The following is a 112,863-nucleotide window of genomic DNA, read 5'->3' as shown; positions in this document are numbered from 1 at the left end:
GCTCGTCACCCGCGTCGCGGGCCAGCGGACGGCACTGCTGGCCGAGCCACTGCCGAGACCATGACCCCCCGAGGAGGCGGTCAGCACACCTCGAACGGGACGGCGACGTCGACCGGCCACTCGCCGAGCGGCTCCGCGTCGCCCACCAGCACATCGGCCAGCCCGGCAAGCGCGCCAGCCGAACGCCCGTAGAGCCCGACGTACACCGTCGCCTGGGACGCACTCAGCCCCCATGGTCCGGCCATCGCGACCACGACGTCGGCATTGGCGCTCGCGTCATCGCCGCCCATCAGGACGATGGACGTGCCCCCGTCCCCCACGGCGACGCCGTGCGCCTCCAGGGCGGCGGCGAGCGCAGCGCGCTCGTCTTCCCAACCCCCGGAGAGGGTGACAGTGTCGCCGACGAACGGCGCTGAGCAGTCGCGCGCCGCGACGGTCGCACCCGCCGCCGCCAACTCACGGGCGTAGTCGCGCCCCTGGTCCACCTCGGGCTCGAGCGAGGCCTGCCAGCGCGACAGCAGGATCATCCGCGCCGCAGCCTCGTCCAGCCGCTCACGCGGCACCTCGCCACTGCCCACCGCCGCCACGATCGCGTCTCGCGCCACCCGCGGGTCAGGCGGCATCAGGAGCAGGTCCGCGCCCGCCGCGAGCGCGGCGACTGCGGCCTGTCCCGAGGCCTGGGTGCCCTGGACCGCCCCCATATTGAGCGCATCGGTCATCGCGACGCCCTCGAAGCCCAGCACCTCGCGCAGGTACTCGTACGCGGCAGGCTCCAAGGACGCGGGGCCGTCTCCCCACTCCGGCACGGCGATGTGGGCCATCATCACGGCGGGAGCCCCCGCCTCGATCGCGGAGGCGAATGGGGCCATGTCCCGCACCTCGAGGTCCGCGAGGGAGACCTGCTGGACCGGCAGTTCCTCGTGCGAGTCCTGGGTCACCGAACCATGCCCCGGGAAGTGCTTGACCACCGGCACCACTGCGCCATCGACGAAGCCGGCCAGCGCGGCTCCCACGGTCGCGGACACCCGCTCCGGGTCCGAGCCCGCCGAACGCGCACGGATGATCGGATCGGCCAGCCCCACCGTCGCATCGGCCACCGGCGCGAAGTCGACGGTGAAGCCCATCGCGTGCAGGTCCACGGCCGCCTGGGCATACGCCCCTCGCACCGAAGCCTTGTCGCTCGCGGCTCCGGCGGCCATGAAGCTCGGCAGGTCGGGCATCAGCCCGCGGAGCCGCGACACCGCGCCTCCCTCCTGATCGACGCCCACGATCGCACCCCAGTCCCGCGTGCCAGCGGCGGCACCGGCCTGAGCAGCATCCGTCAGCGCGCGGACCCCGTCGACGTCGGTGACGGCGTCGGCCATGACGATCACGCCGCCCAGGGAGAGCGACGCGACGAGTTCCTCGGTCGCTACGGGCGAGGGGGACGCAATCGAGGCCACGATGACCTGCCCTGCGGCGTCCGCGACCGGGAGCGCTCTGGCGGTCTCGAGCGCGCCGTCCCACTCGCTCGCCGTGGGCCCCCACGCGAGGGCCGGAGGGGCCGGAGACGGAGTGGGAGTCGGCGTCGGAGTGGCCGATGCGGCCGGGGACGGGGAGGCAGCACGCGCCGCCTCGAGCGGTGCGCCGGCATTCTTCTGGGCGGCGGGCCACCACGCCACGGAGACGAGCAGTGCCGCCACCAGCGCGGCCGCGCCGACTGCGACTGGGAGTCGTGCCGCCACGACGCTAGACGGAGACCGTGGTGAGCGGCATCGACGAGTCGACGCCGATGCTGAGTTCGCTGGGCGCACCGCCATTGCGCATGACCGCGGAGCCGAGCGCCGCGATCATCGCGCCGTTGTCGGTGCAGTAGCGAATGGGCGGGATTCGCACGTCTATTCCCTCCGCCGCCCCGCGCGCCGTCGCCATGTCGCGCAACTGGGAGTTGGCGCTGAAGCCACCGCCGATCACCAGCGTCTCCACGCCGTGCTCACGGCACGCGTTCAGCGTCTTCATCACGAGGACGTCCGCCACCGCATCGGCGAAGGAGGCCGCGACATCGGCCACGGGGATCTCGCGCCCGGCATCCTGCTCGGCCTCCACCCAACGCGCGACCGCGGTCTTGAGTCCGGAGAACGAGAAGTCGTAGGCGTGGGTGGCCTTGAACTTGGGGGCCGTGAGCGCGCGCGGGAACGGAATCGCCGCGGGGTCGCCTTCCCTCGCCAGCCGGTCGATGTGGGGCCCGCCCGGGTACGGCAGCCCCAGCAGCCGGCCCACCTTGTCGAAGGCTTCGCCTGCGGCGTCGTCCAAGGTGTGCCCGAGCTCGCGCACCGTGACCGCAGAGCCCTCGATCAGCAGCAGCGACGTATGGCCGCCCGAGACCACGAGGGACATCACGCGGTCGGGGAACTCGCCATGCACCAGCTCGTCCACGACGGCGTGGCCGATCACGTGGTTCACGCCGTACAGCGGGCGATCCAGCGCCAGCGCCAGCGCCTTGGCCGCGGCGTTGCCGACGGTGAGCGATCCCACCAGGCCTGGCCCCGCCGCGACAGCGATCGCATCCACGTCCGCCAGCGTGCGATCCGCCCGGGACAGCGCCTGCTCGAGCGTGGGCAGGAACGCCTCCACGTGCGCGCGGGAGGCGACTTCGGGGACGATGCCGCCGTAGCGCGCGTGCTCATCCATGGAGGAGGCCGTGACGTCGACGAGCAGGTCGACGCCCTCGACGAGGGCGACCCCCGTCTCGTCGCACGTCGACTCGATGCCCAGCACCAGTGGATTCACGCGACCAGCCTAACCTCGGTCGCGGGCACGGCCGGGCGTGCGCGAGAATGGAAGCCATGCCCACCCCCCACTCTCTTGATGCCGACGCGCGCGCGCTGCTGTTCCTCGATGCCCGCTCCAACGTCAACTTCGCCGACCGCCCGGTGCACGCCGACGTGGTGCGCGAGGTGTGGGAGCTGGTGAAGTGGGGACCCACCGGCAACAACACCGTGCCGCTGCGCCTTCTCGTCGCCGAATCCGAGCAGGCCCGCGCCACCGTGATCGGCCACGCTCTCGACGGCAATCGCGCCAAGCTCGCGAACGCGCCCCTGCTGGTGGTCGCCGCTCACGACGAGCGCTTCCACGACACGTTCGACATCACTGGCGCTGGCACCGCCTCCACGTACGAGCGGCTCGAGGCGGACGCCGGCCGTCGCAGCAGCATGGCCCACTCGGGCGCGATGCTCCAGGCCGGCTACTTCATTGTGGGCCTGCGTGCCGCGGGACTGGCCGTACGGCCCTACGGTGGCTTCGACAAGGCCGGCATGGACGCCGCGCTGTTCGATGGCATGTCCTGGCGGTCCGAGGTGCTGTTCGGCATCGGCTACCCGGACGTGGAGGATCACGGTGCGGGCGAGCGGCGTGGGCGGCTGGGCGCCGACCAGGCGGTGAGGGTCGCGTGAGCGCGCCGATGCCCACGGACCGCCTCGGCCGAGCATTCGTCGTGGTGGCCATCATCGAGGCCTTCACGTGGACTGGCCTGCTGCTCGGCATGCTGCTCGAGCACGTGCTCGACGTCACCGAATGGGGCGTGACGATCTTCGGCCCGCTGCACGGCACCGCTTTCCTGATCTATGTGATCGTCGCGGTGGCCGCCGCAGTGAAGTTCCGCTGGTCCTTGGGAGTCTGCGCGCTCGCGGGGCTCGCCGCGGTGCCACCTCTCACCACCATCCCGCTGGAACGGTGGATGCGGCGCACCGGACGCCTCGAGCGTCACGCGAAGGCCTGAGCCACGCGCCACTCCACCGCCTGACGCACCACAGGTGTCGATAGTGGTGCAGGGTCGACCCCGCACGTGCACACGGATCGACACGTGCCGAGGACGGCGCGTCCGTCAGGACGGGTGAGGCAGACGCGCGCGCATCACCAGGGCGTCGATGCCCTCCGGCTGGTAGTAGCGCCGCCTCACCCGCACGTCCGCAAAACCGTAGGCGCGATACAGCGCCAGCGCCGCCTCATTGGTGACCGCCACCTCGAGCCATGCGTCGCGCACGTGCAGGCGGCGCGCCTCCGCCATGAAGTCGGCCATCAGCGCCTCCCCGAGCCCCTGCCTACGGGCCTCCGGCGCGACGGCCAGGTTCATCAGGTGGAACGCGTCGCCGTCGAACCCATACACCGCGTATGCCGAGAGCGACTCCTCGCCTTCGACGCCGCGCCACCGGGACGGCCCGTGCAGAAAGTCCTCGCGGATGAGCGCCCGCGACCATGCGGAGGCGCCGAAGATCTCGCTCTCCAATTCCGCCACCCGGTCGAGGTCGCGCTCGTCGAGGTCACGGATGGAGACGGCCGATGCACTGGCCGGGTCGACACCCGAGGCGTCACGCATTGCGGGTCGCCACCGGCGTGCTCACGCGCCCGGGACGCCGTGCACGTCGGGACGCCGGAGGTACATCGGCTCGAGCGGCAGCTCCGTCTCTCCCGAGGCGAGGCGCTCACGGGCCACGCGGGCCAACCACGCGGGGTCCGGGTCGCCGCCGACCGCGCCGGGAAACGCCTCCGGGTACAGCAGGGCGCCACGACCCACGACGGCTCCGGGAGCCGCCACGGACTCGGGCGTCCCCACTTCGGGGCCCTCCATCCGCCGACCGTCCCGGTAGCGGGCCCAGTAGACCTCCTTGCGGCGGGCATCGGCCACCACCGTCACATCGCCGTGAGCGGCGCCCAGCGCGTCGAGCGAGCACACGCCATGCGCTGGCACCCCCCACGCGAACGCGAGGGTCCGGGCGGTCACCAGTCCCACGCGCAGCCCTGTGAAGGGCGCGGGACCGGTCCCCACCACGATCCCCTCGAGGTCGGCACCGGCGACCCCGGCCTCGCGCATCGCCTCACGCACCAGCGAGCTCAGCAGCTCGGCGTGACCCCGCGGCGCGAACTCGGAGCGCGAGGCGACCACGTGGTCGCCGTCGACCACGGCGACGGCCACGGTGGCGGAGGTGTCGAGAGCGAGGATCACGCCATCCAGCCTAGAGGCCGGGGAGGGTGACGTCCTCCCACCGGTCGCCGTGCGACGTGACGCGCACCGTGCGCACCCCGCCGGAGGGATCTTCCATGTCCAGCGTTCCCCCGCGCGGTCGCAGAATCGTGAGGTGCAGCCGATCCTCTGACAGCGTCGCGGCGTCCTCGCCCCACTCGACCACCGTGACGGCGTCGTCGAGCGACGTATCCAGGTCCAGGTCGTCGAGCTCCTGGAGCGAGCCGAGGCGGTACGCATCGACATGAACCAGGTCGGGACCGTCGGCGAGGCTCGGGTGGGTGCGCGCGATGATGAAGGTGGGGCTGGCCACGTCGCCGCGGACCCCCAGTGCGCTGCCGAGGCCCTGCGTGAACGTGGTCTTGCCCGCACCCAGATCTCCGGTGAGGATCACCAGGTCGCCCCGCCGGAGCATCGGCGCGATGACGTCAGCCCCCAGAGAGCGCATCGCCTCCGCGTCCGGTGCCTCGAGCGTGACGTCGATCATGCCGCGCTCTTGTCGCGCAGCGCACCGAAGCGGCACACGACCTCGTAGTCGATCGTGTCGATGGCGTGCGCCCACTCGGTCGCGCTCGGGCCGTCCACGCCGAAGAGGGTCACCGGGTCGCCCGCACAGACTGAGGTCGCGGGGCCGAGGTCGACGACGAACTGGTCCATGCACACGCGGCCGGCGATCTGGTAGCGGCGCCCGCGGATGCCCACCTCGGCGCGGTTCCCGGCGGAGCGGAACACCCCGTCGGCGTAGCCCGCGCTCACGAGGCCCAGCGTGGTCGGATACGGGGTGACGTATTCGTGGCCATAGCTCACCCCGTGGCCCTGCGGAACGTCCTTCACGAGGATGACCTCGGAGCGCACGGTCATCGCTGGGGTGAGTCCATGGTTCTCGCCGTACGGGTCCGCCACGGGCGGGAGGCCGTAGATCGCGATGCCGGGCCGGACCAGGTCGAAGTGGAGGTCGGGCCGGGTCAGCGTGCACGCTGAGTTCGCAAGGTGCCGCACCTCGAGCCCCACGCGACGGTCCTGGGCGAGCGAGAGCGCCTCCCTGAACACGTCCGCCTGCGCGTCGATCGTGGGGTGGCCGGGGGCGTCCGCCCAGGCGAGGTGGGACCACATGCCGACGATGCGCACCAGCCCCTCCTCTTGAGCAGCGATCGCGAGGTCGAGGAGCACCGGCAGCTCGGTGGGGGCGACGCCCTCGCGTCCGAGCCCGGTATCGACGCAGATGTGGAGACGTGCGGGCAGCGGGTTCTCCCGCGACACGGCGACGATCTCCCCGAGCACCTCGGGTGAGGACACCGAGAGGTCGACGTCGGCGGCGATGAGGGCGCGCGCCGGCACCTCCGGCCCGTAGAGCCACGTCAGGATGCGGCCAGAGTCGCCCGCCGCGCGCAGCGCGAGCGCCTCGTGCGGCTGCGCCACCCCCAACCAGGTCGCGCCTCCGCGCCGTGCCGCCTGCGCCGCACGCACGAGTCCGTGGCCGTACGCATCGGCCTTCACCACCGCCATCACCTCCGCGCCGGCGGAGTGACCGCGGAGGATCTCCACATTGCGGGCGATCGCGTCGTAGTCGACGGTCACCTCGAGGGCGCTCACGCGTCTCCCTCGGCGATCACGACCGCAGAAGCGATGCCGGCGTCGTGGGAGAGGGACAGGTGGAACCGGGCGATGCCGAGCGTGGCCGCGCGGGCCGCCACGGTGCCGCGCACCTCGAGCGCGGGCTTGCCGCCGTCGCCGCGCCTGACCTCGGCGTCCTGCCAGTTGAGGCCAGCGGGGGCACCGAGCGCCTTCGCCAGCGCCTCCTTGGCGGCCCAGCGGGCGGCGAGACTGTGCTTCCCGAGTTCACGCTCGGCGGGAGTGAAGACTCTCTCGAGGAATCCGGGCGACCTCTCGATCGCCTGCTCGAACCTCTCGATCGCGACCACGTCGATCCCCAGCCCCAGCACCGGCATCGCTACTCGACCGTCACCGACTTGGCAAGGTTGCGAGGCTGATCCACGTCGTAGCCCTTCGCTGACGCGAGCTCGTGGGCGAAGATCTGCAGCGGGATGACGCTCAGCAGCGGGGTCATCAGCACCGGCGCCTCCGGCACGTAGAAGATCTCATCCGCGTGCTTCGCGGCCTCCTCGTCGCCCTCGACTGCGATCACCAGAGTCCGGGCACCGCGCGCCCGCACCTCCTGGACGTTGGACAGCACCTTGGCGTGCAACGACTCGGGTCCGCGCGGGCTGGGCACGATCACGAACACCGGCTGATCCTGCTCGACGAGCGCGATGGGACCGTGCTTGAGCTCTCCGGCGGCGAAGCCCTCGGCATGGATGTACGCCAGCTCCTTGAGCTTGAGCGCACCCTCGAGCGCCACCGGGTAGCCCACGTGTCGGCCCAGGAACAGCACCGTGCGCTCGTTCGCCATGGAGCGCGCCACCACGCGGATGGGCTCCGCAGTGTCGAGCACCCACTGAATCTTCGCGGGCATGGAGTCGAGCTCTGCAAGCAGGGCCGCGATCTCGTCGGGGAACTTGTTGCCGCGAAGCTCGGCGAGATAGATGCCGAGCAGGTACGAGGCGGTGATCTGCGCGAGGAACGCCTTGGTCGACGCGACCGCGATCTCCGGGCCGGCACGGGTGTACAGCACCGCATCGGCCTCACGCGCGATCGTCGACCCTTGGGCGTTCACGATGCCGATCACGGTGGCGCCCTGCTGCTGCGCGTGCCGCACGGCCATGATCGTGTCCATGGTCTCGCCGGACTGGCTGATCGCAACCACGAGGGTCTTGATGTTCACCACCGGGTCGCGATAGCGGAACTCGTGCGCCAGCTCGACCTCGACCGGGATGCGCGTCCAGTGCTCGATCGCGTAGCGCGCGACCAGGCCGGCGTAGCTCGCCGTGCCGCAGGCGACCACGATGATCTTGTCGACGGACTTGAGCACATACTCGTCGATCACGCCCTCGTCGAGCCGCAGTCGACCGTTGTCGTCCACGCGCCCGCGCAGGGTGTCCGCGACCGCCGTGGGCTGGTCGTGGATCTCCTTGTCCATGAACGTCGCGAAGCCGCCCTTCTCCGCAGCGGCCGCGTCCCAGTCGACGTGATACGGCTCACGCTCTACGACCGCGCCCGAGGCGTCGGTCACGATGACGGAGGTGGGCGTGATCTCGACGACCTCGTCCTGACCCAGCTCCAAGGCGGTGCGGGTGTGCTCGATGAAGGCCACCACGTCCGAGCCCAGGAAGTTCTCGCCATCGCCGAGGCCGACGACCAGCGGGGAGTTGCGACGAGCACCGACGACGGTCCGCGGCTCACGCACGTCGACCGCCAGCAGCGTGAAGGCGCCCTCGAGCCGGGTGGCGACCGCGCGCATCGCGTCGGCGAGGCCGAGCCCCTGGTCGACGTAGGTGGCGAGCAGGTGGGCGGCGACCTCGGTGTCGGTGTCCGACAGGAAGTCCACGCCGTCGGCCATGAGCTCGTCACGGAGCCGGTTGTGATTCTCGATGATGCCGTTGTGGATCAGCGCGAGGCGGCCGCCCGCGGCGAGGTGCGGGTGCGCGTTCGCATCCGTGGGCGCGCCGTGCGTCGCCCACCGGGTGTGGCCGATCGCGGCGGTCGACGCCGGCAGCGGGTGTTCCGCGATCGCCGTCGACAGTCGCTCGAGCTTGCCCGCCCGCTTCGCGGTCGCCACCTTGTCCGGGTCGTTGCCCACGAGCGCGATGCCCGCGGAGTCGTACCCCCTGTATTCGAGGCGAGCAAGCCCACCCATGATGACGCGCTCCGGGCGCGAGTCCGGCTCTCCCGAGCCTACGTATCCCACAATGCCGCACATAAGAGAGGAGTCTACGGGCCCGTGAGCACATCGACGGCGGCACGCGTGTCGCAGGGCATCGGCACGCATGGGGTTGAATGGTCGGGTGAACGAACGATCACCGGAGGACGTCGCCAGTCCTTTCGTCACCTTCTCCCGTCCTGAGTGGTCCGCGCTGGCCGACACGACGCCGCTGCCGCTGACGGAAGAGGACATCTCCCGGGTCCGCGGCCTGGGCGATCCGATCGACCTGGCCGAGGTCGACACCATCTACCGGCCACTGTCGCGACTGCTGGACCTGTACTCGGGCGCGACCGGTGAGCTCCACGCCGCGACGAGTGCGTTCCTGGGAGAACGCGCGTCTCGTACGCCGTTCGTCATCGGCATCGCCGGCTCCGTCGCCGTGGGGAAGTCCACGACCGCGCGGGTGCTGCGCGAACTCATGGGGCGCTGGCCGGAGACCCCTCGCGTCTCACTCGTCACCACGGACGGGTTCCTGTACCCCAACGCCGTGCTGCGGGCGCGCGGCATCCTCGACCGCAAGGGCTTCCCCGAGTCCTACGACCGCCGAGCGCTGCGCCAGTTCATCGCGGACGTGAAGTCGGGGCTTCCCGAGGTCCACGCCCCCGTGTACTCGCACCTGACCTACGACATCGTGCCGGGCGAACGGGTCGCGGTGCGCCAGCCAGACGTCCTCATCGTCGAGGGACTCAACGTGCTGCAGCCGGCGACGCCGCGCGACCTGGACGACACCGCCCTGGCGGTCTCCGACTACTTCGACGTCTCGATCTACGTCGACGCCCAGCCTCACAACGTCCGGCGCTGGTATATCGACCGATTCCTGCAGCTGCGCGCGACGGCGTTCACCAAGCCCGAGTCCTACTTCCACTCCTACTCATCGCTGAGCGACGAGGAGGCGACGGCCCGCGCCGGTGAGATCTGGGATGCGATCAACGCCCCCAACCTGGCGCGCAACATCGCGCCCACCCGGTCCCGAGCGACGATCATCCTCGCGAAGGGCGAGGATCACCAGATCGAGTCAGTGCGCATGCGCAAGCTGTAGTCACCCGACTAGCGCCGGGCGACCAGCGTGAACGTGAGCGGGATCCGGTCACGCAGGGGCACGGGGTACGCGTACTCCCCGCCCTCGAGCTGCTCCATCACGTCGCTGAACCGCCACGGCAGCGTGTCGCCCTCGTCCAGCCGCTCGATCGACAGGCCGGCGCCAATCACGGCGTTGACCACCTCCGACAGCGGGTGCGGGTACTCGTAGGTGCGAGGGCTTGCGACCACGCCGTCGCCCGCATACGTGGTGTCGTCGTCCCACGCCTGGCTCCTGCCGTCCGCGAAGTACCGGTACCGGGTGACGAGCCCGTCCGCGTTCTCGTCGAGCGAGTACATCGCCGGGTGGCCGTCGCGGATGTAGAACAGCCCGCCGGGGCGCAGCAGCCCGGCGATCTGAGCAGCCCACCGGTCCAGATCGTGGAGCCACGCGATGGTGCCGATGCTCGTGTAGACCACGTCGAAGTCACCCTGCACCGCCGCCCGCGCGTCGAGGACATCGGCCTCCACCCACGTGGCGTCGATGCCGAGCTGATCGGCGAGCTCGGATGCCGCGGCGAGGGCCGATGGCGAGAAGTCCACCCCCGTCACGCGTGCCCCCGCGCGGGCGAGGGACACGGTGTCCGTTCCGATGTGGCATTGAAGGTGACAGAGGTCGAGGCCCTCGAGACCACGGGGAAGGAACGGTGCCATGGCGTCGACGTCCGTCCGCGCGACCGTGCTGAGCCGCGCGGGATCCGCGCGCAGGTCGTCGATGGCGTACGCGCTCAGGTGGAGCGGCACTCGGGACTCCCAGTTCGCGAGGTTCGCGGCGCGTGCCTCGGGCCAATCGATCTCGACGTCGTCCCCTGAGCTCGTCATCGCCGCGTCTCTCCGGACTCCTCCGGCAGGTCGTGACTGTCGGCACTGGCGCGCGTCGCCGTCTCGTGTGCGCCGCCATCGGGGTGGCCTTCGCCGTCGTCACCGTCTCCGCCCTGACCGTCGCCCTCGTGGAGGTGGCGTCCGCGGTGGCCGGGATGGTGTTCGCGCCACTCGGCGCGGCGCTCGATGCGGTGCTCGTGACGGGCCTCCCGCTCGGCGGCCACCTGCTCGGCGTGCTCCCGCTCCTCGTCCGTCAGGGACTCCTCGATATCGCCCGCGAGGTCCGGAAGCTCAGGCGTGCTGAGGCCGAACCACGACAGCACCTTGTCCACGAAGAGCCCGAGCACGACGCCGGCGGCGACACCCACCGCGATGGACAGCAGCAGGTTGTCCTCGGGGAACAGGGCTCCCGCCGCGGAGCCGAGAGCGATGCTCCAGGCGGCCCAGATGGTGACCGCGATCGCGTCGATCCCCATGAACCGCCGGTGGGGATAGCGCAGCGCGCCCGCGGACAGGTTGACGAGCACGCGACCCATGGGGACGAACCTGGCGGCGATGATGAACGTCGGTCCGCGCCTCTCGAGCTGCGTCTCCGCCCAGTCGAGTCCGCGGCGCCAGCGATCGCGCTTGAAGATCCGCCAGCGTCTGACGTCGGCCTTGGATCCGATGAGGTACGCGATCTGGTCGCCGCCCCATGCCCCGACGGCGCCGCAGAGGAAGATCAGCACCAGGATCGGGCTGCCGGTCTGAAGCGATGCGGTCGCCGTGGCGATGATCACGGACTCGCTCGGCACCACAGGGAAGAAGCCGTCGATGAACGACAGCACCAGCACCCCCGGATAGATCCACAGGGATTCACTGAGCTCGAGCACGAACTCCTCGACTATCGAAGAGAAGTGCAGGAACCAGTCAACGAAGGAGGCGACATCCACGGGTTCAGTCTCCCAGCCCCATCGCGCATGCGCGATGGGGCATCCCCCTGATAGCACTCGTGCCCACGGCCGATGCGGGGGCGGGGCTGCGCGGGGGGGGGCGGCCTTGGCGGCCGTCTAGAGCGTGAGGCGCGCGCGCACCACGTCGGCGAGCGCATCGGCGTGCCGCTGTGCGTCGTCCGCAGTGGTCGCCTCGACCATGACCCGCACCAAGTTCTCGGTCCCGGACGGGCGCAGCAGCACCCGGCCGGCGTCGCCGAGAGCGACGCGAGCGGCGGCCACCGCCTCTTGGACGGCCTCGTCGCTGTAGACGCGGGTGCGGTCGGCACCCGCGACGTTGATGAGCACCTGGGGAAGGGTGGCGATGCTCGCGCACTGGTCGCGCAGCGAGTCTCCGGCGACCACCTGTGCGCCGACCAGCAGCGACGTCAGGACGCCGTCACCCGTCGTCGCGTAGTCGGCGACGATGATGTGGCCCGACTGCTCGCCGCCCAGCGAGAATCCACCGTCGCGCATCGCCTCGAGCACGTAGCGGTCGCCCACTCCGGACTCGACGATGGCGATGCCTGCGGCCTGCATGGCGTGGTGGAGTCCCAGGTTCGACATCAGCGTCGCCACCAGGGTGTCGTGGTACAGCGCTCCGGAACGCTTCATGGACAGTGCGAGCAGACCCATGATCGCGTCGCCGTTGACCACGGCTCCCGTGTGGTCGACTGCGAGGCAGCGATCCGCATCGCCGTCATAGGCGACGCCCAGATCGGCACCGCGCGCGACGACGGTCTCGCTCAGGCCCTCGAGGTGGGTCGAGCCCACGCCGTCGTTGATGTTGTGGCCGTTCGGCTCCGCGTGCATGACGTGCACGTCTGCGCCAGCGGCCACCAACGCACGGGGACCCACGATGCTGGCAGCGCCGTGAGCGGCGTCCACCACGATCGACAGTCCCGCCAGCGGTGTGTCCGTGCCTGCGAACGAGCGAGCGGCGGAGACCACGTGCTGGACGTAGTCCTCAGCGAGGCCAGGGGCCGGAGAGATCGTTCCGACGGCAGAGCCAGTGGGGCGATCCCACGTGGCGCCGAGGCGATCCTCGATGGCCTCCTCGACCGCATCGTCCAGCTTGTGGCCGCCACGGGAGAAGAACTTGATGCCGTTGTCCGGCATCGGATTGTGCGACGCTGAGATCACCACGCCGATGTCCGCGTCGGTCGACGCGGTCAGATACGCGACTCCCGGCGTGGGGAGAACCCCCACGTCGAGCACGTCGACGCCGGCGGACGCGAGGCCAGCGGCCACGGCCGAGGACAGGAACTGGCCGGAGACGCGGGTGTCGCGTCCCAGCACGGCTCGCGGCCGGTGGCCGGCGAACTCGCCACGTTCGGCGAGCACAAAGGCTGCGGCGACGGCGAGGTCCACGGCCAGCTCTGCCGTGATATCACGGTTCGCCAGGCCGCGGACCCCGTCCGTGCCGAACAGTCGCGCCATGCGCGGCCGGTTAGCGCTTCGAGTACTGCGGAGCGCGACGGGCCTTCTTGAGACCCGCCTTCTTGCGCTCGACCACGCGAGCGTCACGGGTGAGGAAGCCGGCCTTCTTGAGAGCGGCGCGGTTGGTGTCCTCGTCGATCTCGTTGAGGGCACGGGCCACACCCAGGCGCAGCGCGCCGGCCTGACCCGAAGGGCCTCCACCGGTGATGCGGGCGTGGACATCGAACTTGCCGTCGATGTCGAGCAGGGTGAACGGGTCGTTCACGAGCTGCTGGTGGACCTTGTTGGGGAAGTACGTCTCGAGCGAGCGGCCGTTGATCTTCCACTCGCCGGTGCCGGGCACCAGGCGAACGCGGGCGATGGCCTGCTTGCGGCGGCCCAGACCAGCGCCGGGGGCGATGGTCGAGGATCCCTTGCCGCGCTCGGGCGCGGACTCGGAGGTGTACTCGGTGGGCGTGTCGTTCTCGACAGTCTCAGTCACGTTGATCAGTCCTTGATGCCGGGCGCTACTGCGCCACCTGCGAGATCTCGAACGCCTGCGGCTGCTGCGCGGCGTGGGGGTGCTCGGGGCCTGCGTAGACCTTGAGCTTGGACAGCTGGGCGCGGCCGAGCTTGGTGTGCGGCAGCATGCCACGCACCGCGTTCTCGATGACCCGCTGGGGGTTCTTCTCGAGAAGCTCGCCGATGGGGACGGCCGACAGGCCGCCCGGGAAGCCCGAGTGACGGTAGACCATCTTGTCGGTCGCCTTGGTCCCGGACAGGGACACCTTCTCGGCGTTGATGACGATGACGAAGTCGCCGCCGTCGACGTGGGGGGCAAAGGTCGCCTTGTGCTTGCCGCGGATCAGCGAAGCGGCCTGAGAGGCCAGACGACCGAGAACCACGTCAGCGGCATCGATGACGTACCAGTCGTTGGTCACGTCACCCGGCTTGGGAGAATACGTACGCACTGTGAAGCCTTCTAACTCGTGAACGATGGGCGGAGCTATCAGCACCGCAAGGGTTCGGTCGGCGGGTCCGGCGGAGGCGAGTGGGAAACACCATTCCACGTGGAACGCACAACGACAGACAAGTCTACCGGGACGCGCGCGCCGGGGTCAAACGGCCGTCATCTGGCGGCAGCAGCAACCGGTGATCATGGGCATAGACCACGAGCTGCACCCGGTCCCGAGCGTCAAGTTTACGCAGCAACGCGCCCACGTGTGACTTCACCGTGGATTCGCTGACGAACATCTGCTTGCCGATCTCGATGTTCGACAACCCGCGCGACACCCACCCCAGCACCTCGCGCTCCTTATCGGTCAGTGTCGCGACCGCGGCAGGCGGCGCGACCTCGGGCGTGAAGGTCGCCGTGAGGATCGTCGACAAGTCACGAGGTGACAGCACGGCGTGACCCACATGCACCGTGCGGATCGCGTCCACGAGCATGCTGGGGCTGACGTCCTTGAGCAGGAACCCGCTCGCGCCGTAGCGGATCGCCTCGGCCGCGCGGGCGTCGAGGTCGAAGGTGGTGAGCACCAGCACGGCCAGCCGATGCGGGCGCGTGGCCACCGAAGCGGGCTGCAGCAGCAGCCTCGTGGCCTCGACTCCATCCATCTCCGGCATGCGCAGGTCCATCAGCACCACGTCCGGACGCGCCTCATAGGCGGCGGCGACCGCGGATCTTCCGTCACCGACGCTCGCGACGACCTCCATGTCCTCCTGCGCATCGATGATGACCGCGATTCCAGCGCGGAAGAGCTCTTGGTCGTCGACCAGCATCACCCGGGTCATCGGACTCCCCTGTCTGCCTCGCCCATGATGTCGCCGGACCGCTCTCCGGCGTGCGGGAACGTCGCGGTGACAGTGAACCTGGTCCCCGTACGCTCGGCTGCCAGTGTTCCACCGATGGCCGCCATGCGTGCCTTCATGCCCTCCAGCCCCCTGCGGTCGCCGGACCCTGGCTCACTCTCGCTGTCGGCAGCCGCCTCGTTGACGATGCGCACCGCCAGCGCGGAGCGCCAATCGAAGGTGACGTCGACGTCGTGACCCGGTGCGCCGTGCTTGAGAACGTTGGTGAGCATCTCTTGGAGCACCCGGTAGAGCGTCACTGCGTGGTCGGGCGCCAGCGGCCTGACCTGGCCACGCGTCTCGACGTTGAGGGGCGTGCCTGCGGCGCGAACATCCTCGATCATCCGTTGGAAGTCGGGCGGCACGGCGCCCGCCTCCCCGGCGGACGGCCCCTGTTCCTGCGTGGCGGTCAGGATCGATCTCACATCGGCCAGCGACGCGCGAGCCGTGTCGGCGATCGCGCCGAGCGCGCGCCCCACATCGGGATGCAGATCGCGGTCCAGGTACTGCGCGGATTGCGCCTGAGCCAGGATCACCGTCAGCGAGTGCCCCACCACGTCGTGGACGTCGCGCGCGAGGCGCGCCTGACCCGCGCGGAGTTCGGCGAGCTCCTGCGCCTGCTGCTCCCGCTCGCGGGCCACCGCCTGCTCGTACTGCGCCTCTTCCATGGCGGCGACGGACTGGCGCGACCGGTCCCACATCCGGAACGCGATGCCGACGAGCGCGGGCACCACCAACGGCACGGCGAGCACGAGCAGCACCGTCACAGTGAGGCTGCCGAACCCTCCGATCGACACAGCATTCTCGATCCATGGCGACAGTTCGACGATTCCGCGGGGATCGAACTCATCGATCCGCGAGACCAGTGCGAGCCCCACCGGGAAGGCGGCGAAGATCGACAGCGCCCCGAGCACCACGACCACACGCGATCCGTACCGCCCCACTCCATACGCGAGCAGGCCCACGGCCACGTGGCTCGCCAGGACGGGGGCGCCGGAGATGAGGTGCAGCACGCCGATGCCCCACACCAGGGCGAGACCCACTCCGGGCTGGATTCGGTACAGGCCCACGGCCACCGACGTCACCACGATGAGCGCCGCCGAGGGACCGCCGATGCCGCCGAACCACGGGGCGATGTTCAGGGACTCGAGCACCATCAGCGTGGCCGATACGGCGCCCGCGAGGGCCCCGAGCCACCAGGCCGACGGCGCGTGACGGCGCGCGACGTCATCCGCCATGGGAGGGCCCGCCTTTCTTCGACCGCACCCTGGTGCGCCAGCGCAGCACTGCGGCGCGGGTGGGCTCCTCGACCATACGGTAGCTCGCCCACGCCACGGCGATGGTCGACGCCGCCGCGAGGGGACCCGCCCAGTCGCCGAGGCAGGGGCGCAGCCACAGAGTGAAGGGATAGTTCCACAGGTAGGCCGAGTACGAGATGACTCCCAGCCATGCCAATCCCCGCATCGAGCGCGACACCGGCGCACGCGCGAGGCCTGCCCGCCGAATGAGCACCGTCGTCACGAGGGCGACCACCGGTGCGGCGGCGACGTAGGTGACGGCGTGACCGCGCATCGGCGTCAGCGCGAGCGCGCCGAGCACGATCCACGCGATGGCGGCCGCTGGCACGCCTGGCCGGGGGCGATGGCGCAGCCGCGGCACCAGTGAGATCCCCGCCCCCACGACAAGCGCGACCGCCCACGGCGTGGGGAGCGGGTACGCAAGGTCGGGCTTCTCGCTCAGTCTCGCCACCGTCAGAAGCGCGAGGATGAGGCACAGGGCAGCGCTCAGCCAGATCGCCGCCACCGCGCGGCCGCGCGCGAGAGCGGTCACGACGAGCAACGGCCACACCAGGTAGAACTGCTCCTCCAGGGCCAGCGTCCACAGGTGGAACATCGCAGCGCTGGCGTCGAGGCCGGGGATGTTCGACGTCCACGTGAGCGCGACCGCCACGGTGGAGGCCAGCACCTCCCTGTCGCCCAAGGGATCCCACACGAGCGTCACGACGACGAACGCCGCCACGACCAGCAGCAAGGCGGGCACCAGTCGCGCGGCGCGTCGCCAGGAGAACTCGGCGAAGTCGACCCTGCCGTGCTCCTCCCACTCCCGCCGCAGGCTGGCGGTGATCAGGTAGCCGGAGAGCGTGAAGAACATGACCACACCGACGATGCCCGCGCCCGGGAAGAGCGACGGCCATGCATGGCGGAGCATCACGAGCGCGAGTGCCGCACCTCTGAGCACGTCCAACTGGGGCACGCGAACCGCGTGCGAGGTCTGCGCCGAGGCTCGGACCGCCACCCCTCCGTCGGTCGCTGTCACCGCGCCGTCAGTCGCTGTCACTGCGCCGCGGCGGGCATGCGGGACGAGCGCGAGCCGATGGCGGAGCGCACGATGCGCTCGAGGAGCTCGGGGTACGACACCCCCTCAGCGGCAAACATCCGGGGCACCTGCGAGTGCTCGGTCATCCCTGGCGTGGTGTTCACCTCGTTCAGGCACCAGCCGTCCGCGGTCAAGAAGAAGTCGACCCGCACCGGTCCCTCACATTCGAGCGCCTCGTAGACGGTGATGGCGTGCCGCCGAATGCTCGCCTCCTCATCGTCGGTGAGCGCCGCGGGAACCTGGAACACGGCATGGCCGTCGTACTTGCGGCTGCTGTCGAAGATCCCGTCGGTCACCACCTCGAGGGGGACGGTCGCCCGGGCCGCACCGACCTCGCCGCCATGGACAGTGATGCCTATCTCGCGACCCGCCATCCGTTTCTCCACCAGTGCCGCGCCGCCCATCAGCCACGCCGCCTCCAGCGCCACGTCCAGATCCCGGGGATGCTCCACCAAGGTGACGCCGAAGCTCGAGCCAGCAGCGACGGGCTTCACCACGACCGGCCCCGCCCAGTCGATGCTCCCGATGTCCCGGGGGCGGACCACGCGACCGGGCGCAGTGGGCACACCCCACGAATCTGCGAGGACCTTGGTCAGCGCCTTGTCCATCGCGACGGCGCCAGCACGCACTCCGGAGCCCACGTATGGCACTTCCAACAGTTCGCACAGCGCGGCGAGGGTGCCGTCCTCACCGCCAACGCCGTGCACCAGCGGAAGCACCGCATCGCACGCCTCGAGCCGGGACATCGCCTCGCCCGCCGAGGACCGCGTGCCGTTCAGCTCCCATCCCCCGTCGGCGCGGATCGTCACCTCGACCGTCGCGAACCCGCGGCTGCCGAGCGCCCCGATCGCCGCGCGGGCGCTCGCGCGCGACACGTCGTGCTCGCAGTTGGTGCCGCCGCCGATCACCGCGACGACCAGGTCGCGGTCGCCGCCCCGCGCGGTCACCGGGCTGCTCCGGCAGCAGCACTGCTGACCGCTCGTCGCATGCGGTGGCTCACTCCCGTGACGATCTCGTGCGGAATGGTCCCCGACCACTGAGCCCACTCATCGATGGTGGGTTCTCCACTCACACCGGGGCCCCACACCGTGGCGACGTCTCCCGGTGAGACAGCCGTGCCGGTGGCGTCGACCACGATCTGATCCATCGAGACCCGTCCGACGAGGCGGCACCGGCGGCCGTGGATCGCCACGAAGGCGCGTCCGCCGGCCACGCGAGGGACGCCGTCGGCATAGCCCACCTGGACGGTGGCGAGGGTGGTGGTGGCAGGGGCGTGCCACTGACCGCCGTATCCCACCGGGGTGCCACGAGCCACGGAGCGCGTCATCAGCACGGGTGCGGTCACGGTCATCGCTCGCACGAGGGACCCCGCGGACGCTCCACTGAGATCGATGCCCACCAGCCCGGCGCCGATGCGCACCAACGTGTGATGGGATGCCGGGTCCCCCGCGGCCGCGCTCGTCGCGGCGAGGTGACGATGGAGAGGCGTCAAGCCCGCACCATGGGCGATGTCGAGCGCGTTCGCGAACCGCGCTCTCGCGACCGCATTGGCCGGGTGAGACGGCTCGTCGGCGTGCGACATGTGGCTCATGATCCCCACCACGCTCACGCGGCCCTCGCGCTCCAGGGCAGCCGCCTCCGCGCACAGCTGGGCCCACTCCGCCGGAGGGGCCCCGTCGCGAGCGAGCCCCGTGTCCAGGTGCAGGTGCACCCTCACGGGCGCCGACCATCGCTGCCCCGCGCCGCACCACCTCAACTGAGAAAGACTTGAGACCGCGAGGTCGACCCGGGCACGCACCGCGGTCTCCACCGGAATCTGGACGGGGTTCAGCCAACTCAGGATTGGCGCGCTCAACCCGGCCGTGCGAAGGTCGAGCGCCTCCGCCAGCGACGTGACGCCGAGCCATGTCGCGCCGCCCGCGAGCGCGGCCCGCGCGACGGTGGCCGCCCCATGGCCGTAGCCGTCTGCCTTCACGACGGCCATGACCGCAGCGGCCGTCCGGGAAGCGAAGTACCGCGTGTTGTGGGTCACCGCGGCGGCGCTCACGGTCATCCCCGTCCCCGCCAATGTTGTGGGCGCCACCGGGGTCATCCGGCGAGCGTCAGGTGCCATGGTCGCAGCCTCGATCACGACTCACCACGCCGCACCACGGAGCCATACAGCGCGTGCGAGCGCCCCGTGCGCTGCGCCCAGTACCGGTCGCCGTAGCTCCAGTGCCACCACTCGGTGGGGTAGTTCACGAACCCCGCCCGCGTGAGCGCGTTCGCCAGAATCGTGCGGTGGCGCCGCGCCTCATCGGAAATGTCGTCCGCATCGAAGTAGCAACGGCCGCCGCTGTCTTCAGGGGTGGCGTCGACAGCGGTCCCCATGTCGAGGTCCTGACCCGACACGAGGTCGGTCACGGTGACGTCGACGGCCGCCCCGGCCACGTGGGGCGCCACCTCGATGGGCGACACGAAGCGGCTCGACAGCTCTCTCAGCTCGGCCTCGCCCGCCTCCGGGTACTCGCGTGCGAGATGGCGCAGGTACCACTCGATGATGCGCTCCTGAACTTCGGCTGCCCGGTAGCCTTCGACGACCCGGAGGGCGAGGCCGTCCGCAAGGCTCGCGTCCGCCGTCAGTAGCCGCGTGGCAAGGCCTTCTCGCACGAGCACGCTCGCGCCGCATCGCAACGCGGAGCCGTGCTCGGCCGCGAACTCTCGAAGCAGCACGAGCGGTTCGCCGCCCTCGCGCACAGGGACGTCGGTCACGCGGCTGTCGGACAGCAGAATCATCATGCTGCGACGCTAAGCGGCGACGTCCCTCGGGGGCATCCACCCTCAGTACACGACCGATGGCCCAAAGGATGACCCGGGGTACGGGTGTCCCCGATGGGGAGGTCGCGTCAGAGTTCGCGCCGTGTGCGCGTCGCCTCGGCACGGGCGGCCAGCTGCTCGTCCGGCGGGTACGTGACCTCCTCGAGCGTGAGGCCGTGCGCCGGGGCCACGGCGACCGCCCCCGACCGACCGTCCGACGCCGCCACCCGGGCCAGCCACGCGAGATCGCGGTGCCCCTCCCCCACATCGAGGAGGGCTCCCACCAGGGAACGCACCATCGAGTGACAGAACGCATCGGCCCTCACCGTGGCCACCACCAGTCCCGCGTCGGGCCCGGTGGGGATGCGTTCCCAGGACAGCTCGGTCAAGTCCCTGACCGTCGTCGCGCCGTGGCGGGGGCGGCAGAACGGGGCGAAGTCCCGCAGTCCCACGATGGTCGCGGCGGCATCGTTGAGCGCGTCGATGTCGAGCGCGCGATCGTGCCACAGCACGTGCCTGCGCGTCAGCGGGTCGCGGAGGGAGACGTCGTCGCACACCCGGTAGGCGTACCGCCGTTCCATCGCGGAGAACCGAGCGTCGAAGCTGGCCGGCACCACGGTGGCCCGGCGCACCGTGATGTCGTCCGCGGTGACGCCATCGAGCCGGTGCCGCATCCCCTGCTCCAGGGTGCGGCGCGAGTGGCCCGCCATCCTGACCCACGACGTGAGCGGGACCTCGACATGCGCGACCTGACCGCGCGCGTGGACCCCGGCATCGGTGCGTCCGGCGACGGTGGTCCGCACGGGGACGGAGCCGCCATCGTCGTCGCGGACGATGCGCGCGAGCGCACTCTCCAGGTCTCCTTGGACCGTGCGCAGACCGGGCTGAACGGCCCAGCCCAAGAAGTCGGTGCCGTCGTAAGACAGGTCGAGGCGGACCCTCACGACCTCACTGGAATCCAGCCTGGTCATGAGAGCCCGCCTCGTACGTGCGCGTCGGCGCGGGCTCTCGCCCACGCCTCGGCGGTGCTACTTGTCGTCGGCCTTGGTGGCCGAAGCCTCGTCAGCGCCCTCGACGGGAGTCTCGGCGTGCTCTGCCTCGACCTCCTCGGGCTTGACCTCGGGCTCGGACGCCGGGGCGTCCGTCGATGCGGCGTCGGCCTTGGCAGCCTTGCCGGTCTTCGCCTGAGGAGCAGCCTTCTTGGTCGCCTTCTCGGCCTCGTTCTTCACGGCCTTCTTGGCAGGTGCACCGAACTCGACGAGCTCGATGACTGCCATAGGCGCGTTGTCACCCTTGCGGGTGCCGACCTTCGTGATGCGGGTGTAACCACCGTCGCGCTCGGCGAAGCCGGGGCCGATCTCGGTGAAGAGCGTGTGAACCACGCCCTTGTCCGAGAGCAGCCCGAGCACCTTGCGACGCGAGGCGAGGTCGCCACGCTTCGCGAAGGTGACGAGGCGCTCGGCGTACGGGCGCAGGCGCTTGGCCTTGGTGACGGTGGTCGTGATGCGGCCGTGCTCGAAGAGGCTCTGCGCCAGGTTCGCCAGGATGTGGCGCTCGTGGGCAGGACCGCCGCCGAGGCGCGCTCCCTTAGTGGGGGTAGGCATGATGCGTGGTTCTCCTTGTTACTCTTCGCTGCCCGAGAAGTACACGCCCGCTGAGGAGCCGTCGTACTCGGTGCCGCCGTCCTTGAGGGAGAAGCCCAGCTCGGCGAGCTTCTCCTTGACCTCGGTGATCGACTTCTGCCCGAAGTTGCGGATGTCCATCAGGTCCGCTTCCGAGCGGGCGGTGAGCTCACCCACGGTGTGAATGCCCTCGCGCTTGAGGCAGTTGTAGGACCGCTGCGTGAGGTTCAGCTCCTCGATGGGCTGGTTGTAGTCCTCTTCGAGCGACTCGTCGGTGTCCGACGGGCCGATCTCGATGCCCTCGGCGGCCTCGTTGAGGCCCTTCGCGAGCGAGAACAGCTCGACCAGGGTCGAGCCTGCCGACGCGAGCGCGTCACGAGCAGAGATCGACGACTTGGTCTCGACGTCGATGATCAGCTCGTCGAAGTCCGTGCGCTGAGCGACACGGGTGGCCTCGACCTTGTAGGTGACCTTGAGCACCGGCGAGTAGATCGAGTCGACCGGGATCTGGCCGATCTCTGCGTCGTAGCTCTTGTTCATCGACGAGGGAACGTAGCCGCGGCCGCGCTCCACCGTGAGCTCGACCTCGAACTTCGCCTTCGAGTTCAGCGTCGCGATGTGCAGATCCGGGTTGTGGACCTCCACGCCTGCCGGCGGAGCGATGTCCGCGGCAGTCACGGCGCCTGCACCCGACTTGCGCAGGTACATCACCACGGGCTCGTCGTGCTCGGAGGAGACGACCAGGTTCTTGAGGTTCAGCATGATCTCGGTCACGTCCTCCTTCACGCCCTCGATGGTCGTGAATTCGTGAAGAACGCCCTCGAAGCGCACCGACGTGATGGCCGCGCCCGGGATCGACGACAGCAGGGTGCGGCGGAGCGAGTTGCCGAGCGTGTAGCCGAAGCCAGGCTCGAGCGGCTTGAGGGAGAACTGCGAACGGTTGTCCGAGATGACCTTCTCGGTCAGGGTGGGACGCTGTGCAATGAGCACTGTTCATTTCCTTTCCGAGCACCCGCTATTTGATGCTCGCAAGATCCGGCGGAGTTCGGTCCCGCCGGGGTCACGGTTCTTCAGTTGACCGTCCTGCCCCCGGCGCCAAAGCGAGCGCCGGGGAGGACGTAGGGCGTCAGGATGACGCCAACGTTCGCTAGTTGCGGCGACGCTTGGGCGGGCGGCAGCCGTTGTGCGCCTGAGGCGTCACGTCCTTGATGGACGTCACCTCGAGGCCGGCTGCGGTGAGCGAACGAATCGCGGTGTCGCGACCCGAGCCCGGTCCCTTGACGAACACGTCGACCTTGCTCATGCCGGCGTCCTGCGCACGGCGCGCGGCTGCCTCGGCGGCCATCTGCGCGGCGTAGGGAGTCGACTTGCGAGAGCCCTTGAAGCCCACCTGACCGGACGACGACCACGACACCACGGCACCCGAGGGGTCCGTGATCGAGATGATCGTGTTGTTGAAGGTGGACTTGATGTGCGCCTGGCCGTGCGCGACGGTCTTCTTGATCTTCTTGCGCGGCTTGCGGGTAGGTGCTGCCATGGCTTACTTCTTCTTTCCGGCGACGGTCTTCTTGGGGCCCTTGCGCGTGCGGGCATTGGTCTTCGTGCGCTGACCACGGACGGGCATGCCACGACGGTGGCGCAGTCCCTGGTAATTGCCGATTTCGACCTTGCGGCGGATGTCGCCCTGCACCTCGCGGCGCAGGTCGCCCTCCACCTGGAAGTTGGCCTCGATGAAGTCGCGGATCGCGACCAGCTCGGTGTCCGACGCGTCCTTGACGCGCAGGTCCGCGCTGATGCCGGTGGCGGCGAGAATCTGGGCCGCACGAGTGCGACCGATTCCGTAGATATAGGTGAGCGCGATCTCCATGCGCTTGTCGCGCGGGAGATCGACACCAACGATGCGTGCCATATGTCTGTTGCTACTCCTCAGTAGTCGGAGGTCTGACGCTCAGGCTTCCCGCGGGTGATGGTGCGGGCCACGGCCTCCGAGCCGTGGGCTACCTTTCGGTTGCCTGAACGTGTCTTGCGGGTTGTCTAACCCTGACGCTGCTTGTGGCGCAGGTTCTCGCAGATGACCATGACTCGGCCGTTACGGCGGATGACCTTGCACTTCTCGCAGATCGGCTTGACGCTGGGCTTAACCTTCATTTTTCTTTCCTTCGCCGTCGGCGCTGATGACGCAGGTGCGCGCCGGCGACGACTTACTTGTAGCGGTAGACGATACGGCCGCGGGACAGGTCGTAGGGGCTCAACTCGACGACTACGCGGTCCTCGGGGAGGATCCGGATGTAGTGCTGTCGCATCTTGCCTGAGATGTGGGCGAGGACGAGATGACCATTGGTCAGCTCCACTCGGAAGGAGGCATTGGGAAGTGCCTCCACGACCGAGCCCTCGACCTCGATGACGCCGTCTTTCTTGGCCATGGACTCCACTCACATTGGTTGACGGTTATCCGGGCGCGCGAAAACGCCCGACGCACCACTATACGGGAGTTCTGAGCGCTTCTCAACCGCGCCGGCGGGGCCGCCATGGCCACGCGCGCGGGGGCGCTCAGCGGAAGCTGTTGCGAAGCCGCTGGACCGCAGCTCCGGAGATCTGCGGGTTGCGGTGGTCCGCGAGGTTGCGGATCACCGACGACGGTGTCTTGGGGTTGCCGATCAGAGCCTCGAGAACCTCGACCGAATGATCGTGCCCGAGCGAGATGAGCGCAGCGACCGGGCAGTCGCCGCGCGTCGCGACGGCGGCTCGCACCGTCGGCTCACGGTGAACGGCGAGGCGCAGCAGATCGGGGCCGGTGACCTCGGGATCGAGCGCCTTGACGACGTCCTCTGAGGGTCCGCGCGTAGACGAGATGCTCACACCCGCTCCTTCTCCGTCGCCATCGCCGGGCCCAGCCCGGCGAGCCCTACCGCTACGGAGGGCTGTGGACATTTTAGGGCGCAGCCACGGCAACCGCATCGTCATGTGAAGAACACGACAAAGTGGACCCATATGGGCCCGCCCGCCGCTAGCGGCCAGCGGGAGGCGGAGGAGTCGCGAGCCCGTCCGTTCCCCGCTCGGGGGTTGGGGGCTGGGGCGGCGGTGGTGACGGCACGACCGGCTTCGGCGCGTAGAACGCCGGTGCGTGGTGGCGTCCGAGCCCTGCGGGGGCGGTCGGGAGGGGCGGGGCGGGTCCGTCGCGCAGCTCGAGCGGAAGGTCACCGGTGGAGACGTCTCCTGTCATTGGGGCAGCCTCGGGCTCAGCCAAGGCGCGCAGCGCCACACGGCGCACCTCCTGGCGGCGGTGCCCGCACAGCTTCAGGAGGGTGTCTCGCGTGGTCGCCGGGTTGCGCGCGACCGCCTTCAGGACCCCGGGATCACGATCGCGCGCCAGGTTGTCCAGGATGGCAGCCCTCGCCCGGCCGTTCGAGGCCGCCGCCGCCCTCACCGCAGGCCGCGCATCGTGTGCCAGCGAGGCCAGGACCCCGAGCGGGCAGTCCTCGCGTCGCGCCAGCGCCTCCCGCACCGCAGGGTCACGATGGTGAGCCAGCTCGAGGAATCGCGGTCCGGCGAGGTCGGCGCCGGAGGCCTCATGCCAGGCGGCCGAGCCTTCGCGGGTCGTGGCATCCCGGACACCGCCGATGCCAGAGGCGGCCATGAGAGCGCGCGACCACGAACCGTCGTCGTGTGAACCGTGGCTCATCGTCCGCCCCCATGCCGATCACTCCAGTTCGGACCGACGCTACGGCGTCACGGTGGCCATCACCTGTCCGCCCGCTTGCGGTCGGGTGAAGAGTGAGGCGGTCGTGCATGAACAGTGCCGTGGCTGGCGCTACTGGGACGGTGGACGGAACCCCCGGACGGGAGCGGTGCGCGTGGCTGGCGGGCCTCCGACTCCCGGCCTCACGGGCAGACCCGTCGCGATGTCGACCACGTCTCCCGATCCGAACCCCACCGCGCGGTCCTGCAGCTCGGGGGCGCTCGACGCGTATCGGGTGCCTGGTCCCGGGGCCGCGTCCTGCGCGCCGCGCGCTTCTGCGTCGTCGATGCGTTGCACCGCGGCGAGACGCACCTCGGACTTCCGGTGGAAGGCGAGCCGCTCCACCACCTCGACCGGTGTGGAGGGATTCGCGAGGAGAGCCTCGAGAACGGACACGTGCTTGTCCCCCGCCAGATGGTCCAGGACCGTGCCGGGTGCGGTCGGGTTCGCTGCGAGCGCAGTGCGTACGTCGGTCGATCGGTCGTGCGCAAAGGACACCATCTGGCCGAGCGCCAGGTCACGCCTGGCGGCGAGGACCTCGCGGACCACGGCGTTGCGGCTGAGCGAGAGCGCCGCGATCTGCTCGCGCGGCAGCCCGGGAGTGCCAGCGAGCTCGACCTCTTCGGAGGCTCCCGGTGCGTAGTTGAATCCACGTGCCACGTCAGCGTCCTTCACCCATGACGGGCCGGTACGGCCCATCCTGGTCACCACCGTAGGCAGGCGATGTTGCCCCTGCACGGCCCGCGAGTAAACCTTGCGTTTCGCGGGGTGGCGTGCGTCACATCCGGGTCGGGGAGGGTTCAGTTGAGCGGGGCCGGCTCGATGCCGAACGGCGCGAGACCGGCACGCCCGCCATCGCTGGCCGTGAGCACCCAGATCCCGTCGTCGTGCACGGCGATCGAGTGCTCCCAGTGCGCGCCCCGGGAACCGTCGGCGGAGACGACGGTCCAATCGTCCTCCAGCACTGTCGAATCCGGCGTCCCCTGGACGAGCATCGGCTCGATCGCCACGCACAGGCCGGGTCTCACCCGTGCGGCCCTCCCGCGAGTGCGGTAGTTCATCACGTCGGGAGCCTGGTGCATCGCGGTGCCGATGCCGTGCCCCACGTAGCCGAGCAGCGGATGCAGACCGGCGTCGACCGTGACGTCCTCGATCGCGGCAGCGACCTCATCGAGCCGTGACGCCGTCGCCAGCGCCGCGATGCCCGCCCACAGCGACCGGCGCGCGTGCTCCACGAGATGGACGTCCGCGTCGGATCGGGGATCGCCGACGATCACGGTGAGCGCCGAGTCGCCGTGCCATCCGTCGACGATCGCTCCGCAATCGACCGAGACCACGTCGCCGTCCATGATCACTCGGTCGCCCGGGATCCCGTGAACGACCTCGTCGTTGACGGAGACGCAGGCGGTGGCCGGGAACCCGTGGTACCCGAGGAAGTTCGAGGTGGCGCCCGCATCGGCGATGACCGCCGCGGCGGCGCGCTCGATGTCGAGGGTCGTCACTCCTGGCGATGCAGCTGATCGCGCGGCCGCCAGGGCCTGTTCAACGATCACGCCCGCCTGAGCCATGACCCGCATCTGATCGCGAGTCTTGTACTCGATTCGGTCGCGCACGCGTCAGCGGTCGGTGACGGCCGCGAGGATCGCCTCGGTCACCGCGTCGATCTCGCGCATGCCGTCGACCTGCACCAGCAGGCCGCGACCGTCGTAGTACGCCGCGACCGGAGCGGTCTGCTTCGCGTACACCTCGAGGCGCTTGCGGATCACGGGCTCGGTGTCATCCGAGCGCCCTTCGATCTCCGCGCGCTTGAGCAGCCGATCAGTGACCGCGTCGCGGTCCACGGTGATCTCGATGGCGACGTCCAGCTTCACCTCGAGCTCGGACAGCATGGTGTCGAGCTCGACGGCCTGATCCGGGTTGCGGGGGTACCCGTCGAGCAGGAACCCGTCCGCGACGTCATCCTGCGCGAGTCGATCGCGCACCATGGCATTGGTGACCTCATCGGGGACGAGAGCGCCCGCCGACATGTATTCCTGAGCGCGCCGGCCCAGCTCGGTGTTGCCCTGCACGTTGGTGCGGAAGATGTCGCCCGTCGAGATCGCGGGGACGCCCCATCGCTCGGCGAGGCGGGTGGCCTGGGTGCCCTTGCCCGCTCCTGGCGGGCCGAGGAGGACAGTGCGCATTACTTGAGGAACCCTTCATAGTGGCGCTGCTCCAGCTGGGACTGGATGCGCTTGACGGTGTCGAGACCCACGCCCACGAGGATCAGGATCGACGCGCCGCCGAATGGGATCGACGTGCTCAGTCCCAGGAACACGAAGGTGATCGTGGGCACCAGTGCGACCGCCGCCAGGTAGAGCGAGCCGGCGGCCGTGATCCGGGAGAGCACGTACGAGAGGAAGTCCGCCGTGGGCTGTCCCGGACGGATGCCCGGGATGAACCCGCCGTACTTCTTCATGTTGTCCGCAACGTCGTTCGGGTTGAACGTGATCGCGGTGTAGAAGTAGGCGAAGAAGATGATCAGCACGATGTACAGCGCGATGTTCAGCGGCGCTGCCGGATCGGCGACGTTGTCCCGCAGCCAGATGATGACGTCGTTGGGGTCGTTGCCCGCGAACTGGCTGATCACCTGCGGCAGCATCAGCAGCGACGACGCGAAGATCACGGGAATGATGCCCGCCATGTTGATCTTGATCGGGATGTACGTCGAGGAGCCGCCGAGCATGCGGCGTCCCACCATGCGCTTGGCGTACTGCACAGGGATGCGGCGCTGCGACTGCTCGACGAAGACCACGGCCGCGATCACGACCATGACCACGATTCCCACGATGATCGAGTTCTGCAGACCGTTCGACGAGTTCCAGATGGCGGAGCCGACACCCGGGAACGAGGCGGCGATCGAGGTGAAGATCAGCAGCGACATGCCGTTGCCGACTCCGCGCTCGGTGATGCGCTCTCCGAGCCACATGATCAGCACGGTGCCCGTGGTCATCGTGAGGACCATGATGGCGATCGTGTACCAGGAGTCGTCCGGGATGATCGGCACGGCGCAGCCGGGGAAGAAGATGTCGTTGCGCGCCATCGTGATGTACGAGGCGGACTGGAGCAGTGCGAAGCCCACGGTGATGTACCGCGTGTACTGGGTGAGCTTGGCCTGCCCCTCCTGGCCCTCCTTGTTGAGGGCCTCGAAGCGCGGAATCAGCACGCGCAGCAGCTGGACCATGATCGATGCCGTGATGTACGGCATGATGCCCAGCGCGAAGACGGAGAGTTGGAGAAGTGCACCGCCCGAGAACAGGTTCAGCACCTCGAAGGCGGAGTTGGTCGTCGTCTGACCGGCGCACTGTTGCACATTCGCGTAGTCGATGCCGGGGGTCGGAATCGCCACTCCGAGCCGGTAGATCGCGAGGATGCCCAGCGTGAAGAGCAGCTTCTTCCGCAGATCAGGCGTACGAAACGCGCTCAGGAAGCCACTCAGCATTGATGTTCCTCCACTTGTGTGCCGCCGAGTCGGCAGCAAACGGATACGGCGGCAGATAGTCGGAGCGGGCCGCACGTGAGGTGCGGCCCGCCCACGACTCTAGCCTTCGTTGACCGAACCGCCGGCCGCCTCGATCTTGGTCTTCGCGGACTGCGAAACCTTGTCCGCGTCCACGATCTCGACCTTGACGGAGATGTCGCCGTCGCCCAGCACCTTGACGAGCTGGTTCTTGCGGACGGCGCCCTTGTCGACGAGGTCGGCCTTGGTGACCTTCCCGCCCTTGGGGAACAGCTCCGCGATCTGCGACACGTTCACGACCTGGTACTCGGTGCGGAACGGGTTCTTGAAGCCAGGCAGCTTGGGGATGCGCATGTGGATCGGCGTCTGGCCGCCCTCGAAGCGCTCGGGCACCTGGTAGCGCGCGCCCGTTCCCTTGGTGCCTCGGCCGGCAGTCTTGCCCTTACGACCGCCCTCACCGCGACCCACGCGGATCTTGCGCTGGTGGGCGCCGTCCGCGGGACGCAGGTGGTGCATCTTCAGGGTGCTGACCTTCGGTCCAGTCTCCTGGTCCTCGGACGCGGCTGCCTTCGTGGCAGCGGGCTTCTTGGCAGCGGTCGTCGCGGACGACGACTTCGCGGCAGGAGCCTTCTTCGCGGCCGATGCGCTGGCGGAGCCGGCAGCAGCCGCCTCCGACTTCGCGGCCGTCTTCTTGGCGGCAGGCTTCTTCGCAGGAGCCTTGTCAGCATCGGCCTTCTTCGCCGGAGCCTTCTTGGCAGCCGGCTTCTTCGCAGCGGTCGTCTCGGACGACGCTGCAGCAGTTGCCTTCTTGGCTGCCGGCTTCTTCGCGGGCGTATCGGCCTTGTCGGCCGCGGCCTTCTTCTCGTCAGCCATCATTCCACCTCCTCGACGGTGACCAGGTGGTCGACCGCCTTGACCATCCCGCGAATCTCGGGACGGTCCTCCTTCACGACGATGTCGCCGATGCGCTTGAGGCCCAGCGAGCGAATGGTCTCGCGGTGCTGCGGCTTCGTGCCGATCGTCGACTTGATCTGCTGCACCTTCAGGCGGGCCATCACTTCACCCCCGCAGCCTGTGCGCGGAGCATGGCGGCCGGAGCCACGTCCTCCACGGACTTGCCGCGACGAGCGGCCACTGCCTCGGGCAGCTCGAGCGCCTTCAGCGCGGCCACCGTGGCGTGCACGATGTTGATCGCGTTGGAGGAGCCCAGCGACTTCGACAGGATGTCGTGAACGCCAGCGCACTCGAGCACGGCGCGCACGGGTCCACCCGCGATCACACCGGTACCGGGAGCTGCCGGACGGAGGAACACGACGCCGGCCGCGGCCTCACCCTGCACGACGTGCGGGATGGTGCCCTGGATGCGGGGAACGCGGAAGAAGTTGCGCTTCGCCTCCTCGACACCCTTGGAGATCGCAGCGGGGACCTCCTTGGCCTTGCCGTAGCCCACGCCCACGTTGCCCTCGCCATCGCCCACGACGACCAGCGCCGTGAAACCGAAGCGACGGCCGCCCTTGACGACCTTGGACACGCGGTTGATGGTCACCACGCGCTCGATGAACTTGTTGTCAGGCTCGTTGCCGCGGCGATTGTCGCGGCGGTTGTTGTCAGCCATACGAATTCCTTATCTGTGTCCCGGCCTACAGGGCCAGGCCACCCTCTCGAGCGCCCTGGGCGACCGCAGCCACGCGACCGTGGTACCTGTTGCCACCGCGGTCGAACACGACAGTGTCCACTCCGACAGCCTTCGCGCGCTCGGCTACGAGCTCGCCGATCTTGGTCGCTTTCGCGGTCTTGTCGCCGTCCATCGCGCGCAGGTCGGCCTCGAGGGTCGACGCGGATGCGAGCGTCTTGCCCACCGTGTCGTCCACGATCTGGGCGACCATGTGGCGGGAGGAACGGGTCACGACGAGACGCGGACGTGCGGTCGTGCCCGAGATCTTCTTGCGCAGGCGGAAGTGACGGCGCTTGCGCTGGACCGTCTTTCCCTTGCCTCTGATTGAGATAGCCATGGCTTACTTACCCGTCTTTCCTGCCTTGCGGCGCACCTGCTCGCCCGCGTACCGAACGCCCTTGCCCTTATAGGGCTCCGGCGGTCGAACCTTGCGGATGTTCGCAGCGATCTCGCCGACCTGCTGCTTGTCGATGCCCGCGACTGCGAACTTCGTCGGACCCTCGACGGAGAACGTGATGCCCTCCGGCGGTGCGATGACGACCGGGTGGGAGAAGCCGAGCGCGAACTCGAGGTCGGTGCCCTTGAGCGCGACGCGGTAACCCGTGCCGACGATCTCGAGCTTCTTCTCGTAACCGTTGGTGACGCCCTCGACCATGTTGGCGATGAGCGTACGCGTGAGCCCGTGGAGGGACTTGGCGATGCGCTCGTCATTCGGGCGCTTCACCTCAATACCCTCATCACCCTGCTGGACGGTGATGGGCTGGGCGACACTGTGGGACAGGGTGCCCTTGGGGCCCTTGACCGTGACGAGTGCGCCGTCGATGGTGACGTCCACTCCGGAAGGAACCGGAACGGGGTACTTGCCGATACGTGACATTGTCTCGCTCCTTCCTTACCAGACGAACGCGACGACCTCGCCGCCGACGCCCTTCTTTTCGGCCTCGCGGTCGGTCAGCAGACCCGAGGAGGTGGACAGAATAGCCACGCCCAGGCCGCCGAGAACCTTCGGCAGGTTGGTCGACTTCGCGTACACGCGCAGGCCGGGCTTGGATACACGACGCACACCGGCGAGCGAACGCTCGCGGTGGGGGCCGTACTTGAGGGTCAGGGTGAGGGTCTTGCCCACCTCGGCATCGGTCGTTTCCGAGCCGGAGATGTACCCCTCGGACTCCAGGATCGTGGCGATGTTCGCCTTGAGCTTGGAGTGCGGCATCGCCACGGTCTCGTGGTACGCCGAATTCGCATTGCGCAGACGCGTGAGCATGTCTGCGATGGGATCAGTCATCGTCATGAGTATCGAACTCTTCCTCGCCGTGGTTTCCCCCGTGGGGGGACCTGCGGCGTCGTGGATTTACCAGCTGCTCTTGGTGATGCCGGGAAGCTCACCTGCGTGAGCCATCTCCCGGAAGCACACGCGGCAGAGGCCGAACTTGCGGTACACCGAGTGCGGACGTCCGCACTTCTGGCACCGGGTGTAGGCGCGGACGGCAAACTTCTGCTTGCCGGCGGCCTTGTTCTTCAGCGCAGTCTTGGCCATGTCTTACTTCTCCTTGAAAGGGAAGCCCAGCTGCTTCAGCAGCGAGCGGCCCTCGTCGTCGGCAGACGCGGTCGTGACGATGGTGATGTCCATGCCCCGCACCCGGTCGATCCGGTCCTGGTCGATCTCGTGGAACATCGACTGCTCGTTCAGTCCGAACGTGTAGTTGCCGTTCCCGTCGAACTGCTGGGGGCTGAGGCCGCGGAAGTCACGGATGCGCGGGAGCGCAAGCGACAGCAGACGGTCGAGGAACTCCCACATGCGGTCGCCGCGCAGCGTCACGTGGGCGCCGATGGGCTGGCCCTCACGAAGCTTGAACTGCGCGATCGACTTGCGGGCCTTCGTGACCTGAGGCTTCTGCCCCGTGATGGCCGTCAGGTCCGCGATCGCGCCCTCCATGAGCTTGGAGTCCTTGGCCGCGTCCCCGACACCCATGTTCACGACGACCTTGGTGAGGCCGGCGACCTGGTTGACGTTCTCGTGGCCGAACTCCTCCTGGAGCTTGGCGATGATCTCGCTGCGGTACTTCTGCTTGAGCCGCGGCTGAGCCGTTGCGGTGCTCATTCGACGTCCTTACCCGAGCGCTTGGCGACGCGCACACGCTTGACGCGAGTGCGGCCGTCACGCTCGACCTCCTCCGTGCGGTAACCCACACGGGTGCCCTTCTTGGTCTCCGGGTCAACGAGCATGACGTTCGAGATGTGCAGCGACGCCTCGGTGGTCACGATGCCGCCGGACTGATTGTCCCGACGGGTTCCCGGCTTGATGTGCTTGGTGACACGCTGGACGCCCTCGACGATGATCCGATCGTTCTCGGTGTTCACCTCGAGCACGCGGCCCTGCTGGCCGCGGTCGCGCCCGGCGATGACGACCACGAGGTCGCCCTTCTTGATCTTCGCCATCAGATGACCTCCGGTGCGAGCGAGATGATCTTCATGAACTTCTTGTCGCGCAGCTCGCGGCCCACGGGCCCGAAGATGCGCGTGCCGCGGGGTTCCGCAGTCTCGCCCTTCAGGATCACGGCCGCGTTCTCGTCGAACTTGATGTACGAGCCGTCGACGCGTCGGCGCTCCTTGGCGGTGCGCACGACGACAGCCTTGACGACCTCGCCCTTCTTCACGTTGCCGCCGGGGATCGCGTCCTTGACAGTGGCGACAATAGTGTCGCCGATGCCGGCGTAGCGGCGCTTGGAGCCCCCGAGCACGCGGATGACAAGGATCTCCTTGGCGCCCGTGTTGTCGGCGACTCTGAGCCGCGACTCCTGCTGTATCATGTGTCTCTCCTGTCGTCTGGTTCTCGCCGGGCTTTGCCGGGCGAGCCTGGTCGAACGTTAGTTACTTGGCCTTCTCGACAATCTCGACCAGGCGCCACCGCTTGGAAGCGGACAGCGGCCGGGTCTCCATGACGACCACGAGGTCGCCGATGCCGGCGGTGTTGAGCTCGTCGTGCGCCTTGATCGTGCTGTTGCGGCGCAGAACCTTGCCGTAGAGGGGGTGCTTGACCCGGTCCTCCACCGACACGGTGATCGTCTTGTCCATCTTGTCGCTGACGACGTAGCCGCGGCGCGTCTTGCGATACGCGCGGTGCTCGGCCGTGGCCGTCGCGTTCTTGTTGGTCGACATAGTCGTCTTTCCTTACTCGGCCGACGCCGACGGCGCCGTCCGGATGCCGAGCTCACGCTCGCGCAGGATCGTATAGATGCGGGCGATGTCTCGCTTGACCGCCTTCAGGCGACCGTGGTTCTCGAGCTGGCCCGTGGCCGACTGGAAGCGCAGGTTGAACAGCTCTTCCTTGGCCTTCTTGAGCTCCTCGGCGAGGGTCTCGTTCTCCATGGCGTCCAGTTCGGTCGGCATGAGGGACTTGGTACCGATAGCCATCAGATGTCACCACCCTCACGGGTTACGAAGCGGGTCTTCATGGGCAGCTTGTGCTGGGCACGACGCAGGGCCTCGCGGGCGAGGTTCTCGTCGACGCCGGCAAGCTCGAACAGGACGCGTCCGGGCTTGACGTTGGCGACCCACCACTCGGGTGAACCCTTACCGGAGCCCATGCGGACCTCGGCAGGCTTCTTCGTCAGCGGACGGTCGGGGTAGATGTTGATCCACACCTTTCCACCACGCTTGATGTGACGGGTCATCGCGATACGAGCGGCCTCGATCTGGCGGTTCGTGACGTAGGCGGGCTCGAGAGCCTGAATGCCGTAGTCGCCGAACGAGACCTCGGTGCCGCCCTTGGCAGCGCCCGAGCGACCCGGGTGGTGCTGCTTGCGGTGCTTGACACGACGGGGAATCAGCATGTCTTAGCCTTCCTTCCCTGCATCAGCCTTGGGGGCCTCAGCAGCGGCAGGCGCGTCAGCCTTGGGGGCGTCGGCGGACTGACGGGGGGGACCGTCACGACGGGGTCCGCGTGCATCGCGGCCACGGCCGCGCTGCGGACGAGGAGCCTTCGCCTGCTCGGCGGCCCACTCCTTCTCCGTCATGTCGCCCTTGTAGATCCACACCTTCACGCCGATCTGACCGAACGTGGTGCGGGCCTCGAAGAAGCCGTAGTCGATGTTGGCGCGCAGCGTGTGCAGCGGCACCCGACCTTCGCGGTAGAACTCGGAACGCGACATCTCCGCGCCACCGAGGCGACCGGAGCACTGGACACGGATGCCCTTGGCCCCGGCGCGCAGCGAGGACTGGATGCCCTTGCGCATGGCACGGCGGAACGCGACTCGCGAGGTGAGCTGCTCGGCGATGCCCTGCGCGACCAGCTGAGCGTCCATCTCGGCGTTCTTGACCTCGAGGATGTTGAGCTGGACCTGCTTGCCCGTCAGCTTCTCGAGATTGCCGCGAAGCTTGTCTGCCTCCGCGCCGCGACGGCCGATCACGATGCCAGGGCGAGCGGTGTGGAGATCCACACGCACGCGCTCCCTGGTGCGCTCGATCTCGACCTTGGACACGCCCGCACGCTCAAGTCCCTTGGACATGAGCTTGCGGATCTTGACGTCCTCGTCCACGTAGTCGCGGTAGCGCTCGCCGACCTTGCTCGAGTCGGCGAACCAACGCGAACGGTGGTCGGTGGTGATTCCCAGGCGGTAGCCGTGCGGATTGATCTTCTGACCCATTACTTGGCCCCTTCCTTCACGGCACCCTCAGGGGTGGCCACGGTCACGGACATGTGGCTCGTGCGCTTGAGAATGCGGTTCGCACGCCCCTGGGCACGCGGGCGAATGCGCTTCATCGTCGGGCCCTCGTCGACCGTGATCGCGGTGATCACGAGCTCGGACTCGTCGAAACGCTCACCAGCAGCTTCAGCCTTGACGCGTGCGTTGGCCACGGCCGAGGCGACGAGCTTGCGCACGTCCTCGGCAACGGCCTGCGGCTGGAACTTGAGCGTGGAGATCGCCTCAACGGCGTTCTTGCCACGAACCAGGTCCACGACACGGCGAGCCTTCTGGGCGGTCACGCGAACGTATCGCGTCTGCGCCTTGGCTTCCATCTCTACTCCTCTTACCTACGCTCGGGCGCCGCGTTAGCGGCGGCCCTTGCGGTCGTCCTTCACGTGGCCCCTGAACGTGCGCGTGGGGGCGAACTCGCCGAGCTTGTGCCCGACCATCGCCTCAGTCACGAAGACGGGAACGTGCTTGCGCCCGTCGTGCACGGCAAAGGTGTGTCCCAGGAAATCCGGGGTGATCACGCTGCGGCGCGACCAGGTCTTGATGACGTTCTTCGTTCCCGCCTCGTTCTGGGCGTCCACCTTCTTCTGCAGGTGGTCGTCGACGAAGGGGCCCTTCTTCAGACTGCGTGGCATAAGTCAGGCTCCTTAACGCTTGTTCTTGCCAGTACGACGGCGGCGGACGATGAGCTTGTCGGACTCCTTGCCCGGGGTGCGCGTGCGCCCCTCGGGCTTGCCCCACGGCGAGACCGGGTGACGTCCACCGGAAGTCTTGCCCTCACCACCACCATGCGGGTGGTCGACCGGGTTCATGACGACACCGCGGACGGTCGGGCGCTTGCCCTTCCAGCGGTTGCGGCCTGCCTTGCCCCAGTTGATGTTGGACTGCTCGGCGTTGCCCACCTCGCCGACGGTCGCGCGGCAGCGCGCGTCGACGTTGCGGATCTCGCCGGAGGGCATGCGCAGCTGCGCGAAGCGGCCCTCCTTGGCAACCAGCTGCACCGAAGCGCCCGCGGAGCGAGCGATCTTGGCGCCGCCGCCCGGCTTCAGCTCGATCGCGTGAACGACCGTACCGACCGGGATGTTGCGCAGGGGCAGGTTGTTGCCAGGCTTGATGTCCGCATCGGCGCCGGCCTCGACGGCCGAACCCTGCGAGAGACGATCAGGCGCGATGATGTAGCGCTTCTCGCCGTCCGCGTAGTGCAGCAGCGCGATGCGTGCCGTGCGGTTGGGGTCGTACTCGATGTGAGCGACCGTCGCGGGCACGCCGTCCTTGTCGTGACGACGGAAGTCGATCACGCGGTAGGCGCGCTTGTGGCCACCGCCCTGGTGACGAGTGGTGATGCGACCGGTGTTGTTCCGGCCACCCTTCTTGTGCAGCGGACGCGTCAGCGACTTCTCCGGCTGCGAACGGGTGACCTCGGCGAAGTCGGCAACAGACGAGCCACGACGGCCCGGCGTTGTCGGCTTGTACTTACGAATAGCCATGTCGTTTCCTGTTCCTTGCCTAGCCCACGTGGCCGGAGAAGACGTCGAGTGCGTCGCCCTCGCCCACGGTGACAATCGCGCGCTTGACGTCCTTGCGCTTGCCCATGCCGAAGCGGGTGCGACGCGTCTTGCCCTTGCGGTTGATGGTGTTCACGGACACGACCTTCACGCCGAAGATCTGCTCGACCGCGATCTTGATCTCGGTCTTGTTGGCGCGAGGGTCGACCTCGAACGTGTACTTGCCGTGATCCATGAGCGAGTAGCTCTTCTCCGACACGATGGGTCGGATGAGGATGTCACGGGGGTTCTTGTTGAGAGTGGTCACGTGAGTTCTCCTTACGCCTCGGACTCGGTGGCGACAGCAGTCGCCGACTTGCCCTGGGCCGGACCCGCGAGGAATGCCTCGAGAGAGCCCGACGTGAAGACGAGGTCGTCGCTCACGAGCACGTCGTAGGTGTTGAGCTGATCCACGGCGAGCACGTGAATGCCGGCCGCGTTCCGCAGCGACTTCCACGACACCTCGTCGGCGCGCTCCAGCACGACGAGCGCGCTGCGGCCCGAGGTCGCGTGGGAGATCGCCGCGAGAGCGGTCTTGGTGGACGGGGCGTCCCCGGACACGAAGGCATCCAGCACGTGCACGCGGCCAGCGCGAGCACGGTCGGACAGGGCACCGCGAAGAGCGGCGGCCTTCATCTTCTTGGGGGTGCGCTGCGAGTAGTCACGCGGCTGCGGGCCGTGCACGATGCCACCACCAGCGAACTGGGGAGCGCGGATCGAGCCCTGACGGGCGCGGCCGGTGCCCTTCTGCTTGTAGGGCTTGCGGCCACCACCCGAGACTTCGCCTCGGGTCTTGGTGGAGTGCGTGCCCTGGCGTGCCGCGGCGCGCTGCGCGACGACGACCTGGTGGATCAGCGGGATGTTGGTGACGACGTTGAACACCTCGGCGGGCAGATCGGCGGTGCCGGTCTTCTTGCCTGCGGCGTCGGTGACGTCGACGGTCTGGGTCTCAGCCATGGGGTCACGCACCCTTCGCTGCGGAGCGGATCAGCACGACGCCGCCCTTGTTGCCGGGAACCGCGCCCTTGAGGAGCAGCAGTCCCTTCTCGGCGTCGATCGAGTGGACAGTCAGGTTCTGCACCGTCTTGCGGTCGTTGCCCATGCGGCCGGCCATCTTGATGCCGCGGAAGACGCGCGACGGCGTCGATGCGCCACCGATCGACCCGGCCTTGCGGTGGTTGCGGTGAGCACCGTGGGATGCGCCGACGCCGTGGAAGCCGTGACGCTTCATCACACCGGCGGTGCCCTTGCCCTTGGTGGTGCCGGTCACGTCGACCTTCTGGCCCGCTTCGAACACCTCAGCATTGAGCTCCTGGCCCAGCGAGAAGTCGGCGGCGTCCGCGGTGCGCACCTCGGCCACGTGGCGGCGCGGCGTGACGCCGGCAGCCTCGAAGTGGCCCTTGAGGGGCGCGGTGACGCGACGGGGGTCAACGGTACCGAACGCCAGCTGGACGGCTTCGTAGCCATCCCGCTCGACGTTGCGCACCTGGGTCACGACGTTGGTGTCGACCTGGACGACGGTCACGGGCACAACACGGCCCTCGTCATCCCACACCTGCGTCATGCCCAGCTTCGTACCAAGCAGCGCACGCGTGGTGCGCTGGGCATTGGAAGTCGTGGTCATGGTGCTTATGTCCTTAACGTTGCTTAGAGCTTGATCTCGATGTTGACGTCCGCAGGCAGGTCGAGTCGCATGAGCGAGTCGACGGCCTTCGGCGTCGGGTCCACGATGTCGATGAGGCGCTTGTGCGTGCGCATCTCGAAGTGCTCGCGGGAGTCCTTGTACTTGTGCGGCGAACGAATCACGCAGAACACGTTCTTCTCCGTCGGGAGCGGCACGGGGCCGACCACCGACGCGCCGGCGCGCGTGACCGTCTCGACGATCTTTCGGGCCGAGGAGTCGATGACCTCGTGGTCATAGCTCTTCAGCCGAATGCGGATCTTCTGTCCCGCCATCGCGTGGTTCTGCCTTTTCTCTCGTACGTCTGTGGTCTCTCACCCCCGACCCCCGCGCTCGGGCGTGTCGCATATCTGCGACGCACTGGCGCGCTTCTCGATCTCTCGAGTCGTCGTGGGTGAGTGTGCGGTCGCCCACAATGGGCAACCTGAATATTGTGCCAGATTTCGGGCCTCAGCGCCAACCGAGGGCCTGACACACCGATGCGGGGCCCGGCCGGTGAGCCGGACCCCGCACCGAAATGTGTGAAAAGAACTACTTGGTGATCTTGGTGACGGTGCCTGAACCGACGGTACGGCCACCCTCACGGATCGCGAAGCCCTGACCCTCTTCGAGGGCGATCGGCTGAATCAGCTCGACCGACATCTCAGTGGTGTCGCCGGGCATGACCATGTCGGTGCCCTCGGGCAGCGTGATCACGCCGGTCACATCCGTGGTGCGGATGTAGAACTGCGGGCGGTAGTTCGTGTAGAAGGGGTTGTGGCGTCCACCCTCATCCTTGTTGAGGATGTAGACCTTGCCCTCGAAGTTGGTGTGCGGCGTGGTGGTGCCAGGAGCAACCACGACCTGGCCGCGCTCGACGTCCTCACGCTTGGTGCCACGAAGCAGCAGGCCGCAGTTCTCGCCGGCCCAGGCCTCGTCCATCTGCTTGTGGAACATCTCGATACCCGTGACCGTGGTCTTCTGCGGGTCGCGGATGCCGAGGATCTCGACGTCCGAGTTGATCGCGAGCTTGCCGCGCTCCACCTTGCCGGTGACGACGGTGCCACGACCGGTGATCGTGAAGACGTCCTCGATCGGCATCAGGAAGGGCTTGTCCATGTCGCGGACGGGCTCGGGGACGTTCTCGTCCACGGCCTCCATCAGGTCCGCCACGGACTTCGCCCACTTCTCGTCACCCTCGAGCGCCTTGAGCGCCGAGACCTTGACCACGGGAGCGTTGTCGCCGTCGAAGCCCTGCGACGACAGCAGCTCGCGGACCTCCATCTCGACGAGGTCCAGGATCTCCTCGTCATCGACCATGTCCGACTTGTTGAGCGCCACGAGCAGGTAGGGAACGCCGACCTGCTTCGCGAGCAGCACGTGCTCACGGGTCTGAGCCATCGGGCCGTCGGTCGCCGCGACCACGAGGATCGCGCCGTCCATCTGCGCGGCACCGGTGATCATGTTCTTGATGTAGTCGGCGTGCCCAGGAGCGTCGACGTGCGCGTAGTGGCGCTTCTCGGTCTGGTACTCGATGTGCGCAATGTTGATCGTGATGCCGCGCTCACGCTCTTCGGGCGCCTTGTCGATGTCCTCGAAGGGCGTGAAGGGGTTGAGCTCGGGGTACTGGTCGTGCAGCACCTTCGAGATCGCTGCAGTCAGCGTCGTCTTGCCGTGGTCGACGTGACCGATGGTTCCGATGTTGACGTGCGGCTTGTTCCGCTCGAACTTGGCCTTAGCCATGAGGGGTTCCTCCTGATTTTTTGAGACTTAAGGTAAAGATGCTAGTCCGTGAGGCCCGGTGAGGGCCATTCGGGGTGTCATCCCTACTGGTCGCTATTGTTGCTGATGTTTTACAACCGGTGGGACTACTCGCCCCGGGTCTTCGCGATGATCTCCTCGGCGACTGCCTTGGGGACCTCCGCGTAGCTGTCGAACGACATCGAATACACCGCTCGGCCCGACGTCTTGGAACGCAGGTCGCCGACGTAGCCGAACATCTCGGACAGCGGCACGAGCGCGTCGATGACCTTGACGCCAGCGGCATCGGACATCTGACGGATCTGACCGCGGCGCGAGTTGACGTCGCCGATGACCTCGCCCATGTACTCCTCGGGCGTGCGGACCTCGACGGCCATCATCGGCTCGAGCAGAACGGGCTTCGCCAGCTTCGAGGCCTCCTTGAAGGCCATCGAACCGGCAATCTTGAACGCCATCTCCGAAGAGTCGACATCGTGGTACTGACCGTCGAGCAGCGTCGCACGCACACCCACGACCGGGTAGCCGGCCTGGATGCCGAGCTCCATGGCGGCCTGCATACCGGCGTCGACCGACGGGATGTACTCCCGCGGGATGCGTCCACCGGTGACGGCGTTCTTGAACTCGTACTGGACCTCGGAGTCGGCCTCGAGGGGCTCGAGCGAGATCTGCACCTTCGCGAACTGGCCGGAACCGCCGGTCTGCTTCTTGTGGGTGTAGTCGTACTTCGCGACCGTCTTGCGGATGGTCTCGCGGTACGCCACCTGAGGCTTGCCCACATTGGCGTCGACCTTGAACTCGCGCCGCATGCGGTCCACGAGGATGTCGAGGTGAAGCTCTCCCATGCCGCCGATGACGGTCTGGCCGGTCTCGTCGTCCAGGCGCACGCGGAAGGTGGGGTCCTCCTCCGCGAGCTTCTGGATCGCAAGCGACAGCTTCTCCTGGTCGCCCTTGGTCTTGGGCTCGATCGCCACGTCGATCACGGGCTCCGGGAAGGTCATCGACTCAAGCACGACCTGGTGCTCCGGGTTGCACAGCGTGTCGCCCGTCGTCGTGTCCTTGAGCCCGATCACCGCGTAGATGTGGCCGGCGTGAATGGACTCGACAGGGTTCTCCTTGTTGGCGTGCATCTGGAACAGCTTTCCGATGCGCTCCTTCTTGCCCTTGGTCGAGTTGATGATCTGAGCGCCGTTCTCGAGGTGACCCGAGTAGACGCGGACGTAGGTCAGGCGACCGAAGAACGGGTGCGAGACCACCTTGAACGCGAGAGCGGAGAACGGCTCGTTCGCGTCAGCGTGGCGCTCGACGATGACCTCGGGGTCCTTGACGTCGTGGCCCTGGATGGCGGGCACGTCGAGCGGGCCCGGCAGGTAGTCGATGACCGCGTCGAGCATCGGCTGCACGCCGCGGTTCTTGAACGCGGAGCCGCACAGCACGGGGTAGATCTCGGAGGCGACCGTCATCTTGCGGATCGCGGCCTTGATCTCTGCGACCGTGATCTCCTCGCCGCCGAGGTACTTCTCGAAGAGAACCTCGTCCGACTCCGCCACGCTCTCGAGCAGCGCTGCGCGGTACTCGTCGGCCTTGTCCTTGAGGTCCGCCGGAATCTCGGTGGTCTCGTAGGTGGCGCCCATCGTGACGTCGCCCTTCGAGTCGCCGGGCCACACCTTGGCGTTCATCTCGACCAGGTCGACGATGCCCACGAAGTCGTTCTCAGCCCCGATGGGCAGCTGGATGACCAACGGCTTGGCACCGAGTCGCTTGACGATGGTCTCGACGGTGAAGTAGAAGTCCGCGCCGAGCTTGTCCATCTTGTTGACGAAGCAGATGCGGGGGACGTCGTACTTGTCGGCCTGGCGCCACACAGTCTCGGACTGGGGCTCCACGCCTTCCTTGCCGTCGAACACGGCGACCGCGCCGTCGAGGACGCGCAGCGAGCGCTCGACCTCGACAGTGAAGTCCACGTGGCCAGGGGTGTCGATGATGTTGATCTGGTTGTCGGCCCAGAAGCACGTGACCGCGGCGGACGTGATGGTGATGCCGCGCTCCTGCTCCTGCTCCATCCAGTCGGTCGTCGAGGCGCCGTCGTGGGTCTCGCCGATCTTGTAATTGACACCCGTGTAGAACAGGATGCGCTCGGTCGTAGTGGTCTTGCCGGCATCGATGTGAGCCATGATGCCGATGTTGCGGACCTTCGTCAGGTCCGTGAGCACGTCCTGTGCCACGTGGTTCTCCTAGAGTCTTGGGATCCCGTCGAACGAGGCGACGACTACCAGCGGTAGTGCGCGAACGCCTTGTTCGACTCGGCCATCTTGTGCATGTCCTCGCGACGCTTCACCGCGGCGCCGAGGCCGTTCGATGCGTCGAGGATCTCGTTCATGAGGCGCTCCGTCATGGTCTTCTCGCGACGTGCGCGCGAGAAGTCCACCAGCCAGCGGAGGGCGAGCGTGGTCGATCGCACCGGACGCACGTCGACAGGCACCTGATAGGTGGCACCACCGACGCGGCGGCTGCGGACCTCGAGTGCCGGGCGGATGTTCTCGAGGGCGCGCTTGAGCACGACCACGGGGTCCTGGCCAGACTTCTCGCCGACACCCGCGAGAGCGCCGTAGACGATAGCCTCGGCGGTCGACTTCTTGCCGTCGAGCAGCACCTTGTTGATGAGCTGGGTGACGACGATCGCGCCGTGCACCGGGTCATTGATGACGGGCCGCTTGGGGGCCGGTCCCTTGCGAGGCATTACTTCTTCTCCCTCTTCGCGCCGTAACGGCTGCGAGCCTGCTGGCGGCCCTTCACGCCCTGCGTGTCGAGCGAACCGCGAACGATCTTGTAGCGAACACCGGGAAGGTCCTTCACACGGCCACCACGCACGAGCACGATGGAGTGCTCCTGCAGGTTGTGGCCCTCACCCGGGATGTAGGCCGTGACCTCGATGCCCGTGGACAGGCGCACGCGGGCGACCTTGCGAAGAGCCGAGTTCGGCTTCTTGGGCGTCGTGGTGTAAACACGGGTGCACACGCCGCGCCGCTGGGGGCTCGACTTGAGCGCCGGCGTCTTGGTCTTGCTGGCCTTGGGGTGCCGGCCTTTCCTGACCAGCTGCTGAATCGTAGGCACTACATCTCCGTTTGATCGTGTGTTGCTGAAACCTGCGGGGGTCCGACCCCCGCGCCCGGGCGTGTCGCACCTATGGTGAAAAACGCCCGACAGGGCGCGCGTGGGGGCCCGACGTCGCGGGCACGAGTATCTACGATACCCGTGACCCGCGACGTCGTCAAAGCGGGGCAGGCGCGCCCCGCGGCCGACGGGTGCTACTCGCGAGGAAAGTCGAACTCCTCGAGGCGTACTGCCTCTCCGGTTCCCTCGCTGAAGTACTGGCCGTCCCACTCTTCGTAGCCGAAGGTCGGGAACAGATTGGCCTTCGCCTCCTCGGTGGGCTCGACCGTTGCGGTGGCGTAGTTCTGAAGTCCGGTGCCCGCGGGGATGAGCTTTCCGAGGATGACGTTCTCCTTGAGCCCGACCAGGGGGTCGGACTTGCCGGACATCGCCGCCTCCGTGAGCACACGGGTGGTCTCCTGGAAGGAGGCCGCGGACAGCCACGACTCGGTCGCGAGCGACGCCTTGGTGATTCCCATGAGCTCGGGCCGAGCCGATGCCGGCTTGCCTCCGCTGGTCACGGTCTCACGGTTGGCCCTCTCGAACCGCGCACGCTCGACGAGCTCGCCCGGCAGCAGCGGAGCCTCGCCAGCCTCGAGCACCGTCACGCGGCGGAGCATCTGCCGCACGATGACCTCGATGTGCTTGTCGTGGATCTCGACACCCTGCGAGCGGTACACGTTCTGGACCTCGTCCACCAGGTGCTTCTGGGTGGCGCGGGGGCCGAGGATGCGCAGCACGTTCTTGGGATCCACGGCGCCGGCCACGAGCTGCTGGCCGACCTCGACGTGCTCGCCGTCCTGCACCAGCAGGCGCGAACGCTTGGACACCGGGTACTCGAACGGCTCGTCGCCATTGTCCGGGGTGACGATCAGGCGGCGCGTGGCCTCCGAGTCGTCGACCTTCAGACGACCGGGGACCTCAGAGATCGGGGCCTCACCCTTGGGGGTGCGAGCCTCGAAGAGCTCCTGCACACGCGGCAGACCCTGCGTGATGTCATCCGCAGACGCCACACCACCGGTGTGGAAGGTGCGCATGGTCAGCTGGGTGCCAGGCTCGCCGATCGACTGGGCGGCGACGATGCCGACCGCCTCGCCGATGTCCACGAGCTCACGAGTGGCAAGCGAACGGCCGTAGCACTTCGCGCACGTGCCGACGGCGGACTCACACGTCAGGACCGAACGGACCTTGACGTCCTCGACGCCTTCCGCGATGAGCGCATCGATCAGCACGTCGCCGATGTCGGCTCCGGCCTTCCCGATGACGTTGCCCTTCGCGTCGGCGACGTCGGTCGCGAGCGTGCGGGCGAAGACCGAGGTCTCCACGCGCTCGTGCTTGACGACCTCGCCGCCAGCAGTGCGCTCGACGATCGGCATGGACAGTCCGCGCTCAGTGCCGCAGTCGCCCTCACGAACGATGACGTCCTGCGACACGTCCACGAGGCGCCGGGTCAGGTAGCCCGAGTCCGCGGTGCGCAGAGCCGTGTCAGCGAGGCCCTTGCGAGCACCGTGCGTGGCGATGAAGTACTCGAGGACGGACAGTCCCTCGCGGTAGTTCGACTTGATCGGACGCGGGATGATCTCACCCTTGGGGTTCGCCACCAGTCCGCGCATACCGGCGATCTGACGGACCTGCATCCAGTTACCACGAGCACCCGAGTCCACCATGGTGTGCACGGTGTTGTACTGCGGGAACGACTCGCGCATGGCGCGGTCGACCTCGTTGGTCGCCTGGGTCCAGATCTCGATGAGCTCCTGACGGCGCTCGTCGTCCGTGATCAGACCGGTCTCGTACTGCACCTGCACCTTGACGGCCTGAGCCTCGTAGCGGTCCAGAATCTCCTGCTTGTTCTTCGGAGTCGCCACATCGCCGATGCCGATGGTCACGCCAGAGCGCGTGGCCCAGTGGAATCCGGCCGACTTGAGCGCGTCCAGCGACGCAGCGACCTCCACCTTCTCGTAACGCTCGGCGAGCTCGTTGACGATGCCGCCGAGGACCTTCTTGTCAACGTTGCGGTTGACGTACGGGAAGGAGATCGGCAGCAGCTCGTTGAACAGTGCGCGACCGAGGGTCGTGGTGAGCGTGAACGGCACACCCGCGACGCGGTCGGACGGCAGCTCGTGGCCGGCCGGCGGCACGGTGTCGGCGTCGACGCGCAGCGAGATCTCTGCGCCGAGCGCAATCTCCCCCGCGTCGAACGACATGCGAGCCTCTGACGTCGAGGAGAACGCGAGGCCCTCGCCCTTCGACCCCGGCTTGTGGAGCGTCATGTGGTACAGACCGATGATCATGTCCTGGGACGGCATGGTCACCGGACGGCCGTCCGACGGCTTCAGGATGTTGTTGCTCGACAGCATCAGCACGCGAGCCTCCGCCTGCGCCTCGGCGCTCAGCGGGAGGTGCACGGCCATCTGGTCGCCGTCGAAGTCAGCGTTGAACGCACCGCAGACGAGCGGGTGCAGGTGGATGGCCTTGCCCTCCACCAGCTGAGGCTCGAACGCCTGGATGCCCAGGCGGTGCAGCGTCGGTGCGCGGTTCAGCAGCACCGGGTGCTCCGTGATGACCTCTTCGAGCACGTCCCAGACCTCGGAACGGCTGCGCTCGACCATGCGCTTCGCAGACTTGATGTTCTGCGCGTGGTTGAGCTCGACGAGACGCTTCATGACGAACGGCTTGAACAGCTCGAGCGCCATCTGCTTGGGAAGACCGCACTGGTGCAGCTTGAGCTGCGGGCCGACCACGATGACCGAACGGCCCGAGTAGTCGACGCGCTTGCCGAGCAGGTTCTGACGGAACCGGCCCTGCTTGCCCTTCAGCATGTCGGAGATCGACTTCAGCGGCCGGTTGCCCGGTCCGGTGACCGGACGGCCACGACGGCCGTTGTCGAACAGCGCGTCCACTGCCTCCTGGAGCATGCGCTTCTCGTTGTTCACGATGATCTCGGGCGCACCGAGATCCAGCAGACGCTTGAGTCGGTTGTTGCGGTTGATGACGCGGCGGTACAGGTCGTTGAGGTCGGAGGTCGCGAAGCGGCCGCCGTCCAGCTGCACCATCGGTCGCAGGTCCGGCGGAATGACCGGGACGGCGGTGAGCACCATGCCCGAGGGCGAGTTGGTGGTCGTGAGGAACGCGTTGACGACCTTGAGGCGCTTGAGCGCCCGAGTCTTGCGCTGGCCCTTGCCGTTGGCGATGATGTCGCGCAGGTGGAGCGCCTCGGCGTCGAGGTCGAAGGTCTCGAGGCGCTTCTTGATCGCCTCGGCACCCATCGAACCCTTGAAGTACACGCCGTAGCGGCGCGACAGCTCGCGGTAGAGCAGCTCATCGCCCTCGAGGTCCTGGACCTTGAGGCTGACGAAGCGGTCGAACACCGCGTCGAGACGCTCGATCTCGGCATCCGCGCGCTTGCGCAGGTTCGCCATCTCGCGCTCCGCGCCGTCCTTCACCTTGCGCTTGGCGTCAGCCTTCGCGCCCTCGGCCTCGAGTTCGCCGAGGTCCTTCTCCAGCTTCTCGGCGCGGTTGTTGATGTCCACGTCGCGCTGGTTGGCGATCTGCTTCTTCTCCGCCTCGATCTCGTTGCGCAGCTTCGGCAGGTCCTCGTGACGACCGTCCTCGTCCACCTCGGTCACCATGTAGGCGGCGAAGTAGATGACCTTCTCGAGGTCCTTCGGGGCGAGGTCGAGCAGGTAGCCAAGACGCGACGGGACGCCCTTGAAGTACCAGATGTGGGTGACGGGAGCGGCGAGCTCGATGTGGCCCATCCGCTCACGGCGGACGCGAGATCGGGTGACCTCGACGCCGCAGCGCTCGCAGACGATGCCGCGGTAGCGCACGCGCTTGTACTTGCCGCAGCCGCACTCCCAGTCACGGGTCGGGCCGAAGATCTTCTCGCAGAAGAGTCCGTCCTTCTCCGGCTTCAGGGTGCGGTAGTTGATGGTCTCGGGCTTCTTGACCTCGCCATGGGACCACGTGCGGATGTCCTCCGCCGTGGCCAGACCGATGCGAAGGTCGCTGAACTCATTGACGTCTAGCACAGTCAGTTCCTTTGCTTAGATCTCGTCGACGCTGGAGGCGTCAGGGCGGCTGGAGAGGGAGATGCCGAGCGACTCGGCGGCCTGATATGCGTCGTCCTCAGACTCGCGCATCTCGACGAGCTGACCCTCAGAGTTGAGGACCTCGACGTTCAGGCACAGCGACTGCATCTCCTTCATGAGCACCCGGAACGACTCGGGCAGGCCCGGGTCGGGGATGTTCTGGCCCTTGACGATGGCCTCGTACACCTTCACACGGCCCACCACGTCGTCAGACTTGATGGTCAGCAGCTCCTGCAGGGCGTAGGCGGCGCCATAGGCCTCGAGGGCCCAGACCTCCATCTCGCCGAAGCGCTGGCCGCCGAACTGGGCCTTTCCGCCCAGGGGCTGCTGCGTGATCATCGAGTACGGACCCGTGGAACGCGCGTGGATCTTGTCGTCGACAAGGTGGTGGAGCTTCAGGATGTACTTGTAGCCCACCGCCACCGGCTCGGGGAACGGCTCGCCGGAGCGGCCATCGAACAGCCGTGCCTTGCCGTCGTCGTCGACCAGCCGGTCGCCGTCCTTGTTCGGGTTGATGACCGACCGCAGGTTGAGAAGAGTCTTCTCCTCCAGGCCGTCGAACACCGGCGTGGCCACCGGAGTGCCCGGCTCGGACTTCTCCGCGCCCTTGGGCAGGTTCTTGGCCCACTCCTCATCGCTGCCGGTGGCATCCCAGCCGTGCTTCGCCACCCAGCCCGTGTGAGTCTCGAGCACCTGGCCGACGTTCATACGACCGGGCACGCCGAGCGGGTTGAGGATGATGTCGACAGGCGTGCCGTCCTCGAGGAACGGCATGTCCTCGATGGGCAGGATCGTCGAGATGACGCCCTTGTTGCCGTGACGGCCAGCGAGCTTGTCGCCCTCCTGGATCTTGCGGCGCTGAGCGATGTACACGCGCACCAGCTCGTTGACGCCGGCAGGAAGGTCGTCGCCCTCCTCCTCGGTGAACACGCGCACGCCGATGACGGTGCCGGACTCGCCGTGAGGAACCTTGAGCGAGGTGTCGCGCACTTCGCGCGCCTTCTCGCCGAAGATCGCGCGCAGCAGGCGCTCCTCAGGGGTGAGCTCGGTCTCGCCCTTGGGCGTGACCTTTCCGACCAGGACGTCGCCCGCACGCACCTCGGCGCCGATGCGGATGATGCCACGCTCGTCGAGGTCCGCGAGCACCTCCTCGGAGGCGTTCGGGATGTCGCGCGTGATCTCTTCCGGGCCCAGCTTGGTGTCCCGAGCATCGACCTCGTGCTCCTCGATGTGGATCGACGACAGCACGTCGTCCTCCACAAGGCGCTGCGACAGGATGATCGCGTCCTCGTAGTTGTGCCCCTCCCAGCACATGAAGGCCACGAGCAGGTTGCGGCCGAGCGCGAGCTCGCCGTTGTCCGTCGACGGTCCGTCGGCGATGACCGAGCCCTCGACGAGGACGTCGCCCTCGCTGACGAGCACGCGCTGGTTGTAGCTCGTGCCCTGGTTCGAGCGCTCGAACTTGGCGATGCGGTAGGAACCGGTGGTGGCATCGTCGTTCGCCACCGTGACCAGCCCAGCGCTCACCTCGGTGACCACACCAGGCTTGGTCGCCACGACGACGTCACCGGCGTCGATCGCCGCGCGGCGCTCCATGCCGGTGCCGACCAGTGGCGCCTCGGAACGCACGAGCGGCACGGCCTGGCGCTGCATGTTCGCACCCATGAGGGCGCGGTTGGCGTCGTCGTGCTCCAGGAACGGGATCAGCGCGGTCGCGACCGACACCATCTGGCGCGGCGAGACGTCCATGTAGTCCACGGCGTCGCGCGGCACGAACTCGACCTCGCCACCCTTGGAGCGGACCAGCACGCGCTCCTCGGCGAACGTGTTGTTGTCGCTCAGCTTCGCGTTGGCCTGCGCGATGACGAAGCGGTCCTCGTCGTCGGCGGTCAGGTAGTCGACCTTGTCGGTGACCTTGCCCTTGAGCACCTTGCGGTAGGGGGTCTCGACGAAGCCGAGCGGATTCACGCGGCCATAGGTCGCGAGCGCACCGATCAGTCCGATGTTCGGTCCTTCAGGCGTCTCGATGGGGCACATGCGTCCGTAGTGCGACGGGTGAACGTCACGAACCTCCATGCCGGCGCGGTCACGGGACAGACCACCGGGGCCAAGCGCCGAGAGGCGGCGCTTGTTGGTGAGACCCGCGAGCGGGTTGTTCTGGTCCATGAACTGCGACAGCTGCGACGTGCCGAAGAACTCGCGGATCGCGGCGACCACAGGGCGCGTGTTGATCAGGGTCTGCGGCGTGATCGCCTCGACGTCCTGAGTCGTCATGCGCTCACGCACCACCCGCTCCATGCGGGACAGGCCCGTACGGATCTGGTTCTGCACGAGCTCGCCCACGGCGCGAATGCGGCGGTTGCCGAAGTGGTCGATGTCGTCGGTCTCGACCTCGACCTCGTCCACGAGACCCGGGAAGGTCTTCTGGCCGGAGTGCGCGGCAGCGATGTACTTGACGGTTGCGACGATGTCGTCGAGCGTCAGCGTGGACTCGCCCAGCTTCTTGCCGACCTTGAGCTTCTTGTTCAGCTTGAAGCGGCCGACCTTCGCGAGGTCGTAGCGCTTGGGGTTGAAGTAGAAGTTGTCGAGCAGGTTCTGGCCCGCCTCGACCGTGGGCGGCTCGCCCGGGCGCAGCTTGCGGTACAGGTCGACGAGGGCGTCCTCCTGCGAGTGGACGGTGTCCTTCTCGAGGGTCTCGAGGATCGCGGGGTAGTCCTTGAACTCCTCCGCGATGGTCTCGTCTGACATGCCGAGCGCCTTGAGGAACAGGGTCACCGGCTGCTTGCGCTTGCGGTCGACGCGCACGCCGACGGCGTCGCGCTTGTCGATCTCGAACTCGAGCCACGCACCGCGCGAGGGGATGACCTTCGCAGTGAAGATGTCCTTGTCGGACGTCTTGTCGGGGGTGCGCTCGAAGTAGACGCCGGGCGATCGCACGAGCTGCGAGACGACCACGCGCTCGGTGCCGTTCACGATGAATGTGCCCTTGGGGGTCATGAGCGGGAAGTCGCCCATGAACACGGTCTGCGACTTGATCTCGCCGGTCGTGTTGTTCATGAACTCCGCGGTCACGAAGAGCTGCGCGGCGAAGGTGAAGTCCTTCTCCTTGCACTCCTCGGGAGTGTGGCGAGGCTCCTCGAAATACGGGTCCGAGAAACTCAGCGACATCGTCTGGCCGAAGTCCTCGATCGGAGAGATCTCCTCGAAGATCTCCTGCAGTCCCGCGATCTCGGGGACGTCGTCGCGTCCCTCGTTCTTCGCAGTCTCCACGCGTCCCTGCCAGGTCGCGTTGCCGACGAGCCAGTCAAAGCTCTCGGTCTGGATGCCGAGGAGGTTAGGAACCTCGATCGGCTCGGAGATCTGCGCGAAGGAGATTCGCGGTGATGCGGAACGGTTGGCGATGGCAGTTGCCGAAGGGGTGCGCGAGGCAGCCAAGGGCGGGTCCTTCCCTCTTGATAGCGTGCGTGTCGCGAGTCCTCAGCCACATACTCCACCGGATCCCGGGGCCAAGCCGCGTATCTGCGGAGGCGCGCCGGGTAGGCATATGAGGGCAGGGCGATAGACAGCGCAAAGCAAGAGACTACGCTGTCGATCCCAATATGTCCAGTCGACTCATCCGCGCCACCCGACACGCCGCGATGCCACCCGATCGTGACCCTCGCCTCGCGCACTCCGCACGCCTGAGCACTCCGCGACCGTGGACACGGACCGATGCCCGCGGTCCACCGGGGGGGTGGGAGAACCGCGGGCATCGGCCGGTCGGAATGTCCTCCGTGAGGGTCAGTGCTCCAGGACGGGCGCGCCGACCCACCGGGGCGTGCGCAAGCCGAGCGGCCGCACGCTGTAGTGATCGGCGCCGCCCACCGAACCACAGACTTCAGCCTTGTGTCGCACCACCTGCCTGAGCGCCTCCAGGGCCGGAGGATAGATGTCGTGGGGCTCGCGCTCAGCTGGGTCGGCGAGCACCTCGCGGAGCCGTGCGAAGTAGGCAGTCTTCATGTCAGCCGAGATGTTGACCTTCGCGATGCCGTGCTTGACCGCGCGGGAGACTTCCGCGTCGGCCGCACCCGAGCCTCCGTGCAGGACCAGCGGAACGGGCACCGCGTCGTGGATGGTGGCGACCAGATCGATCTTCAACTGCGGAGAGAATCCAGGCGGGTACACGCCATGCGCCGTCCCGACCGCGACCGCGAGGTAGTCCACTCCGGTAGCGGCGACGAACGCGGCCGCCTCCTCAGGAGTCGTGTAGGTGATCTCGTTCATCTCTTCGATCGTCTGGGGGTCCCGGGGGCCGATCGTTCCGATCTCACCCTCGACCGACACGCCGACAGGTCTGGCGGCGTTCACGACCTTGCGTGTCAGTGCGACGTTCTCGTCGTATGGCAGCAGCGAACCGTCGATCATGACCGACGTGAATCCCAGCCGGATCGCACCGATCACCTGATCGTAGGTCGCGCCGTGATCGAGCTGAATCGCGACTGGCACACTCGTCGCCTCCGCGAGCTTGCGCACTGACGCAAGGAACTCATCCCCCATCAGCTGCCACTCCGCGGGATGAATCGAGATGATCATCGGTGACCGCACGGCCTCGCTCTCTGCGAGTGCCGCGGTGAGCATGCCGTAGTCGCTGATGTTGTAGGCCGGGACGGCGAATCCTCGTGCGAAGGCCGGAGCCAGTACCTCGGTGCCGCTCATCAACATAGTGGGGTGCCTTCCTCTGGGTGGGGGTGGATCATCCTGGTATTCATGCCTTCACGGCTCCCGCAGTCATGCCGCTGACGAACTGGCGCTGGAAGAAGAGGAACAGGATGAGCACCGGCAGGCAGCCGAGCACGCTCATCGCCATCATTTCGCTCCACTGGAAGGAGTGCTCCCCCATGAGGAGCTGGATTCCGACGGGCACCGTCCTGTTCGACTTGCTCTGTGTCAGGGTGAGCGCGAAGAGATACTCGTTCCACGCCACCATGAAGGTGTACGCACCCACGGAGACGATTCCGGGCTTGGCGATCGGCACGAGCACTCGCCATAGAGCGCGAAAGGTGCCGCCGCCGTCGATCTTGACCGCCTCGTCGAGTTCCTTCGGGATGGTGTTGAAGTAGCCCGTCATCATGAGGATGGCGTAAGGAATCGTGGCGACCACATAGGTGAGCACGAGCGCCCACAGCGAGTCGTAGAGCTTGAGCCACACCACAAGACCGAAGTACGGGATCAGAAGGGTGATGGGCGGCACGGCCTGGATCGAGATGATGACCGCATTGAGCGACTTCTTGAAGGGAAAGTCGAAGCGGCTGAGCGCGTAGCCCGCCATGATTCCCGCGACGATGGTGAGCAGCACCACCGCGCCGGCGACGAGGTAGCTGTTGAGGAAGAACCGGACCTTCTCCGGGTCGGTGAGGATCTCGGCATACGCCGCAAACGTGAACGTCTCCGGGATGAAGGTGGGCGGGTACGCGAAGATCTCGGTGTTCGGCTTGAAGGAGCTGGTGAGCATCCACAGGGCGGGGCCGCCCGCGAACAGCGCACCTGCGGTCAGGCCCACCCACAGCCAGATCCTCGTGGCGGTGTGGCGCTTGCGCCCCGCCATCGGCGTCATGGTCGCCATGTCAATCCCTCGCCTTCTGGTGACGCACATAGACCAGAGCGACGGCCATCGAGACGATGAACAGGATGACGCCGCTCGCGGCGGCCATCGAGAACTCGTGTCGCGAGAAGGCGAGCTTGTAGGTGTAGGTCGCGATGGTCTCGGTCGCATTCAGGGGGCCGCCGCCCGTCGCCAGCCACACGATGGGGAACTGCTGCATGTTCCAGATGAAGTCAAGCATGAGCATCGCGACGATGATGGGCTTGAGCTGAGGAAGCGTGACGTTGAAGAACCTCGACCACGGCCCGGCCCCATCGACCTGGGCCGCCTCGTAGAGATCAGCGGGGATGCCCTGCAGGCCAGCCAGCAGGCTGATCATCAGGAACGGGTAGCCGGCCCACACATTGATGAAGATCACGGTGAGGAGCGCGAGGTCGGGGTTGGAGAACCACTCGACCCGCTGATCGACGACGTTCAGCGTCGTGAGCAGATAGTTGACGACGCCGCTGGGGTTGAGCAGGAGTTGCCAGACGATGACCACGATCGAGGCCGTGAACACCCAGGGGAGAATGAAGATCACCCGGAAGACGGCGGTGGCGAGTCGTGGAACCAGACCGCTGTTGAGCATCATCGCGAAGCCGAGACCCAGGAGCAGGTGCAGCGTCACCGAGACCGTCGTGAAGATCAGCGTGTTGCCGATCGCCTTGCGGAACACAGGATCGGCGATGAGAGTGCCGAAGTTCGCGGGTCCGACGAACTCCGAATTGGCCTCCATCACGACGTTGCTCAGCACGGAGTAGACGAACACCATGACCACAGGCGTGGCCATCATCACGGCCATGACCACGAGGGTCGGCGCCATGTACGCGTAGGCCGTCAGGCTCGTCCGTCGCCGAGGCGTCAGGCGGGGAGGTGGGGACGAATCAACTCGGGGCGGAATCGGTATCGCTTGCATGGTGCCCTTGCGTCTAGGGATCGCTTCGCTGCGATCATGAGTCGGACGATGAGACCGGTGTGGGGGACGGGGCTCGCCGCCCCCCCACACCGGATGGGGGCCAAGAGGAACTACCCGAGAACGCCGGTCCAGTACTCCTGGAGCGATGCCTGCGTCTCCTCGATGGTCGCCTCACCCTCGAGCAGTCTCACCAGGTTCTCGTTGAGGTTCCTGTTGAGGTCGAGTGCGTTCGGAAGGCCCTCGAGCTCCGTCACGAACTCGCTCTCCTGGTACACCTCGAAGGCGAGCTCATACAGCGGATCGCCGTCGACGTACCCCGGAACGGACTCGCTGTTGCCGGGGAAGCCAGTCGCTTCCGTCGCGAGCTCGGAGTTGACGTCCGTGCCCATGATGAACTCCACGAGCTTCCACGCCTCCGCCTTGTGCTCGCTGTTCTCGGCGATGCCCATCCCCCAGCTCGCTCCCGCGAGCCCGCGAGTGCCGGTGAAGCCGTCCTCGACCGGAACGTAGCCGATCGTGAAGTCGAGATCAGGGTTGGCGTCTCGGATCCCGCCGATGTGAGCGAGCGAGCCGTTCATCATTCCTGTCCGGCCAGCGGTGAACTCCTCGACCTTCTGCTGCTCCTGCTGGGTGAACGCGCCGGGGGTGACGTAGCCAGCGTCGTACTGGGCCTTCAGGAACTCGAGCCAGTCCGCGATCTCCTGAGTCTCGAAGTTGGGCTTGCGGTCCTCGAGGAACCGTCCGCCAGAAGCCCAGAGCCAGGACTGCGAGTCGAAGCCTGCAGGAGACTGCACGTTGATCGGCAGCGACCAGGCATAGACGTTGCCGTCCGGGTCGGTCACTGCGTCTGCGGCTGCGGTGAACTCGTCCCGAGTCTCCGGAAGTTCCGCTACGCCCGCCTCACTGAGGAGGTCGTTGTTGTAGTACATCGGGTAGGCGAAGTTCAGTGCGCGCACCATGTACGTGGCACCGTCGATCTGATCGTTGCTGACAAGCTGGCCGGGATCGAAGCCCGCGTCGTCCATGAGCGTGCTGAGGTTGGTGATGGCACCCTGCGTCTTCAGGTCGTAGACACTCGCGCCGTTGATCGCGACCACGTCCGCCAGGGTGCCGGTCGCCGCCGCTGCCGTCTGGAGGTCGACAGTCGCCGAGTACGGGTTCGAGATCAGCTCGACCGTGACGCCTGGGTTCGCCTCCTCGAAGCGGTCCATGAGGTCACGCATCACGCCTTCGTCCAGCTCGACCTCCCACCATTGGCTGAACTGCAGATTGACTGCGTCACCCGACGCGGACGCGTCGCCAGCCGGCGAATCGCCGCCTGCGTCGGAAGCACAGCCGGCGAGCGCGAGCATCGCCGCCCCGCCAAAGACCGCCATCATTGCAAGTCTGCGTTGCATAGTCATCTCCTCCTTGAGATCAATGGCTCCGGTGCACTCGCAAGCCGAAGGCCATTCCGGCCACTTTTTCGGCCTGTCCAGCACTGTATACGACACGATACGAAAGCACAACGGTTTGTTTTCAGTTCGTTATCGACGGCCGATCCACCCGCCGCCCCACCAGGACACGTAGGCGCGCGGGCACGACAGCTCGATCGTGGGCGCGCGCGAGGGAGTTCCACGGTGGCGTCGAGTGGCGCCGGGAGTCAGAGCTGGGTCAGGCGACGATGAGCTCGACGCCGGTGGCACGGATGGCGTCCTGGGTGAGTGCCGGCATCGCGTCATCGGTGATGACGGTGTCGAACCCCGAGACGTTCATGACCTTGTGGCGATCGTAGGTGAACCACTTGGAGGCGTCAGCGAGCAGCACCTTGCGCCTCGCGATCGCGGCCAAGGCTCGCTTGGACTCGGCGATGTCGAAAGACCCCTCCACCACGTCGTGGTCCGAGTCCATCCCTCCAGCGCCGAGAAAGGCGATGTGGGCGATCTCGCCCTCGATGCCCTGCTGACGCGGCGACCCCACCGTCGCCGCGATGCGGGGGACCATGCGGCCACCGAGGAGGCGAAGCTGGACGCCACTCACGTCCATCAGAGTCAGCGCAATGTTGACGCCAGGAGTCAGCACCACAAGATCGGTGACGGTCGGCAGTTGGCGGGCGAGGCTGTAGATGGTGGTCCCCGAGTCAAGGATCACCGTGGACCCATCACGAATCAATCGGGCCGCGGCGGCGGCGATGCGCTGCTTCGCCTCGACGTTCTGGGTCGACCGAGCGTCGAATCCCATCAACGGAGTCTCCGACATCGTCACGCCGCCATGGACTCTGGCGACCCTGCCCTGCTGCTCGAGCACCTCGAAGTCAGTGCGAATAGTGACCTCGGATACGCCGAGTCGCGCCGCAAGGTCGCGCGTCAGCACAGTCCCTTGTTCAAAGACCGCAGTCAGGATCGCTTCGCGTCGTTGAGATGCATGCACAGCGCGAGGCTACACCGTGCTCGCAAGAATTCGAAGGAGCCTGTGGGGTAGTACGCAAGCCGTCCCGCTGTCACGCCAGCAGGGCCGATGCCCGTTCGATCGCCTCGCAGTCACCCACTGCCACCGGGACCCTGTCTGCGCCTGGCATTTCGCTGGGATCGTCCCACCACCCAAGCGCGAGGCCCGCCATGGCAGCGCATCCGCGGGTCGCAGTCTCACGCACGGTCGACACCTCCATCGGCCCGCTGCCGAGGACCGCCTTGGCCGTGCGCCAACGGGGCGACCTCAAGCCGCCTCCCGTCAGCACCACCACGCCGGAGGATCCCGTCGCGGTTCTCACGAGCTCCTGCCCCCGGTTGGCGAGCAGCACGTAGAAATCGACGAGTTCTCCCCACGTCGCCGCGTCGTAGGTCACGGGAGCGCGCAGGCCGCCCTCGAGCACGCGAGAGAGGTTGTCGTCGAAGGACAGGGGCACCTGTGGTGGTGGAGCAGAGGCGTCAAGCACGTCCCGTGGGATATCTGCATGGTCCAAGAAGGTGCGCATGGCGAGGCCGGGCCGCATCCTCTCCCAGACCACAAGCGGCTCGGCTGTGGCGGGCCAGACCTCCAGGCTCAACAACGGGTCGAGATCCAGCACCTCGACGCTCCGCGCCCGCGATGCGGCGTCGTCGCCGCGCATCACCGCGATGATCGCCTCGCCGGTGCCCATGGAGTCGACAAGATCACCGGGCACGGCGCCCGCGCCGACCGACGCTACGGGGTGATCATGTCCCGCGATCACCACCGGCGCTCCGGGCGCGAGACCCCACTCCCGAGCGGTGTCCGTCACGGCCCTTGACGCCTCTCCTGGGCCTCGCACCTGAGCAAGGTCCACTCCACCGAGCCCGGCGCTCTCCCACACATCGAGAAGGTAGTCACCACCGAGGAGATCCCACACCCCTGAGGTGGCAGCCAGGCCGGCCTCCTGCCACGCCTCTCCTGTCAGCATCCACGCCAGTGCGCCACACACGCCGACGAAGGTGCCCGAGGGCACTCCGCCATCACGCTCGGCGACGTGGCCCAGTTTGGCCACCGTGGACGTCAGCCGGAGGTGTCGCCCGGTCGCGTCGCGCAACGCGCGCGCGCCATGCTCGCGCTCGAGCCGCGCGATCACCTCCGTCCCTCGCGAGTCGTACCACGACGGAAACGCCAGCTCAGCGAGGCCGTCTGGGCCGATGACGGAGCCCACCTCTCCCATCGAGGTGAGTCCCATGCCGACGATGCTTCCCGGCTGGCGCCGCAGTCCACGAATGGCCATACCCGCCGCCTCGACAAGCCGCGCCACCGGGAAGTCGTCACCGGCGGAGCCGGAGAGCAAGGGCGTCGGCACGGCCGACTCGGCCACGAGGCGCCCGTCGCGCGTGTAGCCGGCCGCCTTGATGCGCGAGCTTCCGAAGTCGACACCGACGATCACGGCCTCCCTGTCGCTCGTGGGTCGATCGGGATCCCCCCCAAACGAAACCAAACCAAACTCATCTGCATTCATTCTGTTACCCTATCCGAAAGGAGTGGAACCATCACCGCTTCCCCACACCGGCGTGGCAGCGCCGGTCATCACAGACGAAAGGTCTTGCCATGCCACTGTGCACCCTCCGAGAAGTACTCGACCACGCCCGCGCAGGGGGATACGGCGTCGGGGCCTTCAATGTCACCGACGCCGAGCAGGTCGAGGCGGTACTCGAGGCCGCCCGACGAACTGGATCGCCCGTCATCGTCCAGACGATCTCTGGTGCCTCAGCGTTTGCTTCCGACGAGCTCTACTGGGACCTGCTGCTGCGCACCGTCGACCACTACGACGACGTGCCCGTCGTCGTACACCTCGACCACGGCCCCGACGCCCAGACCTGCTTCCGCGCCATCGACGCAGGATTCTCCAGCGTCATGATCGACGGCAGCCTGGACCCCGTGACCCACCAGCCCACGACCTTCGACGCCAACATCGAGGTCACACGCGAGGTCGTCGCGTACGCCCGACGGCACGGAGTCTCGGTCGAGGGCGAACTCGGGACGATCGGCGGGTCCAAGGATGGTGCGACGCACGCCGAGATCGTGCTGGCGGACCCCGAGGAGGCCGCAGAGTTCGTCGCCCGCACTGACGTCGACGCGCTCGCCGTCGCGATCGGCACCTCTCATGGCGCGTACAAGTTCACGAGCCCCCCAGACTCATCCGTACTGCACATGGACCTCATCGAGGAGATCGCGCGCCTCATCCCCACGACGCACCTCGTGATGCACGGCTCCTCCTCATTGCCCGCCGACCTGCGCGAGATCATCAACGCTCACGGAGGTGGCCTGCCAGAGTCGTGGGGAGTTCCCGAAGTGGAGAAGGCGCGCTCGACGCAGCTGGGAGTGACGAAGATCAACCAGGGCATGGACTCCCACATGGCCTATGCCGCAGCCATGCGCACGACGATGGCCGGGGATCCGCTCGCTGCCGACCCGGCTCCTGCCGCCCGTGCCGGCAGCGCGGCCATGGCGGACATGATCGCGGAGCGGATGGCGGTGTTCGGGCAGGCTGGCCGGGCACGCGATTACGCCCCCCGCGTCTTCCGCTCCCCGGCGGCGCTGCCGCTGTAGCGATCAACGCCCCGGCCAGCGCAGGTCGGCCGCACATGCGAAAAGCCGGGCCGCCCAGAAGGGCGACCCGGCTTCGCGTGACGGGGGGTCGTGCTACTTGAGCTCGACCGTCGCGCCGGCAGCCTCGAGCTGCTCCTTGGCCTTCTCGGCCTCTTCCTTCTTGACGCCCTCGAGGACGGCCTTGGGGGCCTCGTCCACGACAGCCTTGGCCTCGCCGAGTCCGAGCGACGTGAGCGCGCGCACCTCCTTGATGACCTGGATCTTCTTGTCGCCGACGGCGGCGAGGATGACGTCGAACTCGGTCTGCTCCTCGGCGGCCTCAGCGGCGTCGCCACCGGCGGGGCCGGCAACGGCCACGGCTGCGGGGGCGGCGGCGGTGACGTCGAAGGTGTCCTCGAACGCCTTCACGAACTCGGACAGCTCGATGAGCGAGAGCTCCTTGAACTGCTCGATGAGCTCCTCGGTGGAGAGCTTAGCCATGATGTCTTCCTTACTGTTGGGTCTGCGTGAGCAGTGGTTTGCTTATGGGGGAACGGGGCTTTACGCCGCGTCTTCCTGCTTGGCACGCAGGGCGTCGACAGCACGCGCCGCCTGAGCGAGCGGTGCCTGGAACAGGTATGCCGCGCCGAAGAGCGTCGCCTTCATGGCGCCCGCTGCCTTGGCGAGCAGAACCTCACGGGACTCGAGGTCTGCGAGCTTGTTGATCTCCTCGGCGGTCAGGACGTTGCCTTCCAGCACGCCGCCCTTGATGACGAGGGAATCGTTCTTCTTGCTGAACTCCTTCAGGCCCTTTGCAGCCTCCACCGGGTCACCGGTGACGAATGCAATGGCCGTGGGACCGACGAAGAGGTCGTTCAGACCCTCGACACCGGCCTCCTTGGCCGCGAGCGCCGTCAGAGTGTTCTTCGCGACACGGTAGGTCGCGGCACCGCTGAGCGTGCGGCGCAGCTCGGCGAGCTGCGGGACCGACAGGCCGCGGTACTCGGTGATCACGACAGCGTTGGACTCGCGAAAACGATTCGCGATCTCCTCGACTGCCGCCACCTTGTCTGGCGTCGCCATAGTTGTCCTTCCATAGTGTGACCGTCGGCGCCTCGTTGCGGAGGCAGCCTGCCCGGACAGCAAAAGAGCCCCACCGCAGGCGGGGCTCGCAGGCATCGGCCGCACATGCGAAGGGCGGCCGGAGGGCCGCCCGTCGATGCACGCGATGCGTGTTCGTCTCACCTACGCTGGACTCCGCTGACGCGAAGCTTCGGTCGTTCCTGGCGAACCAGGGCCGACAACCGGCGGTCTTGGGCATTCCAAGAGTACGGGACGGCAGGGGTGGAAGCAAACGCTTGGCCGATGCGCGGCTCGGGAGCGCCGATGCGCGGGACGGCTGGGATGCACGACGGGTCCCTCCTCAGCGGCGGAGGGAGCGGCTGCGAGGAGTCGAGCGCACCAGTCGCCACGCTCCGGCCATCCCCCCGAGCCGGGTGCGGTGGCGCGCGGCGAACAGGGCCTTCCCAAGGAGCGACCAGCGTCCGAACACGCGGTCGAGCACCGCGGCGCGTGCGTCGATGTCCTCACGGGTGCCCCACCGTGAGCCAGAACTCTCCACCGGATGGGTGGCGATGACCTCCGGAATCGCATGCGCGGTGAGCCCGGCGCGCAGCGCGTCGACAATGAAGATGTACTCGTCGCCCAGGTAGTTGGTGGCGCCTGCGCCGTACTCCTCGTCGAACCACACTCCGTGCTTACGGGTGAGCTCGACATCCACCACCATCTCGTACGTCGCAGCCTTCGCCGAGTTGAACAGCGTGAGCGGCTCCTGTCGCCGGGAGTAGTTCTTGCGCAGCCTGCCATTGGTGTCCTCTGCTCGGCCAAGGCCGACCGCGATCCCTCCCGCGCTCATGAGAGCGACCATGCGCTGGACGCTGTCGATCGCGACCGCGACGTCGTCATCGCAGAACAGCACGTAGCGCGTCTGCGCCATGCGCAGCACCTCGTTGCGGCTCCGCGCGACTCCGATCGAGTCCAGTTCCGCCGTCCGGGCGCCCTCGCCTTCGAGCCGGTCGCGTTCCGCGAGCAGCGCCTCGGCCGACATGGAGTGGGATCCGCCGGTCTGCAGGACCACGACGACGTCGACGTCGTTCCACCAGGGCGCGGGGCGAACCGAGGAGATGCGGTCCGGCAGGGTCGAGTAGCCGACGGTCAGGCGCACGGGGGGCGCAGCCTTGTCACGGCGCATCGCTCCTCCTGCTGGCATGCCTCATGGTCTCGATCAACTCTCGCCACAACGTACCAACTCGGGACGTGTCCCGTCTCCATCGATGCGACGGTGCGCCGCGCGGCCAGGCCGCGTGCGGGAGGGGCGGGCCTCCGAGACGCGAGAAGGCCCGACTCCTCAGGGGGGGTGAGGAGCCGGGCCCGGTGCTGCGCGCCTGCCCTGTTGGGGCCGCTGCGCAGCACGCGCTCTCGAAGCGTGGCGCCCGGGATCGCCGGGGCTACGCTCGAGCGCGGTCTGTGAAGTGCGCTACTTCTCGACCTTCGCGGCGGCATCGACCGGAATGCCCGGTCCCTGCGTCGCGGAGATCGCGGCCTTGATGATGTACCGACCCTTCGAGGCCGAGGGCTTGGCGCGCTGGACCTCGTCGAGCACGGCCTGGAAGTTCTCGAGCAGCTTGTCATCGCCGAACGAAGCCTTGCCGATCACCGTGTGAAGGTTGGCGTGCTTGTCGACGCGGAACTCGATCTTTCCGCCCTTGATGTCTGACACGGCCTTGGCCACATCCATGGTGACGGTGCCGGTCTTCGGGTTGGGCATGAGGCCACGCGGACCGAGCACGCGGCCCAGACGGCCGACCTTGCCCATGAGGTCCGGGGTGGCCACGACGGCGTCGAAGTCCTGACGACCGCCCATGACCTCCTCGATGAGCTCGTCGCCTCCGACGATGTCGGCGCCCGCCTCGCGAGCCGCCTCTGCCTTGTCACCGTTGGCGAAGACCAGGACCCGAGCGGTCTTGCCGGTGCCGTGGGGCAGGATGACGGTCGAGCGGACCGACTGGTCAGCGTGACGCGGGTCGACGCCGAGCTTGAACACGACGTCGATCGTCGAGTCGGTGTTCTTGGAGGACGTCTTCTGGGCGAGGCGCACGGCCTCGATGGGGCTGTAGAGCTGGCTACGGTCGACGAGCTGTGAAGCGTCGTGGTAAGCCTTGGAGCGCTTGGACATCTGCTTCTCTTTCCTGTGCAGTCGTGGTGCGGGGCAGCGCGCCCCCTCCCACTGGGTGGTGCTACTTGACGGTGATGCCCATCGAACGCGCAGTACCCGCGATGATCTTCGCGGCGGCGTCGATGTCATTGGCGTTGAGGTCGGCCATCTTCTGCTCGGCGATCTCGCGCACCTGAGCATCGGTCAGCGAGCCAACCTTGTCGGTGTGCGGAACCCCAGAGCCCTTGGCGACTCCAGCGGCCTTCTTGATGAGCTCTGCTGCCGGCGGGGTCTTCGTGATGAACGTGAAGGAACGGTCTTCGTAGACCGTGATCTCCACGGGGATCACATTGCCGCGCTGCGACTCGGTGGCCGCGTTGTAGGCCTTGCAGAACTCCATGATGTTGACGCCGTGCTGTCCGAGGGCGGGGCCCACGGGCGGCGCAGGATTGGCGGCGCCGGCCTGGATCTGTAGCTTGATCAGACCAGCGACCTTCTTCTTCGGTGCTGCCATGATGGATTCGGGTCCTTCTGTGATTCGTAGCGGCGGATGCCGCCTGACGTGCTGGGTTCGCTAGATCTTCGTGACCTGGTTGAACGCCAGCTCGACCGGGGTCTCCCGGCCGAAGATGGAAACGAGGACGTGGAGCTTCTGAGACTCCACGTTGATCTCGGAGATGGTGCCGGGCAGAGTGGCGAACGGCCCATCGATGACGGTGATCGACTCGCCGACCACGAAGTCGACCTCGACCTGGTTGGACTGAGGCTCAGCGCCCTCCTCCGCCGCGGTCGCGGCCTTCTCTGCAGGCGCGAGCATCCCGTACACCTCGTCGAGAGTGAGGGGCACGGGCTGGTGCGCGTGACCCACGAACCCCGTGACGCCGGGAGTGTTGCGGACCGTGCCCCACGACTCGTCCGTCAGGTACATGCGCACCAGGACGTATCCAGGCATGCGCACGCGGTTGACGAGCTTGCGCTGGCCGCCCTTGATCTCGGCCACGTCCTCCATGGGAACCTCGACCTGGAAGATGTAGTCCTCCATGTGCAGGCTCTCGCGGCGGTGCTCGATGGCCTGCTTCACACGCTTCTCGTGTCCCGAGTAGCTGTGGACCACGTACCACTCGCCGTCCTGCATGCGAAGCTCGGCGCGGAACTCCTCGCCGGGGTCGTCGACCGGCTCGACGGGCGCCTCGGCGACGGGCTCCACCGCGGCCTCTTCGGCCGCCGCGGCGTCGTCATCGGGAACGGTGTCGTCGTCGCCCTCGACCACCGCATCGGCCGGAGCGTCCGAGAGAGCAGCCTCGTCGACCGCCGGAGTGGTCTCCTCGGCGGGCTCGTCGGCCGCTGCCTGCGCACGGTCGGTCGCCTCCGCAATGTCGGCCACGAGCTCATCGAGCTTGTCGCCGGCGGAGTCGAGCTTGTCGTCACTCACCAGTCACCACTTCCTTCTCAGACGGCGGTCAGCCGCCGAATACCTTCGCTGCGAGCCAGTTGAACACGAAGTCCATGACAAACACGATGAGCATCATCACGGCGACGAAGGCCAGGACGACCCCGATGTACCGGATGAGCTCTTCACGGGTCGGGGTGACCACGCGCTTCAGCTCAGAGATCACCTGACGCACGAACAGCGCGATGCGACCGAAGATGTTCCGGCCCTCGCGGGATTCGTGCCGCGGGTCCGTCTCTCCGGAATCCGTCACGGCAGATTCGCTCACCGGGTAATCCTTCGCTTGTGGGGGTTGGACTCACGCGGACGCGCCGCGATCTGCAGGGCAGGAGGGACTCGAACCCCCAACCGTCGGTTTTGGAGACCGATGCGCTACCAATTGCGCCACTGCCCTCCGGGGGCGGTGGGGCCCCCGACTGGCGATCAGCCACCCGTACGAAGGCGCGAGCCATCATGACGTGTGTCAATCGCCGAATAGCAATAGTACGGGTTCCGGCCCGGGATTGCGAACCCAAGCCCCGCTTGGGCCTTGACGCTCCGGCGCCCTGAACGGCCGACCATGTGCGGGCCCCTCATTCTCCCACGCACGCAGCGCTCGGAGAGGCCGCCGGTCGCTGGGGCCTTCAGGTTCCCAGGCGGCGGTCGCATCGGCGATCGCGCTGCAGGGCAGCAGGGCAGCAGGGTGACGACCAGTGGCGGAGTGGAGCCGGATGCCCGCGATGTGGCGCCCGCGCCGAGTGAAGCCGTCACGAACGACGAGGTGCTGGGTGCCGGAGGACCTCAGCAGGTGGACGCCGTGATGGCCGAGCGCCGTCAGGTCATCCATGAGCCGAGCGTGCACCGGTGCTCGAGAGCTGGGCAGACGTGCTCCGTGACCTGTGGACGAGCACTCGCGGGAGCCCGAGGGGTGGCAAGCCGGACGGCCCCGCGCTCTCCGACCGGGGTGGCAGGGCGCGGGGCCGATGCGGTCACCCACCAGACGGGCCACGCCCGCAGGGTGCGGGCAAGCATGGAACAATCGGGACCGTGACTGCCAAGAACCGCATCTCCGCCCGCCTCGGTGCCATCGCGCCGTCCGCCACCCTCGCCGTCGACGCCAAGGCAAAGGCGCTCAAGGCTGCCGGCCGCCCGGTGATCGGGTTCGGTGCAGGTGAACCCGACTTCCCCACGCCGCAGTTCATCGTGGATGCCGCGATCGAGGCCGCCAAGGAGCCGCGCAACCACCGCTACACGCCCGCGGCCGGACTGCCCGAACTGCGCCAGGCGATCGCGGACAAGACCCTGCGTGACTCCGGCTACGAGATCGACCCAGCGACCACGCTGGTCACCAACGGTGGCAAGCAGGCCGTCTTCCAGGCGTTCGCCGCGGTACTCGACCCGGGTGACGAGGTCATCCTCCCCGCTCCGTACTGGACCACGTACCCCGAGGCGATCTCGCTGACCGGGGCGACACCGGTCGAGGTCTTCGCCGGCGCCGACCAGGACTACCTGGTGACGGTGGAGCAGCTCGAGGCGGCACGCACCGACGCGACCAAGGCGCTGCTGTTCTGCAGCCCTTCGAACCCGACCGGTGCGGTGTACTCCCGCGAGCAGACGGCGGCGATCGGCGAGTGGGCGCTCGAGCACGGCATCTGGGTGATCACCGACGAGATCTACGAGCACCTGCTGTACGACGGCGCCGAGTTCACGCCGATGCTGTCGGTGGTGCCCGATCTCGCCGACACGTGCATCGTCCTCAACGGCGTCGCCAAGACCTATGCGATGACGGGCTGGCGAGTGGGCTGGATGATCGGCCCGGCAGACGTGATCAAGGCGGCGACCAACTTCCAGAGCCACCTCACCTCCAACGTCGCGAACGTGTCGCAGCGGGCCGCGATCGCCGCGCTCCAGGGCGGCCTCGACGAGGTCGAGCAGATGCGCACCGCGTTCGACCGTCGCCGCACGACGATGGTGCGGATGCTGCGCGAGATCGACGGCTTCGAGGTGCCCACGCCCACGGGTGCGTTCTATGCGTACCCGTCGGTCGAGGGCGTGCTGGGGCGCGAGATCCGCGGCAAGGTGCCGACGACGTCGGCAGAGCTGGCCGCCATCATCCTCGAGGAGGCGGAGGTCGCGATCGTGCCCGGAGAGGCCTTCGGCCCATCGGGCTACGCACGCCTGAGCTATGCGCTGGGCGACGACGACCTCGCCGAGGGCGTGGGCCGCATCCAGTCCCTGCTCGCTTAAGTGGCCACGGCGAGTCATCGCGCCGGTCGCGCGAGATCGTTCGTGCGGCCGATGCGCGGGACGGGTGGGTCGTCGCTAGCCTCATGGGCATGAACGACGAAGCGATACAGGTCACGAGCCTGCGCAAGACGTACGGCGACAAGCACGCGGTCGACGGGATCGACCTCGAGGTGCACCGTGGCGAGGTGTTCGCACTCCTGGGTCCCAACGGAGCCGGCAAGTCGACGGCCGTCGAGATCCTGGGCGGGTTCCGCAAGCGCACTGCGGGCGAGGTCACGGTGCTCGGCGTCGATCCCGCTCACCCCACCCGTCAGTGGCGTGAGCGACTGGGCGTGATGCTGCAGTCCACGTCGGCCCGCAGCGTCCTCACGGCGCGCGAGGCTCTCCAGCACGCCGCGCGCCTCTACCCGAACCCTCGGGACGTCGACGAGTCGCTCGCGGCCGTAGGGCTCACGGAGAAGGCGACCGCCAAGCCGCAGCTGCTCTCGGGCGGCCAGCGGCGGCGGCTCGAGGTGGCCCTCGCCGTCATCGGCAACCCCGAGCTCGTCTTCCTCGATGAGCCTACGACCGGCTTCGACCCCGAGGCGCGGCGCCAGTTCTGGACGCTGATCGAGGCTCTGCGCGACCACGGCACCACGATCCTGCTCACCACGCACTACCTCGACGAGGCGGATCGTCTCGCCGACCGCATCGGCATCATCGCGAATGGCTCGATGGTCGCCCTGGACACCCCGGAGGGCCTGCGCTCTCGAGCGACCGATGCGTGGGTGAGTTGGGTGGAGGACGGAGCGACGCGCCGCGAGCCCACCCCCACGCCCACCGCCTTCCTGAGGGACCTCCTCGCCCGCCACGACGGCGAGATCCCGCGACTGCAGATCACGCACCCGTCCCTCGAGGATGTCTATCTGGATCTGATCGGCGCGTCACAAGCCGACCTCGACGCCGCGGCCGACGAGGAGGTGGCGGCATGAGCGCGCTGGAGACGCGACCTTCGCCGAGCTGGCGCTCTCTCGTCGCGGATCGGATGGTGCTCGAGCTCAAGGAGTTCACCCGGTCCCGTGAGCAGATGATCTTCATCTTCGCGTTCCCGATGATCTTCCTCGTGCTGTTCGGCACCATCTTCGGGGGCCAGACGCTGGGCGATACCGACGTCACGATCTCGCAGTACTTCTTGGCGGGAATGATCGCCACCGGAATCCTCAACACCGGATTCCAGTCGCTCGCGATCTCGCTGTCGATCGACCGGGACGAGGATGTGCTCAAGCGCATCCACGCCACTCCCCTGCCCGCGACCGCGTACTTCACGGGCAAGATCGCGCAGGTGCTCCTGGTGTCGATCGCGCAGATCGCGATCCTGCTGATGCTCGGGGTGCTGCTGTACGACGTCGCTCTCCCCACTGATGCGGGCCGATGGTGGACGTTCACCTGGGTGTTCCTGCTCGGCACGGCAGCATCGTCGGCAGTGGGCATCGCGACGTCGTCGCTGCTGCGCAACGGCAAGGCCGCATCGGCGATCCTGACACCGGTGGTGCTGTTCCTGCAGTTCACCTCTGGGGTGTTCTTCGTCTTCACCCAACTGCCCTCCTACCTGCAGACCGTCGCGGAGGTCTTCCCCCTCAAGTGGCTCGCGCAGGGCATGCGATCGGTGTTCCTGCCCGAGTACTTCGAAACCCAAGAGGCGAGCGGCTCGTGGGAGCACCCCATGACCGCCGTGATGCTGAGCGCGTGGTTCGTGATCGGGCTCGTCGTGGCCGTCCGCACGTTCCGGTGGATGCGCTCCGACGACAGCTAGCGCCGTTCCCCGTCTGAGAGCCGGCTCAGACCACCGCCGCCATACTTGAAAGATGAACCGTCCCAGCTTCCGCACGATCGCTGTCGCGGCAGGCTTCCTTGGCGTGAGCATCGTCGTCGCGGGCACCGCGAGCGCCATGGTGGGGCCGCCAGCCGATGCCCCGGTCGCCTCGGCGGTGGAGCTGCGCCAGGAGGATCCCGCCTCCGTGACCGCCCCCGTCGTGGCCGATGCCGCCACCGAGGCCGCCCCGGTCGTCCGCGTGCCCGTCGAGGTCGGGTCCGCCGCGCTCGAGTGTGACGACGACGGAGTGTGCGACGCACGGCACGAGCGCTCCGGGGCTCCCGTCGACCCTCCTGTCGATGACGCCCCTGCACCACCGAACGACACTGCACCATCACACGGCACTGCATCATCAAACAGCGCAGCGCCATCGATAGCCTCCCCGGGCTGCGACTGGCCCGCCAAGCCCCCGCGACACTCTGGGAGCGAGGACGAGCGCACGCGTACGTGGGACGCGTGGAAGGACGCGTGGCACGCGGCCGCGCAGGAGTGCGGCTGGGACGTCGGTGCGTGGGACCGCGAGGGCGGGGCGTGGCGAGGCCCGGCCGATGACAGCGGCCGGCACCAACGCGATGCGCAGCCCGCCTGGGATGGCGACCTGGAGGGGAGGAACGATGGCGAGGACGAGCCGCGTGACTCCTGGAAGGATGCCGACGAGCCGCAGCGCGAGTGGGGGTCCGAGCGCGACGCGTGGTCCGGTCACGGCGAGCGCCGCGACGGCGGCCGCTGAACCCCAGCCCCCGACCGACCTGACGACTCGCGCCGGACACGCCGCACGCCGCCCGCGCCGGGCCCCTCTCACGCCCGGCCACGAACGCGGGGACGCTAGCGTAGGCGCAGGAGGCCCCCATCTCGCGCCTGTTCGCACTCATCGCACACCCGGCTCGACGCATGTCGGTCAGGGCGCGGGTTCTCGCGTACCTCGTGGCGCTCACCGCGGCGGCGCTCACCATCGCCGGCATCACGGCATACGGCATCGAGAGGTCGAGGATCGATGCCACGATCGTGGAGGGGCTGGCGCTGCGCACCGAGGCGTTCATCGAGCTCGCCGAGGCCCCTGACCCCACCACGGGAGAGCCGTACGCGTCGTCGGAGGATCTCATGCGCGAGGCCATGATCCGCGTGGTGGCGAGCCCCACCGAGAGCGCGGTGGCGCACGTCGGCACCGTGGCCAGGTTCGTGCCGTCGTATCCTCAACGCCTGCGGCTCGAGGATGACCCGGAGTTCCTGCGCATCGCCGACGAGCACGCAGCCGACCGCGTGGTGGTGCACGAGGCCGTCACCGACATGGCGGACTACCGGTTCGCGGCGGTCCCGATCGTCGAGCCCGACGGCGACACCGTGGCGGTGTTCACGATCGCGACGGATCGTGGAGCCCTGGTGACGAACCTGTCGGAGACGTTCCAGATCTATGCGCTCGTGGCTCTGCTCGCACTCGCGATGATCGGAGTGATCGCCTGGACGACGGTGGGGCGCATGCTCCGCCCGATCTCCGTGCTCGAGGGAAAGGCCCGCCATATCAGCGAGCACGATCTCGCCGAGCGGATCCCCATCTCGGGCCAGGACGACCTTGCTCGGCTGTCGCGCACGGTCAACGCCATGCTGGACCGCCTGGAGCGCGCATTCGCGGACCAGCGGCAGCTGCTCGATGACGCCTCTCACGAGCTCCGCACGCCGCTCGCGATCATGCGCACCAACCTCGAACTCATCGAGCCCCGGGACCCTGACGAGGTGCTCCGCGTGCAGAGCGACCTGCTGGACGAGGTCGACATGATGTCGCGGCTGGTCGACGACCTCGTCACCCTCGCGAAGTCGGATCGCCCCGAGTTCGTGCTCCGGGAGCCCGTCGCTCTCGGCGAGCTCACGTCGACCACGTTTGCGCGCGCACAGGCGCTGGGCGACAGGCAGTGGGAGCTCGACTCCGTGGCCCACGCGACGCTCCAGGTCGATGCGCAGCGCATCACCCAGGCCTGGCTCCAGCTCGCCGCCAACGCCGTGAAGTTCTCCGGGCCCGGCTCGACCGTCGGTCTGGGGTCCCGGATGCTCCGCAGCGAGGTGCACCTGTGGGTCAGGGACCAGGGCCGCGGGATCGCTCCCGCAGACCAAGAGCGCGTGCTCGAGCGGTTCCATCGCGTGGATCCCGAGACGGAGGGCACGGGGCTCGGACTGCCCATCGCGTCTGCCATCGTGATCGCCCACGGCGGCCGACTCGCGGTGGAATCGCGCCTTGGAGAGGGATCGACCTTCACACTGGTGCTGCCGAGGAACGGAGAAGCGACGTGATCAGGATGCTGCTGGTCGAAGACGAGACCAGGCTGGTCGAGACCCTCGTCAAGGGCCTGCGCACGGCCGACATCGACGCGACGGCGGTGCGCACCGGACGCGATGGGCTGCGGCTCGCGCTCGAAGGCGACTTCGACATCATGGTGCTCGACATCGGCCTGCCCGACCAGGAGGGCTTCACCGTGCTGCGCAAGCTGCGGGCAGCCGGCTCCGACCTGCCCGTCATCATCCTGACCGCGCGCACGTCCGCCGAGGACACGGTCAGAGGCCTCGAACGCGGCGCCGACGACTACATGGCCAAGCCCTTCTCGTTCGATGTGCTCGTGGCGCGCATCCGCCTGCGGGCACGCGCCCACCCCGAGGACGACCCGACCGCGGCGCAGCTCATTCGGGTGGGCCGATGCGAACTCGACCCGATCGAGCGCACGCTCGCCTGCGACGGTCTCGACGTTCCGCTCAGTCCCCGCGAGTTTCAGCTCGCCCACCTGCTCATGTCCCGCGGCGGCGAGGTGGTGCCGCGCGCGGACGCGCTGCAGGACGTCTGGGGCTCGGCCGCCCGCGACAACGTCCTGGACGTCTACATCCGCTACCTCCGCGCACACCTCGGCCAAGACGCGATCGAGACGGTGCGCGGCGTGGGATACCGGTTCGTCGGCTGAGCGCTGCGGCGCTCCCCGCATCGGGCGAGCGGCCGATGCGCGTGCGCACAGGTGCCCCTACGCTGGGGTCTCATGGACCTGAGACCGCCGCGGTGGAACGATGCGCTGGTCGTGGGCGGGTTGCTGGCCCTCAGCGTGATGTGGGCGGCGTCGCTCACCGGCTTCCAGTATGCGGAGATCCGACCCATCGATCCGCTCGGGTACACGCTGCTGGTCGCGATGGTGATCCCCCTGCTGTGGCGTCAGCGCTACCCCCGGGCAGTGCTGTGGCTCACGGGCGGGGCATGGATCGTCGTGGTGGGGCTCGGATACGAAGCCACTCCCGGGATGCTGGGCCTGTTCCTCGCGATCTACGGCATCGCGTCCTACATGCCGCGCGCGACCGCCATCCGCCACAGTGCTGCGCTCCTGGGAGTCATGCTCGCGTGGACCGCTGTCGGCACGCTGTCCTCCGACGCGGTCCCCACGAGCGCCTTGTTCGCGATCCCCGTCGCGGTGATCGTGCCGTTCGCCATCGGCGTCGGCGATCGACGTCGGCGCCAGCGCGTGAGCGAGCTCGAGGTGGCACACGCGCGCCGCGAGCAGGCCGGCTATGAGGCGGCCACCGATGCCGTGAGAGCCGAACGCGCGCGGATCGCGCGGGAGCTTCACGACGTCGTGGCACACGAGATCACGGTCATGACCCTCCAGGCGGAAGGCGCCCGGCGCAGGCTGGGCGCTGCGGACCCCGACCTGGCGGAGACGCTGTCCACGATCGCGACGTCGGGACGCACCGGCCTCGAGGAGATGCAGCGCATGATCGGCGTGCTGCGAGCCTCGGAGCTCGAGGCGAACCAACGCGTCGACACGGACCGCGCACTCGCGACCGGCGCCGTCGTTCCGGGCGCATCGGCCGGCGACGGGCTCTCCCCCATGCCTTCGCTCGCCGCGCTGCCCTCGCTGGTGCGACACGTCCAGGAGTCGGGGCTGCCCGTCACCCTTGAGATCTCCGGTTCCGCTCACGTCCCCGCGGGAGTCGAGGTCAGCGCCTACCGGATCATCCAGGAGGCGCTCACGAACGCGCTCAAGCATGCGGGGCGGGGCGCGCGCGCAGAGGTGATCGTCAAGCGCACCGCCGATGCCGTGCACATCAGTGTCGAGGACGACGGCAAGGCGGCGCCAGGCGACAGCCCCCGCCTGCCAGGCGGTCACGGGCTCACGGGCATGGCGGAGCGGGTGCAGGCGCTGGGCGGGGCGCTGTCGCACGGCCCGCGCCGGGGCGGCGGCTTCCAGGTGCACGCCGTGCTGCCGTCGGGCGATGATCAGGTATCGGGCACGGCGTCGCAGCAGAAGACGAGGCCCGCAGAATCGAGAGAGGCATCCACGTGATCCGAGTAGGGCTGGTCGATGACCAGGCGATGGTGCGCGTCGGCCTGCGCATGATCCTCGAGGCCGAGCAGGACATCGAGATCGTAGGCGAGGCCGCAGACGGCGCTGACGCGCAGGCGCTGGTGAGAGATCACACGCCTGACGTGGTGCTGATGGACATCCGCATGCCCGGCATGGACGGGCTCGCCGCGACCGAACAGGTGATCGCCGCCCACCCCGATGCGAGGATCGTCATTCTCACCACCTTCGACGACGACGAGTACGTCTACGAGGCGCTGCGCGTGGGAGCCTCCGGGTTCCTGCTCAAGAGCGCCGACGGCGACACTCTCGTGAATGCCGTCCGCGTGGTGGCGGGAGGTGAGGCGCTGCTCGCGCCCGAGGTGACGCGACGCGTCATCGAGCGCTTCGCGTCACCGGTGGCCACACCGCCGGGCTCCACCGGTCCGGACGGCGAGCATGTGCCCTCGCCCGAGGCGATCGGCGACCTGTCCGACCGTGAGGTCGAGGTGCTCCAGTTGATCGCACGCGGCATGTCGAACCAGGAGATCGCCTCCGAGCTGTGGGTGTCCTCCACCACCGTCAAGACCCACGTCAGCCACATCCTCACCAAGCTCGGGGTGCGCGACCGCGTGCAGGCCGTCGTCGAGGCCTACGAGTCCGGCATCGTCGTTCCCAAGGGGTGAGGCCCCAGGGTCATCCCTGAGAACGAGCGCGCGGAACCGTCCTCGCGAGGGATATCCGCGCATCGGCGGCGACCGGCACACTTATCCCTGTTCGACCCACCCTGAAGAAAGGCCACCCCATGACCACCACGGCGGCACCCGTGCTCGCGGCTTCCATGCGCGACGGATATAAGGACTACGGCTTCGGCGAGGCCGCCGTGCGCGCGCTGGACGGCATCAACGTCGACATCGCGCGCAGCGAGTTCACGGCCATCATGGGCCCCTCCGGCTCCGGCAAGTCGACCCTCCTGCACACGCTCGCAGGTCTCGACCGGCTCACCGCCGGATCGTCGATGATCGCGGAGACGACCATCACGCAGCTGTCAGAGGCGCAGATCACCGAGGTGCGGCGCAAGTACATCGGGTTCGTGTTCCAGTCCTTCAACCTGATCCCCTCGCTCAACGCACGCGAGAACATCACTCTCCCGCTCGACATCTCGGGCACCGACGTCGACAAGGCGTGGTTCGACGAGATCATCACCATCCTGGGCCTGAGCGACCGGCTCGCCCACCTGCCCGCGGAGCTCTCCGGCGGCCAGCAGCAGCGCGTCGCCGTCGCTCGCGCGCTCGTGTCCCGGCCCGAGATCATCTTCGCGGACGAGCCCTCCGGCAACCTCGACTCGCGGTCAGGCTCCGAGCTGCTGACCTTCATGCGCCGCGCGGTCAAGGAGTTCGGGCAGACCATCGTGATGGTCACTCACGACCCCACGGCCGCCGCGTACGCGGACCGCATCGTCTTCCTCGAGGACGGACAGATCGTGGACGAGATGCGCGAGCCGACCGCCGAGCGCGTGCTCGACCGCATGAAGAAGATGGGGCACTAGACCGCGATGTTCAGGATTGCGCTCAAGTCTGTTCGGCACAACCCCAAGCGGCTGATACTCACGGCCTTCGCCGTGGCGCTCGGCGTCTCGCTGGTCGCGGCCTCTCACACCTTCACCAATGCACTGTCGTCCGGCTTCTCCGGTCTGTTCTCCGACATCTACGCGGGCACCGACGTGATCGTCGAGGAGGACCCCGACGCCTCGGAATCCGAGGAGGGCGACCCGTTCGCCGCGACCGAGGGCATCTTCGCGCCCGCCGACGTCGAGGCGATCGCGGGAGTGGACGGCGTGGAGGTCGCCCTCGGCGGCATCCAGGTCTCGGGGGCCGTGCTGCCTCCTGCATCGGACGACACCGCCACCGACCCCTTCTCGGCCGGCGGCGCCCCGAGCCAGCTGTTCAACTGGTCCGGCCTTCCCGAGATCGACCAGTCGACCCTCATCGACGGCCGCGGCCCCGAAGCTGACGGCGAGCTGGTGCTCGACGTCGACTCGGCGCCCCGTCTCGGATACGACATCGGCGACGACGTGCGGATCGCCACCGAGGAGGGCGTGACCGAGTTCGAGCTCGTGGGCACCGTGAGGTTCGGCGAATCGAACAGCCTCCAGGGCGCAACCCTGGCGTTCATGACGACGGCGGACGCTCAGTTGCTCGCCGACGACTCTCACTTTCAGCAGGTCAGCGTGCTCGTCACCGACGGTTCGGACGCTGACGCCGTGGTCGATCGCATCTCGGAGGTCCTCCCCGACGGCGCACGCGCGATCACAGGCGAGAACAAGGCGGCCGAGGAGACCGAGGCCCTCGACGAGGTGCTGAACTACGTCGACATCTTCGCGATCGCCTTCGCCCTGATCTCGCTGTTCGTGGGCGCGTACATCATCGTCAACACCTTCCGCATCATCGTGACCCAGCGCACCCGCGAGTTCGGGCTGATGAGAGCCATCGGCGTCACGGGCCGCCAGGTGCGGACCATGATCCTGCTCGAGGCGCTGGTGGTCGCGATCCTCGCCTCCACCATCGGCATCGTGATGGGATACCTCCTCGCGCTGGCCGCGGCCGGACTGGTGAGCGTCTTCGCCGGTGACATCTTCGGCACTCTCACCCTGCCACTCGAGGCGGTGCTGTGGGCCTACGGGCTCGGCACCCTGGTGACGCTCATCTCGGCGCTGCTGCCGGCCATCACCGCGTCGCGCATCTCCCCCATGGAGGCGTTGCGCGAATCGGCCACCAGCGGCAAGAAGCCGCTGAAGGTGCGCAACATCGTGGGCGGCGCCATGGCGCTCGTGGGCGTGATCGCCATCACCACCGGGCTGTACGCGGGACTCGAGCGGCCGTACATCTATGTCGGCATCGGCGCAGTGCTGCTGGTGCTGGGGGCAACCCTGCTCGCGGCCCAGGTGCTGGTGCCCATGGCCTACGGCCTGCGCCACGTGCTCACGCGCATGTTCGGGGTCGACGGCAAGCTGGCGGCGAACAATATCCGCCGCGAGCCGCGCCGCAGCGCCAACACCGCGGCCGCGCTGATGATCGGTGTGATGCTGCTCGCCCTCGTGGCGACCTTCACTGAATCGCTCAAGTCGGTGGTGACGGAGCAGTTCTCCCAGACCGAGGCGGACTTCTTCGTGTTCTCCACGCAGGGGGCGATCCCGCCCGGTGCGGTCGACGTGCTCGCGGGGGTGGACGGCGTCCAGACCGTCAACGCCATCGGGTACGACGCTGCGCAGGTGGACGGCACCAGTCGGACCGTCCAGTCCGTGGATCCCGCCACGATCGAGGAGGCGTTCGACTACGAGACCGACCCCGCCCTGACGGAGCTGGACGGCGGAGCCTTCATCGACTCCGCGGTCCAGGACATGGGATACGAGGTCGGCGACGACGTCACGCTCGAGGGGCCCGAGGGCTCGGTCACGCTGGAGGTCACCGGCCGGTACCTCCTGGACGGCGACTCCAACTTCGTGATCGACGAGGCCACGGCGGCCGAGCTGTTCGGCGAACCGACTCTGGTCCAGGCCCTCGTGGTGCTCGACGACGGCATGGACGTCGACGAGGCTCAGACGGCGCTTCAGGACGCTCTCGCCGAGGACTTCCCGCTGGTGATGCTGCAGCAGCCGGGCGCGCTGGAGCAGTTCGCGAACCAGTTCATCGACCTGCTGCTCGGCGTCATCTCCGCCCTGCTCGGCAGCGCCCTGGTCATCGCGATCCTGGGAGTGGCCAACACCCTGCTGCTCTCGGTCACCGAACGCACCCGGGAGATCGGGCTGCTCCGAGCCGTCGGGCTCAAGCGCAGCTCGGTGTGGCGCATGATCACCGTCGAATCGATGGTGATGGCCGTGTTCGGCACCATCCTCGGCATGATCCTGGGAGTGTCGCTCGGCACCGCTCTGGTGCTCGCCCTCGAGGACTTCGGTTTCGACGGCGCCACGATTCCGTGGGTGTGGCTCGTGATCTACACGGTGCTGGCTGCGATCGCTGGAGTCGTGGCGGCCATCTGGCCGGCATGGCGCGCCTCGCGGCTCGACATCCTGAAGGCGATCGCCACCGACGGGTAGCGGCGACCCTCGCGGCCGACACAGGGCCGATGCGTGCTCACCCGAGTACGCATCGGCCCTGTGTCATGTCACCCGCGTGGCGCAGCCCCTGGGGGACGCACTACCACTCGACACCGAGCAGCACCGGTTCGGGGACCAGCGTGATCCCGAACCGGTCGCGCACGCCCTCGCGCACAGTGCGCGCGAGCGCGGCGACGTCTCCAGCCGAAGCGCCGCCCCGGTTGGTCAGCGCGAGGGTGTGCTTGGTGGACACCCCCGCAGCGGAGCCCGGCGACGCGAAGCCGCGCGGATACCCGGACTGCTCGATGAGCCACGCCGCCGATGTCTTCACCGCGCCGCCGGCCGCGGGATACCGGGGAGCCCCCTCGGGCAGCTCTGCGGCCGCATCGGCCGTCAGCACCGGGTTGGTGAAGAACGAGCCTGCGCTCCACGTGTCAGGGTCGCGGTCGTCCAGGACCATGCCCTTGGCCCCCCGGACCCGCAGCACCGTCTCGCGGACCGTCGCGATCGGGGCGCGCTCCCCCGGCGCGATGCCGAGCGCGTCGGCGAGCTGCGCATAGCGGATCGGCCCCGAGCGCGTGCCCTGCCGCATCTGGAAGGTCACGTCGAGCACCACGTAGCGCGGGGTGGGGTGCCACACGCCGGCATCGGGAGCCAGCCCGCGCATCGACCGTTTGAGCACGGAGTCGCGATACCCGAACCCGCAGTCGATGCGGGCCAGGGAGCGCACGCGCTCCTCAAGCCGATCCCAGACCCGCACGAGGGCGATCACGTCGGAGACCTCGGCCCCGTATGCGCCCACGTTCTGGACAGGAGTGGCGCCGGTCGATCCCGGGATGCCGGACAACGATTCGATTCCGACCCAGCCCTCATGGACCGCACGGCTCACCACGTCGTCCCAGGGCATGCCGGCGGTGGCGGTGATCGACACCCCGCCGCACATGCCGTCGTCCTGGATCGAGAGCTCGGAACGCGCGTCGCGCACCACGACGCCCGGGAAGCCGTCGTCTCCGGCGAGCAGGTTGGAGCCGCCACCCAGCACGAGCAGCGGCTCACCGGTCCGGTCGGCGTCGCGCACGGCATCGATGAAGTCGCTCTCGGTGCCGGCCTCCACCAGCCGGCCCACCGGCCCGCCCACGCGCAGGGTCGTGAGGTCTGCGAGGCTCGTCATGCGCTCAGCGTATCCGGGCCGGCCGGCAGTCAGTCGCCCCGGACGGGTGCGTCTGGCGCGCCCGTCGCGGTCGTGGCGCCGGGAGCGACGACGGGCTCGCGCTCGTCCGAGTCCGTGCGGCCGAGCCGTGCCGAGCCCACGGCACGCAGGCGTGCCCCCCGGCTTCCGAACAGCGCACCGTCCTTGCGCACCGCGCGAGCGAGCACGAACGAGGTCGTCGAGGCCACGGCCACCACGAGCAGCGCGACGCTGAGCGGGACGACCTCGCCGAGGTACCCGATGAGCGGCGGCACCATGAGACCCGCGACGGTCGAGAAGGAGGCGACCGCGGCGACGCGTGCGGCGGCACGGCGAGGATCGTCTGCCGCGGCAGAGAAGCCGATGGGCACGCCGAGGGCCGCTCCGACACCCCACAGTGCCGCGGCGAGGGGCACCAGCCAGAACACGGGGGTGAGCGCGAACAGCAGCAGGCCGGTGACGACCGAGACGGCGCTCACACGCAGCGCCACCACCCGCCCGAACCGGGCGATGATCGGCGCGCCGTACCAGCGCACGGAGACCATCGCGGCGACGAACACCCAGTACATGAGGTCGCCCACCGCCTCGGGCATGTCGAAGTCGTCCACGACCGCGAGGGCCATCCACTGTGCCGCCGTCATCTCCGTCATCGACGCGGCGAACAGGATCAGCCCGATCAGCACCACGCGGCGGTCCCGGTACTCGGCTCGCGCGGTGGCGAACGGCCCACCAAGCGAGACGTCACCTGCGTCGGGCGCCGGCCGACCGTCCATGGTGGCGGCGGGAATGATGGCGAGGCGAATGGCGGTCAGCACCACGGCGACGATGACGAAGTGCCACACCGGCGCGATGCCCGCGTGCGACACCGCGGCGCCGATGCCGAGCGCGCCCGCCATGCCGATCGAGAACGCGCCGTGGAACTGCGGCATCACCGCGCGCCCCATGCGACGCTCGACCTCCGCAGCCTCTGCGTTCATGGCGACGTTGGTGAACGCGAACGAGAACGACACGATGAAGTGCGCGATCGCGAACATCGGCTTGGACTCCACGAGGGTGGACACCGCGACGAGGGTGAAGGCCCCCAGGTGTGCGAAGCTCGACCACCACAGCAGCGCGCGGGTGCCGAACCGGGCGGCCGACCATCCCGTCACCAACAGCCCGGCGAGCGCTCCGAACGCACCGAAGACGATGAGGTTCGCAAGCCCGGAGACGCTCACGTCCAGCAGGTCGCGGATCGACGGCACCCGCGACAGGAACGTCGACATCATCGCGCCCATAATGGCGAACAGGCCGAGCACCGCGAAGCGGGCGGACCGCACCCGCGCGGCGTCAGGGCTGGTAGTCGGCTCGTGGCCGAAGGTGAAGGGCATGGCTTCCTGTCTGGGAACGGCGCATCGCGCCGGTCGCGCCGTCATCGGCGTCACGCACGGCACCGCCGATCGTGCAGCGCCCGCGCCACCATTGTGCGACTACGCTGATGCCAGCGCAAAAAACCCGGAGGAGCGACGTGTCTGCGAGAAGACGACCGACGATGGCCGACGTGGCTTCGAAGGCGAGCGTGTCGCTGTCGACAGTCTCGCTCGCATATTCCGGGGCCGGCCCCATCTCCCCTGCCATGAAGGCCAGGGTCGAGCGGGCGGCAGAGGAGCTCGGGTACGCGGGCCCCTCCGCGCAGGCGCGAGCCTTGCGCTCCGGGCGCACCCACGTGGTCGGCGTGGTGATCCACGACGCCTTCACGCTCGCCTTCCGCGCACCGCTCATCCTGAACGTGATGGACGGTCTGATCTCAGAGCTCGGCGAGATGGGCCTCGGCGTGCTGCTGCTGCCCACCCCGCCCCCTGAGAACGGCGACAAGTCGTTGCTCGCCACTGCGCCGATGGACGCCGCCGTGGTGTTCCGCGTCCGCGATCATGACGACCCCGCCCTCGAGCTGCTGCGCAAGCGCTCGGTCCCGTTCGTGGTGATGGACGGCGACGCGCCGCCTGGCGCCGGTCAGGTGTCGATCGATGACACCAGCGCGACGGTGCAGCTCATCGAGCACCTGCGGTCGCTGGGACACGAGCGGATCGGCACCATCACTCTGCCGCACGGACCGGGCCACGAGACCGCGCTGCGGCCCACGGACTACATGCCGCAGTCCACCTGGGCGCCCATGCACAACCGCCTCGAGGCCTTCCGGCACGCCGGAGTCGAGCCGTGCGTGGTGGTCGAGGCACGCGAGTCGATGGTCGCGGAAGGCATCGCGGCGGGCCACCTGGCTCTCGCCCACGAGTCGCGCCCCACGGCGATCGTGGCGCAGTCGGACATCCTCGCGGCCGGTGCCGTGCTGGCGGCACGAGAACTGGACCTCAAGGTTCCCCACGACGTCTCGATCACCGGCTTCGACGGCATCGACCTGCCATGGCTCGCGCCTCTCGAGCTCACCACCGTCTATCAGGACGGCGTCGAGAAGGGCAGAGCCATGGCCGCGGAGGTCAAGGAGTTGCTCGCGGGCGAGACTCCGTCACAGGTGTGGATGCCGCTCGAGGTCCGGATCGGCACGTCGACGGCGCCCGTCAACCCCGAGCGCTGAGCCGCAGTCTTGCAGAAGAGCGCCTGACCTGGCGCGTCGGCAGCCCTACGTGCAGTCGACCAGCGCCTGCGCCTTGCCCAGCACCTTGACGTCGCCGTGCTGCACGGTGAGATCGACGCGCGCTGTGCGGCGCTCTTCGTCGAGAGCGCCGATGCGCGCGATCACGGACACCGTCGCCTCACCGGGGTTCGGCACCGGGATGGGACGAGTGAAGCGCACCTGGACGTCGGAGACATTGCCCGCCCCGGCCCACTCCTCGACCACGGACGCGGCGAGACCCATGGTGAGCATGCCGTGCGCGATCACGCCAGGGAGACCCACCTCGACGGCGACGACGTCGTTGTAGTGGATCGGGTTGAAGTCACCCGAGGCTCCCGCGTAGCGCACCAGCGAGGCACGCGTGAGAGCGATCTCCCGCTCCGCGACCACCTGGCCCACGTCCAGGCCCGCGAAACTGGGACTCGTCGACTCGGTCACTGCGTCTCACCCTCATCCTGTGACTCCCTGACCGCGAGCGTGCTGACCACGGTCGAGACCGGGGCGCCGTCCAGGTCCACGAGCTCCGACCGCGTAGTGACCATCGAGATCCCCGCGCGCTGCTTGATGGCGTCGATGTGCACGGTGGTCCTGACGACGTCGCCCGCCACGAGCGGCCGCACGTGCGTGAACCGCTCCTCGGCGTGGACCACGCGAGAGAAGTCCACCCCGACTTCAGGGTCGGTGACGACGTGGAACTCGGCCTGCTGAGCGATCACCACCGCGAAGGTCGTGGGCGCCACGACGTCGGCGTATCCCTCGGCCTGCGCGACCGCGACGTCGCGGTGCGCTCCCGAGAAGGCATCGACCGCATCGGCGAACTCCCGAATCTTGACCCGAGTCACCTCGTAGGGTTCGAACGGGCCGTACCTGCGGCCCACGGCTTCGCTGTTCACTGACACGGTGCCAGCCTAGCGAACCCGGGGCCCAGGCCGTGGTCAGCCGACCAGGCTCGTGATGGGTCCTAGAGCGAAGTACACGACGAACGCGCCTGCGGCACCCCACATCAGGGGGTGGACCTTGCGCACACCGCCCGACGCCACCTGCAGCAGCACGAACGAGATGAACCCCACGCCGATGCCCACCGAGATCGAGTAGCCGAACGGCATCAGGATCATCGTCAGGAACGCGGGGATCGCGATGCGATAGTCCTTCCAGTCGATGCCAGCGACCTGCGACACCATCAGGAAGCCCACGACCACGAGGACCGGCGTGGCCGCTTCGAACGGCACCAGGGCGTACAGGGGCGTGAGGAACGTCGACAGCAGGAACGCGATGCCGGTCACCACCGAGGCGAGGCCCGTGCGAGCTCCGTCGCCCACACCGGCGGCGGACTCGATGTACGACGTGTTCGACGACACGGAGCCGAGGCCGCCGGCCGCGGCACCCACGGAGTCCACCAGCAGGATCTGCTGACTGCGCGGCGGGGTGCCGTCCTCGTCGTTCAGACCCGCCTCGGCGCCCACGGCGGTCATGGTGCCCATGGTGTCGAAGAAGTCGGCGATGAGCAGCGAGAAGATCAGCAGCAGCGCGGTGAGCACCGGCAGCGACGTGAAGCCGCCGAACAGGTCGACCTGGCCCACGAGCGAGAAGTCGGGCATCGATACCGCGGCGTCGGGAAGCGCCGGGACCACCAGCGCCCAGCCGTCGGGGTTGTCCTGGGTGGAGCCGAGCGACATCCTCGCCTCGATGACGACGGCGAGGATGGTGGCCGCGGCGATCGAGATCAGCAGCGCCCCGCGCACCTTCTTGACCATCAGCACGATCGCGGTGAACAGGCCCACCACGAACACGACCATGGGCCACGTCGAGATGTAGCCGCCGTCGCCGAACTGCGTGGGGGTGCCGCTGCCGGCGCGCACGATGCCGGCGTCGTACAGCCCGATGAACGCGAGGAAGAGGCCGATGCCCACGGCGATCGCCTGCTTGAGGAAGGCGGGCACGGCGGCGAAGACGGCCTTGCGGAAGTTCGTCATCACCAGCACGAGGATGACCACTCCCTCGATGACCACGAAGCCCATGGCCTCAGGCCAGGACATGCCGGCGCGCGACGCGATGCCGTAGGCGACGAACGCGTTCAGCCCCAGGCCAGCCGCCATCGCGAGCGGGAACCGGGCCCACACGCCCATCATGATCGACAGCAGTCCGGCGACCAGCGCCGTCGCGGCCGCGACGAGCGGAAGGTTGGGCTCACTGCCGCCGCCGAGGAAGGCGCCGTCGCCGTCGGCGACCGTGCCGATGATCAGCGGGTTCAGCACCACGATGTATGCCATGGTGAAGAAGGTGGTGAGCCCGCCCCGGATCTCCTGCACGAGCGTCGATCCGCGCGTGGTGATCTCAAAGTAGGAGTCGAGCCGTCCGGCGATGCCGGCGCGCTGGGTGGTGGTGGTCACGTGTCCCCCTCATCTGCGCACGGATGCGCGTGTGTGCGTCTAGTGCCGCACCACCGATGGCGGCGCAGAGCGCGAACCAGATCGCTGCGGTGGGGACCGGCGCCTCGCCCCGGGGTGCGGAGCGGTGCTGCGATCACCAGCGCGGTTCGAACGGGGATACCCTAGCGCCCCCGGAGGCGCCTCGCGGCTACGGGGCGACGTAGGTGACGACGAGGGCTCGGTGGTCCGCGCCGTGAACCGGCTCAGTGCGCACCTCCACCGCGGTGAGCGGGGCGTCACGCACCAGCGCATGATCGATGGCAGCGACCGCGAACAGCCCACGGCCTTCGGGGAACGTCGGGGCGAACCCTGCCCCCGCCTGGTCCGCCGCGTCGACGTACCCGAGCGACTCGATGTCGCGGAAGGCACGGTGATCCCGGGTGGTGTTGAAGTCCCCGACCACCATGATGGGACCGCTGTGCTCGTCGAGATGGTCGACGAGGCTGGTCATGCTCGCGTCCCAGCCCGTGTGATCGAAGAGGCCAGGCGCGGCGGGGTGGACGGCCAGAACGGTGACTGCCTCTCCGGCGACGTCGATACTTGCGCGCACGGCGCGCGAAGCGTACCCGTCGCGTGACGTCGGACCCGTGAAGCCTTCGAGTGACTCCGCGTCACTGAGCGGGGATCTGGACCACATGCCGGTACCGGTGACTCCGGGCTCGGCCGCGACCTCGGAGTATGGCAAGAGCTCTTCTAGGCCGGCGTCAACAAGCGCCTCGACGATCTCGGGGGTGACCTCCTGAGCGGAGAGCACATCGACGTCGCCGGAATCCACGAGCCGCACCACCGCGTCTGCGTCTGCACGCCCGAACGTCATGTTGATGCTCGCGACCGTGAGCTCACCGCCCGCGCTCGGCGCGCTCTCCGCAATGTAGAGCGGCACCACCCACGACACGCACAGGGCAGCGATCCCGGCCGATGCGCCCACGAGCCACCACGCGCGTGACAGGGCGGCGAGGATCAGCGGCACCGCGGCGGCGAGCGTCACCCATGGCATCAGCGCCAGCACGATCGCGAGCGGACCGGCCTCCCAGCCGACCAGCCGGCACGCGACGGGCACGGCGACGCCGGCGAGAGCGATGAAGGACAGCACCCGCATCGCGCGTCGGGCGCGGGACGGCCGAGGGGCAGCGTCAGTGGCGTCACCACCGGTCGTCGTCATGGGCAGGAGTGTCGCACGCAGACGCGCGCCGCCGCATGAGCCGCGCTGACCCGCGTGATCGATCCGCGCACCGGCCGGTTGCCGTCCCCGCCCCGGAACGACGAACGCCCGCCCCCTCTGACGAGGGAACGGGCGGACGGTGAAGAGTTGAGGTGCTAGCGCGTCTCGCGGTGCGGGGTGTGCTTGCCGCACTTCCGGCAGAACTTGGCGAGCTCCACCCGGTCGGGGGTGTTGCGACGGTTCTTGCGCGTGATGTAGTTCCGGTTCTTGCACTCGGTGCACGCGAGCGTGATCTTCGGACGAACGTCGTTCTTTGCCATGAGGGTGTGCTCCCAGCCTTGTGGTGACGCGCCTGGCAGGCACGGCGACAGGCGATGCGCCTGTCTCGTAGCGAGGGCGGGACTCGAACCCGCGACCCCACGATTATGAGTCGTGTGCTCTAACCACCTGAGCTACCCCGCCGCGAGAATCGCTTGATCATCGCCCCTCGCAAGAGGAGCGATGATCAAGCATTTCTCAGAGCCCCGACAGGGAATCGAACCCTGGACCTTTTCCTTACCATGGAAACGCTCTGCCGACTGAGCTATCGGGGCAAGCCGGACAAGAATACACGCCCCGTGCAGTGCTTGTGAAATCGGCCTGACGCCGGTGTCTGAGGCCGCCGCTAACGTGAGTCGTGTGACCCTACAGCTCAGCGCCGCCGAGGCTCGCCGCGTGTTCCTCGACGCCCAGAACCTGGCCCGTCGCACCCCGTCGCGGCGCCCCCGGGAGGCGGACTTCGGCGAGTACCTGCACCGTCAGGGCGTGCTTCAGCTCGACACGGTCAACGTCCTCGCCCGTGCGCACTATCTGCCGCTGTACTCACGCGTGGGCGCATACCGGCCCGCCGATCTGGATGACTTCCTGTGGGGCGATGCCAGCGGACACTCGGCCCACGCCTTCGAGCACTGGGGCCACGAGGCGTCGGTGATGCCGCGCGAGATGCTGCCACTGCTGCACCACCGCATGGCGGGCGGATCAGGGTGGAAGTCCCGGACCCGCGAGCAGCTCGAATCGGAACGTCCGGGGCTGCTCGGTGCCGTGCGCGCCGCCGTCGAGGAGCACGGACCGGTGGTGGCGGGGGACCTCGAGCACATGGCGCCCCGGGACGGGGCACGCGGGACGTGGTGGGACCAGGGCCACGTCAAGGTCGCGCTCGAGTACCTCTTCATCACGGGAAGCGTCGCCGCCTCGCGCGGCAGGCACTTCACGCGGACCTACGATGCGCCGATGCGCGGCTGGGGGGTCCCGGCAGCGGACGAGGGCGACTGGGGAGTGCCGGCCGGCGAGGCGCGCCAAGCGCTCTTCGACCGCGCGCTGTCCGCGACCGGAATCGGCACCGTGAAGGACCTGTGCGACCACTTCCGGCTGCCCTTCGCCGCCGGAGCCCGCTCCCCGGATGTCGCCGGCGGCGCCGCGTGGGCCGCATCGGCCGTGGAGCGCGGGCTCGCCGCGTGGGCTGAGGTCGAGGGGTGGAATGCGCCAGCGCTGATCGCCGTCGACGGCCCTGCATCCGCGCGCCCGGATCACCGGGCCGCCCGCGACCCTGGCCGGGCCACCGGACGGACGCTGCTGAGCCCGTTCGACCCCGTGTGCTGGTACCGACCACGCCTCCTGCGCATGTTCGGCGTGGACTACCGCATCGAGATCTACACGCCCGCGCACAAGCGCGTGTACGGCTACTACTGCCTGCCGCTGCTGGTCGGGGACCGCATCGTGGCCCGCCTGGACCTGAAGGCTGATCGCAAGGCGAGCACGCTGCTGGTCCAGGCCGCATGGCACGAGCCGGGTCGCGCCCCTGGCTCTCGGGCCGTGGCACGCGGAGCCGTTCAGGAGTCTGCGACGGCCGAGCTGGAGGCGATGACGGCCTGGCTCGGCCTCGACGACTGGCGGTCGACCGGGCGAGGCGATCTCTCGCTCGCACGGTGACGGGCAGCCCCGCGAGCAGCCGTTCACCCGGTCCCGGGTTAGTGTGGCGAGCAATCGACCCGGTGCGGCGCCCCTCTCGCCGCCACGATGAAAGGTCCCCATGGCCAGCACTTCCTCCCCTCCATCCGCGCCCGCAAGCAGTCGACTCAACGCCCGCGTCGTCACGATCAGCGTCGGCGCCGCGCTCGGCGGGTTCCTGTTCGGGTTCGACTCATCCGTGATCAATGGCGCCGTCGAGTCGATCGAGGGCGAGTTCGATCTCTCCGCGGCGTTCACCGGCGTCGCGGTCGCCTCGGCGCTGCTCGGGTGCGCGGTCGGCGCGTGGTTCGCGGGCACGATCGCCAACAGACACGGGCGCATTCGCGTGATGCTCATCGCCGCGATCCTGTTCCTGATCTCCGCCGTCGGCTCGGGTCTGGCAGTCGGCATCTGGGACCTGGTGCTGTGGCGCATCATCGGCGGACTCGCCGTGGGCGCGGCATCGGTGATCGCCCCCGCGTACATCGCCGAGGTGTCCCCGTCGAAGTTCCGCGGCAGGCTCGGGTCCCTCCAGCAGCTCGCGATCGTGATGGGCATCTTCGCCGCACTGCTCACGGGCCAGCTGTTCGCGGACGCCGCCGGCGGCGCCGCCGAGCAGTTGTGGTTCGGCCTCGAGGCATGGCGCCTGATGTTCATGGCCGAGGCCGTCCCCGCCGTCATCTACGGCGTCGCGGCGCTCCGGCTTCCCGAGTCCCCCCGCTACCTGGTGGGACGCAGCCGAGACGACGAGGCGGCGGAGGTGCTGCGACTGTTCAGCGGCGTCCAGGACGTCGACGCCAAGATCAAGGAGATCGAGGACTCGCTGCACCGCGAGGAGAAGCAGACCCTGCGGGACCTGCGAGGCCACGTGCTGGGGCTCAAGCCCATCGTCTGGACCGGGATTCTGCTGTCCGTATTCCAGCAGTTCGTGGGCATCAACGTGATCTTCTATTACTCGAACACGCTGTGGCAGTCCGTCGGCTTCGGGGAGTCGGAGGCGTTCCTGACGTCGACCATCACCTCCGTCACCAACATCGCTGTCACGATCGTGGCGATCATGCTCGTGGACAGGATCGGCCGACGCCTGCTGCTGCTCATCGGGTCGACCGGCATGACGGTATCGCTGGGCCTGATGGCCATCGCGTTCTCCCAGGCGATCACCGATGGCGCCGGCGAGGTCACCGACTTCGAAGGCTCATGGGGCACTGTCGCCGTGATCGGCGCGAACTCCTTCGTGGTGTTCTTCGGCGCCACGTGGGGCCCCGTCGTCTGGGTGCTCCTGGGCGAGATGTTCCCCAACCGGATCCGCGCATCGGCCCTCGCCGTGGCGGCGGCGGCGCAGTGGCTCGCCAACTGGGCGATCACCGTGTCGTTCCCGTCGTTCGCGTCGATCGGGCTCACGTTCGCGTACGGCTTCTACGCCACGATGGCGCTGCTGTCGCTGCTGTTCGTGTTCTTCCGCGTGCCGGAGACCAAGGGCATGGAGCTCGAGGCCATGGACGCCGATGTGCACGTCAAGCGCGGCAAGTTCGTGGAGTCGACCCGCAGCTGAGGCTCGTCCATCGACACTGAGCGCGCTCTGGCGCGCACCGAGCCCCCGGAATCGACACTGACCGCGCTTGACGGCGCCAAGGTGGGACGACGGGGGTTCGGTGCGTTCGGGGGCGGAGACACGAAAGGCCCGGCACATGGCCGGGCCTCGCGTGGCAGGTGAGGGATTCGAACCCCCGAAGTCGATGACGGCTGATTTACAGTCAGCTCCCTTTGGCCGCTCGGGCAACCTGCCTTTGCGCCATGGTCAGAACTGAACCCTGCGCGCATGGAAGGATAGCAAGAGAACGGACCGCGACGCGAACCTGTGCGGCGCGGATCGGGAACGAGACCGCAGCGGCGCGAATCGCGCCCCGACCCCGAGGAGGACCCATGGCAGGCGACAGCAGCTTCGACGTGGTGAGCAAGATCGACCGACAGGAGGTCGACAACGCGCTCAACCAGGCTCACAAGGAGATCAGCCAGCGCTACGACTTCCGCGGCGTGGGTGCGTCCATCGAGTTCTCCGGCGACGCGATCCTGATGAAGGCCAACTCCGTGGAGCGCGTGAAGGCAGTGCTGGACGTGCTGATCGCCAAGCTCGCGAAGCGGGGCATCTCGATGAAGTCGCTCGAGTACGGCGAGCCGGTCCCCTCCGGCAAGGAGTTCCGCCTGGTGGCGGACCTCAAGGAGGGCATCACTCAGGAGACCGCCAAGAAGCTCGGCAAGCTGCTCCGCGAGGAGGGCCCCAAGACCGTGAAGTCGCAGATCCAGGGCGACGAGCTGCGGGTGCAGTCCAAGTCGCGGGACGACCTGCAGGTCGCGATCCAGCTGCTCAAGGGCGCCGACGTGGACGTGGACCTGCAGTTCGTCAACTACCGCTGAGGACCCTCACGGCTGACGGCGACTGCTGGTGCAGCATCATCTGCCAGCCGTCGCTCGAGCGCACGTAGGTGCTGGACAGCATCGCCTCGAACGGCGGTTCCTCGACCCGGCGCGCCCTCACGCGGTACGCCACCACGGCCAGGCCCTCGCCGAGGTCGTGGACGGTGACGTCCTCGAGCTCGTAGTCCTGCCATCGGCGGGACTCCGCCATGCCGTCGATGGCGTCGTCACGCTCCATCACGCCGAACGGGAACACCATCACGGCCTCGCTCGCGAGCACGTCATCGTAGAACTCCCGGGCGTGACCGCTGGTGAGTGCTTCCCAGCCGTCTCGTTCGAGTGCGACCAGTTCCTGCTCCTCGTGCGTTCTCATGATCCTCATCTCCTGCTCTCGATGCCCTCGGTGAGTTTCGCGACCGCGTATCCCCACGCCTGCGAGACCCTCGGGTGGGGCGGGACCGAGATCTCGTCTGGATTGGTGAGGACGTCGAGCAGCACGGGGCCGTCCTGCGCGAAGGCCCACGCGAGCGCGGCGTCCAGGTCTCCCGGCTCCTCCACTCGCTTCGAGGCGAGGCCCATCGCCGTGCCCACCGCGGCGAGGTCCGGGTTGTCGAGCTCGGTGCCGAAGGATGGCAGCCCGCCCTGCTGCTGCTCCAACTGCACCATGCCGAGCGACGCGTTGTCGAACACGACCACGACCACGGGCAGCCGGTGCGTCACCGCGGTGCGCAGGTCGCCCAGCAGCATCATCAGCCCGCCGTCGCCGCTCATCGACACCACGCGGCGCGACCGGTCCAGCGCCTGCGCGCCGAGCGCCTGCGGCAGCGCGTTGGCCATCGAGCCCAGGTTGAACGAACCGATGAGCTCCCGGCCCGCACGCATCTCGACGAACCTCGCGAGCCAGACGGTGGACATGCCGGTGTCGACCGTGAAAACGGCGTCCTCGGGGGCGTGCCGGTCCACGGCGGCCGCGAGCGCCTCCGGGCGAATCCGGTCGTCGGGGTTGTCGAAGACCGAGCGCACCTTGGCCACCACACCGGACTTCTCGTAGTCGGGGTCGGCGACGTTGCGCTGACGGTCGCGCCACGACTCGAACGTCTCCTGCGCCTTCTGAAGATGGGCGGGGTCGCGGTCGGCGGAGATCCGCGGAAGCAGCGCGGTGAGCGCATCACCCGCATCACCCACCACCGGCACGTCGACCGTGACGCGACGCCCCACGTGGGTGGCCGCGCGGTCGATCTGGATCACCGTCGCATCGGTCGGGTAGAAGTCTCGATACGGGAAGTCGGTGCCGACCATGAGCAGCACATCGCAGTCGGCGAGCGCATCGGCCGCACCGGGGTTCCCGAGGAGGCCCGCCTGGCCCACGCCATACGGGTGATCGCCGTCGAAGCCGCTCTTGCCCTTCAGCGTCACCACCATCGGGGCCTGCAGCCGCTCGGCCATCGCGAGCGTCTGGTCGCGCGCGTGCTCGGCGCCGCGGCCCACGAGCATGGTCACGCGCTCGGCACCGTCCAGCGCTGCGGCCGCCGCCGCGAGCGACTCCTCGACGGGCTCGGACTGGCGGTGCGGGCGCGCGAAGGACAGTTCCGGGATGTCTGCGTCGAGCTCGAGCTCGCCGACGTCGCCGGGCACCGTGAGCACGGCGACGCCGCGCTGCGAGTAGGCCGCGGTGATCGCCTGGACCAGCATCTGCGGCAGCTGTTCGGGGGAGGTCAGGGTCTGGTTCCACACAGCGACATCCGCGAAGACGCGGTCGTTGTGGATCTCCTGGAAGTAGTCGGTGCCGATCTCGGCAGTCGGCACCTGTCCACAGATCGCGAGCACCGGAGCGTGAGACTTCTTGGCGTCGTACAGACCGTTGAGCAGGTGCAGCGACCCCGGCCCCACGGTGCCCATGCAGACGCCGATGCGATCGGTCAGCTGCGCCTGGGCGCCGGCGGCGAACGCGGCCGTCTCCTCGTGCCGCACCCCGATCCACTCGAGCCGGTCCTCGTTGCGAATGGAGTCCGTGAAGGGGTTCAGTGCGTCCCCGACCACACCCCACACCTGCGTCACGCCGTGCTCGGCAAGCGCGTGAACGATGGTTCCTGCGATCGTGCGGGTCATCGGGACTCCTCTCAGTGAGACGGGAGAAGCCACCGGGCCGGCGACCATCCGCGCCCGTCTATGCCAACGCACGGCAAAGGGGGGCGCATTCCACGGCCTAGAGAGGGCGGCCCGCCATCCGCTCGAGCCGTGCGACCCGCTCGTCCATCGGCGGGTGGGTCGAGAACAGCTTCGCCATGCCGGCCCCGGAGAAGGGATTCGCGATCATCATGTGCGACACGTTCTCGAGCGCCGCGTCCTGCGGCAGCGGCTTGGCCCTGGTGCCCTGCTCGAGCTTGCGCAGGGCCGAGGCGAGGGCCAGCGGGTCGCCGGTCAAGGCGGCGCCGTCCTCGTCCGCGTCGTACTCGCGGGTGCGGGAGATCGCCATCCGGATCAGCGCGGCGGCGATGGGCGCGAGGAACAGCATCGCGAGCATGCCGATGGGTCCCAACGGGTTGTCGCGCGAGTTGCCGCCGCCGAAGAAGAACAGCATCTGCGCGATCGCGGTGATGATGCCCGCGAAGGCCGCGGCCACCGATCCGATGAGGATGTCGCGGTTGTACACGTGCATGAGCTCGTGGCCGAGGACTCCGCGCAGTTCTCGTTCGTTCAGCAGCCCCAGGATGCCGGCGGTGCAGCACACGGCCGCGTTGCTGGGGTTGCGTCCGGTCGCGAAGGCGTTGGGCGCCTGGGTGGGCGACACGTAGAGGCGGGGCATGGGCTGGTTCGCCTCGGCCGAGAGCTCGCGCACGATGCGGTACATCGCTGGCTGCTCGACCTCAGTGACCGGGCGCGCATGCATCGCCTTGATGGCGAGCTTGTCCGAGTTCCAGTACCCGTACGCGGTGCCGGCCACGCCGAGAGCCGCGAAGATCCAGATGAACTGACCGCCGCCCACGAAGGAGCCGACGCCCAGCAGCACGGCCCACAGCACGATGAACAGAGCTGCGGTCTTCACACCATTGAAGTACTTGCCTGACACGGTTCCCCTTCCCTCACGTCGGTCGCGATGGGAGAACGGCCGATGCTCGGGCCGGGTTCCCGGCGCGACGGCACCTTCTCGAGGGGTGGTGGGACCGGGCCCCTGACATCTCCGGTGATCGCCGGGGTTCACAGGGCCGATGCGAGGGTCACCCCGCGACGCGGCTCGCCTAGGAGTCGGTGCGACCCAGCGCGATGTCGGTCATCTCCTCGCGCGGCACCACCTTGACGCGCTCCCGCCCGTCGGCCTCGCCGGTGGCGCGTTCGTGCGCGTCGAGCAGCTCCCAGTCGTGCCACTGCACCACGTCGACGCCGCGCGACTGGAGCAGTCGCAGCAGGTTGTCGGGGCTGCGCTGCTCTGCCCCGGCCTCGCTCTCGGCGTACAGGCGAGGAGCGTCCTCGACCAGGTTGGCGATGGTCTCCTGAGCATCCGACTTGGTGTGGCCGATGAGCCCCACCGGTCCGCGCTTGATCCAGCCCGTGGCGTAGTAGCCGGGCACGACGTCGCCACCGGCGACCACGCGGCCGCCGTCATTGGCGATGACGCCCTTCGACTGATCGAACGGAATCCCGTCGATCTCGGTGCCGTAGTAGCCCACCGCGCGGTAGACGGCCTGGACCGGGTAGTCGATGAACTCCCCGGTGCCCTTGACGTTGCCGTCACCCTGCAGCGCGGTGCGCTCGACGCGAACGCCGGTGACCTTGCCGTCCTCGCCCAGCACCTCGTGAGGCGCCTGCAGGAAGTGCAGGTGGATGCGGCGCGACGCGCCCGTGGGCTCCTTGAGCGTCCAGTCCGTCAGGGTCTTGACGACCTGCTTGGTCTGCTTGTTGTTCTCCGCGGCCTCCATCGACGCCTCGTCGAAGTCGTAGTCCTCGGGGTAGACGATCACGTCGACGTCGGGCACGTGACCCAGCTCGCGCAGCTCGAGCGGCGAGAATTTCACCTGCGCCGGGCCACGACGGCCGAACACGTGCACGTCCGTGACCGGGGACGACTTCAGCAGCTCCATGACGTTGTCCGGCACCTCGGTGCCCGCGAGGTCCTTGGGGTGCTTCGCGAGGATGCGCGCGACGTCGAGTGCGACGTTGCCGACGCCGAACACCGCAACCTCCTTCGCGTCGAGCGGCCACGTGCGCGGCACGTCCGGGTGGCCATCGAACCAGCTCACGAAGTCGGCGGCGCCGTACGAGCCCTCGAGGTCGATGCCGGGGATGTTGAGGTCGGCGTCCTTGAACGCGCCCGTCGCGAAGATCACTGCGTCGTAGTGCTCGCGAAGGTCCTGCAGAGTCAGGTCGGTGCCGATGTCGACGTTGGCGAGCAGGCGGATGTCCCCGCGGCCCAGCACGTTCGCGAGCGCGACGACGATCTGCTTGATGCGCGGGTGGTCCGGCGCGACCCCGTAGCGGACCAGGCCGAACGGTGCTGGCAGACGCTCGATGATGTCGATCGACACATCGAGGTCGCTCTTGGACAGGATGTCGGAGGCGTAGGTGCCGGCGGGGCCAGCACCGATCACGGCGACCCGGAGCGGGCGGTCTGTGGTCACGTTTGTCTCAATCCTCAGGGGCGTGGGCGTGCGGCGAGGGCGGTCTCGGTCGCGTGTCGCCCCGAGTATAGACATGAACGTCACATGGACGTCCCGCCGTTGGCGCGCGCTCGAGCCGTTCCAGTGCCACGCTCGAGTCATGACGTCGGTGATGCCCTCTCCGTCGCCCGGTCTCGGCCGGGCGCCCACGGACGCGCCCTCGCGAGGCCTGCCCTCCCCCACGCTGATGCTCCCCGGCGCGTACATCCACGACGCGACGGCACGAGTGCGCGCAGCCCAGCGGCGGGTGCGGCTCACCACTCTCACCATCGCCGACGAGCAGCGCACCTACGCGCTCATCGAGGCGTTGGTCGCGGCGGCGAAGCGAGGCGTCGACGTCCAGGTGGCGGCCGACGTGTTCACATACGTCGACGCCGCCGGCACGTTCCTGCCGGCCCGGTATCGCACCACGAGGCGGCGCGAGTCGTCGGCACTCGCAGCACGGCTCACCGAGGCAGGGGCGACGTTCACGTGGCTCGGATCCGAGCGGGGACTGATCTGGCGCGGGCGCACGCACACCAAGCTGAGCGTGGTCGACGACGTCAGCTACGCGTTCGGCGGCGTCAACATCGACGATCGCGGCGCGAGCAACGCCGACTACATGTTCCGGGTGGAGGACCCCCGTCTCGCCGACGACCTCGACGAGGTCTACGAGCGGATCGTGAGGATGAACGCCTCCCAGCTCGGGCACCCGTCGCTGACGCTGCGTCACGGCGACGACACGGTGCTCGTCGACGGCGGCGTCCCGGGCGACTCGGTGATCTACCGGCGCGCGATGGCGCTGGCCTCCGAGGCCGTCCACGTGCTGCTCATCTCGCAGTACTGCCCCACGGGCCCGCTCGGCAGGATCATCGCCGAACGGCCGCACGCGCTGTGGTTCAACCCTCCCCGCCACGCCTCCCCTGCCAACCGGGTGCTGATCTCCGCGTCGATGGCGGCCACGGGGTACCGCACCCAGTACCGCTCGCGGCGCTATCTCCACGCGAAGTGCCTGGTCATGACGATGCCGTCGGGAGAGCGCGTCGCGATCACGGGCTCCCACAACTTCGTGCGCGGCGGTGTCGCGCTCGGCACCAGGGAGATCGCACTCGAGACCCGGTCGGCAGCGGTGATCGACCAGATCCTGGCATTCCACCGCACGCACGTGCTCGGCAGCCGTCATGGGGGGCTGGCACATCCCCCGGGCCTGTGAGACACTCTCCGCTATGGCATTCTCCCCGGACTCCTGCGCACCCATGATGTGCTGCTGCGTCCGTTGTGCCATGTGTCCCGAGGCCTGAGCCCACGGATACACCCCACCTGTAGCCCTGGGCGCTCGGCCTTTCGAGCGCGGACCAGACGCGCTCGCACGGCCTCGCTCCCAGAACACGACGAGTCGAGGAGTCTCGGTGACTGACGCCGATGCCACCAGCGCCACCGCGCGCACGCCTGCCCAGATCGCTGAGGCAGCCGAACGCCGACGCCACCGCGAGGAGGCGCGCGAGATGCGCACCCGAGAGGCCTCTCAGCGCAAGAACACCGCCTCCAAGGACGGCCAGTGGGCCGCAGGCGACCGCACTCCGCTGAACCCCAACGAGGAGATGAAGTCCACCGGCGACCCGTTGCGGGTGCGCGAGCGCATCGAGTCGATGTACTCGAAGTGGGGCTTCTGGTCGATCCCACCGGGAGACCTGCGCGGCCGCTTCCGCTGGTGGGGCCTGTACACGCAGCGCCGTCAGGGCATCGACGGCGGCAAGACGGCGATCCTCGAGCCGCACCAGCTCGACGACGAGTACTTCATGCTCCGCATCCGCTCCGACGGCGGGCAGCTGTCCGTCGCGCAGGCGCGCGAGATCGGACGCATCTCCGAGGAGTTCGGCCGCGACACCGCCGACGTCTCCGACCGTCAGAACATCCAGCTGCACTGGATCCGCATCGAGGACGTTCCCGAGATCTTCCGGCGCGTCGAGGAGGTGGGCCTGCTCGTCACTGAGGCGTGCGGGGATGTCCCACGCGTGATCCTCGGGTCCCCCGTCGCGGGCGTCGCCAAGGACGAGCTGATCGATCCCACGCCGCAGATCAACGAGATCAAGGAGCGCTACATCGGCTCTCCTGAGTTCTCGAACCTGCCGAGAAAGTTCAAGACCGCGTTCACCGGCCAGCCGGTGCCCGACATCCTCCATGAGGTCCAGGACGTCGCGTTCTGCGCGGTCGAGCACCCCGAGCTGGGCGTGGGCTACGACCTGTGGGTGGGCGGAGGACTGTCCGTGAACCCCTTCCTCGGCGTGCGACTGGGCGTCTTCGTGAAGCCCGAGATCGCGCACGAGGTCTGGAAGGGCGTCGTCAGCATCTTCCGCGACTACGGCTACCGCCGCCTGCGCACGCGCGCGCGTCTCAAGTTCCTCGTCAAGGCCTGGGGTGCCGAGAAGTTCCTGCAGGTGCTGCAGGACGACTACCTCGGCTACGAGCTCCCCCAGGGGCCCGCCCCCCAGGTGGGAGTCCCGGGAGACCGCGGAGACCACGTCGGCATCCACGAGCAGGCCGACGGCCGCTGGTACGTGGGCGTAGCCCCGGTCGCGGGCCGCGTCTCCGGCACCAAGATGCAGTCGATCGCCGACGTTGCAGAGAAGGTCGGCTCCGACCGCATCCGCCTCACGCCACTGCAGAAGATCCTGGTGCTCGACGTGGACCAGGACAAGGTCAGCGACGTCGTCAACGGACTGCGCGCGCTCGAGCTCGACTCCGACCCCGGCGAGTTCCACCGCAACGTCATCGCCTGCACCGGCATCGAGTACTGCAAGCTCGCGATCGTCGAGACCAAGGCCACCGCGCGGGAGGTCGTGAAGGTGCTCGACCAGCAGTTCCCCACTCTCGACAACCCCATCACGGTGCACGTCAACGGCTGCCCCAACTCGTGCGCCCGCGTGCAGATCGCGGACATCGGGTTCAAGGGTCAGCTCGTGCTGGACGAGGAGTCCGGTGAGCAGGTTCCGGGCTTCCAGGTGCACCTGGGCGGCCGGCTCGGTCGCGGCGAGGACAACGACTTCGGCCGCAAGATTCGCGGCCACAAGGTGACGCAGATCGGAATGCCCGACTACGTCCAGCGCGTCACCACGCACTACCTGGCGGACCGCGAGGGCCCCGAGGAGACGTTCGCCGACTGGGCCTTCAGGGCGGACGAGGAGCTCATCACGTGACCATCCCGTCCCTCTCCGGTGCCGCGGCACTGACCGCTCTCAACCCTCGCGAGTGGAACGCCGAGACCTGCGCGGCCGTCGCGTCGCGCCTCGAGAACGCCTCCGCCACCCACATCGCGGACTGGGCGGTGGCGACGTTCGGAACCGGGCTCGGCGTCGCCTCGTCGATGCAGGACACGATCCTGCCCCACATGTTCGGCGCGCGGCTTGCGGGCGTGGACGTGCTGTTCCTCGAGACGGGGTACCACTTCCAGGAGACGCTCGACACTCGCGAGCGCTCGGCCCAGGAGTTCCCCATCACCATCGTCGACGTCATGCCGACGCTCACGGTCGCGGAGCAGGACGCCGAGTACGGCAAGGACCTGTTCGCGCGCGACCCCAATCTGTGCTGCTTCATGCGCAAGGTCGACCCGCTCGCGCGCGCCCTCGCGGGCTACGACGCCTGGGTCACGGGCGCGCGCCGGGTCGATGCCGTCACGCGATCGCAGATGCCAGTGGTGAGCTGGGACGAGAAGCACGGGCTGGTCAAGGTCAATCCGCTCGCCCGCTGGGACGACGCCGACGTGGAGCGCTACCAGGTCGACCACGACCTGCCTCGCAACCCCCTCACCTCCCAGGGCTACCCCAGCATCGGCTGCGCGCCGTGCACCCGCAAGGTTGCGCCGGGCGAGGACCCGCGCGCAGGCCGCTGGTCGGGGCAAGGAAAGACGGAGTGCGGGATTCACACATGAGCGAGGACGACGTGACGACGACCCTGACCACCCTTGATGCCCTCGAGTCCGAGGGCATTCACATCATCCGCGAGGCGGTGGGCACCGCCCGCAAGCCGGTGCTGCTGTTCAGCGGCGGCAAGGACTCGGTCGTGGTGCTGCACCTCGCGACCAAGGCCTTCTGGCCCGGACGAGTGCCCTTCGAGCTGCTGCACGTGGACACGGGCCACAACTTCGACGAGGTCATCGAGTTCCGTGACCGCACCGTCGAGCGGCTCGGGCTGCGACTGCAGGTGGCGAAGGTCCAGGACTACATCGACGACGGTCGCCTGCGCGAGCGCCCGGACGGCACCCGCAACCCGCTGCAGACGGTGCCGCTGCTCGACGCGATCGTGAACCACGGCTACGACGTGGTCTTCGGCGGCGCCCGTCGCGACGAGGAGAAGGCGCGCGCCAAGGAGCGGGTCGTCTCGCTGCGCGACGAGTTCGGACAGTGGGACCCCCGGAACCAGCGGCCCGAGCTGTGGAACCTGTACAACCCCAAGCATCTGCCCGGACAGCACGTGCGCGTGTTCCCCCTGTCGAACTGGACCGAGCTGGACGTGTGGCGCTACATCCAGCGCGAAGAGATCGACCTGCCCGGTCTGTACTTCGCGCACGAGCGCGACGTGTTCACGCGCGACGGCATGTGGCTCACCCCGCACCCGAGCGTGCGCGTGCGCGACACCGACTCCCCCGAGTCCAGGTCAGTGCGCTACCGCACGGTGGGCGATGCGTCCTGCACCGGCGCCGTGGAGTCCACCGCCTCGACGCTCGACGAGATCATCGCCGAGGTCGCGGCCACTCGCATCACGGAGCGCGGCGCGACGCGCGCAGACGACCGCCTCTCGGAGGCCGCCATGGAGGACCGCAAGAAGGAAGGCTACTTCTGATGACAGCCCCGGAGACCACCGACGTCGCGGCATCCATCCCCGACGCCCGGCGCACGTCCCTGCTCCGTTTCGCCACCGCCGGATCCGTCGATGACGGCAAGTCCACGCTCGTGGGCCGCCTGCTCCACGACACCAAGTCGATCCTCGCCGACGCCTACGAGGCGATGGAGCGCGTCTCGAAGGAGCGCGGCGGCGAGGAGGTCGACCTCGCTCTGCTGACCGATGGGTTGCGGGCCGAGCGCGAACAGGGCATCACCATCGACGTCGCCTACCGCTACTTCTCCACTCCCCAGCGCACCTTCATCCTCGCGGACTGCCCCGGGCACGTGCAGTACACGCGCAACACCGTCACGGGTGCCTCGACGGCCGATGCGCTGGTGGTGCTCATCGACGCGCGCTACGGAGTGGTGGAGCAGACCAAGCGCCACCTCGCGGTGGCGGCGCTGCTGCGCGTCCCGCACGTGATCGTCGCGGTCAACAAGATCGACCTCCTGGACTATGCCCAGGGTCCGTTCCGCTCGATCACCCAGCATGTCCAGACGCATGCGGAATCCCTGGGGCTCACCAACGTGGTCACCGTCCCGGTCAGTGCACTCAAGGGCGACAACGTCGCCCTGCGATCAGACCTCACGCCCTGGTACGACGGCCCCACCGTGCTGGAGGTGCTCGAGACGGTGCCGAGCATCGACCAGGGCGCGGACGACTTCGCGGCGGCGCACCGCCGTGGAATCGTCCACCCCACGGCCGAGCAGGCGCGCGCCACCGAGACCGGGTGGCGCATGCCCGTGCAGTGGGTGCTGCGTCCGCAGGATGCGGCCATCTCGCCCGAGCATCGCGAGTACCGCGGCTACGCGGGCCAGGTAGCCGAGGGCACGATCCGGGTGGGAGACGACGTCGTCGTCCAGCCATCCGGCCGCCGCACCACGGTCGCGGGCATCGATACGGCTGACGGCCCTCTCGACCAGGCGCACACCGGGCTGTCGGTGTCGATCCGCCTCGCGGATGACGTCGACGTCGCCCGCGGAGACCTGCTGTCGAGCGCCGCAGACGCCGTGGCCCCCGAGCGCGCCTTCCACGCGCACGTCGCGTGGCTCACGGACCGGCCGCTGCGCGTCCGGGACCGGGTGCTCATCCAGCACGGTTCGGCACGCGTGCAGGCGATGGTCACGGCCATCGATGGCATCCTCGACATCTCGCTGCCCGGCGGCACCCTCGACTCGTCGATCGCGACCGGGCACGAGCTGCTGCTGAACGACATCGGCGTGGTGCGCTTCCAGCTCGCGCAGCCGCTCGCGGTCGAGGACTACGGCCGTCACCGCCGGACGGGTGCGTTCTGCGTCATCGACCCTCAGGACGGCAACACCATCGGCGCGGGAACTGCGCGGGCCTCCGCGCCCGGCATCGGCGCCGATGCCCACGTGACCATCTGATGAGCGCACCGGTCTCGCTGCGAGGGGTCTCGCAGGCCTTTGCGGGCTCTCGCGGCGGCCGGCTCGCGCTCGACGGCATCGATCTCGAGGTCGCTGCGGGCGAGTTCGTCTGCGTCGTCGGGCCCTCCGGGTGCGGCAAGTCGACCATGCTCGACCTGGTGGCCGGGCACACCCGACCCGCACGCGGCGACGTCACCGTCGCCGGGGCCGGGGTGCGCGGCCCGGGACCGGACCGCGTCATGGTGTTCCAGGAGCACGCCCTGTTCCCATGGCTGTCGGTGAGCGACAACGTGGGGTTCGGTCTCAAGAACGCCGGCGTGCCTCCCGAGGAGCGCGACGCCACCGTCGCGACGTGGCTCCGCAAGGTCGGCCTCGCCGACGCTGCAGACCTGCACCCGCATCAACTGTCCGGCGGCATGCGCCAGCGCGCGGCCCTCGCACGCGCCTTCGCGATGCGCCCTCGGGTGCTGCTCATGGACGAGCCCTTCAGCGCTCTCGACGCGCCCTCCCGCGACCGGCTCCACGTCGAGCTCCAGGAACTGTGGGCGGAGACGGGGATCACCATCGTGTTCGTCACGCACAACGTGCGCGAGGCGGTCGCGCTGGGCGACCGCGTCATCGTGCTGTCCTCCGGGCCGGGGCGCATCATCGGGGACGTGCCGGTGACGCTGCACCGGCCGCGGGTCGTGGAGTCCGAGCGCGTGGTCACCCTGTCCGCGACCGTGCGCCGATTGCTGGACGCAGCCGACCAGTTGGGCATCTCCGCTCCGCGCGAGGGGGGCGACTCGTATGTCAACATCTAGCGTCCCCACCCGCGACGGCACGAGCATCAAGGTGCGCAGCGACGCGCCGTGGTGGCGCCGCACCACGCCGATCGTCGGCACCGGGCTGGTGCTCCTCGCCGCATGGGCGCTGGCGTCGGTCCTCTCGGAGGCCCTGCCCACGCCTGTCGCCACCGCCAGTGAACTGGTCCGGATGGCAGGCGACGGCGACCTCGCATCGATCTTCGGACGCATCACCCTGTTCATGACCGGATGCTTCATCGTGGCCGCCATCGGCGGAGTCTCACTCGGTCTCCTGCTCGGCTCCCGCACCTGGCTGGACCGCGGCCTCTCGCCGTATCTCGCGGCGCTGCAGGGCATGCCCACCTCGATGTGGATCCCCGTCGCCGCCGTCGTGCTGGGCACGTCCCCATGGTCGCTCGCCGCTGTCGTCAGCATCGGCGCTATGCCCGCGATCATGCTGGCCACGCGATCCGCCGTGAAGAACGTACCGCCGCTGCTCATCCGGGCCGGCCGCACGTTCGGTGCGGACCAGGGCTCGCTGCTCCGTCACGTGGTGCTGCCCGCCGCACTGCCGGGCATCATGACGGGGCTCGAGCTCGGCTGGTCGATCGCCTTCCGGTGCCTCGTCGCCGGTGAGATCTTCTCCGGCGCGCTGTCCGGCACTGGCATCGGCGACGTGATCGAGCGCTCTCGCGAGACGGGCGACCTGACCGAGATGATGGCCACCATCCTCATCGTGCTGGCCTTCACCCTGGCGGTGGATCGGCTCGTGTTCGCGCGCGTGCAGCACCGCCTGCGGGTGAGCCGCGGCCTGGTGGACTCCGGCCTTCCGCACTGACTCCCGCCGCGGCCGACGCCGTGAAAGCGCAGGTACACGGGCCATCGAGCGCATCTGAGACATGTCTGAGTACGCGCCATGCCTACAGTGGTGATCAGGCCGTGCTCCTCACGCCGGCCTCCGCCTGAGCAAGGCGTCGCTGAGCGGCGCCACCGCCACTGACGACGAATCGACCTTTCGAAGCCCGGCCCCATCGCGCCGGCCACGGCGACGTCGCCACCCACTCCTTCCCGCTGCGCAGCATGCCTGCGTCCTCCCGACCCCGGAGAGCGATATGACTGCACCCCGTCCTGCCACAGATCACCCCTCCCCCTCCCTCCCGCCGACGGAGCCCGGCACCGCACCCAGCCCGATCATGTTCCTGATGGTCGGCGTCGCCGCCCTCGGCACCCTGCTCTACGCCGGCTTCCTGCTCGACCCCGATCACCGTGGCGACCTGCTGCCCTACACGATGGTCATCATCGCTGAGACGGTGCTCGTGGCCCAGGCGTTCTTCGGGATGTGGACCATCCTCTCGGGGGGTCACAATCCGCGGGACTTCGCGTACTTCCACGCGAAGGACGGGCTCTACGGATCGGACTCCGCAGCGCAGCGCCAGCCGCCGCATCTGCGTGAGCCGCACCTCAGCGGCACACCCATCGGCGTCGACATCTTCATCACCACCTACGGCGAGGATCTCGAGGTCATTCGCGGCACCGTCCGCGCGGCCATGAGAGTGCGCGGTCGACACACCACCTGGGTGCTCGACGACGGTCGCAGCGACGAGGTGCGGGACCTCGCGGCGCTCGAGGGCGCTCGCTATGTGCGGCGCCTCACGTCCGGCGGCGCCAAGGCGGGAAACATCAACCACGCGCTCACGCTCGCGAAGGGTCAGTTCTTCGCTGTGTTCGACGCTGACTTCGTGCCGCGTCCCGAGTTCCTCGAAGAGACGCTGCCGTTCTTCACCGATGCGCGTCTCGCGTTCGTGCAGACGCCGCAGAGCTACGGCAATCTGCGCACCACGATCGCGCGCGGAGCCGGATACATGCAGGCCGTCTTCTACCGTTTCATCCAGCCCGGGCGCAACCGCTTCAACGCGGCGTTCTGCGTGGGCACCAACGTGATCTTCCGCCGTGAAGCCGTCGAGGACGTCGACGGCATCTATACCGATTCCAAATCCGAGGACGTGTGGACGTCGCTGATGATGCACGAGGCCGGCTGGAAGTCCGTCTTCATCCCCGACGTGCTCGCCGTGGGCGAGGCACCCGAGACCATCGAGGCGTACTCGAAGCAGCAGCTGCGCTGGGCGACCGGGGGCTTCGAGATCCTGCTCACCCGCAATCCGTTCCGACGGGACGTCCGCCTGAGTCTCGAGCAGCGCGTGCAGTACCTCGTCACCGCGACGTTCTACCTCACGGGGATCGCGCCCCTGATCCTGCTCATGCTGCCGCCCATGGAGATCTTCCTCGATCTCCAGCCCATGACGATCGAGACGTCGGCGATGACCTGGTTCCTGTACTACGCGGGCTTCTACGCGCTGCAGATCCTGTTCGCCTGGTACACGCTCGGGTCCTTCCGGTGGCAGACGCTGACGCTCGCGGCAGTGTCCTTCCCCATCTACGTCAAGGCCCTCGGCAACGCGCTGCGCGGCAAGGACGTCGGGTGGCAGGCCACCGGCACCGCCAAAGGCCGTTCGCCCTTCAACTTCATCGTCCCGCAGGTCCTGATCTTCGTCTTCCTGGCGCTGACCTCCGTCGTCGGCATCATCAGGGACCTGGACAACGGCTCCGTGTCGCTGGCGACGGCGTGGAACGTCACCAACACCCTCATCCTCGCGACCTTCCTGGTCGCGGCGGCGCGTGAGGGCCGACAACTCTCCACACCCTCCGCCACCCATACGCCAGCCGCGAAGCCCACCCGCACCGTGGTGGCTCGTCCGACCGAGACCGCGTTCGCCCCTGTCTGGGGCCGTGGCACCGCAACCCTCGAGAAGGAGACATCATGACCTGGGCCACTCGCTTCAAGATGCTGTTCGGCACGATGGGCGTCCTCATCCTCATCGCCGCACTCACGTACGTCTACACGGAGCGCGAGTCGAGCGCCACATCCGCGAGCGCCGTGGTCTCCGCGAACACGCTGCCCGTCGGCACCGACTACGGCGGCAAGCTCATCGAGCAGCACGTCGAGGAGGGCGCCTACGTCTCTGAGGGCGACGTGCTCTTCACGATCGACAGCCTGGGCCGCCAACGCGACCTCGAGATGGAGGCACGCGCCGACGCGCAGGACGAGGCGGCAGAGTCGTCCGTTGCCTCGTCGCCCGAGCCGTCGGCCTCGGAGGTGTCATCCGACGCCGAGTCGAGCGACGCCGCATCAGGTGCGTCCGCGTCCGACGACGAGGAGTTCAGCCCCCTGTGGACGGTCACCGCGAGCGCCTCAGGCACTGTCGCAGCGGTGCCCACTGGTGTGGGCGGATACATCCCCGCCGGGGGCATCGTCGCCGAGGTCTTCGAGGACGACTCGCTCTACGTGAGCGCCGACTTCCTCCTGACTCCGCGGGACTTCGACCGGCTCCAGATCGGAGCTCCGGTCGAGGTACGCCTCCCGGACCGCACCACGGTGACCGGCACGGTCGACGAGATCGAGGTCGCCACCGAGGACGGCGCGGCGCGCGCCTTCGTGCGTGTCGCGTCGGAGAGCATCGCGCACAGCGATCCGGCAGGATTGACGGCACCCGGCACGCCCGTGAACGCCACGGTCGAGCTCCGCGACGACGGCCCGCTCGCGGGCCTGCGCGACGCCGCCACAGACTTCCTCGAAAAGATCGGACTTGACACATGAGACGACACACCTGGGCCGCCGCGGCCATCGCGGGCGCACTCGTAGTCCTGGCGGGCTGCGACGGCGCCGGCGGCGATGACGACGGACCGACGGCCAGCCCTGACGGCGAGCCGAGCGCGAGCGCGCCGGGCGGTACGGCGAGCCGCGTCGACCTGTATGCGCCTGCGAGCGACACCGTGGCGGGGCCGGACACGACGGATCCGTCACTCCTTCCCGTTCGTGCCGGACAGACCGCAGTGCCGGCACGCGTCGCCGACGGCGTGACTCCCCCCACGAACCGCTGGTACTCCGGACTGGTGTTCGGCGACCAGCCCTTCATCGCGTTCCCTGCTCCGCTGTCGTTCAACTCGACCGACGGCGGTTTCGCCTGGGGCGTTCCTCACGTGGGCGTGGCCGTGGACGGCAACTCCATCGCGAGCCCCGCGTCGAGCGACGTCACGGTGGCCATCGACGGAGCTTCTGGACTGCCCATCGCGACAGCTGCGGACACCACAAGCGTGACCCTTGCGTACGGTGACGCCTCGGTGAGCCTCGCCGCGGGCTCGCCGCTGGTGGGCATCACGGCCACGGCGGACATGTCCTTCACGGTCTCCCCCGCCCCCACCCCCGCGGGCGACGGCGTGTGGACCATCGACTCGGGAGAGCGGACGTACGGCATCACCGCCGCGAATGCCACTGTCGACGGCGCCACCGTCACGCTCTCGTCGGGCGACCACGCGCAGATGTTCGCGGTTCCCGACGGCGGCGACCCCAGCGCCGTCGCGGCTGCGGCCGGCGCTCCGGTCGACGGGGTGGACGTGACCTACGGCGTCGACGAAGAATCGGCCACCACCTCTCTCGCGTACGCACCCGAGGACGAGCCGACGCTCGTGGCAGTCCCGCAGGAACGTGCCGAGGGCCTCGACTGCGAGCTCGGCACCTATCCCTCCATCAACGGCGAGATGGCGGCGTGCTCGGCGTCGACTGTCACGTGGTCCGTGCCCACCGTCGAGCCTGACCTCGGGCTCGACCTCGAGGGGATCACCGACGAGCAGCGCACGGAGATCGTCGCGGCTCTTGAGGCCGAGGCGCAGGTCGCCCCGGTCTTCCCCGCCGACACGTACTTCGGGTCGAAGGCGCTGCACCGTCACGCCATGCTGGTGACGATCGCGGATGCCCTCGGCGAGACGGCACTGGCGGACGGCTTCGCCAGCGTCCTGTCCGAGGAGCTCCTCACCTGGGCCGACCCTGCCGGCTGCGAACGCCGCTCGCAGCGATGCTTCGAGTACGACGAGCAGCTGCGCGGCGTGGTCGGCCTCGAGGCGGCGTTCGGCTCAGAAGAGTTCAACGACCACCACTTCCACTACGGGTACCTGCTGAACGCGGCGGCGGTCGCTCTGGAACGCGATCCGTCACTCGAGGACGGGCTCGCGCCTGTCATGGACCTGGTGGCGGCCGACATCGCCAGTCCGGCCGACGCGGACGCGTTCCCCACCCTGCGTGCCTTCGACCCGTTCGCGGGCCACTCCTGGGCGAGCGGGTTCTCCCCGTTCGGCGACGGCAACAACCAGGAGTCCAGCTCCGAGGCAGTGCTCGCGTGGAACGGGGTCGCGGCCTGGGCTCAGGCGCGCGGAGACGAGTCCCTCGCCGACACCGCACGGTGGACCCTGTCTGCCGAGGCGAATGCCGCCGTCAGCCGCTGGCTGCGACCTGATCTCGACGGGTTTGAGGACTACCAGCACGACATCGTGGCGCTCCAGTGGGGCGGCAAGCGCGAGTACGCCACGTGGTTCAGCGCGGAGCCGAGCGCCATGCTCGGCATCGAGCTCATTCCGATGGCACCCATCCAGCAGCACCTCGCGCCGCAGGACGAGGAGGCCGTGGCGACCACACTGCGGTCGATCGAAGCTGCCGCACCTGGAGGGTACGACGTGCCGTTCGGCGACTACCTGCTGATGTACCAGGCACTCGCAGGCCAGGATCACGCCGCTGCGGCATGGGACGAGGCCACCGCGTTGCCCGATTCAGGCATCGACGACGGCAACTCCCGTGCGGCCATGCTCGCCTGGATCGCGGCGGCACAGTGATGCGGCTCGCTGCGGCGGAGAGCAGCCGTCCGCGCCGCTGACCTGAGCGGTGCCGCCCGTGCCCGTGTCGGAGCACCGCCCTAGGGTGGTCGCATGAAGGACGACACGGGCACGGGTGCTGGCACGTTCAGCGTCCTGCCTGCGACCCAGGACCGGTGGCCGGACGTCCGGACCGTCCTGGGCCCCACGAGCCTCGACACACCGTCGTGCTGGTGCCTGGCCATGCGCATCAGCGCTGGCGATCCCCGCATCAAGGATCAGCCCGCCCGGGCGCGCGCCGACGTGCTGCACGACCTCTGCGGGGAGGACATCTCGCCGGGCGTGCTCGCCTACCGCGATGGCGAGGTGGTGGGCTGGTGCTCGGTCTCGCCTCGCTCCGCCTACCACCGGCTCGTCCACTCGCGCGTGATCCCTCGGCTCGATGACGAGCCCGTGTGGTCGGTCGTGTGCTTCGTCGTCCGCGCCGGCCACCGTCGCCAGGGGCTCGCGGGCGTGCTGCTCGACGGCGCCGTCGACTACGCGCGCTCCCGGGGAGCGACCCTCATCGAGGGCTACCCCGCGGACACCGGCGGTGATCGCATCGACGTCGCGTCGGCCTACGTGGGCACCGTGTCCCTGTTCGAACGACACGGCTTCGCGAAGGCGGCCGAGACCAGCTCCAAGGGCGGCGGCAAGCCCCGGGTGCTGATGAGGCGCTCGCTCGACTGACCCGCACGCTCCCGACGCGAGAGGCGGTGCCAGGCGCACCCGCACTGGCACCGGACGCGCGGGCCACCCCCGCATCGGCCGTTCGAGGCCTGTCCCGGTGGCACAATCGCGAGGTGAGCGAATCCCTCAGCAGGTCCGGGCTCGCCTTCGGCGCCGGCGCGTACCTGATGTGGGGCGGCTTCCCCCTGCTCATGCACGCGCTCCAGCCGGCGGGCGCAGTCGAGATCACGGCCCATCGTGCGCTGTGGTCCGTGCTGGTATGCGCGGCGATCGTCGCGGTCATCGGTGGCTGGTCCCGCCTGCGGGCCGCCGTGACCGACCGGCGCACGCTGCTGCTCCTGTGCGCGGCCGCCGTGTTCATCGCGATCAACTGGCTCATCTATGTGTATGCCGTCGTGACGGACCACGTGAACTCGGCGGCCCTCGGGTACTACATCAACCCGCTGTTCACGGTGGCGCTCGGCGTGGCCTTCCTGGGGGAGCGCCTCCGCCGACTGCAGCTGGTGGCCATCGGCATCGCCGTGGTCGCGGTGCTCGTGATCGGATTCGGCCTCGGGGAGTTCCCCTGGATCGCCCTGGCGCTGGCGACGTCCTTCGGCCTGTATGGCCTGATCAAGAAGCGGGTGGGGGGCAAGGTCGATGCCGTCACGGGCCTGACGGTCGAGACCGCGGTCCTGGTGCCGGTCGCGGTGGCTGCGATCGCGTGGATCCACCAGTCGGGCCAGGCCACGTTCTTGGCACGCGGCGAGCCCGGACTGGGGATCGGCCACGACGTGCTGCTGTGGTCGACCGGCGCATTCACCGCCGGGGCGCTGTTGCTGTTCGCCGCCGGCGCCCGCCGGCTTCCGCTGTACGTCACTGGCCTGTTGCAGTACATCGCGCCCACCCTCATGTTCATCCTGGCCGTCTGGCACTTCGGCGAGCCCATGCCGGTGACTCGGTGGATCGGCTTCATCCTCGTGTGGGTCGCACTCGTGGTGCTCACGGTGGACGGCTGGCGCGCGCGCCCGCGCCGCCGCGAGGCACGCGTCGAGCCGGCGAAGCCTGTCTAGCCCCTCTCGGGGAAGAACACCGACCAGCGCATGTCGTCGACGCTCGGTCCGTAGCCCCAGATGAGACCGAGCTCCGCCTTCTCGACCTCGGCCGGGTCGACGCCCTCGCACGGCAGCGCCAGCTCGGAGGTGTCGCCGATGTACCAGAGGTGGTCCCCGGCATCACCGCCGCCGATCGAGTACAGGTCCTCGCCCCCGAGTCCCTCTCGGTCGTCGGCGTCGTGCTGCTGCCGACCGATGATGGCGCCGTCCTCATCGACCCAGATCAGCGCCTCATAGGTGACGACGCCGTGAGGATCGCCCGTCTGATCGGACCAACCGCCGCCCCATCCCGAGTACTGGGGGCCGGGTCCGTCGACACCGGGGAACATCTCCTCAGGAGCGCCGAGGATGTAGCCGCCGTCGCCGAAGTCGAACTCGAGCCCGGCCTCCTCGACGTCGTAGTAGGTGCCGCTCTGGCGCTCGAGCACCGTGGGCTCGGCGACGAGGTCCTCGGGCACTGCCGCGAGGCACTGGAAGGTCACTGACTCGGGACCTTCGAGGTAGGGACCGGTGACGTACTCGTCACGCTCGGGATCTGAACTCGGGTCGATGTCGTCTCGAGTGTCGTCGCCTACGGGCGGGACCGGCACTCCGCACGCAGCCTCGTAGGTCTGCGTCGGATCGTACTGCGAGGTGATCTCGTAGATCTCGCCCTCCGGCAGCGTCGCCCTGATGGAGGCGCTCTCCAAGCCGTCGTACTCCGGAACGCTCGCTCCAGGATGCCCGCGACCGATGCGCACCGCCTCCTCGGTGCCGTCGTCGTACCGGAACACCGTCTCGACCACCGCATCGGCCCCAGCGACGGATGGTTCGAGACCAGTGCCACCGAATCCCAGTGTGCTCGTGTGCACTTCCATCAGCAGCTTGGGGTTGACCCCTGGTGGCGCGTCTGAGGGGGCCTCAGTGGTCCACTCGTAGCCCAGGCGGGGGCCCTCCGGGTCGGTGAGATACGCCGAACCACCGGCGCTGCCATTGTCGGAGTAGTCAATGGCAAGATGCGTGAACACGTCTGTGAGGCCGCCATCGACATGGGCGGTGATGGTGCGGCCGCCGGGGCCCTGGGCATCGTAGGCTCCGTCGCCGCTGCGCTCCATGTGCTGCACGTCGCCATCCGGCGACACGTACACGAACTCCTCGTCGACATAGTTCGCGTATACGCGGCCCACAAAGCCGGCCGGGCCCCACGCATCCGGATTGGGAGCAGGATAGTCGTCGAGGTAGCACCAGGCGGGGGCGTCGCCGCTGGGCGCGGGAGCGGTGCCGCCAGGTGCGGCGATGGTGGTGCCACCGTCCACCGACCCAGGGATGGCGATGGCTGCGAACGCGATCGCGCCAGAGGCCGCCACGGCTCCACCGACTGCGGCCACCGAGCGCCGAGTCCGGCGCCGACGGATGTCGTCGAGCGCAGTGGACGGCGCGACCTCCACGCCACCGTCCCCCAGCGCGCGGGCGTGCCCGGCAAATGCCTCGTGGATCACCTCTCGCAGCTCTCGCATCATCGTCCCCTTCCCCTGGCCGGGACCACGTCTGCGGTCACCGGCTCCTCATCCCAGTCCTCGGTCACGTCCAGCAGCGGCGCCAGGGTGGCGGTCGCGTCGTGCAGGTAGCGCTTGACGGTGCCGTCCGCGAGTCCCAGCCGGGCCGCGATCTGTGGCACCGTCAGGTCGTCGAAGAACCGCAGCACCACGCACACCTGCTCCCGCGGCGGCAGCTCGCGCAGCGCGCGCCGGACGTCGAGGCCGACCTCGAGGTCGGGGCGGACGGGACCTCGTTCGAAGGCGCGGTCCACCGCACGCCGTCGGCTCGCGGCGCTGCGGGCGCGGTCGATCACGATGCTCGGCATCGCGGAGCGCACGTAGGCCTCGGCCTCGTTCACGCTCGCGAGGCGGCGCCGTTTCGAGAACACCTTGACGAGGGCGTCGTGCACCAGGTCGTCGGCGTCGCCGTCGCGCCCGACCAACAGCGCCGCGTAGGCCGTCAGTCGCGGGCCGCGCTCACGCACCAACTGCTCCACCAGCGGCTCCCACGACGACATCGACACTCCCCCTCCGTGTTCTCTCTACCCTGCCAAACGGAGCCGGTCGGCGAACCGTTGGGGCAGGCAGTGGCGGCAGTGGGGAGGTGCCCGGAGTGAGCGGGCCGAGCCGGTCAAGTCCCCTGTCCGCTCTCCCTGGCTGAGACTACGCACCACTTCTTGACCCGACGCCCCGCAGGCGAGGTCGATTCGGCTCCGGCGCACGGCGTGTCGCGCAGAGAGTGGTTCGCAGTGTCGGGGCGGAGAGGGCCGATGCGCGTCAGGCCAGGCAGGGCGGCCGCTGCGGGGTGGGCTCAGGAAGCGCGGGCGACCAGTGCGTCCGCGAACGTCAGCAACGCGTCCCTCACGTCGCCCTCGGGGAGCCCGTCGATGGCGTCCTTGGCACGGCCGGCCCACGCGTGCGCCAACTGGCTCGTCTCTTCCACGACCTCGTGGCCACGCAGGGAGGTCACGGCCTCCGTCAACGCCTCGTCCCCGCTGAGGTCGCCGTCGATGACCTCGAGCAGCGCGGCGTCTGCGGGCGTCCCCTTGCCCTCAGCGACGCGGCGGCGCAGCAGCAGCACGGGCATGGTCGGCACGCCCTCGCGGAGGTCGGTGCCGGGAGTCTTGCCGGTGGTCTCCGCATCGGAACGCACATCGATGACGTCGTCCGCCAACTGGAACGCGACACCGGCGAGTTCGCCGTAGTGGGTCACGGCGTCGACGGTGCGCACATCGCAGCCGCCGAACTTGGCGCCGAAGAGCGCAGACGTCGCGATCAGCGATCCGGTCTTGTCCGCAAGCACCTGCAGATAGTGCTCCACCGGGTCCTCGCCGTCGTCCGGGCCGACGGTCTCGTGCAGCTGACCGAGGCACAGCCGCTCGAAGGTCTCGGCCTGGATGCGCACGGCCTCGGGGCCAAGCCCCGCGACCACGCGCGACGCTCGCGCGAACAGCAGGTCACCGGTGAGGATCGCCACCGAGTTGCCCCACACCTCATGCGCGGCGGGCGCGCCGCGACGGGTGGGAGCGGAGTCCATCACGTCGTCGTGGTACAGCGTGGCCAGGTGAGTGAGCTCTACGACCACCGCGGCGTCGAGCACCTCGGGACGCGCACCGTCGCCGAGCTGTGCCGTCAGGAGGGAGAGCATCGGCCGGAGCCTCTTGCCCCCCGCATCCACCAGGTGACGCGACGTGGCGTGCGCCAGGCGATCCGACTGCGCGACTGCGTCTCGCAGCCGCTCCTCGACGATCGCGAGCCGCGGGGTCAGCGCAGTCTCGAGCGCTTCTGAGCCGAGCGGCAGCGCCATCAGATCATGCCCCCAGCGAGACCAGCAGCACGGCGGCGTCCTCGAGCAGCCCGAGCGCGCCGGCGGGCAGGATGCCGAGAAGCACGGTGGCGACCGCCGTGACCCAGATCACCAGCCGGACGAGCGGGCTGTCCTCGACCGCGATGTCGTCCTCGGCGCCCTCGGGCACGTCCGTGAGGAACATCAGCACCACCAGGCGCACGTAGAAGAAGGCCGCGACAGCGGAGGCGACGACCGCGATGAGCACCAGCGGCCAGCCGCCGCCCGCGATCGCGGCGGAGAACGCCTCGAACTTCCCGACGAATCCCGCGGTGAGCGGGATGCCCGCGAAGGACAGCAGGAACAGGCTCATCGCACCCGCCAGCAGCGGCGAGCGCTTGCCCAGGCCGGCCCACTGGCCCAGCCGGACCGCCTCGGCACCGACGGAGCCGTCCTCGGTGCGCTCACGCACCTGAGTGACCACCGCGAACGCGCCGATCGATGCCAGACCGTACGCGAGGAGGTAGAACGGGAGCGCGCTGAGCGCCTCTCCCTCCAGCCCTGCGAAGGCCACCAGGATGAAACCGGCGTGCGCCACGGAGGAGTAGGCCAGCATGCGCTTGACGTCCGTCTGCACGAGGGCGAGCACGGTGCCGAGCGCCATCGAGGCGATGGCCGCAGCCCAGAACAACCAGCTGAGCTCCCACTCGAGCGGGTGCAGCGACGTGTACATGATGCGCAGCAGCGCGGCGGTGGCAGCGGCCTTGGTGGCCGCCGCCATGAAGGCCGTGACGGGAGTAGGCGCGCCCTGGTAGGCATCGGGCGTCCATGAGTGGAACGGCACGGCGCCGATCTTGAACAGCAGCCCGGCCACGATCATCACGGCACCCGTCACGAGGAGCGCGTCGTTGGCTCCGCCGAGCTCCATCGCATAGGCGACCGCGGAGTACGAGGTGTGGGCCGTCGCACCGTAGACCAGCGCGGCACCGAACAGGAAGATCGCGGAGGAGAACGCCCCGAGCAGGAAGTACTTGAGTGCACCCTCCTGCGACAGCAGGCGACGGCGGCGGGACAGTGCCACGAGGATGTAGAGGGGAAGCGAGAAGACCTCGAGCGCAACGAACAGGAAGATGTAGTCGGTGACCGAGGTGAACAGCATCATGCCGCCCACCGCGAACAGGCCGAGCGGGAACACCTCGGTGAGCTGAAGGCCCTTGCGACGCGCCAGCGTCTCCTCGATCGAGCCCGGGGCCGTCGATCCGAGCGGCGTGAACGACTCCTCGCCGGCTCGAGTGCGGGCGGCGAAGAGGATCATCCCCAGCACGCCGAACACCAGGATCATCGACTGCCACGCAAGCGCCTGACGGTCGACGGTGATCATGCCATCCATGACGACCGTGCCTGCGCCGTCCAGGAGCGCCCATTGCACCGCTGCGGTGCCGAGCGCCGCGACCAGCGCGACCAGCGCCACGGCCAGCTGCACCAGGCGGCGGGTCGCTGGCGTGCGGATGAACGCCTCGATCAGGATGGCGGCCGATGCGGCCACGAGCACGATCAGGATCGGCGCCAGCGGCGCCCATGCGATCTCGGGGGTCACGAAGTTCACGCGCCGGCCTCCTCGATGGTGACCTGGGCGACCGCGTCAGCCGCGGGCGCACTCAGGTAGTCGATGGCGATGCCAGGCAGGAAGCCCAGCAGCAGCATGAGCCCCACCAGCGGCCAGGTGACGAGTCGCTCGCGCAGCGTGAGCTCGCGCGCCTCCCCCAGGTCTGCCCGGACGGGGCCGGTGAACACCGACTTGTATGTCAGCAGGATGTACAGCGCAGCGAGGACCACGGAGACGGCGGAGACGATGACCGCGGCAGCGGCCACCGGGTAGGCGCCGATGAACACCATGATCTCGGACACGAACGGCGACAGACCCGGGAGCGACAGCGCCGAGAGGCCGACGACCAGGAAGGTGCCCGCGAACACCGGCATCACCCTCTGGAGACCGCCGTACGCGTCGACATCGGCGGTCCCGTAGCGCGACACCAGGAATCCGACCAGCAGGAACAGCGCACCCGTCGACAGTCCGTGGTTGAACATGTAGAACGCCGCACCCTCCATGGACGTCACCTGGAACGCGAAGATGCCGAGCACCATCACGCCGAAGTGGCTCACCGAGGTGAAGGCGACCAGACGGAACATGTTGCGCTGGCCGATCGCCAGCAGCGCCCCGTAGACCACCGAGATCACGGCCAGCACGATGATCACGGGAGCCGCCCAGCGGGCGGCCTCCGGGAACAGCGTGAGACACAGCG

General features: G+C 68.5%; 119 protein-coding genes and 4 tRNA genes (2 of these 123 only partly in view). 31 read left to right on the top strand and 92 right to left on the bottom strand.

The window, feature by feature from the left end:
• Positions 1–64, top strand: the 3' end of a protein-coding gene (locus AOP72_RS01930) for a THUMP-like domain-containing protein (protein ID WP_062131631.1). The gene continues 1,115 nt to the left of window position 1, outside the view; 64 of the gene's 1,179 nt are visible here — the last part of the coding sequence; its start codon lies beyond the left edge, outside the window; it ends in the stop codon at positions 62–64.
• 16 nt (positions 65–80) lie between these two features.
• On the opposite strand, the gene AOP72_RS01925 is transcribed toward AOP72_RS01930, so the two are convergent.
• Both AOP72_RS01925 and tsaD read right to left on the bottom strand, forming a co-directional pair.
• On the bottom strand, positions 81–1,724 hold the full coding sequence (locus tag AOP72_RS01925) for a glycoside hydrolase family 3 N-terminal domain-containing protein (RefSeq protein ID WP_062131628.1): 1,644 nt from the start codon (positions 1,722–1,724) through the stop codon (positions 81–83).
• A 4-nt stretch (positions 1,725–1,728) separates the two neighbouring features.
• Complete coding sequence (gene tsaD / locus AOP72_RS01920) at positions 1,729–2,769, bottom strand: tRNA (adenosine(37)-N6)-threonylcarbamoyltransferase complex transferase subunit TsaD (protein WP_238581579.1); 1,041 nt, start codon at positions 2,767–2,769, stop codon at positions 1,729–1,731.
• Positions 2,770–2,825: 56 nt separating this feature from the next.
• Here tsaD and AOP72_RS01915 point away from each other — a divergent pair, with 56 nt between their 5' ends.
• Positions 2,826–3,431: a malonic semialdehyde reductase gene (locus AOP72_RS01915; RefSeq protein WP_062131609.1), complete on the top strand. Its 606-nt coding sequence runs from the start codon at positions 2,826–2,828 to the stop codon at positions 3,429–3,431.
• Positions 3,428–3,757, top strand: coding sequence for a DUF3817 domain-containing protein (locus AOP72_RS01910; RefSeq protein ID WP_238581578.1), 330 nt, complete (start codon positions 3,428–3,430; stop codon positions 3,755–3,757). The genes AOP72_RS01915 and AOP72_RS01910 overlap by 4 nt, the downstream gene beginning before the upstream one ends.
• Before the next feature lie 105 nt (positions 3,758–3,862).
• Here AOP72_RS01910 and rimI read toward each other — a convergent pair whose 3' ends face one another.
• Genes rimI through glmS form a run of 6 tightly spaced genes read right to left on the bottom strand, consistent with a single transcriptional unit; the run spans position 3,863 to position 8,816 of the window.
• Positions 3,863–4,354 carry a ribosomal protein S18-alanine N-acetyltransferase gene (rimI, locus tag AOP72_RS01905; protein WP_062131605.1) on the bottom strand — a complete coding sequence of 164 codons (492 nt, stop codon included), beginning with the start codon at positions 4,352–4,354 and terminating at the stop codon, positions 3,863–3,865.
• Positions 4,355–4,375: 21 nt separating this feature from the next.
• Positions 4,376–4,981, bottom strand: a complete 606-nt coding sequence (gene tsaB / locus AOP72_RS01900) for a tRNA (adenosine(37)-N6)-threonylcarbamoyltransferase complex dimerization subunit type 1 TsaB (protein ID WP_062131602.1) — start codon at positions 4,979–4,981, stop codon at positions 4,376–4,378.
• A 10-nt stretch (positions 4,982–4,991) separates the two neighbouring features.
• A complete protein-coding gene (tsaE, locus tag AOP72_RS01895; protein ID WP_062131599.1) occupies positions 4,992–5,486 on the bottom strand; it encodes a tRNA (adenosine(37)-N6)-threonylcarbamoyltransferase complex ATPase subunit type 1 TsaE in 495 nt (164 codons plus the stop codon).
• On the bottom strand, positions 5,483–6,592 hold the full coding sequence (gene alr / locus AOP72_RS01890; protein WP_062131596.1) for an alanine racemase: 1,110 nt from the start codon (positions 6,590–6,592) through the stop codon (positions 5,483–5,485). The genes tsaE and alr (AOP72_RS01890) overlap by 4 nt, the downstream gene beginning before the upstream one ends.
• Positions 6,589–6,948, bottom strand: a complete 360-nt coding sequence (locus tag AOP72_RS01885) for a holo-ACP synthase (RefSeq protein ID WP_062131593.1) — start codon at positions 6,946–6,948, stop codon at positions 6,589–6,591. The genes alr (AOP72_RS01890) and AOP72_RS01885 overlap by 4 nt, the downstream gene beginning before the upstream one ends.
• 2 nt (positions 6,949–6,950) lie before the next feature.
• Positions 6,951–8,816, bottom strand: a complete 1,866-nt coding sequence (glmS, locus tag AOP72_RS01880) for a glutamine--fructose-6-phosphate transaminase (isomerizing) (RefSeq protein ID WP_062131590.1) — start codon at positions 8,814–8,816, stop codon at positions 6,951–6,953.
• Positions 8,817–8,883: 67 nt separating this feature from the next.
• Between glmS and coaA the strand changes: the two genes are divergently transcribed.
• Positions 8,884–9,858: a type I pantothenate kinase gene (gene coaA, locus AOP72_RS01875; RefSeq protein ID WP_062131587.1), complete on the top strand. Its 975-nt coding sequence runs from the start codon at positions 8,884–8,886 to the stop codon at positions 9,856–9,858.
• 8 nt (positions 9,859–9,866) lie between these two features.
• Here the strand turns inward: coaA and AOP72_RS01870 are convergent, their stop codons facing one another.
• The 57 genes from AOP72_RS01870 to AOP72_RS01590 all read right to left on the bottom strand — a co-directional run bounded on the left by AOP72_RS01870 (position 9,867) and on the right by AOP72_RS01590 (position 57,967).
• Positions 9,867–10,718, bottom strand: coding sequence for a class I SAM-dependent methyltransferase (locus tag AOP72_RS01870; protein WP_062131583.1), 852 nt, complete (start codon positions 10,716–10,718; stop codon positions 9,867–9,869).
• On the bottom strand, positions 10,715–11,650 hold the full coding sequence (locus AOP72_RS01865) for a DedA family protein (RefSeq protein ID WP_062131580.1): 936 nt from the start codon (positions 11,648–11,650) through the stop codon (positions 10,715–10,717). The genes AOP72_RS01870 and AOP72_RS01865 overlap by 4 nt, the downstream gene beginning before the upstream one ends.
• Positions 11,651–11,767: 117 nt before the next feature.
• The gene (gene glmM, locus AOP72_RS01860; protein WP_062131577.1) at positions 11,768–13,129 is read right to left on the bottom strand and encodes a phosphoglucosamine mutase; all 1,362 of its coding nucleotides are present in this window, start codon (positions 13,127–13,129) and stop codon (positions 11,768–11,770) included.
• A 10-nt stretch (positions 13,130–13,139) separates the two neighbouring features.
• Positions 13,140–13,610, bottom strand: coding sequence for a 30S ribosomal protein S9 (gene rpsI / locus AOP72_RS01855; RefSeq protein WP_202965633.1), 471 nt, complete (start codon positions 13,608–13,610; stop codon positions 13,140–13,142).
• 25 nt (positions 13,611–13,635) lie between these two features.
• Complete coding sequence (gene rplM / locus AOP72_RS01850; protein WP_062131574.1) at positions 13,636–14,079, bottom strand: 50S ribosomal protein L13; 444 nt, start codon at positions 14,077–14,079, stop codon at positions 13,636–13,638.
• Between the two features lie 124 nt (positions 14,080–14,203).
• Positions 14,204–14,902 carry a response regulator gene (locus AOP72_RS01845; RefSeq protein WP_062131571.1) on the bottom strand — a complete coding sequence of 233 codons (699 nt, stop codon included), beginning with the start codon at positions 14,900–14,902 and terminating at the stop codon, positions 14,204–14,206.
• Entirely contained in the window at positions 14,899–16,197 is a 1,299-nt protein-coding gene (locus tag AOP72_RS01840; protein WP_062131568.1) for a sensor histidine kinase, read from the bottom strand. The genes AOP72_RS01845 and AOP72_RS01840 overlap by 4 nt, the downstream gene beginning before the upstream one ends.
• Positions 16,187–17,197, bottom strand: a complete 1,011-nt coding sequence (locus tag AOP72_RS01835) for an acyltransferase family protein (RefSeq protein WP_238581672.1) — start codon at positions 17,195–17,197, stop codon at positions 16,187–16,189. Before AOP72_RS01835 ends, AOP72_RS01840 begins: the two co-directional genes overlap by 11 nt.
• A 95-nt stretch (positions 17,198–17,292) precedes the next feature.
• Positions 17,293–18,282 carry a D-alanine--D-alanine ligase family protein gene (locus tag AOP72_RS01830; protein ID WP_238581576.1) on the bottom strand — a complete coding sequence of 330 codons (990 nt, stop codon included), beginning with the start codon at positions 18,280–18,282 and terminating at the stop codon, positions 17,293–17,295.
• Positions 18,279–19,448: an alanine racemase gene (gene alr / locus AOP72_RS01825; RefSeq protein ID WP_238581575.1), complete on the bottom strand. Its 1,170-nt coding sequence runs from the start codon at positions 19,446–19,448 to the stop codon at positions 18,279–18,281. The genes AOP72_RS01830 and alr (AOP72_RS01825) overlap by 4 nt, the downstream gene beginning before the upstream one ends.
• A gap of 14 nt (positions 19,449–19,462) precedes the next feature.
• On the bottom strand, positions 19,463–20,113 hold the full coding sequence (locus AOP72_RS01820; protein ID WP_062131565.1) for a M15 family metallopeptidase: 651 nt from the start codon (positions 20,111–20,113) through the stop codon (positions 19,463–19,465).
• Between the two features lie 107 nt (positions 20,114–20,220).
• Positions 20,221–21,102, bottom strand: coding sequence for a tRNA pseudouridine(38-40) synthase TruA (gene truA, locus AOP72_RS01815; RefSeq protein WP_062131562.1), 882 nt, complete (start codon positions 21,100–21,102; stop codon positions 20,221–20,223).
• A gap of 57 nt (positions 21,103–21,159) precedes the next feature.
• Positions 21,160–21,735, bottom strand: a complete 576-nt coding sequence (gene rplQ, locus AOP72_RS01810; protein WP_062131559.1) for a 50S ribosomal protein L17 — start codon at positions 21,733–21,735, stop codon at positions 21,160–21,162.
• Between the two features lie 18 nt (positions 21,736–21,753).
• Positions 21,754–22,743 (bottom strand): DNA-directed RNA polymerase subunit alpha, encoded by a 990-nt coding sequence (locus AOP72_RS01805; protein WP_062131556.1) that lies wholly within the window; start codon positions 22,741–22,743, stop codon positions 21,754–21,756.
• A gap of 157 nt (positions 22,744–22,900) precedes the next feature.
• Positions 22,901–23,290, bottom strand: a complete 390-nt coding sequence (gene rpsK / locus AOP72_RS01800; RefSeq protein WP_061963598.1) for a 30S ribosomal protein S11 — start codon at positions 23,288–23,290, stop codon at positions 22,901–22,903.
• A gap of 3 nt (positions 23,291–23,293) precedes the next feature.
• The gene (gene rpsM / locus AOP72_RS01795) at positions 23,294–23,662 is read right to left on the bottom strand and encodes a 30S ribosomal protein S13 (protein WP_062131553.1); all 369 of its coding nucleotides are present in this window, start codon (positions 23,660–23,662) and stop codon (positions 23,294–23,296) included.
• Between the two features lie 125 nt (positions 23,663–23,787).
• The gene (gene rpmJ, locus AOP72_RS01790) at positions 23,788–23,901 is read right to left on the bottom strand and encodes a 50S ribosomal protein L36 (RefSeq protein ID WP_026917227.1); all 114 of its coding nucleotides are present in this window, start codon (positions 23,899–23,901) and stop codon (positions 23,788–23,790) included.
• 53 nt (positions 23,902–23,954) lie between these two features.
• Positions 23,955–24,176 (bottom strand): translation initiation factor IF-1, encoded by a 222-nt coding sequence (gene infA, locus AOP72_RS01785; protein ID WP_061963594.1) that lies wholly within the window; start codon positions 24,174–24,176, stop codon positions 23,955–23,957.
• Between the two features lie 127 nt (positions 24,177–24,303).
• Complete coding sequence (locus AOP72_RS01780; protein ID WP_062131550.1) at positions 24,304–24,612, bottom strand: hypothetical protein; 309 nt, start codon at positions 24,610–24,612, stop codon at positions 24,304–24,306.
• Positions 24,613–24,760: 148 nt separating this feature from the next.
• On the bottom strand, positions 24,761–25,435 hold the full coding sequence (locus tag AOP72_RS01775; RefSeq protein ID WP_062131547.1) for a hypothetical protein: 675 nt from the start codon (positions 25,433–25,435) through the stop codon (positions 24,761–24,763).
• Positions 25,436–25,564: 129 nt separating this feature from the next.
• The gene (locus tag AOP72_RS01770) at positions 25,565–26,152 is read right to left on the bottom strand and encodes a hypothetical protein (protein WP_062131544.1); all 588 of its coding nucleotides are present in this window, start codon (positions 26,150–26,152) and stop codon (positions 25,565–25,567) included.
• A 140-nt stretch (positions 26,153–26,292) separates the two neighbouring features.
• Positions 26,293–27,105, bottom strand: a complete 813-nt coding sequence (gene map, locus AOP72_RS01765; protein ID WP_274519721.1) for a type I methionyl aminopeptidase — start codon at positions 27,103–27,105, stop codon at positions 26,293–26,295.
• A 3-nt stretch (positions 27,106–27,108) separates the two neighbouring features.
• A complete protein-coding gene (locus tag AOP72_RS01760) occupies positions 27,109–27,675 on the bottom strand; it encodes an adenylate kinase (RefSeq protein ID WP_062131540.1) in 567 nt (188 codons plus the stop codon).
• On the bottom strand, positions 27,675–28,973 hold the full coding sequence (secY, locus tag AOP72_RS01755; RefSeq protein WP_062131537.1) for a preprotein translocase subunit SecY: 1,299 nt from the start codon (positions 28,971–28,973) through the stop codon (positions 27,675–27,677). Before secY ends, AOP72_RS01760 begins: the two co-directional genes overlap by 1 nt.
• A 99-nt stretch (positions 28,974–29,072) precedes the next feature.
• Entirely contained in the window at positions 29,073–29,864 is a 792-nt protein-coding gene (gene rplO, locus AOP72_RS13160) for a 50S ribosomal protein L15 (protein ID WP_084631827.1), read from the bottom strand.
• Positions 29,864–30,046: a 50S ribosomal protein L30 gene (gene rpmD, locus AOP72_RS01745; protein WP_062131534.1), complete on the bottom strand. Its 183-nt coding sequence runs from the start codon at positions 30,044–30,046 to the stop codon at positions 29,864–29,866. The genes rplO and rpmD overlap by 1 nt, the downstream gene beginning before the upstream one ends.
• Entirely contained in the window at positions 30,046–30,606 is a 561-nt protein-coding gene (gene rpsE, locus AOP72_RS01740; RefSeq protein ID WP_062131531.1) for a 30S ribosomal protein S5, read from the bottom strand. The genes rpmD and rpsE overlap by 1 nt, the downstream gene beginning before the upstream one ends.
• Positions 30,607–30,631: 25 nt before the next feature.
• On the bottom strand, positions 30,632–31,003 hold the full coding sequence (gene rplR / locus AOP72_RS01735; protein WP_062131528.1) for a 50S ribosomal protein L18: 372 nt from the start codon (positions 31,001–31,003) through the stop codon (positions 30,632–30,634).
• A gap of 3 nt (positions 31,004–31,006) precedes the next feature.
• Positions 31,007–31,543 carry a 50S ribosomal protein L6 gene (rplF, locus tag AOP72_RS01730; RefSeq protein WP_062131525.1) on the bottom strand — a complete coding sequence of 179 codons (537 nt, stop codon included), beginning with the start codon at positions 31,541–31,543 and terminating at the stop codon, positions 31,007–31,009.
• Between the two features lie 15 nt (positions 31,544–31,558).
• A complete protein-coding gene (gene rpsH / locus AOP72_RS01725) occupies positions 31,559–31,957 on the bottom strand; it encodes a 30S ribosomal protein S8 (protein WP_062131522.1) in 399 nt (132 codons plus the stop codon).
• Positions 31,958–32,017: 60 nt separating this feature from the next.
• On the bottom strand, positions 32,018–32,203 hold the full coding sequence (locus AOP72_RS01720) for a type Z 30S ribosomal protein S14 (RefSeq protein WP_062069937.1): 186 nt from the start codon (positions 32,201–32,203) through the stop codon (positions 32,018–32,020).
• Between the two features lie 3 nt (positions 32,204–32,206).
• Positions 32,207–32,767, bottom strand: coding sequence for a 50S ribosomal protein L5 (gene rplE / locus AOP72_RS01715; protein WP_062131519.1), 561 nt, complete (start codon positions 32,765–32,767; stop codon positions 32,207–32,209).
• Positions 32,764–33,105, bottom strand: a complete 342-nt coding sequence (gene rplX / locus AOP72_RS01710; protein ID WP_062131515.1) for a 50S ribosomal protein L24 — start codon at positions 33,103–33,105, stop codon at positions 32,764–32,766. The genes rplE and rplX overlap by 4 nt, the downstream gene beginning before the upstream one ends.
• Positions 33,105–33,476: a 50S ribosomal protein L14 gene (gene rplN, locus AOP72_RS01705; RefSeq protein ID WP_062131512.1), complete on the bottom strand. Its 372-nt coding sequence runs from the start codon at positions 33,474–33,476 to the stop codon at positions 33,105–33,107. The genes rplX and rplN overlap by 1 nt, the downstream gene beginning before the upstream one ends.
• A gap of 61 nt (positions 33,477–33,537) precedes the next feature.
• Complete coding sequence (rpsQ, locus tag AOP72_RS01700; RefSeq protein WP_062131509.1) at positions 33,538–33,825, bottom strand: 30S ribosomal protein S17; 288 nt, start codon at positions 33,823–33,825, stop codon at positions 33,538–33,540.
• A 12-nt stretch (positions 33,826–33,837) separates the two neighbouring features.
• A complete protein-coding gene (rpmC, locus tag AOP72_RS01695) occupies positions 33,838–34,080 on the bottom strand; it encodes a 50S ribosomal protein L29 (protein WP_062131504.1) in 243 nt (80 codons plus the stop codon).
• The gene (rplP, locus tag AOP72_RS01690) at positions 34,080–34,499 is read right to left on the bottom strand and encodes a 50S ribosomal protein L16 (protein WP_062131501.1); all 420 of its coding nucleotides are present in this window, start codon (positions 34,497–34,499) and stop codon (positions 34,080–34,082) included. Before rplP ends, rpmC begins: the two co-directional genes overlap by 1 nt.
• Before the next feature lie 3 nt (positions 34,500–34,502).
• Positions 34,503–35,312: a 30S ribosomal protein S3 gene (gene rpsC, locus AOP72_RS01685; protein WP_062131499.1), complete on the bottom strand. Its 810-nt coding sequence runs from the start codon at positions 35,310–35,312 to the stop codon at positions 34,503–34,505.
• On the bottom strand, positions 35,312–35,686 hold the full coding sequence (gene rplV / locus AOP72_RS01680) for a 50S ribosomal protein L22 (RefSeq protein ID WP_062131497.1): 375 nt from the start codon (positions 35,684–35,686) through the stop codon (positions 35,312–35,314). Before rplV ends, rpsC begins: the two co-directional genes overlap by 1 nt.
• Positions 35,687–35,719: 33 nt before the next feature.
• On the bottom strand, positions 35,720–35,998 hold the full coding sequence (gene rpsS, locus AOP72_RS01675) for a 30S ribosomal protein S19 (RefSeq protein ID WP_062131494.1): 279 nt from the start codon (positions 35,996–35,998) through the stop codon (positions 35,720–35,722).
• 12 nt (positions 35,999–36,010) lie between these two features.
• The gene (rplB, locus tag AOP72_RS01670; protein WP_062131491.1) at positions 36,011–36,850 is read right to left on the bottom strand and encodes a 50S ribosomal protein L2; all 840 of its coding nucleotides are present in this window, start codon (positions 36,848–36,850) and stop codon (positions 36,011–36,013) included.
• 19 nt (positions 36,851–36,869) lie between these two features.
• Complete coding sequence (rplW, locus tag AOP72_RS01665; RefSeq protein ID WP_062131487.1) at positions 36,870–37,175, bottom strand: 50S ribosomal protein L23; 306 nt, start codon at positions 37,173–37,175, stop codon at positions 36,870–36,872.
• Positions 37,176–37,186: 11 nt separating this feature from the next.
• Positions 37,187–37,864: a 50S ribosomal protein L4 gene (gene rplD, locus AOP72_RS01660; RefSeq protein ID WP_062136664.1), complete on the bottom strand. Its 678-nt coding sequence runs from the start codon at positions 37,862–37,864 to the stop codon at positions 37,187–37,189.
• A 4-nt stretch (positions 37,865–37,868) separates the two neighbouring features.
• Entirely contained in the window at positions 37,869–38,531 is a 663-nt protein-coding gene (gene rplC, locus AOP72_RS01655) for a 50S ribosomal protein L3 (protein WP_062131485.1), read from the bottom strand.
• 23 nt (positions 38,532–38,554) lie between these two features.
• Positions 38,555–38,863 (bottom strand): 30S ribosomal protein S10, encoded by a 309-nt coding sequence (gene rpsJ, locus AOP72_RS01650; RefSeq protein WP_042213186.1) that lies wholly within the window; start codon positions 38,861–38,863, stop codon positions 38,555–38,557.
• Between the two features lie 256 nt (positions 38,864–39,119).
• The gene (gene tuf, locus AOP72_RS01645) at positions 39,120–40,310 is read right to left on the bottom strand and encodes an elongation factor Tu (RefSeq protein ID WP_062131482.1); all 1,191 of its coding nucleotides are present in this window, start codon (positions 40,308–40,310) and stop codon (positions 39,120–39,122) included.
• 125 nt (positions 40,311–40,435) lie between these two features.
• Positions 40,436–42,550: an elongation factor G gene (fusA, locus tag AOP72_RS01640; protein ID WP_062131479.1), complete on the bottom strand. Its 2,115-nt coding sequence runs from the start codon at positions 42,548–42,550 to the stop codon at positions 40,436–40,438.
• A 44-nt stretch (positions 42,551–42,594) separates the two neighbouring features.
• Positions 42,595–43,065, bottom strand: coding sequence for a 30S ribosomal protein S7 (gene rpsG, locus AOP72_RS01635; protein WP_062131476.1), 471 nt, complete (start codon positions 43,063–43,065; stop codon positions 42,595–42,597).
• A complete protein-coding gene (gene rpsL, locus AOP72_RS01630) occupies positions 43,065–43,439 on the bottom strand; it encodes a 30S ribosomal protein S12 (protein ID WP_062131472.1) in 375 nt (124 codons plus the stop codon). Before rpsL ends, rpsG begins: the two co-directional genes overlap by 1 nt.
• A gap of 194 nt (positions 43,440–43,633) precedes the next feature.
• A complete protein-coding gene (locus tag AOP72_RS01625) occupies positions 43,634–47,509 on the bottom strand; it encodes a DNA-directed RNA polymerase subunit beta' (RefSeq protein WP_062131469.1) in 3,876 nt (1,291 codons plus the stop codon).
• A 15-nt stretch (positions 47,510–47,524) separates the two neighbouring features.
• Positions 47,525–51,004 carry a DNA-directed RNA polymerase subunit beta gene (rpoB, locus tag AOP72_RS01620; protein ID WP_062131466.1) on the bottom strand — a complete coding sequence of 1,160 codons (3,480 nt, stop codon included), beginning with the start codon at positions 51,002–51,004 and terminating at the stop codon, positions 47,525–47,527.
• Between the two features lie 345 nt (positions 51,005–51,349).
• The gene (locus AOP72_RS01615) at positions 51,350–52,264 is read right to left on the bottom strand and encodes a ketose-bisphosphate aldolase (RefSeq protein WP_238581574.1); all 915 of its coding nucleotides are present in this window, start codon (positions 52,262–52,264) and stop codon (positions 51,350–51,352) included.
• Positions 52,265–52,313: 49 nt separating this feature from the next.
• Positions 52,314–53,171, bottom strand: coding sequence for a carbohydrate ABC transporter permease (locus AOP72_RS01610; RefSeq protein WP_238581573.1), 858 nt, complete (start codon positions 53,169–53,171; stop codon positions 52,314–52,316).
• A gap of 1 nt (position 53,172) precedes the next feature.
• Positions 53,173–53,991, bottom strand: coding sequence for a carbohydrate ABC transporter permease (locus tag AOP72_RS01605; protein ID WP_202965632.1), 819 nt, complete (start codon positions 53,989–53,991; stop codon positions 53,173–53,175).
• 224 nt (positions 53,992–54,215) lie between these two features.
• The gene (locus AOP72_RS01600; RefSeq protein ID WP_238581572.1) at positions 54,216–55,502 is read right to left on the bottom strand and encodes an ABC transporter substrate-binding protein; all 1,287 of its coding nucleotides are present in this window, start codon (positions 55,500–55,502) and stop codon (positions 54,216–54,218) included.
• A 256-nt stretch (positions 55,503–55,758) separates the two neighbouring features.
• On the bottom strand, positions 55,759–56,514 hold the full coding sequence (locus AOP72_RS01595; protein WP_084631122.1) for a DeoR/GlpR family DNA-binding transcription regulator: 756 nt from the start codon (positions 56,512–56,514) through the stop codon (positions 55,759–55,761).
• Positions 56,515–56,584: 70 nt separating this feature from the next.
• Positions 56,585–57,967 (bottom strand): FGGY family carbohydrate kinase, encoded by a 1,383-nt coding sequence (locus AOP72_RS01590; RefSeq protein ID WP_062131455.1) that lies wholly within the window; start codon positions 57,965–57,967, stop codon positions 56,585–56,587.
• Positions 57,968–58,128: 161 nt separating this feature from the next.
• Between AOP72_RS01590 and AOP72_RS01585 the strand changes: the two genes are divergently transcribed.
• Positions 58,129–59,130 carry a ketose-bisphosphate aldolase gene (locus tag AOP72_RS01585; protein ID WP_062131452.1) on the top strand — a complete coding sequence of 334 codons (1,002 nt, stop codon included), beginning with the start codon at positions 58,129–58,131 and terminating at the stop codon, positions 59,128–59,130.
• Positions 59,131–59,223: 93 nt separating this feature from the next.
• Here AOP72_RS01585 and rplL read toward each other — a convergent pair whose 3' ends face one another.
• From rplL to AOP72_RS01545, 8 genes are all read right to left on the bottom strand, one after another.
• On the bottom strand, positions 59,224–59,610 hold the full coding sequence (rplL, locus tag AOP72_RS01580) for a 50S ribosomal protein L7/L12 (RefSeq protein ID WP_062131449.1): 387 nt from the start codon (positions 59,608–59,610) through the stop codon (positions 59,224–59,226).
• 60 nt (positions 59,611–59,670) lie between these two features.
• Positions 59,671–60,192 carry a 50S ribosomal protein L10 gene (gene rplJ, locus AOP72_RS01575; RefSeq protein ID WP_062131446.1) on the bottom strand — a complete coding sequence of 174 codons (522 nt, stop codon included), beginning with the start codon at positions 60,190–60,192 and terminating at the stop codon, positions 59,671–59,673.
• Between the two features lie 340 nt (positions 60,193–60,532).
• Entirely contained in the window at positions 60,533–61,360 is an 828-nt protein-coding gene (locus tag AOP72_RS01570) for a glycosyltransferase family 2 protein (protein WP_062131443.1), read from the bottom strand.
• A gap of 285 nt (positions 61,361–61,645) precedes the next feature.
• Entirely contained in the window at positions 61,646–62,344 is a 699-nt protein-coding gene (gene rplA, locus AOP72_RS01565) for a 50S ribosomal protein L1 (protein WP_062131440.1), read from the bottom strand.
• Between the two features lie 61 nt (positions 62,345–62,405).
• A complete protein-coding gene (gene rplK / locus AOP72_RS01560) occupies positions 62,406–62,837 on the bottom strand; it encodes a 50S ribosomal protein L11 (protein ID WP_062131436.1) in 432 nt (143 codons plus the stop codon).
• A gap of 60 nt (positions 62,838–62,897) precedes the next feature.
• Positions 62,898–63,755, bottom strand: a complete 858-nt coding sequence (gene nusG / locus AOP72_RS01555) for a transcription termination/antitermination protein NusG (protein WP_084631116.1) — start codon at positions 63,753–63,755, stop codon at positions 62,898–62,900.
• Between the two features lie 28 nt (positions 63,756–63,783).
• A complete protein-coding gene (gene secE / locus AOP72_RS01550; protein ID WP_062131432.1) occupies positions 63,784–64,041 on the bottom strand; it encodes a preprotein translocase subunit SecE in 258 nt (85 codons plus the stop codon).
• 53 nt (positions 64,042–64,094) lie between these two features.
• Positions 64,095–64,167, bottom strand: a tRNA-Trp gene (locus tag AOP72_RS01545).
• 632 nt (positions 64,168–64,799) lie between these two features.
• Between AOP72_RS01545 and AOP72_RS01540 the strand changes: the two genes are divergently transcribed.
• The 10 genes from AOP72_RS01540 to AOP72_RS01495 all read left to right on the top strand — a co-directional run bounded on the left by AOP72_RS01540 (position 64,800) and on the right by AOP72_RS01495 (position 76,254).
• The gene (locus AOP72_RS01540; protein WP_062131429.1) at positions 64,800–65,999 is read left to right on the top strand and encodes a pyridoxal phosphate-dependent aminotransferase; all 1,200 of its coding nucleotides are present in this window, start codon (positions 64,800–64,802) and stop codon (positions 65,997–65,999) included.
• An 89-nt stretch (positions 66,000–66,088) separates the two neighbouring features.
• Complete coding sequence (locus AOP72_RS01535; protein ID WP_084631825.1) at positions 66,089–66,970, top strand: ABC transporter ATP-binding protein; 882 nt, start codon at positions 66,089–66,091, stop codon at positions 66,968–66,970.
• Positions 66,967–67,791 (top strand): ABC transporter permease, encoded by an 825-nt coding sequence (locus AOP72_RS01530; protein ID WP_084631114.1) that lies wholly within the window; start codon positions 66,967–66,969, stop codon positions 67,789–67,791. Before AOP72_RS01535 ends, AOP72_RS01530 begins: the two co-directional genes overlap by 4 nt.
• A gap of 52 nt (positions 67,792–67,843) precedes the next feature.
• Complete coding sequence (locus tag AOP72_RS01525; RefSeq protein WP_062131422.1) at positions 67,844–68,581, top strand: hypothetical protein; 738 nt, start codon at positions 67,844–67,846, stop codon at positions 68,579–68,581.
• A gap of 161 nt (positions 68,582–68,742) precedes the next feature.
• Positions 68,743–70,134 carry a sensor histidine kinase gene (locus AOP72_RS01520; protein ID WP_062131419.1) on the top strand — a complete coding sequence of 464 codons (1,392 nt, stop codon included), beginning with the start codon at positions 68,743–68,745 and terminating at the stop codon, positions 70,132–70,134.
• A 5-nt stretch (positions 70,135–70,139) separates the two neighbouring features.
• Entirely contained in the window at positions 70,140–70,793 is a 654-nt protein-coding gene (locus AOP72_RS01515) for a response regulator transcription factor (protein WP_369345473.1), read from the top strand.
• A 72-nt stretch (positions 70,794–70,865) separates the two neighbouring features.
• Positions 70,866–72,161: a sensor histidine kinase gene (locus AOP72_RS01510; protein ID WP_062131412.1), complete on the top strand. Its 1,296-nt coding sequence runs from the start codon at positions 70,866–70,868 to the stop codon at positions 72,159–72,161.
• Positions 72,158–72,844, top strand: a complete 687-nt coding sequence (locus tag AOP72_RS01505) for a response regulator transcription factor (protein ID WP_202965631.1) — start codon at positions 72,158–72,160, stop codon at positions 72,842–72,844. The genes AOP72_RS01510 and AOP72_RS01505 overlap by 4 nt, the downstream gene beginning before the upstream one ends.
• Positions 72,845–72,963: 119 nt before the next feature.
• Entirely contained in the window at positions 72,964–73,707 is a 744-nt protein-coding gene (locus AOP72_RS01500; protein ID WP_062131410.1) for an ABC transporter ATP-binding protein, read from the top strand.
• 6 nt (positions 73,708–73,713) lie between these two features.
• Positions 73,714–76,254 carry an ABC transporter permease gene (locus tag AOP72_RS01495; protein ID WP_062131407.1) on the top strand — a complete coding sequence of 847 codons (2,541 nt, stop codon included), beginning with the start codon at positions 73,714–73,716 and terminating at the stop codon, positions 76,252–76,254.
• Positions 76,255–76,354: 100 nt separating this feature from the next.
• On the opposite strand, the gene AOP72_RS01490 is transcribed toward AOP72_RS01495, so the two are convergent.
• Positions 76,355–77,425 carry a UDP-N-acetylmuramate dehydrogenase gene (locus AOP72_RS01490; protein WP_062131404.1) on the bottom strand — a complete coding sequence of 357 codons (1,071 nt, stop codon included), beginning with the start codon at positions 77,423–77,425 and terminating at the stop codon, positions 76,355–76,357.
• Positions 77,426–77,454: 29 nt separating this feature from the next.
• Positions 77,455–78,813 carry an MFS transporter gene (locus tag AOP72_RS01485; protein ID WP_062131400.1) on the bottom strand — a complete coding sequence of 453 codons (1,359 nt, stop codon included), beginning with the start codon at positions 78,811–78,813 and terminating at the stop codon, positions 77,455–77,457.
• Positions 78,814–78,974: 161 nt separating this feature from the next.
• On the opposite strand from AOP72_RS01485, the gene AOP72_RS01480 reads away from it, so the two are divergent.
• Positions 78,975–80,015, top strand: coding sequence for a LacI family DNA-binding transcriptional regulator (locus AOP72_RS01480; RefSeq protein WP_062131397.1), 1,041 nt, complete (start codon positions 78,975–78,977; stop codon positions 80,013–80,015).
• Between the two features lie 45 nt (positions 80,016–80,060).
• Here the strand turns inward: AOP72_RS01480 and AOP72_RS01475 are convergent, their stop codons facing one another.
• The 7 genes from AOP72_RS01475 to AOP72_RS01445 all read right to left on the bottom strand — a co-directional run bounded on the left by AOP72_RS01475 (position 80,061) and on the right by AOP72_RS01445 (position 84,238).
• Positions 80,061–80,492 (bottom strand): MaoC family dehydratase, encoded by a 432-nt coding sequence (locus AOP72_RS01475; protein ID WP_062131394.1) that lies wholly within the window; start codon positions 80,490–80,492, stop codon positions 80,061–80,063.
• A complete protein-coding gene (locus AOP72_RS01470; RefSeq protein ID WP_062131391.1) occupies positions 80,489–80,953 on the bottom strand; it encodes an FAS1-like dehydratase domain-containing protein in 465 nt (154 codons plus the stop codon). Before AOP72_RS01470 ends, AOP72_RS01475 begins: the two co-directional genes overlap by 4 nt.
• Positions 80,954–80,989: 36 nt before the next feature.
• Positions 80,990–82,444 (bottom strand): NCS2 family permease, encoded by a 1,455-nt coding sequence (locus AOP72_RS01465; RefSeq protein ID WP_062131387.1) that lies wholly within the window; start codon positions 82,442–82,444, stop codon positions 80,990–80,992.
• A 187-nt stretch (positions 82,445–82,631) separates the two neighbouring features.
• The gene (locus AOP72_RS01460; RefSeq protein WP_152650208.1) at positions 82,632–83,645 is read right to left on the bottom strand and encodes an endonuclease/exonuclease/phosphatase family protein; all 1,014 of its coding nucleotides are present in this window, start codon (positions 83,643–83,645) and stop codon (positions 82,632–82,634) included.
• A 155-nt stretch (positions 83,646–83,800) separates the two neighbouring features.
• A complete protein-coding gene (rpmG, locus tag AOP72_RS01455) occupies positions 83,801–83,965 on the bottom strand; it encodes a 50S ribosomal protein L33 (RefSeq protein ID WP_062131382.1) in 165 nt (54 codons plus the stop codon).
• A 68-nt stretch (positions 83,966–84,033) separates the two neighbouring features.
• Positions 84,034–84,107, bottom strand: a tRNA-Met gene (locus AOP72_RS01450).
• Between the two features lie 58 nt (positions 84,108–84,165).
• A tRNA-Thr gene (locus tag AOP72_RS01445) sits at positions 84,166–84,238 on the bottom strand.
• Positions 84,239–84,323: 85 nt separating this feature from the next.
• Between AOP72_RS01445 and AOP72_RS01440 the strand changes: the two genes are divergently transcribed.
• The gene (locus AOP72_RS01440; RefSeq protein ID WP_193746331.1) at positions 84,324–85,613 is read left to right on the top strand and encodes a winged helix-turn-helix domain-containing protein; all 1,290 of its coding nucleotides are present in this window, start codon (positions 84,324–84,326) and stop codon (positions 85,611–85,613) included.
• A gap of 100 nt (positions 85,614–85,713) precedes the next feature.
• Positions 85,714–87,183, top strand: coding sequence for a sugar porter family MFS transporter (locus tag AOP72_RS01435; protein WP_062131376.1), 1,470 nt, complete (start codon positions 85,714–85,716; stop codon positions 87,181–87,183).
• A 152-nt stretch (positions 87,184–87,335) separates the two neighbouring features.
• On the opposite strand, the gene AOP72_RS01430 is transcribed toward AOP72_RS01435, so the two are convergent.
• Positions 87,336–87,417: transfer RNA gene (locus tag AOP72_RS01430), tRNA-Tyr, on the bottom strand.
• A gap of 137 nt (positions 87,418–87,554) precedes the next feature.
• Between AOP72_RS01430 and AOP72_RS01425 the strand changes: the two genes are divergently transcribed.
• Complete coding sequence (locus tag AOP72_RS01425; RefSeq protein ID WP_062131373.1) at positions 87,555–88,046, top strand: YajQ family cyclic di-GMP-binding protein; 492 nt, start codon at positions 87,555–87,557, stop codon at positions 88,044–88,046.
• On the opposite strand, the gene AOP72_RS01420 is transcribed toward AOP72_RS01425, so the two are convergent.
• From AOP72_RS01420 to AOP72_RS01405, 4 genes are all read right to left on the bottom strand, one after another.
• Positions 88,033–88,419, bottom strand: a complete 387-nt coding sequence (locus tag AOP72_RS01420; RefSeq protein ID WP_193746330.1) for a nuclear transport factor 2 family protein — start codon at positions 88,417–88,419, stop codon at positions 88,033–88,035. The two genes, AOP72_RS01425 and AOP72_RS01420, sit on opposite strands and share 14 nt — an antisense overlap.
• 5 nt (positions 88,420–88,424) lie before the next feature.
• The gene (locus AOP72_RS01415; protein WP_062131367.1) at positions 88,425–90,155 is read right to left on the bottom strand and encodes a thiamine pyrophosphate-dependent enzyme; all 1,731 of its coding nucleotides are present in this window, start codon (positions 90,153–90,155) and stop codon (positions 88,425–88,427) included.
• Between the two features lie 97 nt (positions 90,156–90,252).
• On the bottom strand, positions 90,253–91,116 hold the full coding sequence (htpX, locus tag AOP72_RS01410; protein WP_062131364.1) for a zinc metalloprotease HtpX: 864 nt from the start codon (positions 91,114–91,116) through the stop codon (positions 90,253–90,255).
• A 169-nt stretch (positions 91,117–91,285) separates the two neighbouring features.
• The gene (locus AOP72_RS01405) at positions 91,286–92,662 is read right to left on the bottom strand and encodes an FAD-dependent oxidoreductase (RefSeq protein ID WP_062131360.1); all 1,377 of its coding nucleotides are present in this window, start codon (positions 92,660–92,662) and stop codon (positions 91,286–91,288) included.
• 73 nt (positions 92,663–92,735) lie between these two features.
• Here AOP72_RS01405 and AOP72_RS01400 point away from each other — a divergent pair, with 73 nt between their 5' ends.
• From AOP72_RS01400 to rarD, 12 genes are all read left to right on the top strand, one after another.
• A complete protein-coding gene (locus tag AOP72_RS01400) occupies positions 92,736–93,893 on the top strand; it encodes a phospholipase D-like domain-containing protein (RefSeq protein ID WP_084631106.1) in 1,158 nt (385 codons plus the stop codon).
• Between the two features lie 292 nt (positions 93,894–94,185).
• On the top strand, positions 94,186–95,877 hold the full coding sequence (locus tag AOP72_RS01395; RefSeq protein ID WP_062136646.1) for a nitrite/sulfite reductase: 1,692 nt from the start codon (positions 94,186–94,188) through the stop codon (positions 95,875–95,877).
• Positions 95,874–96,608, top strand: coding sequence for a phosphoadenylyl-sulfate reductase (locus AOP72_RS01390; RefSeq protein WP_238581571.1), 735 nt, complete (start codon positions 95,874–95,876; stop codon positions 96,606–96,608). Before AOP72_RS01395 ends, AOP72_RS01390 begins: the two co-directional genes overlap by 4 nt.
• On the top strand, positions 96,605–97,519 hold the full coding sequence (cysD, locus tag AOP72_RS01385) for a sulfate adenylyltransferase subunit CysD (protein WP_084631104.1): 915 nt from the start codon (positions 96,605–96,607) through the stop codon (positions 97,517–97,519). Before AOP72_RS01390 ends, cysD begins: the two co-directional genes overlap by 4 nt.
• Entirely contained in the window at positions 97,519–98,949 is a 1,431-nt protein-coding gene (locus tag AOP72_RS01380) for a sulfate adenylyltransferase subunit 1 (RefSeq protein ID WP_062131351.1), read from the top strand. The genes cysD and AOP72_RS01380 overlap by 1 nt, the downstream gene beginning before the upstream one ends.
• Positions 98,949–99,752 carry an ABC transporter ATP-binding protein gene (locus AOP72_RS01375; RefSeq protein WP_062131349.1) on the top strand — a complete coding sequence of 268 codons (804 nt, stop codon included), beginning with the start codon at positions 98,949–98,951 and terminating at the stop codon, positions 99,750–99,752. Before AOP72_RS01380 ends, AOP72_RS01375 begins: the two co-directional genes overlap by 1 nt.
• Entirely contained in the window at positions 99,739–100,572 is an 834-nt protein-coding gene (locus AOP72_RS01370; protein ID WP_084631102.1) for an ABC transporter permease, read from the top strand. The genes AOP72_RS01375 and AOP72_RS01370 overlap by 14 nt, the downstream gene beginning before the upstream one ends.
• Before the next feature lie 274 nt (positions 100,573–100,846).
• Entirely contained in the window at positions 100,847–102,556 is a 1,710-nt protein-coding gene (locus tag AOP72_RS01365) for a glycosyltransferase family 2 protein (RefSeq protein ID WP_084631100.1), read from the top strand.
• Positions 102,553–103,389, top strand: a complete 837-nt coding sequence (locus tag AOP72_RS01360; protein WP_062131340.1) for an HlyD family secretion protein — start codon at positions 102,553–102,555, stop codon at positions 103,387–103,389. Before AOP72_RS01365 ends, AOP72_RS01360 begins: the two co-directional genes overlap by 4 nt.
• Entirely contained in the window at positions 103,386–105,455 is a 2,070-nt protein-coding gene (locus tag AOP72_RS01355; RefSeq protein ID WP_062131337.1) for a glycosyl hydrolase, read from the top strand. The genes AOP72_RS01360 and AOP72_RS01355 overlap by 4 nt, the downstream gene beginning before the upstream one ends.
• Positions 105,456–105,548: 93 nt before the next feature.
• A complete protein-coding gene (locus AOP72_RS01350; RefSeq protein ID WP_062131333.1) occupies positions 105,549–106,163 on the top strand; it encodes a GNAT family N-acetyltransferase in 615 nt (204 codons plus the stop codon).
• A gap of 113 nt (positions 106,164–106,276) precedes the next feature.
• Complete coding sequence (gene rarD, locus AOP72_RS01345) at positions 106,277–107,215, top strand: EamA family transporter RarD (protein WP_062136644.1); 939 nt, start codon at positions 106,277–106,279, stop codon at positions 107,213–107,215.
• On the opposite strand, the gene AOP72_RS01340 is transcribed toward rarD, so the two are convergent.
• The 5 genes from AOP72_RS01340 to AOP72_RS01320 all read right to left on the bottom strand — a co-directional run.
• A complete protein-coding gene (locus AOP72_RS01340; protein ID WP_152650207.1) occupies positions 107,212–108,753 on the bottom strand; it encodes a hypothetical protein in 1,542 nt (513 codons plus the stop codon). The two genes, rarD and AOP72_RS01340, sit on opposite strands and share 4 nt — an antisense overlap.
• Positions 108,753–109,292: an RNA polymerase sigma factor gene (locus tag AOP72_RS01335; protein WP_084631823.1), complete on the bottom strand. Its 540-nt coding sequence runs from the start codon at positions 109,290–109,292 to the stop codon at positions 108,753–108,755. Before AOP72_RS01335 ends, AOP72_RS01340 begins: the two co-directional genes overlap by 1 nt.
• 293 nt (positions 109,293–109,585) lie before the next feature.
• On the bottom strand, positions 109,586–110,581 hold the full coding sequence (locus AOP72_RS01330) for a polyprenyl synthetase family protein (RefSeq protein ID WP_062131322.1): 996 nt from the start codon (positions 110,579–110,581) through the stop codon (positions 109,586–109,588).
• A gap of 4 nt (positions 110,582–110,585) precedes the next feature.
• The gene (gene nuoN / locus AOP72_RS01325) at positions 110,586–112,166 is read right to left on the bottom strand and encodes an NADH-quinone oxidoreductase subunit NuoN (protein ID WP_062131318.1); all 1,581 of its coding nucleotides are present in this window, start codon (positions 112,164–112,166) and stop codon (positions 110,586–110,588) included.
• Positions 112,163–112,863, bottom strand: partial view of an NADH-quinone oxidoreductase subunit M gene (locus AOP72_RS01320; RefSeq protein WP_062131316.1) — the end only. 793 nt of this gene lie beyond the right edge of the window; only the last 701 of its 1,494 coding nucleotides appear in the window; its start codon lies beyond the right edge, outside the window — the gene reads right to left on this strand; its stop codon occupies positions 112,163–112,165. Before AOP72_RS01320 ends, nuoN begins: the two co-directional genes overlap by 4 nt.

Origin of the sequence: Demequina aestuarii (assembly GCF_000975095.1) — a bacterium.
GTDB classification, from domain to species: Bacteria; Actinomycetota; Actinomycetes; order Actinomycetales; family Demequinaceae; genus Demequina; species Demequina aestuarii.
This window is presented reverse-complemented; position numbering and strand designations above follow the sequence as displayed.

Bases quoted from the DNA above. Each gene is read 5' to 3' on its own strand.
- rpmD (WP_062131534.1), bottom strand. From the start codon at position 30,046: ATGGCCCGCCTGAAGGTGCAGCAGATCAAGTCGACGATCGGCACGAAG.
- rpsK (WP_061963598.1), bottom strand. From the start codon at position 23,290: ATGGCAGCACCTACCCGCAAGCCGCGCAAGAAGATCAAGAAGACCGTC.
- AOP72_RS01425 (WP_062131373.1), top strand. From the start codon at position 87,555: ATGGCAGGCGACAGCAGCTTCGACGTGGTGAGCAAGATCGACCGACAG.
- rplO (WP_084631827.1), bottom strand. From the start codon at position 29,864: ATGGCTGACGAGAAGAAGGCCGCGGCCGACAAGGCCGATACGCCCGCG.
- rpsJ (WP_042213186.1), bottom strand. From the start codon at position 38,863: ATGGCGGGACAGAAGATCCGCATTCGGCTGAAGAGCTATGACCACGAG.
- AOP72_RS01600 (WP_238581572.1), bottom strand. From the start codon at position 55,502: ATGCAACGCAGACTTGCAATGATGGCGGTCTTTGGCGGGGCGGCGATG.
- rplE (WP_062131519.1), bottom strand. From the start codon at position 32,767: ATGAGCACCGCAACGGCTCAGCCGCGGCTCAAGCAGAAGTACCGCAGC.
- rplD (WP_062136664.1), bottom strand. From the start codon at position 37,864: ATGGCTGAGACCCAGACCGTCGACGTCACCGACGCCGCAGGCAAGAAG.
- glmS (WP_062131590.1), bottom strand. From the start codon at position 8,816: ATGTGCGGCATTGTGGGATACGTAGGCTCGGGAGAGCCGGACTCGCGC.
- AOP72_RS01535 (WP_084631825.1), top strand. From the start codon at position 66,089: ATGAACGACGAAGCGATACAGGTCACGAGCCTGCGCAAGACGTACGGC.
- AOP72_RS01490 (WP_062131404.1), bottom strand. From the start codon at position 77,425: ATGACGAGCCTCGCAGACCTCACGACCCTGCGCGTGGGCGGGCCGGTG.
- AOP72_RS01585 (WP_062131452.1), top strand. From the start codon at position 58,129: ATGCCACTGTGCACCCTCCGAGAAGTACTCGACCACGCCCGCGCAGGG.
- AOP72_RS01355 (WP_062131337.1), top strand. From the start codon at position 103,386: ATGAGACGACACACCTGGGCCGCCGCGGCCATCGCGGGCGCACTCGTA.
- infA (WP_061963594.1), bottom strand. From the start codon at position 24,176: ATGGCCAAGAAAGACGGCGTCATCGAGGTCGAGGGCTCGGTCGTGGAG.
- AOP72_RS01610 (WP_238581573.1), bottom strand. From the start codon at position 53,171: ATGGCGACCATGACGCCGATGGCGGGGCGCAAGCGCCACACCGCCACG.
- AOP72_RS01520 (WP_062131419.1), top strand. From the start codon at position 68,743: ATGTCGGTCAGGGCGCGGGTTCTCGCGTACCTCGTGGCGCTCACCGCG.
- rpmC (WP_062131504.1), bottom strand. From the start codon at position 34,080: ATGGCTATCGGTACCAAGTCCCTCATGCCGACCGAACTGGACGCCATG.
- AOP72_RS01415 (WP_062131367.1), bottom strand. From the start codon at position 90,155: ATGACCCGCACGATCGCAGGAACCATCGTTCACGCGCTTGCCGAGCAC.
- rpsM (WP_062131553.1), bottom strand. From the start codon at position 23,662: ATGGCACGCATCGTTGGTGTCGATCTCCCGCGCGACAAGCGCATGGAG.
- AOP72_RS01870 (WP_062131583.1), bottom strand. From the start codon at position 10,718: ATGACGAGCTCAGGGGACGACGTCGAGATCGATTGGCCCGAGGCACGC.
- AOP72_RS01775 (WP_062131547.1), bottom strand. From the start codon at position 25,435: ATGAGCCACGGTTCACACGACGACGGTTCGTGGTCGCGCGCTCTCATG.
- AOP72_RS01400 (WP_084631106.1), top strand. From the start codon at position 92,736: ATGAACGTCACATGGACGTCCCGCCGTTGGCGCGCGCTCGAGCCGTTC.
- AOP72_RS01840 (WP_062131568.1), bottom strand. From the start codon at position 16,197: ATGGCGGATGACGTCGCGCGCCGTCACGCGCCGTCGGCCTGGTGGCTC.
- rpsQ (WP_062131509.1), bottom strand. From the start codon at position 33,825: ATGTCGACCAACAAGAACGCGACGGCCACGGCCGAGCACCGCGCGTAT.
- rplN (WP_062131512.1), bottom strand. From the start codon at position 33,476: ATGATACAGCAGGAGTCGCGGCTCAGAGTCGCCGACAACACGGGCGCC.
- AOP72_RS01720 (WP_062069937.1), bottom strand. From the start codon at position 32,203: ATGGCCAAGACTGCGCTGAAGAACAAGGCCGCCGGCAAGCAGAAGTTT.
- AOP72_RS01335 (WP_084631823.1), bottom strand. From the start codon at position 109,292: ATGTCGTCGTGGGAGCCGCTGGTGGAGCAGTTGGTGCGTGAGCGCGGC.
- AOP72_RS01480 (WP_062131397.1), top strand. From the start codon at position 78,975: ATGGCCGACGTGGCTTCGAAGGCGAGCGTGTCGCTGTCGACAGTCTCG.
- AOP72_RS01370 (WP_084631102.1), top strand. From the start codon at position 99,739: ATGTCAACATCTAGCGTCCCCACCCGCGACGGCACGAGCATCAAGGTG.
- rplP (WP_062131501.1), bottom strand. From the start codon at position 34,499: ATGCTGATTCCCCGTCGTGTCAAGCACCGCAAGCAGCACCACCCGGGT.
- rplR (WP_062131528.1), bottom strand. From the start codon at position 31,003: ATGGCTATCTCAATCAGAGGCAAGGGAAAGACGGTCCAGCGCAAGCGC.
- rplQ (WP_062131559.1), bottom strand. From the start codon at position 21,735: ATGCCTACCCCCACTAAGGGAGCGCGCCTCGGCGGCGGTCCTGCCCAC.
- rplX (WP_062131515.1), bottom strand. From the start codon at position 33,105: ATGGCGAAGATCAAGAAGGGCGACCTCGTGGTCGTCATCGCCGGGCGC.
- rpsS (WP_062131494.1), bottom strand. From the start codon at position 35,998: ATGCCACGCAGTCTGAAGAAGGGCCCCTTCGTCGACGACCACCTGCAG.
- AOP72_RS01360 (WP_062131340.1), top strand. From the start codon at position 102,553: ATGACCTGGGCCACTCGCTTCAAGATGCTGTTCGGCACGATGGGCGTC.
- rplB (WP_062131491.1), bottom strand. From the start codon at position 36,850: ATGGCTATTCGTAAGTACAAGCCGACAACGCCGGGCCGTCGTGGCTCG.
- AOP72_RS01615 (WP_238581574.1), bottom strand. From the start codon at position 52,264: ATGAGCGGCACCGAGGTACTGGCTCCGGCCTTCGCACGAGGATTCGCC.
- rplJ (WP_062131446.1), bottom strand. From the start codon at position 60,192: ATGGCGACGCCAGACAAGGTGGCGGCAGTCGAGGAGATCGCGAATCGT.
- AOP72_RS01845 (WP_062131571.1), bottom strand. From the start codon at position 14,902: ATGACCCGGGTGATGCTGGTCGACGACCAAGAGCTCTTCCGCGCTGGA.
- AOP72_RS01525 (WP_062131422.1), top strand. From the start codon at position 67,844: ATGAACCGTCCCAGCTTCCGCACGATCGCTGTCGCGGCAGGCTTCCTT.
- AOP72_RS01460 (WP_152650208.1), bottom strand. From the start codon at position 83,645: ATGACGACGACCGGTGGTGACGCCACTGACGCTGCCCCTCGGCCGTCC.
- AOP72_RS01330 (WP_062131322.1), bottom strand. From the start codon at position 110,581: ATGGCGCTGCCGCTCGGCTCAGAAGCGCTCGAGACTGCGCTGACCCCG.
- rplF (WP_062131525.1), bottom strand. From the start codon at position 31,543: ATGTCACGTATCGGCAAGTACCCCGTTCCGGTTCCTTCCGGAGTGGAC.
- rplK (WP_062131436.1), bottom strand. From the start codon at position 62,837: ATGGCAGCACCGAAGAAGAAGGTCGCTGGTCTGATCAAGCTACAGATC.
- rplL (WP_062131449.1), bottom strand. From the start codon at position 59,610: ATGGCTAAGCTCTCCACCGAGGAGCTCATCGAGCAGTTCAAGGAGCTC.
- secY (WP_062131537.1), bottom strand. From the start codon at position 28,973: ATGCTGAGTGGCTTCCTGAGCGCGTTTCGTACGCCTGATCTGCGGAAG.
- coaA (WP_062131587.1), top strand. From the start codon at position 8,884: ATGGGGTTGAATGGTCGGGTGAACGAACGATCACCGGAGGACGTCGCC.
- tuf (WP_062131482.1), bottom strand. From the start codon at position 40,310: ATGGCTAAGGCCAAGTTCGAGCGGAACAAGCCGCACGTCAACATCGGA.
- rpsG (WP_062131476.1), bottom strand. From the start codon at position 43,065: ATGCCTCGCAAGGGACCGGCCCCCAAGCGGCCCGTCATCAATGACCCG.
- AOP72_RS01915 (WP_062131609.1), top strand. From the start codon at position 2,826: ATGCCCACCCCCCACTCTCTTGATGCCGACGCGCGCGCGCTGCTGTTC.
- cysD (WP_084631104.1), top strand. From the start codon at position 96,605: ATGAGCGAGGACGACGTGACGACGACCCTGACCACCCTTGATGCCCTC.
- rimI (WP_062131605.1), bottom strand. From the start codon at position 4,354: ATGCGTGACGCCTCGGGTGTCGACCCGGCCAGTGCATCGGCCGTCTCC.
- rpsE (WP_062131531.1), bottom strand. From the start codon at position 30,606: ATGGCTGACAACAACCGCCGCGACAATCGCCGCGGCAACGAGCCTGAC.
- glmM (WP_062131577.1), bottom strand. From the start codon at position 13,129: ATGGCGCGACTGTTCGGCACGGACGGGGTCCGCGGCCTGGCGAACCGT.
- AOP72_RS01365 (WP_084631100.1), top strand. From the start codon at position 100,847: ATGACTGCACCCCGTCCTGCCACAGATCACCCCTCCCCCTCCCTCCCG.
- AOP72_RS01885 (WP_062131593.1), bottom strand. From the start codon at position 6,948: ATGCCGGTGCTGGGGCTGGGGATCGACGTGGTCGCGATCGAGAGGTTC.
- AOP72_RS01530 (WP_084631114.1), top strand. From the start codon at position 66,967: ATGAGCGCGCTGGAGACGCGACCTTCGCCGAGCTGGCGCTCTCTCGTC.
- AOP72_RS01380 (WP_062131351.1), top strand. From the start codon at position 97,519: ATGACAGCCCCGGAGACCACCGACGTCGCGGCATCCATCCCCGACGCC.
- AOP72_RS01395 (WP_062136646.1), top strand. From the start codon at position 94,186: ATGCGCACCCGAGAGGCCTCTCAGCGCAAGAACACCGCCTCCAAGGAC.
- AOP72_RS01760 (WP_062131540.1), bottom strand. From the start codon at position 27,675: ATGCGCACTGTCCTCCTCGGCCCGCCAGGAGCGGGCAAGGGCACCCAG.
- AOP72_RS01375 (WP_062131349.1), top strand. From the start codon at position 98,949: ATGAGCGCACCGGTCTCGCTGCGAGGGGTCTCGCAGGCCTTTGCGGGC.
- rplC (WP_062131485.1), bottom strand. From the start codon at position 38,531: ATGACCACGACTTCCAATGCCCAGCGCACCACGCGTGCGCTGCTTGGT.
- rpmJ (WP_026917227.1), bottom strand. From the start codon at position 23,901: ATGAAGGTTAAGCCCAGCGTCAAGCCGATCTGCGAGAAGTGCAAGGTC.
- AOP72_RS01420 (WP_193746330.1), bottom strand. From the start codon at position 88,419: ATGAGAACGCACGAGGAGCAGGAACTGGTCGCACTCGAACGAGACGGC.
- AOP72_RS01570 (WP_062131443.1), bottom strand. From the start codon at position 61,360: ATGCGCCGTGACAAGGCTGCGCCCCCCGTGCGCCTGACCGTCGGCTAC.
- AOP72_RS01510 (WP_062131412.1), top strand. From the start codon at position 70,866: ATGGACCTGAGACCGCCGCGGTGGAACGATGCGCTGGTCGTGGGCGGG.
- AOP72_RS01515 (WP_369345473.1), top strand. From the start codon at position 70,140: ATGCTGCTGGTCGAAGACGAGACCAGGCTGGTCGAGACCCTCGTCAAG.
- AOP72_RS01485 (WP_062131400.1), bottom strand. From the start codon at position 78,813: ATGCCCTTCACCTTCGGCCACGAGCCGACTACCAGCCCTGACGCCGCG.
- tsaE (WP_062131599.1), bottom strand. From the start codon at position 5,486: ATGATCGACGTCACGCTCGAGGCACCGGACGCGGAGGCGATGCGCTCT.
- AOP72_RS01435 (WP_062131376.1), top strand. From the start codon at position 85,714: ATGGCCAGCACTTCCTCCCCTCCATCCGCGCCCGCAAGCAGTCGACTC.
- rpsH (WP_062131522.1), bottom strand. From the start codon at position 31,957: ATGACGATGACTGATCCCATCGCAGACATGCTCACGCGTCTGCGCAAT.
- rpsC (WP_062131499.1), bottom strand. From the start codon at position 35,312: ATGGGTCAGAAGATCAATCCGCACGGCTACCGCCTGGGAATCACCACC.
- AOP72_RS01605 (WP_202965632.1), bottom strand. From the start codon at position 53,991: ATGGCCGTGATGATGGCCACGCCTGTGGTCATGGTGTTCGTCTACTCC.
- AOP72_RS01820 (WP_062131565.1), bottom strand. From the start codon at position 20,113: ATGATGATTCTGCTGTCCGACAGCCGCGTGACCGACGTCCCTGTGCGC.
- alr (WP_238581575.1), bottom strand. From the start codon at position 19,448: ATGGCACCTGACGCTCGCCGGATGACCCCGGTGGCGCCCACAACATTG.
- rplA (WP_062131440.1), bottom strand. From the start codon at position 62,344: ATGTCCAAGCGCTCCAAGGCTTACCACGACGCTTCACAGCTCGTCGAC.
- AOP72_RS01500 (WP_062131410.1), top strand. From the start codon at position 72,964: ATGACCACCACGGCGGCACCCGTGCTCGCGGCTTCCATGCGCGACGGA.
- rplV (WP_062131497.1), bottom strand. From the start codon at position 35,686: ATGGAAGCCAAGGCGCAGACGCGATACGTTCGCGTGACCGCCCAGAAG.
- AOP72_RS01495 (WP_062131407.1), top strand. From the start codon at position 73,714: ATGTTCAGGATTGCGCTCAAGTCTGTTCGGCACAACCCCAAGCGGCTG.
- truA (WP_062131562.1), bottom strand. From the start codon at position 21,102: ATGACCAGGCTGGATTCCAGTGAGGTCGTGAGGGTCCGCCTCGACCTG.
- AOP72_RS01350 (WP_062131333.1), top strand. From the start codon at position 105,549: ATGAAGGACGACACGGGCACGGGTGCTGGCACGTTCAGCGTCCTGCCT.
- AOP72_RS01340 (WP_152650207.1), bottom strand. From the start codon at position 108,753: ATGCGAGAGCTGCGAGAGGTGATCCACGAGGCATTTGCCGGGCACGCC.
- rpmG (WP_062131382.1), bottom strand. From the start codon at position 83,965: ATGGCAAAGAACGACGTTCGTCCGAAGATCACGCTCGCGTGCACCGAG.